The sequence below is a fragment of the Kosakonia oryzendophytica genome, assembly GCF_027886705.1.
Taxonomy (GTDB): domain Bacteria; phylum Pseudomonadota; class Gammaproteobacteria; order Enterobacterales; family Enterobacteriaceae; genus Kosakonia; species Kosakonia oryzendophytica.
This window is the reverse complement of record NZ_CP115659.1, coordinates 3214617-3329642: the sequence shown is the minus strand read 5'-3', so window position 1 is coordinate 3329642 and position 115026 is coordinate 3214617. Positions and strand designations below refer to the sequence as shown.

Annotated in this window: 113 protein-coding genes, 1 tRNA gene and 1 pseudogene (2 of these 115 running past the window's edge); 83 read left to right on the top strand and 32 right to left on the bottom strand. The window is 52.4% G+C overall.

All coding sequences use genetic code 11. From position 1 onward, the window contains the following. The 3 genes from pflB to ycaO form a co-directional block, all read right to left on the bottom strand. A protein-coding gene (pflB, locus tag O9K67_RS16160) for a formate C-acetyltransferase (RefSeq protein WP_061494672.1) crosses the window boundary here: on the bottom strand, positions 1-1870 show its 5' portion. It extends 413 nt beyond the left edge of the window; 1870 of the gene's 2283 nt are visible here — the first part of the coding sequence; it begins with the start codon at positions 1868-1870; its stop codon lies beyond the left edge, outside the window. 51 nt (positions 1871-1921) lie between these two features. Further along, positions 1922-2779 carry a formate transporter FocA gene (focA, locus tag O9K67_RS16155; RefSeq protein ID WP_061494673.1) on the bottom strand — a complete coding sequence of 286 codons (858 nt, stop codon included), beginning with the start codon at positions 2777-2779 and terminating at the stop codon, positions 1922-1924. 406 nt (positions 2780-3185) lie between these two features. After that, positions 3186-4946, bottom strand: coding sequence for a 30S ribosomal protein S12 methylthiotransferase accessory factor YcaO (gene ycaO, locus O9K67_RS16150; RefSeq protein ID WP_061499943.1), 1761 nt, complete (start codon positions 4944-4946; stop codon positions 3186-3188). A 138-nt stretch (positions 4947-5084) separates the two neighbouring features. Between ycaO and O9K67_RS16145 the strand changes: the two genes are divergently transcribed. The 14 genes from O9K67_RS16145 (at position 5085) to O9K67_RS16080 (ending at position 20912) form a co-directional block, all read left to right on the top strand. Then, positions 5085-5777, top strand: coding sequence for a DUF421 domain-containing protein (locus O9K67_RS16145; RefSeq protein ID WP_061494674.1), 693 nt, complete (start codon positions 5085-5087; stop codon positions 5775-5777). A 162-nt stretch (positions 5778-5939) separates the two neighbouring features. After that, positions 5940-7025: a 3-phosphoserine/phosphohydroxythreonine transaminase gene (serC, locus tag O9K67_RS16140; protein ID WP_061494675.1), complete on the top strand. Its 1086-nt coding sequence runs from the start codon at positions 5940-5942 to the stop codon at positions 7023-7025. 74 nt (positions 7026-7099) lie between these two features. Next, complete coding sequence (aroA, locus tag O9K67_RS16135) at positions 7100-8383, top strand: 3-phosphoshikimate 1-carboxyvinyltransferase (protein WP_061494676.1); 1284 nt, start codon at positions 7100-7102, stop codon at positions 8381-8383. Positions 8384-8521: 138 nt separating this feature from the next. Continuing rightward, positions 8522-9286, top strand: a complete 765-nt coding sequence (gene loiP / locus O9K67_RS16130) for a metalloprotease LoiP (RefSeq protein ID WP_061499945.1) — start codon at positions 8522-8524, stop codon at positions 9284-9286. A 171-nt stretch (positions 9287-9457) separates the two neighbouring features. Next, positions 9458-10141, top strand: a complete 684-nt coding sequence (gene cmk, locus O9K67_RS16125) for a (d)CMP kinase (protein ID WP_061494677.1) — start codon at positions 9458-9460, stop codon at positions 10139-10141. A gap of 113 nt (positions 10142-10254) precedes the next feature. Continuing rightward, positions 10255-11928 (top strand): 30S ribosomal protein S1, encoded by a 1674-nt coding sequence (gene rpsA / locus O9K67_RS16120; RefSeq protein WP_017456188.1) that lies wholly within the window; start codon positions 10255-10257, stop codon positions 11926-11928. A gap of 175 nt (positions 11929-12103) precedes the next feature. Further along, complete coding sequence (ihfB, locus tag O9K67_RS16115; RefSeq protein ID WP_007374142.1) at positions 12104-12388, top strand: integration host factor subunit beta; 285 nt, start codon at positions 12104-12106, stop codon at positions 12386-12388. Positions 12389-12605: 217 nt separating this feature from the next. Next, positions 12606-14870, top strand: a complete 2265-nt coding sequence (locus tag O9K67_RS16110) for a ComEC family protein (protein WP_061494678.1) — start codon at positions 12606-12608, stop codon at positions 14868-14870. A 36-nt stretch (positions 14871-14906) separates the two neighbouring features. Further along, on the top strand, positions 14907-16655 hold the full coding sequence (msbA, locus tag O9K67_RS16105; RefSeq protein ID WP_061494679.1) for a lipid A ABC transporter ATP-binding protein/permease MsbA: 1749 nt from the start codon (positions 14907-14909) through the stop codon (positions 16653-16655). Further along, positions 16652-17629 carry a tetraacyldisaccharide 4'-kinase gene (gene lpxK, locus O9K67_RS16100; protein WP_061494680.1) on the top strand — a complete coding sequence of 326 codons (978 nt, stop codon included), beginning with the start codon at positions 16652-16654 and terminating at the stop codon, positions 17627-17629. The genes msbA and lpxK overlap by 4 nt, the downstream gene beginning before the upstream one ends. Positions 17630-17674: 45 nt before the next feature. Further along, positions 17675-18904: a winged helix-turn-helix domain-containing protein gene (locus tag O9K67_RS16095; protein ID WP_061494681.1), complete on the top strand. Its 1230-nt coding sequence runs from the start codon at positions 17675-17677 to the stop codon at positions 18902-18904. 53 nt (positions 18905-18957) lie between these two features. Further along, a complete protein-coding gene (gene ycaR / locus O9K67_RS16090; RefSeq protein WP_061494682.1) occupies positions 18958-19140 on the top strand; it encodes a protein YcaR in 183 nt (60 codons plus the stop codon). Next, positions 19137-19883: a 3-deoxy-manno-octulosonate cytidylyltransferase gene (kdsB, locus tag O9K67_RS16085; RefSeq protein WP_061494683.1), complete on the top strand. Its 747-nt coding sequence runs from the start codon at positions 19137-19139 to the stop codon at positions 19881-19883. The genes ycaR and kdsB overlap by 4 nt, the downstream gene beginning before the upstream one ends. A 135-nt stretch (positions 19884-20018) precedes the next feature. After that, positions 20019-20912, top strand: coding sequence for a YcbJ family phosphotransferase (locus O9K67_RS16080; RefSeq protein WP_061494684.1), 894 nt, complete (start codon positions 20019-20021; stop codon positions 20910-20912). On the opposite strand, the gene elyC is transcribed toward O9K67_RS16080, so the two are convergent. Further along, positions 20889-21668, bottom strand: coding sequence for an envelope biogenesis factor ElyC (gene elyC / locus O9K67_RS16075; protein ID WP_061494685.1), 780 nt, complete (start codon positions 21666-21668; stop codon positions 20889-20891). The genes O9K67_RS16080 and elyC overlap by 24 nt on opposite strands. A gap of 118 nt (positions 21669-21786) precedes the next feature. On the opposite strand from elyC, the gene cmoM reads away from it, so the two are divergent. The 7 genes from cmoM to O9K67_RS16040 all read left to right on the top strand — a co-directional run bounded on the left by cmoM (position 21787) and on the right by O9K67_RS16040 (position 32439). Further along, complete coding sequence (gene cmoM / locus O9K67_RS16070) at positions 21787-22581, top strand: tRNA uridine 5-oxyacetic acid(34) methyltransferase CmoM (RefSeq protein WP_061494686.1); 795 nt, start codon at positions 21787-21789, stop codon at positions 22579-22581. Continuing rightward, entirely contained in the window at positions 22574-23896 is a 1323-nt protein-coding gene (mukF, locus tag O9K67_RS16065) for a chromosome partition protein MukF (protein WP_061494687.1), read from the top strand. The genes cmoM and mukF overlap by 8 nt, the downstream gene beginning before the upstream one ends. Beyond that, positions 23877-24581 carry a chromosome partition protein MukE gene (mukE, locus tag O9K67_RS16060; RefSeq protein ID WP_061494688.1) on the top strand — a complete coding sequence of 235 codons (705 nt, stop codon included), beginning with the start codon at positions 23877-23879 and terminating at the stop codon, positions 24579-24581. Before mukF ends, mukE begins: the two co-directional genes overlap by 20 nt. Continuing rightward, positions 24581-29029, top strand: coding sequence for a chromosome partition protein MukB (mukB, locus tag O9K67_RS16055; protein WP_061494689.1), 4449 nt, complete (start codon positions 24581-24583; stop codon positions 29027-29029). The genes mukE and mukB overlap by 1 nt, the downstream gene beginning before the upstream one ends. 186 nt (positions 29030-29215) lie before the next feature. Continuing rightward, complete coding sequence (gene ldtD / locus O9K67_RS16050) at positions 29216-31027, top strand: L,D-transpeptidase (protein ID WP_061494690.1); 1812 nt, start codon at positions 29216-29218, stop codon at positions 31025-31027. Positions 31028-31215: 188 nt separating this feature from the next. Beyond that, complete coding sequence (locus O9K67_RS16045; RefSeq protein ID WP_061499947.1) at positions 31216-31764, top strand: YcbK family protein; 549 nt, start codon at positions 31216-31218, stop codon at positions 31762-31764. Between the two features lie 27 nt (positions 31765-31791). Continuing rightward, positions 31792-32439: an MBL fold metallo-hydrolase gene (locus O9K67_RS16040; protein WP_061494691.1), complete on the top strand. Its 648-nt coding sequence runs from the start codon at positions 31792-31794 to the stop codon at positions 32437-32439. A gap of 42 nt (positions 32440-32481) precedes the next feature. Here O9K67_RS16040 and O9K67_RS16035 read toward each other — a convergent pair whose 3' ends face one another. The 4 genes and pseudogenes from O9K67_RS16035 to pncB all read right to left on the bottom strand — a co-directional run bounded on the left by O9K67_RS16035 (position 32482) and on the right by pncB (position 38322). Further along, positions 32482-33672, bottom strand: coding sequence for an amino acid aminotransferase (locus O9K67_RS16035; protein WP_061494692.1), 1191 nt, complete (start codon positions 33670-33672; stop codon positions 32482-32484). 187 nt (positions 33673-33859) lie between these two features. After that, positions 33860-34942, bottom strand: a pseudogene (locus O9K67_RS16030) (porin). Positions 34943-35559: 617 nt separating this feature from the next. Continuing rightward, positions 35560-36960: an asparagine--tRNA ligase gene (gene asnS, locus O9K67_RS16025; protein ID WP_061494694.1), complete on the bottom strand. Its 1401-nt coding sequence runs from the start codon at positions 36958-36960 to the stop codon at positions 35560-35562. Between the two features lie 159 nt (positions 36961-37119). Then, positions 37120-38322: a nicotinate phosphoribosyltransferase gene (pncB, locus tag O9K67_RS16020; protein ID WP_061494695.1), complete on the bottom strand. Its 1203-nt coding sequence runs from the start codon at positions 38320-38322 to the stop codon at positions 37120-37122. A 265-nt stretch (positions 38323-38587) separates the two neighbouring features. Here pncB and pepN point away from each other — a divergent pair, with 265 nt between their 5' ends. After that, on the top strand, positions 38588-41203 hold the full coding sequence (pepN, locus tag O9K67_RS16015) for an aminopeptidase N (protein ID WP_061494696.1): 2616 nt from the start codon (positions 38588-38590) through the stop codon (positions 41201-41203). Positions 41204-41281: 78 nt separating this feature from the next. Here the strand turns inward: pepN and ssuB are convergent, their stop codons facing one another. Genes ssuB through ssuE form a run of 5 tightly spaced genes read right to left on the bottom strand, consistent with a single transcriptional unit; the run spans position 41282 to position 45534 of the window. Next, entirely contained in the window at positions 41282-42058 is a 777-nt protein-coding gene (ssuB, locus tag O9K67_RS16010) for an aliphatic sulfonates ABC transporter ATP-binding protein (RefSeq protein ID WP_061494697.1), read from the bottom strand. Beyond that, positions 42055-42843 (bottom strand): aliphatic sulfonate ABC transporter permease SsuC, encoded by a 789-nt coding sequence (ssuC, locus tag O9K67_RS16005; RefSeq protein ID WP_061494698.1) that lies wholly within the window; start codon positions 42841-42843, stop codon positions 42055-42057. Before ssuC ends, ssuB begins: the two co-directional genes overlap by 4 nt. A 9-nt stretch (positions 42844-42852) precedes the next feature. After that, entirely contained in the window at positions 42853-43998 is a 1146-nt protein-coding gene (ssuD, locus tag O9K67_RS16000) for an FMNH2-dependent alkanesulfonate monooxygenase (RefSeq protein ID WP_061494699.1), read from the bottom strand. Further along, on the bottom strand, positions 43995-44966 hold the full coding sequence (locus tag O9K67_RS15995) for a sulfonate ABC transporter substrate-binding protein (RefSeq protein ID WP_061494700.1): 972 nt from the start codon (positions 44964-44966) through the stop codon (positions 43995-43997). Before O9K67_RS15995 ends, ssuD begins: the two co-directional genes overlap by 4 nt. Further along, positions 44959-45534 carry an NADPH-dependent FMN reductase gene (ssuE, locus tag O9K67_RS15990; protein ID WP_061494701.1) on the bottom strand — a complete coding sequence of 192 codons (576 nt, stop codon included), beginning with the start codon at positions 45532-45534 and terminating at the stop codon, positions 44959-44961. Before ssuE ends, O9K67_RS15995 begins: the two co-directional genes overlap by 8 nt. Positions 45535-45782: 248 nt before the next feature. Here ssuE and pyrD point away from each other — a divergent pair, with 248 nt between their 5' ends. Beyond that, complete coding sequence (pyrD, locus tag O9K67_RS15985) at positions 45783-46793, top strand: quinone-dependent dihydroorotate dehydrogenase (RefSeq protein ID WP_061494702.1); 1011 nt, start codon at positions 45783-45785, stop codon at positions 46791-46793. A gap of 169 nt (positions 46794-46962) precedes the next feature. Next, positions 46963-47505: a cell division protein ZapC gene (gene zapC / locus O9K67_RS15980; protein ID WP_061494703.1), complete on the top strand. Its 543-nt coding sequence runs from the start codon at positions 46963-46965 to the stop codon at positions 47503-47505. Here zapC and O9K67_RS15975 read toward each other — a convergent pair. After that, complete coding sequence (locus tag O9K67_RS15975) at positions 47502-48611, bottom strand: YcbX family protein (protein WP_061494704.1); 1110 nt, start codon at positions 48609-48611, stop codon at positions 47502-47504. The two genes, zapC and O9K67_RS15975, sit on opposite strands and share 4 nt — an antisense overlap. A 100-nt stretch (positions 48612-48711) precedes the next feature. Between O9K67_RS15975 and rlmKL the strand changes: the two genes are divergently transcribed. From rlmKL to rmf, 6 genes are all read left to right on the top strand, one after another. Further along, complete coding sequence (gene rlmKL, locus O9K67_RS15970) at positions 48712-50820, top strand: bifunctional 23S rRNA (guanine(2069)-N(7))-methyltransferase RlmK/23S rRNA (guanine(2445)-N(2))-methyltransferase RlmL (protein ID WP_061494705.1); 2109 nt, start codon at positions 48712-48714, stop codon at positions 50818-50820. A gap of 12 nt (positions 50821-50832) precedes the next feature. Beyond that, entirely contained in the window at positions 50833-52740 is a 1908-nt protein-coding gene (locus tag O9K67_RS15965; protein ID WP_061494706.1) for an ABC transporter ATP-binding protein, read from the top strand. A gap of 12 nt (positions 52741-52752) precedes the next feature. Beyond that, positions 52753-54021 (top strand): membrane integrity-associated transporter subunit PqiA, encoded by a 1269-nt coding sequence (gene pqiA / locus O9K67_RS15960; protein WP_061494707.1) that lies wholly within the window; start codon positions 52753-52755, stop codon positions 54019-54021. After that, positions 54011-55651: an intermembrane transport protein PqiB gene (gene pqiB, locus O9K67_RS15955; protein ID WP_061494708.1), complete on the top strand. Its 1641-nt coding sequence runs from the start codon at positions 54011-54013 to the stop codon at positions 55649-55651. The genes pqiA and pqiB overlap by 11 nt, the downstream gene beginning before the upstream one ends. Further along, a complete protein-coding gene (gene pqiC, locus O9K67_RS15950; RefSeq protein WP_061494709.1) occupies positions 55648-56220 on the top strand; it encodes a membrane integrity-associated transporter subunit PqiC in 573 nt (190 codons plus the stop codon). Before pqiB ends, pqiC begins: the two co-directional genes overlap by 4 nt. 253 nt (positions 56221-56473) lie before the next feature. Further along, entirely contained in the window at positions 56474-56641 is a 168-nt protein-coding gene (gene rmf / locus O9K67_RS15945) for a ribosome modulation factor (protein WP_071889965.1), read from the top strand. Positions 56642-56722: 81 nt separating this feature from the next. Here the strand turns inward: rmf and fabA are convergent, their stop codons facing one another. Next, positions 56723-57241, bottom strand: a complete 519-nt coding sequence (gene fabA, locus O9K67_RS15940) for a bifunctional 3-hydroxydecanoyl-ACP dehydratase/trans-2-decenoyl-ACP isomerase (protein ID WP_061494710.1) — start codon at positions 57239-57241, stop codon at positions 56723-56725. Between the two features lie 69 nt (positions 57242-57310). Next, positions 57311-59071, bottom strand: coding sequence for an AAA family ATPase (locus tag O9K67_RS15935; protein ID WP_061494711.1), 1761 nt, complete (start codon positions 59069-59071; stop codon positions 57311-57313). 180 nt (positions 59072-59251) lie between these two features. Between O9K67_RS15935 and matP the strand changes: the two genes are divergently transcribed. Continuing rightward, a complete protein-coding gene (gene matP / locus O9K67_RS15930; RefSeq protein WP_061494712.1) occupies positions 59252-59704 on the top strand; it encodes a macrodomain Ter protein MatP in 453 nt (150 codons plus the stop codon). 79 nt (positions 59705-59783) lie between these two features. Here the strand turns inward: matP and ompA are convergent, their stop codons facing one another. Beyond that, positions 59784-60839, bottom strand: a complete 1056-nt coding sequence (gene ompA / locus O9K67_RS15925) for a porin OmpA (protein WP_061494713.1) — start codon at positions 60837-60839, stop codon at positions 59784-59786. Positions 60840-61206: 367 nt separating this feature from the next. Further along, the gene (gene sulA / locus O9K67_RS15920; RefSeq protein ID WP_061494714.1) at positions 61207-61716 is read right to left on the bottom strand and encodes an SOS-induced cell division inhibitor SulA; all 510 of its coding nucleotides are present in this window, start codon (positions 61714-61716) and stop codon (positions 61207-61209) included. Between the two features lie 217 nt (positions 61717-61933). Here sulA and O9K67_RS15915 point away from each other — a divergent pair, with 217 nt between their 5' ends. After that, on the top strand, positions 61934-62554 hold the full coding sequence (locus tag O9K67_RS15915) for a TfoX/Sxy family DNA transformation protein (protein ID WP_061494715.1): 621 nt from the start codon (positions 61934-61936) through the stop codon (positions 62552-62554). Here the strand turns inward: O9K67_RS15915 and yccS are convergent. Together yccS and O9K67_RS15905 are read right to left on the bottom strand one after the other, a co-directional pair. Further along, entirely contained in the window at positions 62551-64677 is a 2127-nt protein-coding gene (gene yccS, locus O9K67_RS15910) for a YccS family putative transporter (RefSeq protein ID WP_061494716.1), read from the bottom strand. The two genes, O9K67_RS15915 and yccS, sit on opposite strands and share 4 nt — an antisense overlap. A gap of 17 nt (positions 64678-64694) precedes the next feature. Beyond that, positions 64695-65141 (bottom strand): YccF domain-containing protein, encoded by a 447-nt coding sequence (locus tag O9K67_RS15905; RefSeq protein WP_061494717.1) that lies wholly within the window; start codon positions 65139-65141, stop codon positions 64695-64697. A gap of 122 nt (positions 65142-65263) precedes the next feature. Between O9K67_RS15905 and helD the strand changes: the two genes are divergently transcribed. Next, entirely contained in the window at positions 65264-67318 is a 2055-nt protein-coding gene (gene helD, locus O9K67_RS15900; RefSeq protein WP_061494718.1) for a DNA helicase IV, read from the top strand. A gap of 27 nt (positions 67319-67345) precedes the next feature. Here the strand turns inward: helD and mgsA are convergent, their stop codons facing one another. After that, complete coding sequence (gene mgsA / locus O9K67_RS15895) at positions 67346-67804, bottom strand: methylglyoxal synthase (protein WP_061494719.1); 459 nt, start codon at positions 67802-67804, stop codon at positions 67346-67348. Positions 67805-67940: 136 nt separating this feature from the next. Here mgsA and O9K67_RS15890 point away from each other — a divergent pair, with 136 nt between their 5' ends. Continuing rightward, on the top strand, positions 67941-68354 hold the full coding sequence (locus tag O9K67_RS15890; RefSeq protein ID WP_061494720.1) for a CoA-binding protein: 414 nt from the start codon (positions 67941-67943) through the stop codon (positions 68352-68354). Positions 68355-68380: 26 nt separating this feature from the next. Here the strand turns inward: O9K67_RS15890 and hspQ are convergent, their stop codons facing one another. Both hspQ and rlmI read right to left on the bottom strand, forming a co-directional pair. Beyond that, entirely contained in the window at positions 68381-68698 is a 318-nt protein-coding gene (gene hspQ / locus O9K67_RS15885; protein ID WP_061494721.1) for a heat shock protein HspQ, read from the bottom strand. Positions 68699-68758: 60 nt separating this feature from the next. Next, on the bottom strand, positions 68759-69949 hold the full coding sequence (gene rlmI, locus O9K67_RS15880) for a 23S rRNA (cytosine(1962)-C(5))-methyltransferase RlmI (protein WP_061494722.1): 1191 nt from the start codon (positions 69947-69949) through the stop codon (positions 68759-68761). A gap of 92 nt (positions 69950-70041) precedes the next feature. On the opposite strand from rlmI, the gene yccX reads away from it, so the two are divergent. Next, on the top strand, positions 70042-70323 hold the full coding sequence (gene yccX, locus O9K67_RS15875; protein WP_061494723.1) for an acylphosphatase: 282 nt from the start codon (positions 70042-70044) through the stop codon (positions 70321-70323). Here yccX and tusE read toward each other — a convergent pair. After that, positions 70320-70649: a sulfurtransferase TusE gene (gene tusE / locus O9K67_RS15870; protein WP_061494724.1), complete on the bottom strand. Its 330-nt coding sequence runs from the start codon at positions 70647-70649 to the stop codon at positions 70320-70322. The two genes, yccX and tusE, sit on opposite strands and share 4 nt — an antisense overlap. A 90-nt stretch (positions 70650-70739) precedes the next feature. Beyond that, on the bottom strand, positions 70740-71399 hold the full coding sequence (yccA, locus tag O9K67_RS15865; protein ID WP_061494725.1) for an FtsH protease modulator YccA: 660 nt from the start codon (positions 71397-71399) through the stop codon (positions 70740-70742). 271 nt (positions 71400-71670) lie between these two features. On the opposite strand from yccA, the gene O9K67_RS15860 reads away from it, so the two are divergent. Together O9K67_RS15860 and O9K67_RS15855 are read left to right on the top strand one after the other, a co-directional pair. Then, complete coding sequence (locus tag O9K67_RS15860; protein WP_061494726.1) at positions 71671-73299, top strand: ABC transporter substrate-binding protein; 1629 nt, start codon at positions 71671-71673, stop codon at positions 73297-73299. A gap of 142 nt (positions 73300-73441) precedes the next feature. After that, a tRNA-Ser gene (locus O9K67_RS15855) sits at positions 73442-73529 on the top strand. A 97-nt stretch (positions 73530-73626) separates the two neighbouring features. Here O9K67_RS15855 and O9K67_RS15850 read toward each other — a convergent pair. The 6 genes from O9K67_RS15850 to O9K67_RS15825 all read right to left on the bottom strand — a co-directional run bounded on the left by O9K67_RS15850 (position 73627) and on the right by O9K67_RS15825 (position 78658). Continuing rightward, positions 73627-74658 carry a tyrosine-type recombinase/integrase gene (locus O9K67_RS15850; protein ID WP_082794154.1) on the bottom strand — a complete coding sequence of 344 codons (1032 nt, stop codon included), beginning with the start codon at positions 74656-74658 and terminating at the stop codon, positions 73627-73629. Then, positions 74597-74875, bottom strand: a complete 279-nt coding sequence (locus tag O9K67_RS15845; protein WP_071889967.1) for a DUF4224 domain-containing protein — start codon at positions 74873-74875, stop codon at positions 74597-74599. The genes O9K67_RS15850 and O9K67_RS15845 overlap by 62 nt, the downstream gene beginning before the upstream one ends. A 70-nt stretch (positions 74876-74945) precedes the next feature. Then, positions 74946-77111 (bottom strand): exonuclease, encoded by a 2166-nt coding sequence (locus tag O9K67_RS15840; protein WP_061494727.1) that lies wholly within the window; start codon positions 77109-77111, stop codon positions 74946-74948. 141 nt (positions 77112-77252) lie between these two features. Then, positions 77253-77609, bottom strand: a complete 357-nt coding sequence (locus O9K67_RS15835) for an Rrf2 family transcriptional regulator (protein ID WP_061494728.1) — start codon at positions 77607-77609, stop codon at positions 77253-77255. A gap of 34 nt (positions 77610-77643) precedes the next feature. After that, the gene (locus tag O9K67_RS15830) at positions 77644-77829 is read right to left on the bottom strand and encodes a DUF1482 family protein (protein WP_061494729.1); all 186 of its coding nucleotides are present in this window, start codon (positions 77827-77829) and stop codon (positions 77644-77646) included. 445 nt (positions 77830-78274) lie between these two features. Next, positions 78275-78658 carry a helix-turn-helix domain-containing protein gene (locus O9K67_RS15825; protein ID WP_061494730.1) on the bottom strand — a complete coding sequence of 128 codons (384 nt, stop codon included), beginning with the start codon at positions 78656-78658 and terminating at the stop codon, positions 78275-78277. Positions 78659-78763: 105 nt separating this feature from the next. Here O9K67_RS15825 and O9K67_RS15820 point away from each other — a divergent pair, with 105 nt between their 5' ends. The 20 genes from O9K67_RS15820 (at position 78764) to O9K67_RS15725 (ending at position 92277) form a co-directional block, all read left to right on the top strand. Continuing rightward, entirely contained in the window at positions 78764-78976 is a 213-nt protein-coding gene (locus tag O9K67_RS15820) for a helix-turn-helix transcriptional regulator (protein ID WP_071889969.1), read from the top strand. Positions 78977-78978: 2 nt separating this feature from the next. Then, on the top strand, positions 78979-79533 hold the full coding sequence (locus O9K67_RS15815; RefSeq protein WP_061494731.1) for a toxin YdaT family protein: 555 nt from the start codon (positions 78979-78981) through the stop codon (positions 79531-79533). A gap of 55 nt (positions 79534-79588) precedes the next feature. Continuing rightward, a complete protein-coding gene (locus O9K67_RS15810; protein ID WP_061494732.1) occupies positions 79589-80392 on the top strand; it encodes a DUF1376 domain-containing protein in 804 nt (267 codons plus the stop codon). A gap of 2 nt (positions 80393-80394) precedes the next feature. Then, positions 80395-81135 carry an ATP-binding protein gene (locus tag O9K67_RS15805; RefSeq protein ID WP_061494733.1) on the top strand — a complete coding sequence of 247 codons (741 nt, stop codon included), beginning with the start codon at positions 80395-80397 and terminating at the stop codon, positions 81133-81135. A gap of 19 nt (positions 81136-81154) precedes the next feature. After that, on the top strand, positions 81155-81595 hold the full coding sequence (locus O9K67_RS15800; protein WP_061494734.1) for a PerC family transcriptional regulator: 441 nt from the start codon (positions 81155-81157) through the stop codon (positions 81593-81595). Further along, positions 81589-81900 (top strand): hypothetical protein, encoded by a 312-nt coding sequence (locus O9K67_RS15795; RefSeq protein ID WP_061494735.1) that lies wholly within the window; start codon positions 81589-81591, stop codon positions 81898-81900. The genes O9K67_RS15800 and O9K67_RS15795 overlap by 7 nt, the downstream gene beginning before the upstream one ends. Next, positions 81897-82490, top strand: coding sequence for a hypothetical protein (locus O9K67_RS15790; protein WP_061494736.1), 594 nt, complete (start codon positions 81897-81899; stop codon positions 82488-82490). Before O9K67_RS15795 ends, O9K67_RS15790 begins: the two co-directional genes overlap by 4 nt. Positions 82491-82492: 2 nt before the next feature. Then, on the top strand, positions 82493-82837 hold the full coding sequence (locus O9K67_RS15785; protein ID WP_061494737.1) for a hypothetical protein: 345 nt from the start codon (positions 82493-82495) through the stop codon (positions 82835-82837). Between the two features lies 1 nt (position 82838). Beyond that, positions 82839-83099: a hypothetical protein gene (locus O9K67_RS15780; RefSeq protein ID WP_148654703.1), complete on the top strand. Its 261-nt coding sequence runs from the start codon at positions 82839-82841 to the stop codon at positions 83097-83099. Further along, positions 83096-85075 carry a DNA cytosine methyltransferase gene (locus O9K67_RS15775; protein WP_061494739.1) on the top strand — a complete coding sequence of 660 codons (1980 nt, stop codon included), beginning with the start codon at positions 83096-83098 and terminating at the stop codon, positions 85073-85075. The genes O9K67_RS15780 and O9K67_RS15775 overlap by 4 nt, the downstream gene beginning before the upstream one ends. Before the next feature lie 75 nt (positions 85076-85150). Further along, complete coding sequence (locus O9K67_RS15770) at positions 85151-85906, top strand: hypothetical protein (RefSeq protein WP_071890690.1); 756 nt, start codon at positions 85151-85153, stop codon at positions 85904-85906. Between the two features lie 1213 nt (positions 85907-87119). Further along, positions 87120-87326 (top strand): hypothetical protein, encoded by a 207-nt coding sequence (locus tag O9K67_RS15760; protein WP_061494741.1) that lies wholly within the window; start codon positions 87120-87122, stop codon positions 87324-87326. Next, positions 87323-87691, top strand: coding sequence for a RusA family crossover junction endodeoxyribonuclease (locus tag O9K67_RS15755; RefSeq protein ID WP_061494742.1), 369 nt, complete (start codon positions 87323-87325; stop codon positions 87689-87691). The genes O9K67_RS15760 and O9K67_RS15755 overlap by 4 nt, the downstream gene beginning before the upstream one ends. Further along, a complete protein-coding gene (locus O9K67_RS15750; protein WP_061494743.1) occupies positions 87676-88671 on the top strand; it encodes a DUF968 domain-containing protein in 996 nt (331 codons plus the stop codon). The genes O9K67_RS15755 and O9K67_RS15750 overlap by 16 nt, the downstream gene beginning before the upstream one ends. A gap of 13 nt (positions 88672-88684) precedes the next feature. Next, entirely contained in the window at positions 88685-89305 is a 621-nt protein-coding gene (locus tag O9K67_RS15745; protein ID WP_061494744.1) for a hypothetical protein, read from the top strand. 223 nt (positions 89306-89528) lie between these two features. Further along, positions 89529-89720, top strand: coding sequence for a hypothetical protein (locus O9K67_RS24700; RefSeq protein WP_061494745.1), 192 nt, complete (start codon positions 89529-89531; stop codon positions 89718-89720). A gap of 149 nt (positions 89721-89869) precedes the next feature. Next, positions 89870-90931 (top strand): DNA-methyltransferase, encoded by a 1062-nt coding sequence (locus O9K67_RS15740; RefSeq protein WP_061494746.1) that lies wholly within the window; start codon positions 89870-89872, stop codon positions 90929-90931. 140 nt (positions 90932-91071) lie between these two features. Further along, a complete protein-coding gene (locus O9K67_RS15735; protein WP_061494747.1) occupies positions 91072-91392 on the top strand; it encodes a phage holin, lambda family in 321 nt (106 codons plus the stop codon). Then, positions 91379-91810 carry a lysozyme gene (locus O9K67_RS15730; protein ID WP_061494748.1) on the top strand — a complete coding sequence of 144 codons (432 nt, stop codon included), beginning with the start codon at positions 91379-91381 and terminating at the stop codon, positions 91808-91810. Before O9K67_RS15735 ends, O9K67_RS15730 begins: the two co-directional genes overlap by 14 nt. Further along, positions 91807-92277, top strand: coding sequence for a lysis protein (locus O9K67_RS15725; protein WP_061494749.1), 471 nt, complete (start codon positions 91807-91809; stop codon positions 92275-92277). Before O9K67_RS15730 ends, O9K67_RS15725 begins: the two co-directional genes overlap by 4 nt. A 65-nt stretch (positions 92278-92342) precedes the next feature. Here the strand turns inward: O9K67_RS15725 and O9K67_RS15720 are convergent, their stop codons facing one another. After that, positions 92343-92570, bottom strand: coding sequence for a hypothetical protein (locus O9K67_RS15720; RefSeq protein WP_148654704.1), 228 nt, complete (start codon positions 92568-92570; stop codon positions 92343-92345). 233 nt (positions 92571-92803) lie between these two features. On the opposite strand from O9K67_RS15720, the gene O9K67_RS15715 reads away from it, so the two are divergent. From O9K67_RS15715 to O9K67_RS15590, 26 genes are all read left to right on the top strand, one after another. Further along, on the top strand, positions 92804-93076 hold the full coding sequence (locus O9K67_RS15715) for a hypothetical protein (RefSeq protein ID WP_061494750.1): 273 nt from the start codon (positions 92804-92806) through the stop codon (positions 93074-93076). A gap of 56 nt (positions 93077-93132) precedes the next feature. Next, complete coding sequence (locus O9K67_RS15710; RefSeq protein ID WP_061494751.1) at positions 93133-93315, top strand: hypothetical protein; 183 nt, start codon at positions 93133-93135, stop codon at positions 93313-93315. A gap of 430 nt (positions 93316-93745) precedes the next feature. Beyond that, positions 93746-94240, top strand: a complete 495-nt coding sequence (locus tag O9K67_RS15705) for a DUF1441 family protein (protein ID WP_061494752.1) — start codon at positions 93746-93748, stop codon at positions 94238-94240. After that, a complete protein-coding gene (locus tag O9K67_RS15700) occupies positions 94240-96348 on the top strand; it encodes a phage terminase large subunit family protein (RefSeq protein ID WP_061494753.1) in 2109 nt (702 codons plus the stop codon). The genes O9K67_RS15705 and O9K67_RS15700 overlap by 1 nt, the downstream gene beginning before the upstream one ends. Further along, positions 96345-96560 (top strand): hypothetical protein, encoded by a 216-nt coding sequence (locus O9K67_RS15695; RefSeq protein WP_061494754.1) that lies wholly within the window; start codon positions 96345-96347, stop codon positions 96558-96560. The genes O9K67_RS15700 and O9K67_RS15695 overlap by 4 nt, the downstream gene beginning before the upstream one ends. Continuing rightward, complete coding sequence (locus O9K67_RS15690) at positions 96557-98068, top strand: phage portal protein (protein ID WP_061494755.1); 1512 nt, start codon at positions 96557-96559, stop codon at positions 98066-98068. Before O9K67_RS15695 ends, O9K67_RS15690 begins: the two co-directional genes overlap by 4 nt. Positions 98069-98081: 13 nt before the next feature. Continuing rightward, positions 98082-100028 (top strand): ClpP-like prohead protease/major capsid protein fusion protein, encoded by a 1947-nt coding sequence (locus O9K67_RS15685; protein WP_061499952.1) that lies wholly within the window; start codon positions 98082-98084, stop codon positions 100026-100028. Between the two features lie 81 nt (positions 100029-100109). Further along, complete coding sequence (locus O9K67_RS15680; protein ID WP_061494756.1) at positions 100110-100436, top strand: DUF2190 family protein; 327 nt, start codon at positions 100110-100112, stop codon at positions 100434-100436. After that, a complete protein-coding gene (locus O9K67_RS15675) occupies positions 100429-100701 on the top strand; it encodes a hypothetical protein (RefSeq protein ID WP_061494757.1) in 273 nt (90 codons plus the stop codon). The genes O9K67_RS15680 and O9K67_RS15675 overlap by 8 nt, the downstream gene beginning before the upstream one ends. Before the next feature lie 8 nt (positions 100702-100709). Then, positions 100710-101261 carry a phage tail protein gene (locus tag O9K67_RS15670; protein WP_061494758.1) on the top strand — a complete coding sequence of 184 codons (552 nt, stop codon included), beginning with the start codon at positions 100710-100712 and terminating at the stop codon, positions 101259-101261. Then, on the top strand, positions 101258-101656 hold the full coding sequence (locus O9K67_RS15665) for a phage minor tail U family protein (RefSeq protein WP_061494759.1): 399 nt from the start codon (positions 101258-101260) through the stop codon (positions 101654-101656). Before O9K67_RS15670 ends, O9K67_RS15665 begins: the two co-directional genes overlap by 4 nt. Positions 101657-101663: 7 nt before the next feature. Continuing rightward, positions 101664-102401, top strand: coding sequence for a phage tail protein (locus O9K67_RS15660; protein WP_271044678.1), 738 nt, complete (start codon positions 101664-101666; stop codon positions 102399-102401). A gap of 32 nt (positions 102402-102433) precedes the next feature. Further along, on the top strand, positions 102434-102838 hold the full coding sequence (gene gpG, locus O9K67_RS15655) for a phage tail assembly chaperone G (RefSeq protein WP_061494761.1): 405 nt from the start codon (positions 102434-102436) through the stop codon (positions 102836-102838). Between the two features lie 8 nt (positions 102839-102846). Further along, a complete protein-coding gene (locus tag O9K67_RS15650) occupies positions 102847-103155 on the top strand; it encodes a phage tail assembly protein T (protein ID WP_061494762.1) in 309 nt (102 codons plus the stop codon). Continuing rightward, positions 103136-105643: a phage tail tape measure protein gene (locus O9K67_RS15645; protein ID WP_061494763.1), complete on the top strand. Its 2508-nt coding sequence runs from the start codon at positions 103136-103138 to the stop codon at positions 105641-105643. Before O9K67_RS15650 ends, O9K67_RS15645 begins: the two co-directional genes overlap by 20 nt. A 4-nt stretch (positions 105644-105647) precedes the next feature. Then, complete coding sequence (locus O9K67_RS15640) at positions 105648-105995, top strand: phage tail protein (RefSeq protein WP_061499955.1); 348 nt, start codon at positions 105648-105650, stop codon at positions 105993-105995. Then, positions 105992-106747, top strand: coding sequence for a phage minor tail protein L (locus O9K67_RS15635; RefSeq protein ID WP_061494764.1), 756 nt, complete (start codon positions 105992-105994; stop codon positions 106745-106747). Before O9K67_RS15640 ends, O9K67_RS15635 begins: the two co-directional genes overlap by 4 nt. A gap of 1 nt (position 106748) precedes the next feature. Then, on the top strand, positions 106749-107459 hold the full coding sequence (locus O9K67_RS15630; protein ID WP_061494765.1) for a C40 family peptidase: 711 nt from the start codon (positions 106749-106751) through the stop codon (positions 107457-107459). 11 nt (positions 107460-107470) lie between these two features. Then, positions 107471-108070: a tail assembly protein gene (locus O9K67_RS15625; protein ID WP_061494766.1), complete on the top strand. Its 600-nt coding sequence runs from the start codon at positions 107471-107473 to the stop codon at positions 108068-108070. Positions 108071-108131: 61 nt separating this feature from the next. Further along, positions 108132-111308, top strand: a complete 3177-nt coding sequence (locus tag O9K67_RS15620) for a host specificity protein J (protein WP_061494767.1) — start codon at positions 108132-108134, stop codon at positions 111306-111308. After that, the gene (locus O9K67_RS15615; RefSeq protein WP_071889979.1) at positions 111301-111612 is read left to right on the top strand and encodes a hypothetical protein; all 312 of its coding nucleotides are present in this window, start codon (positions 111301-111303) and stop codon (positions 111610-111612) included. The genes O9K67_RS15620 and O9K67_RS15615 overlap by 8 nt, the downstream gene beginning before the upstream one ends. Next, the gene (locus O9K67_RS15610; protein ID WP_148654705.1) at positions 111612-112313 is read left to right on the top strand and encodes a hypothetical protein; all 702 of its coding nucleotides are present in this window, start codon (positions 111612-111614) and stop codon (positions 112311-112313) included. Before O9K67_RS15615 ends, O9K67_RS15610 begins: the two co-directional genes overlap by 1 nt. Positions 112314-112426: 113 nt before the next feature. Next, positions 112427-112663 carry a phage exclusion lipoprotein Cor gene (cor, locus tag O9K67_RS15605; RefSeq protein ID WP_061494769.1) on the top strand — a complete coding sequence of 79 codons (237 nt, stop codon included), beginning with the start codon at positions 112427-112429 and terminating at the stop codon, positions 112661-112663. A 55-nt stretch (positions 112664-112718) separates the two neighbouring features. Continuing rightward, complete coding sequence (locus O9K67_RS15600; RefSeq protein WP_061494770.1) at positions 112719-114374, top strand: hypothetical protein; 1656 nt, start codon at positions 112719-112721, stop codon at positions 114372-114374. Beyond that, complete coding sequence (locus O9K67_RS15595) at positions 114371-114748, top strand: tail fiber assembly protein (protein WP_061494771.1); 378 nt, start codon at positions 114371-114373, stop codon at positions 114746-114748. Before O9K67_RS15600 ends, O9K67_RS15595 begins: the two co-directional genes overlap by 4 nt. A gap of 133 nt (positions 114749-114881) precedes the next feature. After that, positions 114882-115026, top strand: partial view of a translesion error-prone DNA polymerase V autoproteolytic subunit gene (locus O9K67_RS15590; RefSeq protein WP_061494772.1) — the start only. Its footprint extends 278 nt past the window's final position; only the first 145 of its 423 coding nucleotides appear in the window; it begins with the start codon at positions 114882-114884; the stop codon falls past the right edge of the window.

Sequence of the window (115026 nt, the reverse complement as noted above, 5' to 3'; positions counted from 1 at the left end):
GACCGTCTGGGGTGTTACCGGTTTTCTTACCATACACTACGTTAGAGGTGATGGTCAGAACAGACTGAGTCGGGATAGCATTGCGGTAGGTGGTCAGTTTCTGGATTTTCTTCATGAAACGTTCAACCAGGTCAACAGCCATGTCATCAACGCGAGCGTCGTTGTTACCAAACTGCGGGTATTCGCCTTCGATTTCGAAGTCGATAGCCAGACCGTCTTCGTCACGAATCGGTTTAACTTTCGCGTATTTGATAGCAGACAGGGAGTCAGCAGCAACGGACAGACCCGCGATACCACATGCCATGGTACGGATAACGTCGCGATCGTGCAGCGCCATCAGAGAAGCTTCGTAGCTGTATTTGTCATGCATGTAGTGAATAACGTTCAGTGCAGTGACATACTGTTTAGCCAGCCAGTCCATGAAGTGATCCATACGATCCATAACTTCATCAAACTTCAGCACGTCGCCTTTGATTGGTTCAGTTTTCGGACCAACCTGCATTTTCAGTTTTTCATCAACACCGCCGTTGATTGCATACAGCATGGTTTTCGCCAGGTTAGCACGAGCACCAAAGAACTGCATTTGTTTACCCACAACCATCGGGCTCACGCAGCAAGCAATTGCGTAGTCATCGTTGTTGAAGTCCGGACGCATCAGATCGTCGTTCTCGTATTGCAGAGAAGAGGTATCGATGGAGACTTTAGCAGCGAATTTTTTGAAGTTCAGCGGCAGTTTTTCAGACCACAGAACAGTGATGTTCGGCTCCGGAGACGGCCCCATGGTGTACAGGGTGTTCAGGAAACGGAAGCTGTTTTTGGAAACCAGAGTACGGCCATCAACGCCCATACCGCCGATTGATTCAGTTGCCCAAATCGGGTCGCCAGAGAACAGTTCATCATACTCAGGGGTACGCAGGAAGCGAACCATACGCAGTTTCATAACCAGGTGGTCAATCATTTCCTGCGCGTCTTGTTCAGTGATTTTGCCTGCTTTCAGGTCACGTTCGATGTACACGTCCAGGAAGGTAGATACGCGACCGAAGGACATTGCAGCGCCGTTCTGAGACTTAACAGCGGCCAGGTAGCCGAAGTAGGTCCACTGGATAGCTTCCTGAGCGTTGGTTGCCGGACCAGAGATATCGCAGCCGTATTTAGCGGCCATCTCTTTGATCTGACCCAGTGCGCGATGCTGTTCAGCGATCTCTTCGCGCAGACGGATAGTCGCTTCCAGGTTAACGCCATTTTCCATGTCAGACTGCAGGGACAGGAACTGAGCGTATTTGTCTTTCATCAGGAAGTCGATACCGTACAGCGCAACGCGACGGTAGTCACCGATGATACGACCACGGCCATAGGCATCCGGCAGACCAGTCAGAACGCCAGATTTACGGCAGTTCAGGATGTCTTTGGTGTAAACATCAAATACGCCCTGGTTATGAGTTTTGCGGTATTCGGTGAAGATTTTTTTCAGCGCAGGATCCAGCTCGCGGTTGTACGCTTTGCAAGAACCTTCGACCATTTTGATCCCGCCAAACGGGATGATGGCGCGTTTCAGTGGAGCTTCGGTTTGCAGACCAACGATTTTCTCCAGCGCTTTGTTGATGTAGCCAGCGTCGTGAGAAGTGATGGTAGAGGCAACGGAGGTGTCGAAATCAACTGGCGCATGAGTGCGGTTTTCCAGTTTAACGCCTTCCATTACTTTGTCCCACAGCTTGGTGGTCGCTTCAGTTGCGCCAGCCAGGAAGGACTCGTCGCCTTCGTACGGGGTGTAGTTTTTCTGGATAAAGTCGCGTACGTTTACTGCATTCTGCCAATCGCCTTTTGTAAAACCTTCCCAGGCTGTGGCTAATTTTTCATTAAGCTCGGACATGTAACACCTACCTTCTTAAGTGGATTTTTTATTTACTGCCTGAAACAACCATTAATGATGATCGTTGCCACGCAGGTAAATGACCCAGTATGTCAACCCGACTAATAACCCTCCACCTATGATATTCCCGATTGTTACAGGGATCAGGTTATCGGTGATGAAATTCGCAATAGTCAGATGAGAAAAACTTTCCGGGCTGGAACCAACTGCGGTCCAGAACTCCGGGCTCGCAAAGTTGCGGATTACGATACCCATCGGGATCATAAACATGTTTGCAATGCTGTGCTCAAAACCGCTGGCGACAAACATCGCAACCGGCAGCACCATAATCATTGCCTTATCCATCAGGCTGCGGCCGGAATAACTCATCCACACAGCCAGACAGACCATCAGGTTCGCCAGAATACCCAGCGCAACAGCTTCAACAAATGTATGGTGCAGCTTGTGGTCGGCAGTTTGCAGCACATTCATGCCCCAACCGCCATTGGCGACCATATACTCGCCAGACAACCACATTAACAGCACAAACAGCAGTGCGCCCACCAGGTTGCCGACATAGACGTTTACCCAGTTACGGGCCAGTTGCCCCCAGGTGATACGCCCACTGGCTTTCGCTACCACAATCAGTACGGTGGATGTAAAAAGATCAGCACCGCAGATGATGCAAAGGATCAACCCCAGTGAGAAGCAGATACCACCAATCAGTTTAGCAATACCGAACGGCATCGTCGCTGTACCGGTGGTAGCAGTGATATAGAAAACAAAAGCAATGGAGATAAACACACCTGCGGTGATCGCAAGGTAGAAAGTCTTAAGCGGATGTTTAGTCGCTTTATAGACACCAGCTTCTTCGGCAACTTTCGCCATCTCTGCTGGAAGAATAAGATCAAAAGGGTTGTCAGCTTTCACACTAACTCTCTCTTTATTAAGTCGGCGACGAGATACTAACAAAGCATTATAGAAGAGAATTTGATATGGATCATATCTCGCCTGGCTTATAGGACCGCAAAGCGCGTGGTTTTTCTACGAATGCGGAGTAACTTGTTGATTATCAAAATAAAAATAAAGTTTAAAAGTTGCAAAAAGAGTTGAATTTTTTTTATGACGCCTCCCAAAAAACAGTTAATTAAAATGGAGTAATTGCCATAAGAAGTAACAATATTAGATTGGGAGGATATTAATATTTACCCATATTTAACCTAAATATTACAACTGGCCGTCATTGCCAAAAAATAAATAAAACGGGGCAATGAAATTGCCCCGTAATATAGCGTAGACCCGTCATTAAGCCTACAGATTGTCGCACTACTTGTCGTTATTTCGACCAGAACGCCGTTTTCGCGCGTTGTAATTTTTCGTAAGCTGCTAACAAAGACAGATGTGCCGGGAAAGCCTTCAGCGTACCGTCAGCTGGCTGCAAGTCGTAAAATGGTGCTTCACCGCTCAGCGCCGCACTGGCGGCTTCGACAGCTTGCGCACCGTACATGCGCACAAACGCATTCAGATATTGTAGCGGTTGGCGCTCCTCTTCCTGAGCCAGCAATAACAAGGTTTGCAGGCAACGGTAATAGTTTGCCCGCTCAGCACTGAAGATGGAGGCGTTAAATTCCATCGTCCACTCGGTCCAGGTCAGCGCCTGATCCAGGTCGCCGCCCGCCAGCGCCAGCATTGCTTTCAGCTCGCCAATACGCAGGGTGTACCAGCCATTATCTTTCCCGGTAGCCAGACCCAGTAGTTCACGCACGCGGGTAAAGTCGTCATGACCTTCATCATCCAGTTGCGCGATAAGGTTGAGGTAATCCTCTTTATCCCACTCACTGCCGGGCAGGGAGAGAATCGTTTCGCGCAGATGGCTACCCATGGTGTTGTTGGCCAGCCACAGATCTTCCGCCGGGTAAATATCCGACATGCCTGGCACCAGGATACGGCAGGCATAAACGCCCAGATGTTCGTAGTCAGCAATATAAACTTCTTTATCTTCTGCCTTGAAGATGGCCATCAGAGTGGCGAACTCTTCTTCAGTGGTGCCGGCGAAGCTCCAGTCAACAAACGGATAATCCGCATCCTGTTTAAACAGATCCCATGAGATGAGACCACTGGAGTCAATAAAGTGGGTTTCGAGGTTGGCGTGCTCAGCCACTTCTTCATCATCAAAGGTCGGTGGGGTGAACACATCGAGATCTTTCAGACCTCGGCCTTGCAGAAGCTCGGTAACGGTACGTTCCAGCGCGACGCCGAAATCAGGATGCGCGCCAAAAGAGGCAAAGCAGGTACCGTTGGCCGGGTTAAACAGTACCACGCAGATAACCGGGTATTTACCGCCGAGAGAGCCGTCATAAGCGAAAATCGGAAAACCTTCTGCTTCAAGTTTTGCAATAGCCTCAACAACGCCCGGGTAACGTGCCAGTACCTCTTGCGGAATCTCCGGCAGGCTAATGCTCTCGGCAATAATGCGGTTTTTAATATGACGCTCAAACACTTCCGACAGTCCCTGAACACGGGCTTCATTACGCGTGTTGCCGGCTGACATACCGTTAGACACATACAGGTTGCCAACGATATTCATCGGAATATAGACCGTTTGCTCATCAGACTGGCGGGTAAACGGTAGGGCACAGATACCGCGCTCGTCGTTACCGGATTGCAAATCAACCAGCATGCCTGCGGTCAGTGCGTTTTCCGGATCGTAGTAGGCGCGCAGGCGTGCATCGAGAATACCTTCCGGCAGGCTGTCATCTTCCGGCAGTGGGAACCATTTTCCATTAGGGTAATGAACGAACGGCCCCTGCGCGATAGCGTCGCCCAGCCAGAAGTCTGCAAAAAAGTAGTTTGTGGACAGACGTTCGAAGTACTCACCCAGTGCAGAGGCCAGTGCTGCTTTTTTGGTGGCACCTTTGCCGTTGGTGAAACACAGCGCACACTCTTTATCGCGAATATGCACAGACCAGACGTTGGGTACCGGGTTCAGCCAGGAGGCCTCTTCAATGTTAAAACCGAGATCGGTGAGCTTTTGCTGAAAGCGAGCGATGGAGTCTTCCAGCGCGGCATCTTTGCCGGGAATAAATGTTTGAGTCATGACGGTCACTTTTTTCGTACGTAAAGCGCGCAATGATACGGGTTTTACATGACTGGCGCTATCTTCCCCATTAGTCCGGCGAAAATAAAACTTCTGACTATGCTTATGAAAAGTAATTGACTGTTCAGGCATAAAAAAATGAAAGCGTTTGACCTGCACCGGATGGCCCTCGACAAGGTACCCCTTGATTTTCTGTGGGAAGTCGCGCTGCGTAGTCTCTATACCTTTGTTTTAGTCTTCTTATTTCTCAAAATCACCGGTCGGCGCGGCGTACGGCAGATGTCGTTATTTGAAGTCCTCATTATTCTGACGCTGGGATCGGCTGCGGGCGATGTGGCCTTCTACGATGATGTCCCTATGCTGCCCGTACTCGTGGTGTTTATTACACTGGGTATGCTTTACCGACTGGTCATGTGGTTGATGTCGCACAGTGAAAAACTGGAAGATTTGCTGGAAGGCAAACCGGTGGTGATTGTCAAAGATGGCGAGCTGGCGTGGGAGAAATTACACGAGGAGAATCTGACTGAATTTGAATTCTTTATGGAATTACGTACCAACGGTGTTGACCAGTTAGGACAGGTCCGCCTGGCGATTATGGAAACGAATGGGCAACTTAGCGTGTACTACTTTACCGATGACGAGGTCAAACCCGGCTTGTGCATTCTGCCGGAAGGCTGTAGTGAACGCTTTAAAAAGGCCCCTGAAGAGGGAGACTATGTTTGCGTGCGTTGCAGCAAAATTGTTCCGCTTCGGGCGGGTGAAGAGAAAATCTGCCCGCGCTGCGCAAATCCGGAATGGTCAAAGGCCAGTCGGGCAATTCGGGTCACATAACAGGGTTTTTATCGGGTCTCCGTAAGCAATGCAAAACAATCTGCTATGTGATTTGGCGCACAACTTCCCCCCCGCGCCTATTACCCGTTGCGGCGCGTGGCGCTGAATGATAAAACCGATGTCACAGGAATAACTTATTGCTTTATAGCGTGGTGAGGGGAAATGACTCAGGTCTTCAATTTTAGTTCTGGTCCGGCAATGTTACCGGCGGATGTGCTCAAACAGGCGCAACAAGAACTGTGCGACTGGCAAGGGCTTGGTACATCGGTGATGGAAATTAGCCATCGTGGTAAAGAGTTTATCCATGTGGCGGAAGAAGCAGAAAAGGATTTTCGCGACCTGCTGAATATTCCCTCCAACTATAAGGTTCTGTTCTGTCATGGCGGTGGTCGCGGTCAGTTTGCAGGCGTCCCTCTGAACCTGCTGGGTGAGAAAACCACAGCGGATTATGTGGATGCTGGCTACTGGGCGGCGAGCGCAGTAAAAGAAGCGAAAAAATACTGCGTACCTAACGTTATCGACGCCAAAATCACTGTTGATGGTTTACGTGCGGTAAAACCGATGCGTGACTGGCAACTGAGCGATAATGCTGCTTATCTGCATTACTGCCCGAACGAAACGATTGACGGTATTGCCATCGACGAAACGCCGGATTTTGGCGACGTTGTTGTCGCTGCGGATTTCTCCTCAACGATTCTGTCGCGCCAGATTGATGTTAGCCGTTTCGGTGTGATCTACGCGGGTGCGCAGAAAAACATCGGCCCGGCGGGGTTGACGCTGGTGATTGTACGTGAAGATCTGCTGGGTAAAGCGCACGCGTCCTGCCCATCCATTCTTGATTACAGCGTGCTGAACGAAAACGACTCCATGTTTAACACACCGCCGACTTTTGCCTGGTATCTTTCAGGATTGGTGTTTAAATGGCTGAAAAAGCAGGGGGGCGTGGCTGCAATGGATAAACTCAATCAGCAAAAAGCCGAGTTGCTTTATGGCGTGATTGATAACAGCGGTTTCTACCGTAACGATGTCGCAAAAGCGAACCGTTCCCGCATGAATGTGCCTTTCCAGTTGGCAGACAGTGCGCTGGATAAGGTCTTCCTTGAAGAGTCATTCGCTGCGGGTTTGCATGCGTTGAAAGGCCACCGCGTTGTGGGAGGCATGCGTGCCTCTATTTATAACGCGATGCCTCTGGCGGGTGTACAGGCGCTGACTGATTTTATGGTCGATTTCGAACGTCGCCACGGTTAATCATCGACCTGTTTTAACGCACCCCCGTAGTTGGACTGCGGGGGTTTTATTCTGTTTGTTGAGAGTGAAGTTTCATGGAATCCCTGACGTTACAACCCATCGCGCGGGTAGATGGCACCATTAATCTGCCTGGTTCAAAGAGTGTCTCAAACCGCGCTTTGTTGCTTGCTGCATTCGCTCATGGCACGACCGTTCTGACGAACCTGCTGGACAGTGACGATGTGCGCCATATGCTGAATGCCCTCAGCGCGCTGGGAGTTCATTACACTTTATCTGCCGATCGCACCCGTTGCGAAGTGACCGGTGTCGGTGGCCCCCTGCATTCCGCAGAAAAACTGGAGTTGTTCCTTGGCAACGCCGGTACTGCCATGCGCCCACTGGCGGCGGCACTGTGCCTGGGTACCAATGAGTTGGTGCTGACTGGCGAACCGCGCATGAAAGAACGGCCAATCGGCCATCTGGTTGATGCGTTACGTCAGGGCGGCGCGCAGATTGATTACCTTGAGCAGGAAAATTATCCTCCACTGCGCCTGCGTGGTGGTTTTACCGGCGGCGATGTGAGTGTTGATGGCAGTGTTTCCAGCCAGTTTTTAACCGCGCTGTTGATGACTGCGCCGCTGGCCCCGCAAGATACGATCATCACCATCAAAGGCGAACTGGTTTCCAAACCCTATATCGACATCACATTGCACCTGATGAAGACCTTCGGTGTTAACGTTGAAAACCAGCAGTACCAGCGTTTTGTGGTGCGTGGTGGGCAACACTATCAGTCACCAGGTCACTATCTGGTGGAAGGGGATGCCTCATCTGCCTCTTATTTCCTTGCCGCCGCGGCAATAAAAGGCGGCACAGTGAAAGTGACCGGCATTGGCCGCAACAGTGTGCAGGGGGATATCCGCTTTGCCGATGTGCTGGAAAAAATGGGCGCGACGATTGTCTGGGGTGATGATTACATTGCCTGTACGCATGGTGAGCTGAACGCTATCGACATGGATATGAACCATATTCCGGATGCGGCAATGACCATTGCCACGACGGCGCTGTTTGCTAACGGGACGACGACGCTGCGCAACATCTATAACTGGCGTGTGAAAGAGACAGACCGTTTGTTTGCGATGACAACAGAGCTGCGTAAAGTGGGTGCCGAAGTCGAAGAGGGCGAAGACTATATTCGCGTTACGCCGCCAGCAAAATTGCAGTTTGCGGAAATTGGCACCTATAACGACCACCGTATGGCGATGTGCTTCTCGCTGGTGGCGCTGTCGGATACGCCCGTGACCATCCTCGACCCGAAATGCACAGCCAAAACCTTCCCGGACTACTTCGAACAGTTAGCCCGTATTAGTACCCTCGCCTGATAACATTTACCCGCCCTGCGCAGGCATCGCAGGGCGGATTTACCCGCTATTGTTGAGAGTGTCGACAACCTTCTTCGCCATGTTACTATCTGCCCGGGACTATTCCCGATGATTCAATTAGATAAACATGGACTGTCTATGAAAAAAACAATGATTTTTAGCTGCCTGGTGGCGGCAACTCTGGTCTCTGGTTGTAAAAACATGGGTGGCATTAACGCAGAAGCGTTAACCAAATCCGGTATGTCAGCATACAAAGCGGCGACGCTCAGCGATGCCGACGTGAAGGCGCTCTCAGAGAAGTCTTGCGCGGAGATGGATAAACAGAACAATCTGGCCCCGGCATCCAGTACCTATGCGAAGCGCCTCGACAAAATCGCAAAAGCGCTGGGTAACAATATCGATGGCACGCCAGTAACCTACAAAGTTTATATGACGAAAGAGGTTAACGCGTGGGCAATGGCGAACGGTTGCATTCGCGTGTACAGCGGTCTCATGGATATGATGACGGACAATGAAGTCGAAGCTGTACTGGGCCATGAAATGGGGCACGTTGCCCTGGGTCATAGCCGCAAAGCAATGCAGACGGCGTATGCGACACTGGCTGCCCGTGATGCCATCTCCGCCAGCAGCGCGGCAGGCGCACAACTCTCCCAGTCTCAGCTTGGTGACCTGGCGGAGAATATGGTGAATTCTGCCTTCTCCCGCACTCAGGAATCCGCTGCGGACGATTTCTCTTACGATTTGCTGAAAAAACGTAATATCAGCCGTCAGGGATTAGTCACCAGCTTTGAAAAACTGGCGAAGTTGGATGCGGGTTCGGAGAAATCGATGTTTGATTCCCATCCGCCGTCAACTGAGCGCGCGCAGCATATCCGCGAGCGCATTGCTGCAGATAAAAAGTAACCCCATTCCTGTCTGTGCCGGGCTGATGCGAATCAGCCCGTTTCCTGCACAATTCTTCTACACTCAGCTTCATATATTCGGTTATTCGCACGCGGGAGTAACGATCGTGCGCATTGCCGCGTATAATGCGCGGCGTTTATGTAACGGTATGCCCTGATTAAGGAGATGAAGATGACGGCAATTGCCCCGGTAATTACCATTGATGGGCCGAGCGGTGCGGGAAAAGGCACCCTTTGCAAGGCAATGGCGGAAGCGTTGCAGTGGCATCTGTTGGACTCCGGCGCCATTTATCGTGTGCTGGCGTTGGCCGCGCTACATCACCATGTTGATGTGACCTCTGAAGAGGTGCTGGTTCCTCTGGCTGCGCATCTTGATGTGCGTTTTGTCTCGACCAACGGCAATCTGGAAGTGATTCTGGAAGGCGAAGATGTGAGTGGTGAAATTCGCACTCAGGACGTGGCGAATGCGGCATCGCAAGTGGCGGCATTCCCGCGCGTGCGTGAGGCGTTATTACGTCGCCAACGCGCGTTTCGCGAAGCACCGGGTCTTATCGCCGATGGGCGTGATATGGGCACCGTTGTTTTTCCCGATGCGCCAGTGAAAATTTTCCTTGACGCCTCCTCTGAAGAACGTGCGCACCGCCGTATGCTGCAGTTGCAGGAGAAGGGCTTTAGTGTTAACTTTGAACGCCTTTTGGCCGAGATCAAAGAACGTGACGATCGCGATCGTAATCGCCCTGTTGCGCCGTTAGTGCCTGCTGCCGATGCTTTAGTACTGGATTCAACCCGTTTAAGTATTGAGCAAGTGATTGAGAAAGCGCTACAATATGCTCGCCAAAAATTGGCCCTCGCATAATTGCGACCGAATTTGCAGTACCCCCGTTGCAATGGAATGACAGCGGGTATGTTAAACAACCCCATCCGGCACGGAGCCAGGTGGACGTTAAATATGAAACCTGAAGATTAAACATGACTGAATCTTTTGCTCAACTGTTTGAAGAATCCTTAAAAGAAATCGAAACCCGCCCGGGTTCCATTGTTCGCGGTGTTGTTGTTGCTATCGACAAAGACGTAGTACTGGTTGACGCCGGTCTGAAATCTGAGTCCGCCATTCCGGCTGAGCAGTTCAAAAACGCCCAGGGCGAGCTGGAAATCCAGGTTGGTGACGAAGTTGACGTTGCTCTGGATGCAGTAGAAGACGGCTTCGGTGAAACCCTGCTGTCCCGTGAAAAAGCTAAACGTCACGAAGCTTGGATCACGCTGGAAAAAGCTTACGAAGACGCTGAAACTGTTACCGGTGTTATCAACGGCAAAGTTAAAGGTGGCTTCACTGTTGAGCTGAACGGTATTCGTGCGTTCCTGCCAGGTTCTCTGGTAGACGTTCGTCCGGTCCGTGACACTCTGCACCTGGAAGGCAAAGAGCTTGAATTCAAAGTAATCAAGCTTGACCAGAAGCGTAACAACGTTGTTGTTTCCCGTCGTGCGGTTATCGAATCCGAGAACAGCGCAGAACGCGATCAGCTGCTGGAAAACCTGCAGGAAGGCATGGAAGTTAAAGGTATCGTTAAGAACCTCACTGACTACGGTGCATTCGTTGATCTGGGCGGCGTTGACGGCCTGCTGCACATCACCGACATGGCATGGAAACGCGTTAAGCATCCGAGCGAAATCGTAAACGTTGGCGACGAAATCACTGTTAAAGTGCTGAAATTCGACCGCGAGCGTACTCGTGTATCTCTGGGCCTGAAACAGCTGGGCGAAGATCCGTGGGTGGCTATCGCTAAACGTTACCCGGAAGGCACCAAGCTGACTGGCCGCGTTACCAACCTGACCGACTACGGCTGCTTCGTTGAAATCGAAGAAGGCGTTGAAGGCCTGGTTCACGTTTCCGAAATGGATTGGACCAACAAAAACATCCACCCGTCCAAAGTTGTTAACGTTGGCGACGTAGTGGAAGTTATGGTTCTGGATATCGACGAAGAACGTCGTCGTATCTCCTTGGGTCTGAAACAGTGCAAATCCAACCCGTGGCAGCAGTTCGCTGAAACCCACAACAAGGGCGACCGCGTTGAAGGTAAAATCAAGTCTATCACTGACTTCGGTATCTTCATCGGCCTGGACGGCGGTATCGATGGCCTGGTTCACCTGTCTGACATCTCCTGGAACGTTGCAGGCGAAGAAGCAGTCCGTGAATACAAAAAAGGCGACGAAATCGCAGCCGTTGTTCTGCAGGTTGACGCAGAGCGTGAGCGTATCTCTCTGGGCGTTAAACAACTCGCAGAAGATCCGTTCAACAACTACGTTGCACTGAACAAGAAAGGCGCAATCGTAAACGGTAAAGTCACTGCAGTTGATGCTAAAGGCGCAACCGTAGAACTGGCTGACGGCGTTGAAGGTTACCTGCGTGCTTCTGAAGCTTCCCGTGACCGCGTTGAAGACGCAACTCTGGTTCTGAATGTTGGCGATGATGTTGAAGCTAAATTCACTGGCGTTGACCGTAAGAACCGCGTAGTTAGCCTGTCTGTTCGTGCGAAAGACGAAGCTGACGAGAAAGATGCAATCGCTTCTGTTAACAACAAACAGGAAGAAGGCAACTTCTCTAACGCTATGGCTGAAGCTTTCAAAGCAGCGAAAGGCGAGTAAGTTACTCCCTACTTTGCGGACTGTAGTGACGAAGTTAACGCACTGTGGTTCGCAGGGTGATGAGTTACTTGACAGATTGCAGGATTCGTCCTGTAATCAATGACAAAGGGCGGCTACGGCCGCCCTTGTTAAAGCTATTAAGCGAATTTTTGCCTTGAAGGAAACCGGAGGAATCATGACCAAGTCAGAATTGATCGAAAGACTTGCAAGCCAGCAATCGCATATTCCGGCAAAAGCCGTGGAAGATGCCGTAAAAGAGATGCTGGAGCATATGGCCTCTACTCTTGCCCAGGGTGAGCGCATTGAGATCCGCGGTTTCGGCAGTTTTTCTCTGCACTATCGTGCACCTCGCACCGGGCGTAACCCCAAAACAGGCGACAAAGTGGATCTGGAAGGAAAATATGTTCCCCACTTTAAACCGGGTAAAGAATTACGCGACCGCGCCAATATTTATGAATAAGTTTTAGCGAAGCGCTGAAGCTTAAACTGCAGAAAAGCACCGTCAGGGTGCTTTTTTGTTTTGTGCCAGTCTGAATTTTTCGGGGCCCAGCTCGTAATGCTTTATGCGTAAAATGTAACGCTGTAAAAACTTACCAGCCTGTGCCGCAACAGCGTAATCACTTTCAAGACACTGCAACTGCAACGCCGCATACTTCCTGTGCAACAAGGAGGTGTGCATGACCTTACCCGCGCTCAGCGCCTGTATTATAGCCGGCATTTTGCCACTGCTGTGGTTGCCTGCATTACCGGATATCCGACTTGTCTGGTGGGTACTGGCATTGGGGTGTCTGTTCGCGTACAGCCAAAAGCCGGTGGTGCGTTACTGCGGGTTCACACTCCTGTTCTTTGTTTGGGGGATCCTCGCCGCACAGCAAACCCTCTGGCCGACCCAACATCTGACAGGTGGTAATCGCCATGTTGAGGTGATGCTCACCGAAACCGACAACATGACCCGCCATCAGGGGAAAATTCTCCGTCTGGATGGCGTACCCCTTTACCCTGCGCCCGGCATTATTTTTTACGGGGAGTATCTTCCCCGGCAGGCGTGTAGCGGGCAACGCTGGGCGATGACGATTCGTGCTCGTCCGGTGCACGGGCAGCTTAACGAAGGTGGTTTTGACTCCCAACGTTATGCTCTGGCATCCCATCAACCTTTAAGCGGGCGAATCATTCATGCCCGAATACTGGACGCACGTTGTAGCTGGCGCGCCGGGTATCTGCAATCGTTGACGGAACGGCTGGTTCCATACGCCTGGCAGCCAGTCATCCTGGCTTTGGGAATGGGCGAGCGCTCGGCGCTGAACAGTGACGTGAAAAACGCGATGCGCCAAACCGGCACGGCGCATCTGATGGCGATCTCCGGGTTGCATATCGCACTTGCGTCTATGCTGGTGTGGCTTATCGTACGCGCTGTGCAGTTTTTCCTTCCCGTCCGTTGGATTGATTGGCGGTTGCCGTTGCTCTTAAGCGTGGGCGGCGCGATTGGCTATGCATGGCTGACGGGGTTACAACCTCCGGCTCTACGCACGGCGGTGGCGTTAAGCGTCTGGGCTGCGTTGAGACTTTCGGGGCGTCTGTGGTCGCCCTGGCAGGTATGGCTATGCTGTGTGGCGGCTATTTTGTTTACCGATCCGCTTGCCGTTCTCTCTGACAGCCTGTGGTTATCTGCTTTTGCGGTGGCTGCGTTACTGTTTTGGTATCAGTGGCTCCCCATTCCTGGTACAGACCTGCGCGGGTGGGTGAGGGGCTGCATTAACCTTCTCTATCTGCAGGCCGGTATGACACTGCTGCTTTTGCCAATCCAGTTGTCGATATTCCATGGCATCAGCCTCACTTCTCTGGTGGCGAACCTGGCAGCTATCCCGTTGGTTACCTTCGTGGCCGTACCCTTCATTCTGTTGGGGATGGTGCTGCATCTAACCGGGCCTTCAATAATGGAGACGGTCTGTTGGTATGTCGCGGATAACACGCTGGAAATACTCTTCAGTTTTTTACGTTGGCTCCCTCCGGGCTGGTTAAATGTTGACATGCGCTGGCAGTGGCTGGCATGGGTACCCTGGTGCACGTTGATGGCCTGGCGTTTGAACCTGTGGCGTACTATGCCCGCGGTTTGCCTGGCATCACTGGTGATATTGGCTTTTCCATTCTGGCGAAGTGAGCGGAGCGGGGAGTGGTCAGTACACATGCTGGATGTCGGGCATGGGCTTGCTCTGGTGATTGAACGTGACGGTAAAGCGATCCTTTATGATACTGGCTCGGCCTGGCCGGGTGGCGACAGCGGGCAGCAGTTAATTATCCCGTGGTTGCGCTGGCATGCGCTTGAGCCTGAAGGCGTTATTCTGAGTCATGAACATTTGGATCATCGTGGGGGACTGAACAGTTTACTGAATAACTGGCCAGGGATGTGGGTGCGAAGCCCGTTAGGCTGGGCGGGACATCATCCCTGTTTCCGTGGTGAAAAATGGCAGTGGCAAGGGTTAAATTTCAGCGTTCACTGGCCTCTGCAAGGCTCAACGGCCCAGGGTAATAACCGTTCATGCGTGGTGAGGGTAGATGATGGTCAGAACAGTATTTTGCTGACTGGTGATATTGAGGCACAAGGGGAGATGGCGATGCTGAGTCATTATTGGGAACATCTTGCTTCCACACTGGTGCAGGTACCCCATCATGGGAGCAATACCTCATCAACGCTGCCTTTTATCCAACGCATCGGTGGTAACGCTGCGCTGGCGTCGGCTTCACGCTATAACGCCTGGCGCTTACCCTCGGCAAAAGTGACGACACGCTACCGCCAACAAGGCTATCGCTGGTTTGATACTGCCCACCAGGGGCAGACAACGATAGCTTTCTCAGCGCAGGGCTGGGAAATCCATAGCTTACGAGATCAACTTTTACCTCGTTGGTATCATCAGTGGTTTGGCGTCCCCAGCGATAACAGGTAGAATATGCGGCTATTTCAACAAGTGCTGGTTTTTTGAATGCAGAACGATAAAGATCTCTCCACGTGGCAGACTTTCCGCCGACTTTGGCCAACCATTGCGCCTTTCAAAGCGGGTCTGATCGTGTCGGGGATAGCGTTAATCCTCAACGCAGCCAGCGATACTTTTATGCTATCGCTGCTCAAACCGTTACTGGATGATGGTTTTGGTAAAACGGACCGTTCAGTGCTGCTGTGGATGCCGCTGGTGGTTATCGGGCTGATGATCCTACGTGGTATCACCAGTTATATCTCCAGCTACTGTATTTCCTGGGTTTCCGGAAAAGTAGTAATGACCATGCGCCGCCGTTTGTTCGGCCACATGATGGGGATGCCTGTTTCCTTCTTTGACAAACAGTCTACGGGGACGTTGCTGTCACGAATTACTTACGATTCCGAACAGGTTGCGTCCTCTTCTTCCAGTGCGTTGATCACAGTGGTGCGCGAAGGTGCATCGATCATCGGCCTGTTTATTATGATGTTTTGGTATAGCTGGCAATTGTCGGTGATCCTGATTGTGCTGGCACCTATTGTGTCGTTTGCTATTCGCGTGGTGTCCAAGCGCTTCCGCAACATCAGTAAAAACATGCAAAACACCATGGGGCAGGTAACCACCAGTGCGGAGCAAATGCTGAAAGGGCATAAAGAAGTGCTGATGTTTGGTGGCCAGCAAGTAGAAACCAGTCGTTTCGATAAAGTCAGCAACAAGATGCGCCTGCAAGGGATGAAAATGGTATCAGCCTCGTCCATTTCAGACCCGATCATTCAGCTTATTGCTTCTCTTGCTCTGGCATTTGTGCTCTATGCCGCGAGCTTCCCAAGCGTGATGGATACGCTGACGGCCGGTACGATCACCGTGGTGTTCTCTTCGATGATTGCACTGATGCGCCCGCTGAAATCCTTGACTAACGTCAACGCTCAATTCCAGCGCGGTATGGCTGCCTGCCAGACCTTGTTCGCCATCCTCGATAGCGAGCAGGAAAAAGATGAAGGCACTCGTGTGATTGAACGCGCTCGCGGGGATATCGAATTCCGCAATGTCACGTTCACGTATCCAGGACGGGAAACGCCCGCGCTGCGCAATATCAATCTGACAATCCCTGCGGGGAAAACCGTTGCATTGGTGGGGCGTTCTGGCTCCGGTAAATCGACGATGGCCAGCCTGATCACGCGTTTTTATGATATCGACGAAGGTCAAATTCTGATGGATGGCCACGATCTGCGTGAGTACAAACTCTCTTCATTGCGCGATCAGGTGGCGCTGGTGTCGCAAAATGTCCATTTGTTTAACGACACCGTTGCTAACAACATCGCCTATGCGCGTACCGAAGAGTACAGTCGCGAAGAGATTGAGCAAGCTGCGAAGATGGCTTATGCCCTCGACTTTATCAATAAAATGGATCAAGGCCTGGATACGATCATCGGTGAAAACGGTGTATTGCTCTCTGGCGGTCAGCGTCAGCGTATCGCGATTGCCCGCGCGTTGTTGCGTGACAGCCCAATCCTGATCCTTGATGAAGCGACCTCTGCGCTGGATACCGAGTCTGAACGGGCTATTCAGGCGGCGTTAAACGAGCTGCAAAAAAACCGTACTTCTATGGTTATTGCTCACCGGCTTTCGACCATTGAGAAAGCGGATGAGATTGTTGTGGTAGAGGATGGTCGCATCGTTGAACGCGGTAGCCATGCCGAATTGTTGGCGCAGCGTGGCGTCTATGCGCAGCTTCATAAGATGCAGTTTGGCGAATGATTGCACGCATCTGGTCCGGTGAATCGCCGCTGTGGCGGTTGCTGTTGCCGCTCTCCTGGCTCTATGGCCTGGTGAGTGGTGTCATCCGTCTTGCCTATCGTCTGGGCCTGAAGCAAGCCTGGCGCGCACCGGTTCCGGTGGTTGTGGTGGGTAATCTGACCGCCGGCGGCAATGGTAAAACACCGGTGGTCATCTGGCTCGTGGAACAGTTGCAGCAGCGTGGCATTCGTGTTGGCGTGGTTTCGCGTGGCTACGGCGGCAAAGCGGATCGCTATCCTCTTTTATTAACGCCAACTACTGCTACGACACAGGCCGGGGACGAGCCGGTGTTGATCTATCAGCGCACGGGGGCGCCGGTTGCCGTCTCGCCTGTACGGGCCGAAGCTGTGAAAGCGATTCTGGCGCAGCATCCGGTGCAACTTATTGTTACGGATGATGGTTTGCAGCACTACCGGCTTGCCCGCGATATGGAAATTGTGGTCATTGATGGCGTCAGGCGCTTCGGCAATGGCTGGTGGTTGCCTGCCGGGCCGATGCGCGAACGCGCATCACGTCTGAAAACAGTCAATGCCATCATCACCAATGGTGGAGTGGCAAAGCACGGTGAAATCCCGATGCGTCTGCAGCCTGGGATGGCTATCAACCTGCGTACCGGTGAGCGCCGTGACGTCCACGAACTGAAGCATGTGGTGGCGATGGCAGGTATTGGTCATCCCCCCCGTTTTTTTACCACCCTGGCAGAGAGCGGCGTAACGCTGGAGAAGACGGTAGCACTGGCCGATCATCAGGCGCTCACCCATAATGATGTCCACGTACTGGTGAAACCCGGGCAGACATTAGTCATGACCGAGAAAGATGCCGTTAAGTGCCGTGCTTTTGCCGAAGACAATTGGTGGTATTTGCCTGTAGACGCACAACTGGACGGCGAACAGGCGGAGAAATTATTGCAGGAATTGCTCACTCTGGCGCGCTGACGACTGTTGCATCGGCTGCGCCCTGTTGACTTAACAGGAACTCCCATGTCTGTGCCGCACCTTTCACTGACCGCCGCCCGTCATCTGCATCTCGCCGCCCAGGGGCTATTACGTAAACCCTCGCGGCGCGCCAGACCTGCAGATATCCTCACCACGATTCAGCGTATGTCGCTGTTGCAAATTGATACCATCAACATTGTTGCTCGCAGCCCTTATCTGGTCCTGTTCAGCCGCCTGGGTCATTACCCGCCGCACTGGCTGGATGATGCCCTGAAAAACGGCGAGTTGATGGAATATTGGGCGCATGAAGCCTGTTTTTTACCGCGTGAGGATTTTGCGCTGATGCGCCACCGCATGCTGTCACCGGGTAACATGGGGTGGAAATACCGCCAGGCATGGATGGACGAGCATGCGGACGAAATCGCGCTGCTTATTGCACATATCCGGCAAAATGGCCCGGTACGTTCGGCGGATTTCGAACATCCCCGCAAAGGCACCAGCGGCTGGTGGGAGTGGAAACCCCACAAACGCCATCTCGAAGGGCTCTTTACCGCCGGGCAAGTAATGGTGGTTGAGCGCCGGAATTTTCAGCGTGTTTATGATTTAACCCATCGGGTCATGCCGCACTGGGATGATACGCGCGACCTGTTACCACAAGCCGAAGCCGAATATCGCATGCTGGAGAATAGTGCGCGCAGCCTGGGGATTTTTCGTGCTCAGTGGCTGGCAGATTACTATCGCCTGCGTCAACCTGCGTTGCCCGTCCTGCTGGAGCGGTTACAGGCCGCGCAACAGATCTACCCCGTCAACATTGAGCGCATTGGTCCGGCATGGCTGCACGCATCGCTGTTGCCGCTTTTAGAGCAGGCCGAGGCCGATAAACTGCGGGCCACGCACAGTGCGGTGCTTTCGCCGTTTGACCCGGTGGTTTGGGATCGTAAACGAGCAGAACAGCTGTTTGATTTCAGCTATCGACTGGAGTGCTATACCCCTGCGCCAAAACGGCAATACGGCTATTTTGTTCTGCCGCTGCTGCATCGCGGTCGGCTTGTCGGGCGTATGGATGCCAAAATGCACCGTAAAGAAGGGATACTGGAGGTTATTGCGCTCTATCTTGAAACGGGTGTGAAACCGACTGATGCTCTGGAAAAGGGGTTGCAGGTTGCAATAACTGATTTTGCCCGTTGGCAGGGGGCGCAGCGGGTCACCTTTTCCCGTCTGCCGGAAGGGCTCTTTTTGGCATTGCGCGCTGGTCTGGAAACAGGCGCGGTGTAAGAGTTGAATATGTTAAGCTTAACCCGTTAATCGTCGGTGCATCAGGAGGAAAAATGGATCACCGTTTACTTGAAATCATCGCCTGCCCGGTTTGTAACGGCAAACTGTATTACACCCAGGATAAGCAGGAGCTGATCTGCAAAGTGGATAGCCTGGCCTTTCCTGTCCGTGAAGGTATTCCCGTGCTGCTGGAAAACGAAGCGCGTTCGTTAACTGCCGAAGAGAACCGTCCATGAGTTTTGTGGTGATAATTCCTGCTCGTTATGCTTCAACACGTCTGCCGGGTAAGCCCTTAGTGGATATTAATGGTAAACCGATGGTGGTGCATGTGCTGGAGCGCGCCCGTGAGTCGGGGGCTGAACGCATCATCGTTGCCACGGATAACGAAGCGGTGAAGCATGCAGTGGAAGCGGTGGGCGGCGAAGTCTGCATGACCCGCGTCGATCACCAGTCCGGTACTGAACGGCTGGCGGAAGTGGTGGAAAAATGCGGTTTCAGCGATGACACTCTGATTGTCAACGTGCAAGGTGATGAGCCGATGATCCCGCCGGCCATTATTCGCCAGGTTGCAGATAATCTGGCCACACGCGATGTTGGCATGGCGACATTGGCGGTGCCGATTCACAGTGCGGAAGAAGCGTTCAATCCTAACGCCGTGAAAGTGGTGATGGATGCCGAAGGTTATGCACTCTATTTTTCTCGCGCCACCATTCCCTGGGATCGCGATCGCTTTGCGCTTTCCCGCGAAACGATTGGCGATACCTTTCTGCGCCATATTGGTATTTATGGTTACCGCGCCGGTTTTATCCGCCGTTATGTCAGTTGGCAAACCAGTCCGCTTGAGCAGATTGAGATGCTGGAGCAACTGCGTGTGCTCTGGTATGGCGAGAAAATACATGTCGCAGTGGCGAGCGTTGTCCCCGGCACCGGTGTCGATACGCAAGACGATCTGGAACGCGTTCGGGCAGAACTGCATTAATCTCCTCACCCCCTTCATTCGAAGGGGATTTCTCTTCAAATAGTCAAATTCTTAAACTGTTTTGATCTCATCAGGGTGACATCTCTCGCCCTGGCGCTCATTATAAAAGCAGTAGTCTTGATGAGGGCATCTGCTATGGAACAACTGCGCGCCGAACTAAGTCATCTGCTGGGAGAAAAATTGAGTCGTATGGAGTGCGTCAGCGAAAAACCTGACTCGGCACTCTGGTCTTTATATGACAGTAAGGGCAACCCGATGCCATTACTGGCGAGAACTTTCTCCACGCCGGGTCTTGCGCGACAGTTGGCCTGGAAAGTTTCAATGCTCGCACGCAGTGGTACGGTGCGGATGCCGGTGGTCTACGGCGTCATGACCCATGAAGAACATCCGGGGCCGGATGTGCTGCTGATTGAGCGTCTGCGTGGTGTTCCCGTTGAAGCGCCCGCACGTACGCCGGAACGCTGGGAGCAACTGAAAGATCAGATTGTCGAGGGGCTGCTCGCCTGGCATCGGCAGGACAGTCACGGCTGCGTGGGAACGGTCGATAGCACGCAGGAAAATATCTGGCCATCCTGGTACCGCCAGCGCGTTGAAGTGCTGTGGACCACCCTGAATCAGTATCACAATACCGGCCTGACCATGCAGGATAAACGTGTGCTGTTTCGCACCCGGGAGTGCCTGCCGACTTTGTTTGAAGGATTTAACGACAATTGCGTGCTGGTGCATGGTAGCTTTAATTTGCGCAGTATGCTGAAAGATGCCCGTAGCGATCAGTTACTGGCGATGGTCGGGCCGGGCATTATGCTGTGGGCGCCGCGTGAATATGAACTGTTCCGCCTGGTCGATAGCGCGCAGGCGGAAGATCTGCTCTGGCACTACTTACAGCGTGCGCCCGTGGCGGAGTCGTTCCTCTGGCGACGCTGGCTGTATCTGTTATGGGATGAAGTGGCGCAACTGGTGAATACCGGGCAATTTAGCCGCACCAACTTTGAACTGGCCTCTAAATCACTGCTCCCCTGGCTCTCCTGAACTGCCTTTCAGCCACTGCCAGAGCCTTCCCAGTGTTTCATATCCTACCCGGTCGCTGTGCAGCAGCCAGACCGGGGAGGGGATAACCCGTTCCCATGGATTAAGCGGCGAGCTGACCGCCAGTTGGTTGGCTGGAGCCGGAAGCGGATGCAGTCCGACATGCTGGAAAAAGATCATTGCCCGTGGCAGATGCGAGGCAGAGGTGACCAGCAGGAAAGGCACATCGCCAATCGCCGCTTTGACCGCCGCCGCTTCCTCTTCCGTATCTTTCGGTTCATCCAGTGTGATGATATCGCTACGCGGCACGCCCAGGCTTTCTGCCACGCGCGCGCCCGCTTCGGCAGTGCTGACCGGGTTGGTTTCCGCCGCCGCGCCGGTAAAGATAAGTTTTGCGCCAGGGTTCGCCAGCCACAGACGGATCCCTTCATTGAGCCGCGGTAAGCTGTTGCTGATCAGATTAGAACTGGGCGCCCAGTCGTCGTTCCAGGTGTAGCCACCGCCGAGTATCACGATATATTTTACGGGCTGTGTTCCGCGCCAGGTCGGGTATTTATCTTCGATCGGTTTTAGCAGCCCATCGGCGACAGGTTGCAGGCTTAACAACAGCAGTACCACCCAGCCAAGGGTGACAACGGCTTTGCCGGTTTTTTGCCAGCGGCTGAACCACACCAGCGCGAGGCCCAAACCGATCAGCAAAAGTAACAAAGGCAGGGGCAGCATCAGGCCGCCGATGTATTTTTTGAGGGTAAAAAGCACCGTATCCGTCTCCTTTTTGAGCATACAGCAGATGATTTCAGGGGATCTTACATCGGATGGGTTCATTATCGGTACGGCTGTGACAAAATAGCGGTTTTGTCGCAAGCGTGGAGCGGTCATGAAGGATCGAAATTTCGACGACATCGCGGAGAAATTCTCACGCAATATCTATGGCACCACCAAGGGGCAGTTGCGTCAGGCAATCCTTTGGCAGGATCTTGATCTATTGCTGGCGTCAATGGGACCAGGCAAATTACACGTGCTGGATGCTGGCGGCGGAGAAGGGCAAACGGCGATCCGTATGGCGCAACGGGGCCATCGGGTGACGCTGTGCGATGTGTCGAAAGAGATGATTGCACGCGCGCAGGCTGCGGCCGACGAGAAAGGTGTGAGCGGTAACATGCATTTCGTACAATGCGCCGCTCAGGACATTGCACAGCATTTGGAATCGCCGGTTGATCTGATATTGTTTCATGCTGTGCTTGAATGGGTCGCAGAACCCGTCAGCGTATTACAGACCCTATGGTCGGTGTTGCGCCCTGGCGGTGCGTTGTCGTTGATGTTCTATAACGCTGACGGGCTATTGATGCACAATATGGTGGCAGGGAATTTTGATTACGTGCGGGCAGGTATGCCGAAACGTAAAAAGCGGACTCTCTCCCCGGACCATCCGCGCATTCCTGCGGATGTCTACGGCTGGCTTGAAGACATTGGTTGGCAGATAACCGGGAAAACCGGCGTACGTGTTTTTCACGATTACCTTCGCGAGAAACACCAGCAGCATGACTGTTTCGATGCGTTGCTTGAACTGGAAACGCGCTATTGTCGCCAGGAGCCGTATATCAGTCTCGGCCGCTATATTCACGTGACCGCGCTTAGGCCGAAAATCGATGGAAGGACAAACGATGAGTGAATTTTCCCAGACAGTCCCCGAACTGGTTGCCTGGGCCAGAAAAAATGATTTCTCCATCTCACTGCCGGTCGACAGGCTCTCTTTTTTGCTGGCTGTCGCCACGCTTAACGGCGAGCGTCTGGACGGTGAAATGAGCGAAGGCGAGCTGGTAGATGCCTTTCGTTATGTGAGTGATGCTTTTGAGCAAACCAGTGAAACCATCGTTCAGCGCGCCAACAACGCCATTAACGATATGGTGCGTCAGCGTTTATTAAACCGTTTTACCAGTGAGTTAACGGAAGGCAATGCGATCTACCGTTTGACGCCGTTGGGTATCGGCATCACGGACTACTACATCCGCCAGCGTGAGTTTTCTACGCTGCGCCTCTCGATGCAGTTGTCGATCGTGGCCGGGGAGTTAAAACGCGCTGCCGATGCAGCAGACGAGGGCGGTGATGAGTTTCACTGGCACCGTAACGTCTATGCGCCGTTAAAATATTCGGTGGCGGAGATCTTCGACAGTATCGACCTCACCCAGCGCGTGATGGATGAGCAGCAGCAGCAGGTGAAAGATGACATTGCCCAGTTGCTGAACAAAGACTGGCGTGCGGCGATTTCCAGTTGCGAAATGTTGTTGTCGGAAACCTCCGGCACCTTGCGCGAGCTGCAGGACACGCTGGAAGCCGCCGGAGACAAATTGCAGGCCAATTTGCTGCGCATCCAGGATGCAACCATGGCGCACAGCGATTTAGAGTTCCTCGACCAGTTGGTGTTCAACCTGCAAAGCAAGCTGGACCGTATTGTGAGCTGGGGCCAACAGGCGATTGACCTGTGGATCGGCTATGACCGTCACGTGCATAAATTTATCCGTACCGCCATTGATATGGATAAAAACCGCGTTTTTGCCCAGCGTCTGCGCCAATCGGTACAGTCTTATTTCGACGCTCCATGGGCACTGACCTACGCCAATGCTGACCGCTTACTCGATATGCGCGATGAAGAGATGGCGCTGCGCGATGAAGAAGTGACCGGTGAACTGCCGCCGGATCTGGAGTTCGAAGAGTTTAACGAAATCCGCGAGCAACTTGCGGCGATGATCGAGCAGCAACTGGCAATTTATAAGACCAAAGGGGTGCCGTTGGATCTCGGCCTGGTGGCCCGCGAGTATCTGGCGCAGTATCCGCGCGTTCGTCATTTCGACATTGCGCGCATTGTGGTTGATCAGGCGGTACGTCTCGGCGTAGCGCAAGCAGATTTCACCGGCCTGCCGCCGAAATGGCAGCCGATTAATGATTACGGAGCCAAGGTACAGGCGCATGTCATCGACAAATATTGAACAAGTGATGCCGGTCAAACTGGCGCAGGCATTGGCTAACTCGCTGTTTCCGGCGCTGGACAGCGCGCTACGCTCGGGCAGACATATTGGTCTCGACGAGCTGGATAATCACGCCTTTTTAATGGATTTCCAGGAGTACCTGGAAGAGTTTTACGCCCGCTACAACGTTGAATTGATTCGCGCGCCGGAAGGTTTCTTCTATCTGCGCCCGCGTTCCACCACGCTTATCCCGCGCTCGGTGCTTTCTGAACTGGATATGATGGTTGGCAAAATCCTCTGCTACCTCTATCTCAGCCCGGAACGTCTGGCTAACGAAGGGATCTTCACCCAACAGGAGCTGTATGACGAGTTGCTGTCGCTGGCGGATGAACCGAAACTGTTGAAGCTGGTGAATAACCGCTCAACCGGTTCCGACCTGGACCGGCAAAAACTGCAGGAAAAGGTGCGTTCCTCGTTAAACCGTCTGCGCCGTCTCGGCATGATCTGGTTTATGGGAAATGACAGCAGCAAGTTCCGCATCACTGAATCGGTGTTCCGCTTTGGTGCGGATGTCCGCTCGGGCGATGATCCGCGTGAGGCGCAACTGCGCATGATCCGCGACGGTGAAGCGATGCCTGTCGAAAACCACCTGCAGCTCAATGATGAGCCTGAAGACAATCAGCCGGATAGCTCGGAGGAAGAGTAATGATCGATCGTGGTAAGTTCCGTTCGCTAACGCTGATTAACTGGAACGGCTTTTTTGCCCGCACCTTTGACCTGGATGAACTGGTAACCACCCTCTCCGGGGGGAACGGCGCCGGGAAATCCACCACTATGGCGGCGTTTGTCACCGCACTGATTCCGGATCTGACGCTGCTGCATTTCCGTAACACCACTGAAGCCGGAGCCACGTCAGGCTCCCGTGATAAAGGTCTGCACGGGAAGCTAAAAGCCGGTGTCTGTTATTCGGTGCTCGATGTGATCAACTCCCGTCATCAGCGTGTGCTGGTGGGGGTGCGTCTGCAGCAGGTTGCCGGTCGCGATCGTAAAGTGGACATTAAACCGTTTGCCATTCAGGGCCTGCCGACAGCCATGCTGCCGACTCAGTTACTGACGGAAACCCTGAACGAACGCCAGGCGCGGGTGTTGTCGCTGCAGGAAGTGAAAGACAAACTGGATGCGATGGAAGGCGTACAGTTTAAGCAGTTCAACTCTATTACTGACTACCATGCGCTGATGTTCGATCTGGGCATTGTCGCGCGGCGTCTGCGTTCTGCTTCGGATCGCAGTAAGTTCTATCGTCTGATTGAGGCCTCGCTGTACGGCGGGATCTCCAGCGCCATTACCCGTTCTCTTCGCGATTATCTGTTACCGGAAAACGGTGGTGTCCGTAAGGCGTTCCAGGACATGGAAGCTGCGTTGCGCGAAAACCGCATGACGCTGGAAGCTATCCGTGTGACTCAGTCGGATCGCGATCTGTTTAAGCATTTAATCAGTGAAGCCACTAACTACGTGGCGGCGGATTATATGCGCCACGCTAACGAACGTCGGGTGCATCTGGACAAGGCGCTGGAGTTTCGTCGTGAACTGTTTACATCGCGTCAGCAGCTGGCGGCGGAACAATACAAGCATGTTGATATGGCGCGCGAGCTCTCTGAGCACGCCGGATCGGAAGGGGATCTGGAAGCGGATTATCAGGCCGCCAGTGACCACCTGAACCTGGTGCAGACGGCACTGCGTCAGCAGGAAAAAATTGAACGCTACGAAGCGGATCTGGACGAACTGAGCATTCGTCTCGAAGAGCAACATGAAGTGGTGGCGGAAGCCGCCGAGCGCCAGGAAGAGAACGAAGCCCGCGCCGAAGCGGCTGAACTGGAAGTGGATGAGCTGAAAAGCCAGCTTGCAGACTACCAGCAGGCGCTGGACGTACAGCAAACCCGCGCTATCCAGTACAACCAGGCGCTGCAGGCGTTGCAGCGTGCAAAAGAGCTGTGCCGTCTGCCGGATCTGACGGCAGAAACCGCCGATGAATGGCTGGAAACCTTCCAGGCGAAAGAGCAGGAAGCCACAGAAAAACTGCTGTCACTGGATCAGAAACTGAGCGTAGCCCAGACGGCGCACAGCCAGTTTGAGCAGGCGTATCAACTGGTGGCGGCCATCAATGGCCCGCTGGCCCGTGATGAAGCCTGGGATGTTGCCCGCGACTTATTGCGCGATGGTGTTAACCAGCGCCATTTAGCGGAGCAGGTTCAGCCGCTACGTATGCGTCTGAATGAGCTGGAGCAGCGTCTGCGTGAGCAGCAGGATGCTGAGCGTTTGCTGGCGGAGTTCTGCAAACGCCAGGGTAAGCAGTATGACGCCGAAGAGTTAGAGGCGCTGCATCAGCAACTGGAAGCGCAAATCGCTGCACTGTCCGATAATGTCGCTGCCGCGGGTGAACAGCGTATGGCGATGCGTCAGGAACTGGAGCAGCTGCAATCACGTATTCAGTCGCTGACCAAACGCGCGCCTGTCTGGCTGGCGGCGCAGAGTAGTCTGACGCAACTGTGCGAGCAGAGCGGCGAGCAGTTTGAATCCGGTCAGGATGTGACCGAATACCTGCAACAACTGCTGGAGCGCGAGCGGGAAGCCATCGTTGAACGTGACGAAATTGGCGCGCGCAAACGTGCAGTGGACGACGAAATTGAACGGTTAAGTCAGCCTGGCGGCGCGGAAGACGGGCGTCTGAATGCGCTGGCGGAACGCTTTGGCGGCGTGCTGCTGTCAGAAATTTACGATGATGTCAGCATTGACGATGCGCCGTACTACTCTGCGTTGTACGGCCCCTCGCGCCATGCCATTGTGGTGCCGGATCTGTCGCAGATCGCCGAAATGCTGGAAGGCCTGGATGATTGCCCGGAAGATCTCTATTTGATTGAAGGGGATCCACAATCCTTTGATGACAGCGTGTTCAGCGTTGATGAGCTGGAGAAAGCGGTGGTCGTGAAGATTGCCGATCGCCAGTGGCGCTACTCTCGTTTCCCGACGCTGCCGCTGTTTGGCCGCGCAGCCCGCGAAAGCCGCATTGAAAGCCTGCACGCCGAACGTGAAGAACTGGCGGAGCGTTTTGCTACCCTCTCTTTCGATGTGCAAAAAACGCAGCGTCTGCATCAGGCGTTCAGCCGCTTTATTGGCAGCCATCTGGCGGTGGCGTTCGAAGACGATCCGGAAGCGGAGATCCGTACGCTCAACAGCCGCCGCGGTGAGCTGGAGCGCGCCATCAGCGCTCATGAGAACGACAACCAGCAAAGCCGTGTACAGTTTGAGCAGGCGAAAGAGGGCGTGGCGCAGCTTAACCGCTTATTGCCCCGCATCAACTTGCTGGCTGACGATACGCTGGCGGATCGCGTAGATGAGATCCAGGAGCGTCTGGATGAGGCGCAGGAAGCCGCCCGCTTTATTCAGCAGTTTGGCAACCAGCTGGCAAAACTGGAGCCGATGGTGTCGGTGCTGCAAAGCGACCCGGAGCAGTTTGAACAGTTAAAAGAAGATTACGCCGCCTCACAGCAGGTGCAGCGTGAGGCGCGCCAGCAGGCATTTGTGCTGGCGGAAGTGGTGCAACGCCGCGCCCATTTCAGCTATTCCGATGCGGCTGAAATGTTTAACGGCAACAACGATCTCAACGAAAAATTGCGTCAGCGCCTGGAGCAGGCGGAAGCGGAACGAACCAAAGCCCGTGAAGCGATGCGTAGCCATGCGGCGCAGTACGGTCAGTACAACCAGGTGCTGGCTTCGCTGAAAAGTTCGTTTGATACCAAAAAAGAGCTGCTTAACGATCTGCAAAAAGAGTTGCAGGAGATCGGCGTACGTGCGGATGGCGGCGCGGAAGAGCGGGCGCGTATTCGCCGCGACGAACTGCATGCACAACTCTCTACCAACCGTGCCCGTCGCAACCAACTGGAAAAAGCGCTCACATTCTGTGAAGCGGAGATGGATAACCTGACACGCAGACTGCGCAAGCTGGAACGTGATTATCATGAGATGCGCGAGCAGGTGGTGACCGCGAAAGCGGGCTGGTGTGCGGTGATGCGCATGGTGAAAGACAATGGCGTAGAACGCCGTTTGCACCGCCGTGAGCTGGCTTATCTCTCCGCTGACGAACTGCGTTCGATGTCGGATAAGGCGTTGGGGGCATTGCGTCTGGCAGTATCAGACAATGAGCATCTGCGCGATGTACTGCGTATGTCGGAAGATCCAAAACGTCCGGAGCGCAAGATCCAGTTCTTCGTCGCCGTGTATCAGCATCTGCGCGAGCGTATCCGTCAGGATATTATTCGTACTGATGATCCGGTTGAAGCCATTGAACAGATGGAGATCGAACTCAGCCGTCTGACGGAAGAACTGACGTCCCGCGAGCAGAAACTGGCCATCAGCTCCCGCAGTGTGGCGAATATTATTCGTAAAACCATTCAGCGCGAGCAGAACCGTATTCGTATGCTGAACCAGGGGCTGCAAAGCGTCTCCTTCGGCCAGGTTAACAGTGTGCGTCTGAATGTGAACGTGCGCGAAAGCCATGCCACGTTGCTGACGGTGCTTTCAGAGCAACATGAGCAGCATCAGGATCTGTTTAACAGCAGCCGCCTGACCTTCTCGGAAGCGCTGGCGAAACTCTATCAGCGCCTGAACCCGCAAATCGATATGGGCCAACGCACGCCGCAGACCATTGGTGAAGAGCTGCTGGACTACCGCAACTATCTGGAGATGGAAGTGGAAGTTAACCGTGGCTCCGACGGCTGGTTACGTGCAGAATCCGGCGCGCTCTCCACCGGGGAGGCTATCGGTACCGGGATGTCGATTCTGGTGATGGTCGTGCAGAGCTGGGAAGATGAAGCCCGTCGCCTGCGCGGCAAAGATATTTCGCCGTGTCGTCTGTTGTTCCTTGATGAGGCGGCACGTCTCGATGCCCGTTCCATTGCGACCTTGTTCGAGCTGTGTGAACGTCTGGAGATGCAGTTGATCATTGCCGCGCCGGAAAACATCAGCCCGGAAAAAGGCACAACGTATAAACTGGTACGTAAAGTCTTCCAGAATCATGAACATGTGCATGTGGTCGGTCTGCGCGGCTTCGCGGCGCAACTACCGGAAACATTGCCGGGTACCGCAGACGCTTCATAGCGTGTGTGATGAACGCAAAGGGCGGCATATGTGTCGCCCTTTTTTTATTTTTGAACGCTATGCCTGCCGGTTTTTTATCTTTAAACTTCTTTACACCAGGTCAGGCAAATGGTTTTTGCTGTTTATATACTGATAGAAAGCTGACGAATTCGTCATGCGCAATGTGAGAGAAACAGGGGGCAAGGGATGTTGCTTGAGAAGTTGTATGGTCGTCGAATGTCGGCGCTGAGTTTGTGTCTGGCATTTGCATTCGCTCCGCTGTTTGGTGTGCAGGCCGATGAGCCTGAAGTGATTCCTGTTGATAGTTCAGCCACGCAGGGCGATCAACCGACCGCGCTCGCACAGCCGCTGGAACAGTCGCCTGCAACGGCAATGATGGCAGGTATCACACCTTATCCTGCCGGTGTTTCAGTAACAGCAGTGCGTGCGCAGTTGCAGTCGCAATTGCCGGCGAACTGGACACCGGTCTATATGAACCAGCTCGCTGCGCTCTATGCCGCGCGGGGGCAAAAACCCATGTGGGACAACCGTGATGCGGTGCAGGCGTTTCAGCAACAACTGGCTGAAGTGGCAATTGCCGGTTTTCAGCCGCAATTTACCGCTTGGGTTGAGCTGTTAACCGATCCTGGTGTGTCGGGGCTGGCGCGCGATATTGTGCTGTCGGATGCGATGCTGGGGTACCTGCATTTTGTTGAAGGTATTCAGACAAAAGGGCAGCGCTGGCTCTATAGCGACAAACCCTACACGCTGGCGTCGCCGGCTCTTTCCGTTATCAATCAGTGGCAGCTGGCGCTGGATAAGGACTCACTGCCTGGTTTCATCAATAGCCTGGCTCCGCACCACCCGCAATATACGGCAATGCACCGGTCGTTACTGGCGCTGGTGGCCGATGCGCGCCCGTGGCCGCAATTAAAAGATACTGCGTCCCTTCGTCCTGGTCAGTGGAGCAATGATATTGCTGCGCTGCGCGAAATTTTACAGCGTACCGGTATGCTGGATGGTGGCCCCAATATCGCGCTGCCGGGCGATGATGTCGCCGTCAGCCCGTCGGCTCAGCCGGTGAAAAAAACGCACGCAACGGCTGCAGCGCGCGGTCCTTATGATCGTCAGCTGGTCGAAGCGGTAAAACGCTTTCAGTCCTGGCAGGGGCTACATGCGGACGGGGTGATCGGTCAGTCAACGCGTGACTGGCTTAACATTAGCCCGGCGCAACGTGCAGCCGTGCTGGCACTGAATATTCAACGCCTTCGCCTGCTGCCCGGTAATCTCGCGACCGGAATTATGGTGAATATTCCGGAATATTCACTGGTTTATTACCTGAACGGTAACCCGGTGCTGGCATCAAGGGTGATTGTCGGCCGACCCGATCGTAAAACGCCGATGATGAGCAGCGCGCTAAGCAATGTCGTGGTCAACCCGCCGTGGAATGTTCCACCAACGCTGGCGCGAAAAGACATCCTGCCGAAAGTATGGAGTGATCCGGGTTATCTGGAACGCCATGGCTATACCGTGCTCCGCGGCTGGAACAGCAAGGAAGCGATCGATCCCTCTATGGTGGATTGGGCGACAATTACGCCATCAAACCTGCCGTTCCGGTTCCAGCAGGCACCTGGTGCGCAGAACTCGCTGGGCCGCTATAAGTTCAATATGCCGAGTTCTGACGCTATCTATTTGCACGATACGCCGAACCATAACCTGTTTCAGAAAGAGACGCGGGCACTGAGTTCAGGCTGTGTACGTGTGAATAAAGCCTCTGAGTTGGCGAATATGCTTCTGCAGGATGCCGGCTGGAATGACGCGCGTATTTCCGATGCGTTGAAGCAAGGGGATACCCGTTACGTGAATATCCGTCAGGATATTCCGGTCAATTTCTATTATTTGACGGCGTTTGTCGGGGCTGATGGTCGCACGCAGTATCGTACAGATATTTACAATTATGATCTGACGGCGCGATCCGGTGCACAAATCCTGCCAAAAGCGGAGCAATTAATCAGGTAAATGAAGCAGTTCGTAAAATAACGTTGTCGTAAGAAAAGGTGAAAAACGGGTCAGGTAAGCTACAGAGCCCGTATTTGCTGGGATGAGGCAACCTTGACGTGGACTTTGATGCCCGGTAAGGTGCCTCTCGTGCGCATAAAAGTGCATAAATTACGTTCAATTTTATGTTGCCTGAAGACCTGATTATCATGGATAAATTTGACGCTAATCGTCGCAAACTGCTTGCTTTAGGTGGGGTCGCTCTCGGCGCATCCTTCTTGCCGACGCAGGCATTTGCCACCCTTTCTACTCCACGCCCGCGTATTCTGACGCTTAATAATCTTCATACCGGAGAATCTATTAAAGCCGAGTTTTTCGACGGCAGGGGCTATATTCAGGATGAATTAGCAAAACTTAACCACTTTTTCCGTGATTATCGCGCGAATAAGATCAAAAGCATCGATCCTCGTCTGTTTGATCAGCTTTATCGTCTGCAGGGGCTGTTAGGAACACGCAAACCTGTGCAACTCGTTTCTGGTTATCGTTCTGTTGATACCAATAATGAACTTCGTGAGCATAGCCGTGGAGTGGCGAAAAAGAGTTATCACACCAAAGGGCAGGCCATGGATTTTCATATCGAAGGGATTTCTCTGAGCAATATTCGCAAAGCTGCGTTATCTCTGCGCGCGGGTGGTGTAGGATATTACCCCAGCAGCAACTTTGTGCATATTGATACCGGGCCGCTTCGGCACTGGTAAACCTCAGGCCTGAGCTACAGGAGCAGCATGAACTATCGTATTATTCCGGTTACCGCATTCTCCCAGAACTGTTCGCTTGTCTGGTGTGAACAAACCCAACTTGCCGCCGTGGTCGATCCTGGCGGTGATGCTGAGCGTATTATTCAGGAAGTGGATGCTTCCGGCCTGACGCTCACGCAGATTCTGCTGACGCATGGTCATCTCGATCACGTTGGCGCGGCGGCTGAAGTAGCACAGCATTATGGTGTGCCTATTATCGGCCCGGAAAAGCAAGATGAGTTCTGGCTGCAAGGCTTACCGGCGCAAAGCCGGATGTTTGGTCTTGATGATTGTCAGCCGCTGACGCCGGATCGCTGGCTGGATGAAGGCGATACGGTCAGCGTGGGCAAAGTGAGTTTACAGGTGTTGCACTGCCCGGGGCATACGCCGGGTCACGTGGTGTTCTTCGACGCGCAATCGCGTTTGCTGATTTCCGGCGATGTGGTGTTTAAAGGCGGCGTAGGGCGCAGCGATTTCCCGCAGGGCAACCATGCGCAACTGATTGACTCCATCAAACGCAAGTTATTGCCGCTTGGCGATGATGTGACGTTTATTCCCGGCCACGGTCCTCTGTCGACGCTGGGTGATGAACGGCTGCATAACCCGTTTTTGCAGGATGAGCAGCCAGTCTGGTAAATAAAAAAGGGTCGCCGTGGCGACCCTTTTTTTCACCACGGGTTACAGCACAGCAACGATGGCTTCACACAGCGGTGCCATATTGTCCGGCGTCATGCCCGCTACGTTAATACGCCCGGATGCCACGGCGTAAATCCCAAATTCTTCGCGCAGACGCAGCACCTGATCTTTGGTCAGGCCGCTGAATGAGAACATGCCATTCTGTTTCGTGATAAAGCTGAAATCACGATCCGCGCCTTTCTCCTGCAGCGTATTCACAAACAGCAGACGCATGCGCTGGATACGCTGGCGCATATCGGTCAGTTCCTGTTCCCAGATTGCGCGCAAAGCTTCATTGCTGAGGATCGTCGCCACCACGGAAGCGCCATGCGCTGGTGGGTTAGAGTAGTTCGCACGAATGACCGATTTCATCTGGCTGAAGGCGCGATCGGCGCTTTCTGCATCAGCGCAAACCAGCGTACAGGCACCAACACGCTCATTGTACAGACCAAAGTTTTTCGAGAAGGAACTGGCAACCAGCAACTCTTTATGCAGCGCAGCAAACGCGCGCAACCCTTCAGCGTCTTCTTCCAGACCGCGGGCAAAGCCCTGGTAAGCAAAGTCAAACAGCGGCAGCCAGCCTTTTTCAACGGACAGCTTCGCCAGCGTCTCCCACTGTTCAAGCGTGGGATCGATACCGGTCGGGTTATGGCAGCAGCCGTGGAACAGCACCACGTCGCCCGCTTGTGCGTTATTCAGGCTGGCCAGCATACCGTCGAAGTCCAGTGCGTGATTCTGCGCGTCGTAGTAAGCGTATTCACACACTTCCAGACCGGCAGAGTTGAAGACGCCTTTATGGTTCGGCCAGCTTGGGTTGCTTACCCATACGCGTTTTGCAGAGGTGTTTTTGGCAAGGAAATCCGCCGCTACGCGCAGACCGCCGGTACCACCTGGGGTTTGCGCTGTGCGTGCACGTTTGTCGTTGATAATCGCGCTGCCTTTGCCGAACAGCAGTTCCTGGGTGCAACGGCCAAATTCAGGAATACCGTCGATGCCGAGGTAATTTTTAGTGGTCTCATTTTCCAGCAGATAAAGTTCCGCTTTTTTTACGCTGGTCAGCACCGGGGTCTTGCCGGTTTCATCTTTATAGACACCGATCCCTAAGTTGATTTTATTGGGGCGTTCATCGGCGCGAAACAGATCGGCCAGACCCAGAATAGGATCGGCAGGAGCGGCGGTTATATTCTCAAACATGACGAGGTTCCATTTTGATGACAGAAGGGAGATCCGCTATCAGGTTAACGGGAGATACGGGAATTGCCAACCGTTTGCGATAAAAAGCGCGATACTTTTCAAAAGTCATCGGTCTTTATATCGCAGACATAAAAAAACAGGGCCGGAGCCCTGTTTGATATGCATATAACAGTCGAGGGGTGACTGATTAGAACTGGTAAACGATACCAACAGCAGCCTGGTCGTCTGTAGCCAGTTTAACTGCACGGGTATAATCGTTGTCTTTCAACAGGTTGAACTTATATGCAGCATATACGTTCATGTTTTTGTTGAAGTAGTACCAGGTACCCACTTCGATGTATTTGGTCAGGTCAGCATCACCACCGGTGAAGCTACCACGTGCAGCCAGGTCTTTACCTTTGGTCTGTACGTAGCCAACGGACGGACGCAGACCGAAGTCGAACTGGTACTGTACTACCGCTTCGATGTTCTGAGTTTTGTTAGCGAAGGTATCGTCTGCCTGCGGAGTCATGTTGTAGGTCTGAGAGTACATAACTGCCGCGTACACGTTGTTAGCGTCATACTTAGCAGAAGTTGCCCACGCTTCAGCTTTGTCACCGTTACCATCAACTTTCTGAGAAACAGTACGGTTGGAAGAAGAGTAACCTGCAGCAACACCGAAACCAGCGCCCAGATCGTAAGTCACAGAGGTGCTTACGCCGTCGCCGTTCTGTTTTTTAACATCGCGGCTGGAGCTTTCGTTTTTACCCTGGTATTGCAGAGCCAGACCCAGGCCATCAACCAGACCGAAGAAGTTGGAGTTGCGGTAAGTTGCAACACCGCTGGTACGACCGGTCATGTAGTTGTCAGTGTAGTTCCAGCCATCGCCGCCCCACTCAACCAGCATGTCAGTTGCTGCTTCGGCATCATAGATAGCACCGTAGTTACGACCGTAATCGAAAGAACCGAAGTCACCTGCTTTCAGACCAGCAAATGCCAGACGGGTTTTAGTATCCTGGCTGCCTTCAGTGCTGGAGGCATCCATGTTGTATTCCCAACGACCCTAACCGATCAGTTCGCTGTTGATCTGAGTTTCACCTTTGAAACCCACACGAGCGTAGGTGGTGTCTTCGTTGCCGGTTGCGCCGTTGGTGGTCCAAATGTGCTCGCCTACAGCTTTGCCGTAGAAGTCCAGTTTGTTGCCGTTTTTGTTATAGATTTCTGCAGCGTTAGCTGCGCCCGCTACCAGCAGGGCAGGGATAACCACTGCCAGGATATTGCGCTTCATCATTATTTATTACCCTCATTGGTTTTTTTTAACACCTGCCACTGCCGCCAATAAATTCCGTCAATAAACATTTACGGAACTATTGATGAGAGTTTGGTGTCTTTCTGTGTCTGAAAGGCATCTTTCCAAACATGTCAGCGTTTCGCTACCCTGAAAGTGCTACAAATGTCTTAAAGCGGTAACAAAAAGAAATATTGTGTAAGGATTTATTAATTTTAGGGAACTTTGTGAACCACTTCATAATTCCGAACTGACTGCTGCTAAAAACAGCATCTTCATTCCTATTTATATGAATTACTTATGTTTAATTGAGATAACGGCTTTTCTTATCCCGGAATCCCTCTCATCCTGTATTTTCTTATAACTTGATTTAGCCATCCAGATAGCTGCTCTGTTTTTAACCAAACGTGCGAAATCACATGGAGGTAAAAATGGGCAACAACGTCGGTGTTGATTTTTTGTACAGAGTGGTTCTAACCCAATATGGTGCAGAAAATGACCGGGCAGGTAAGAAAGTGAGTAAAAATGTGTCTGCGTTCTGAATGCAGATTAACAGAGTAAAAAAAGAGATAAAGAAAAGGCCAGCACTCGGGCTGGCCTTCATATTTTTATTGGGTCGATCAGAATGTCGCGTTGCGCGGGGTGCGTGGGAACGGGATCACGTCACGCACGTTCTGTACGCCTGTTACGTAAGCGATCAGGCGCTCAAAACCGAGACCAAAACCGGCATGCGGCACAGTGCCATAACGGCGCAGGTCGCGATACCACCAGTAGTCTTCTTTATTCAGCCCCATTTCGGCCATGCGGGCATCCAGAACATCCAGACGCTCTTCACGCTGAGAACCACCGATGATTTCACCAATGCCCGGCGCCAGCACGTCCATCGCCGCCACGGTTTTACCGTCATCGTTAAGGCGCATATAGAACGCTTTGATATCTTTCGGGTAGTTTTTCACCACGACCGGCGCTTTAAAGTGCTTCTCCGCCAGGTAACGTTCGTGTTCAGAAGCCAGATCGACGCCCCAGTACACCGGGTTTTCAAACGTCTCGCCACATTTCTCCAGAATGGCTACCGCATCGGTGTAATCCACCTGCGCGAAATCTGCCGCAATAAAGCGCTGCAGACGGCCAATGGCATCTTTGTCGACCCGTTCTTCGAAGAACTTCAGGTCATCCATACGTTCATCCAGGACGGCTTTGAAAGCATATTTCAGCATCGCTTCGGCCAGACGGGCGTTATCATCCAGGTCGGCAAAAGCCACTTCTGGTTCCAGCATCCAGAACTCCGCCAGATGGCGGCTGGTGTTGGAGTTTTCCGCACGGAAGGTCGGGCCAAAGGTGTAGATTTTCGACAGCGCGCAGGCGTAAGTTTCACCGTTGAGCTGCCCCGATACGGTCAGGAAAGACTCTTTGCCGAAGAAATCCTTGTCATAATCTACTTTGCCTTCCGGCGTACGCGGCAGGTTTTCCATATCCAGCGTCGAAACGCGGAACATCTCACCTGCACCTTCGGTATCAGACGCGGTGATCAGCGGCGTGGAAACCCAGAAGAATCCTTGCTCATTAAAGAAGCGATGCAGCGCCTGCGCCAGCGTATGGCGAACGCGAGCAACGGCACCGATAAGGTTTGTGCGTGGGCGAAGATGTGCGACTTCACGCAGATACTCGATACTGTGGCGTTTTGCTGCCATCGGATAGGTATCCGGATCTTCAACCCAGCCTGTCACCTCAACACGGGTTGCCTGAATTTCCAGACTCTGGCCTTCGCCCGGCGAAGCCACAACTTTACCGGTGACGATAACGGAGCAACCGGTGGTCAGACGCAGCACTTCGTCATTGTAATTGGGCAGAGAATTATTAATAACGGCCTGTACAGGATTAAAGCAGGAGCCGTCATAAACGGCGAGGAAGGAGATACCAGCTTTAGAATCTCGGCGGGTGCGCACCCATCCGCGTACGGTGACTTCGCTGTCAACGGCAACGCGGCTATGGAATACGTCGGCTACAGGCACAACGCTCATAATATTCTCTCTGTTAATAGTCGGAAAAAATAAACACTTGTCCGCCCGATAAGGGGGGATATCTATGTTACCTGGCATACGCCATCAGACAAGCAGAATTCGCAAGAACAATTAATAAATTGTCGGCAAAAAGAAGGGAGCCGTCTGGCTCCCTGGCGATTAGCTGGCTTTTTTGACCTGAGGCAGGTCAAATGCTTTACGCAGTGCGCGGACAAACGCCTTATCATGGCAGATGGTTTTCCCCGGACTGTCTGACAATTTCGCCACCGGTTTACCGTTGCACTCCACCAGCTTAATGACAATATTGAGCGGCTTTACCTGAGGAATATCGCAGGTTAAACGGGTGCCAATACCAAAACTAAGATTAACGCGTGAGGTAAAGTGGCTATAAAGTTCGAGCGCTTTGTTCAGATCGAGGTTATCGGAGAATACCAGCGTTTTTGTAAGGGGGTTAATCCCGAGTTTTTCGTAATGGGCGATGGCTTTCTCCCCCCATTCCACCGGATCCCCGGAGTCATGACGCAATCCTTGATAACGGGTCGCGAATTCCGGGCCAAAGTCGCGTAAAAACGCATCCATGGTGATGCAATCCGTCAGCGCAATGCCTAATTGCGATGGGTACTCTTCCAGCCAGGCCGCCAGCGCCGCGCGTTGACTGGTGGCGAGATTTGGGCTGATTTGCTGATGCGCCTGGAACCACTCATGTGCCTGGGTTCCCATTGGCGTCAATGACAACCGGCGCGCCAGATCGTAATTACTGGTGCCAACAAACCACGGTTCCTGCTGCAGGCGTTTTACAATTGCCTGCTGAACATCGCGGGAGAAACGGCGACGGGTGCCGAAATCCATCAGACGAAAACGGGACATGTCCTTCCCGGCCGTGCGCGCAGCAAAATCCGCCAGTTTTTCTTCCAGATGCAGCAGAGCCTGCTCTACGCCCGCTTGAGGCGAACGGCAGCGATGCACCACTTCACTGATGACCGCCAGCAGCGGTACTTCCCACATGATCACTTCGCGCCACGGGCCGGAGAGACGAATGTTGAGTTTGCCGTTGTCGTTGCTAATAGCCACTTGCTGCGGATCGTAACGAAAATCGCGCAACCAGGTGAGATAGTCGGATTTAAAGAAAGGCAGACCGGACAGCCAGTGGTACTCGTCATCCTGCAAACGCAGGTGTTGCATGGCATCCACATGTTCACGGATCGCGTCGGCGTAGATGCCGAGCAGATCGTCGCCACGGCAGCGGAACTCTGCTGAAACGTGCACATCGTAATAATGATGGAACACCGCTTGCTGCATGTGCAGCTTGTAAGCGTCGGTATCCAGCAGCGTTTGCAGACCAGGGAAAGCGAGTTGAGTCATGGTGCGCAGAAGCATCCTCTTACAGGAGCGTTTAGTACAATAAACAAAGCAGGTCGTCGCTGGAGTATACCTTGTTTACCAGGTTATTGAACCCCGATCACACCATATCGCACGGAATGGGTCGATGGCATTTCGTGCCTCCTGTTGCCAAAATGTAGCAAACCAGAGCTTTTCCCTCTTAAAAGATGAACATTCTGCGTGGCGCGTTCTCCGCAACCGGAATAGACTGGAGTCGTAACCAAACAGAAGATGCTAAAGGTTTTTTATGACACAACAGCCACAAGCCAAATACCGCCACGATTACCGTGCGCCGGATTACCTGATTAGCGATATTGACTTGACCTTTGAGCTCGACGCCACCAAAACGGTCGTTACCGCGCTGAGTAACGTGTCGCGCCATAGCGCCTCTGTCGTACCGCTTCGCCTCGATGGCGGCGAGCTGACACTGCTCTCTCTCCATGTCAACGATGCTCCATGGTCGAACTATAAAATAGAAGAAGGCAACCAACTGGTCATTGATGGCCTGCCGGATCGTTTTACCCTGCGTATCGTGAATGAAATCAGCCCGGCGGCGAATACTGCGCTGGAAGGGTTGTACCAGTCTGGCGAAGCGCTGTGTACTCAATGTGAGGCGGAGGGGTTCCGTCACATTACCTGGTATCTTGATCGCCCGGATGTACTGGCGCGGTTTACCACCAAATTGATCGCTGATAAAACCCGTTATCCGTTCCTGCTGTCGAACGGTAACCGTATTGACCAGGGGGAACTGGGCGATGGCCGTCACTGGGTTCAGTGGCAGGATCCCTTCCCGAAACCCTGCTATTTATTTGCCCTTGTCGCAGGCGATTTTGACGTACTGCGCGACACGTTTACGACCCGCTCCGGGCGCGAGGTGGCGCTGGAGCTGTATGTCGACCGCGGCAATCTTGATCGCGCGCCGTGGGCGATGACGTCGCTGAAGAATTCCATGAAGTGGGACGAAGAGCGCTTCGGCCTGGAGTACGATCTCGACATCTATATGATCGTTGCCGTCGACTTCTTTAATATGGGGGCGATGGAAAACAAAGGGCTGAACATCTTCAACTCGAAATATGTTCTTGCCCGGACAGATACTGCAACCGATAAAGATTACCTCGATATTGAACGTGTTATAGGGCATGAATATTTCCATAACTGGACAGGTAACCGTGTCACCTGCCGCGACTGGTTCCAGCTCAGCCTGAAAGAGGGACTCACAGTGTTCCGCGACCAGGAGTTCAGTTCCGATCTCGGTTCCCGTGCAGTTAACCGCATCAATAATGTACGCACCATGCGCGGCATGCAGTTTGCGGAAGACGCCAGCCCGATGGCGCACCCCATCCGTCCGGACAAAGTCATTGAAATGAACAACTTCTATACCCTGACGGTTTACGAAAAGGGTGCTGAAGTGATCCGCATGATGCACACGCTGCTGGGCGAAGAGAACTTCCAGAAAGGGATGCAGCTCTATTTTGAGCGTCACGATGGCAGCGCAGCGACCTGTGACGATTTCGTGCAGGCGATGGAGGATGCTTCTAATATCGACCTCTCGCATTTCCGTCGTTGGTACAGTCAGGCGGGCACGCCGATTGTGACGGTGCAGGACGACTACAACCCGAATACCGAGCAGTATACGCTGACCATCAGCCAGCGCACACCGCCAACCGCGGAGCAGCAAGACAAGCAGCCGCTGCACATCCCGTTTGATATTGAACTGTACGATAACGAAGGGAAGGTGATCCCGCTGCAAAAAGGCGGTCACCCGGTACACCACGTACTGAACGTGACACAGACCGAGCAGACATTTGTGTTTGATAATGTCTATTTCCAGCCAGTGCCCTCACTGCTGCGTGAGTTCTCTGCGCCGGTGAAACTGGAATACAAATGGAGCGACCAGCAGCTCACGTTTTTAATGCGTCATGCCAGCAACGATTTCTCCCGCTGGGATGCGGCGCAAAGTCTGCTGGCCACGCATATCAAGCTGAACGTTGCACGTCATCAGCAGGGTCAGGCGTTGTCGTTGCCGTTGCATGTGGCAGATGCCTTCCGGGCTATCCTGCTGGACGAGGCCATCGATCCGGCGCTGGCTGCCGAGATTCTGACGCTGCCATCAGCGAATGAGATTGCCGAACTGTTTGACGTTATCGATCCCACCGCGATCACCGCGGTGCGTGAAGCCCTGACGCGTACGCTTGCCACTGAGCTGGCAGATGAGTTCCTTGCTGTGTATAACGCCAACAAATTAAGCCATTACCAGGTGGAGCATGCAGATATCGGCAAGCGCGCTTTACGTAACACCTGCCTGCGCTTCCTGGCCTTTGGCGACGCGCAATTGGGTGACAAACTGGTGAGTCAGCAGTATCACGATGCCGACAACATGACCGATGCGCTGGCTGCGCTTTCAGCCGCTGTGGCCGCACAGTTACCGTGCCGCGATGCGCTGATGCAGGAATATGATGACAAATGGCATCATGACGGTCTGGTGATGGATAAGTGGTTTATCCTGCAGGCTACCAGCCCGGCGAGCAATGTGCTGGAAACGGTGCGTGGTTTGCTGAAACACCGTTCGTTCAGCCTGAGCAACCCGAACCGCATTCGTTCGCTCATCGGTGCTTTTGCCGGCAGCAACCCGGCGGCATTCCATGCGCAAGATGGCAGTGGTTATCAGTTCCTGGTCGAAATGCTGACTGAGCTTAATAGCCGCAACCCGCAGGTAGCGTCGCGTCTGATTGAGCCGCTGATCCGCCTGAAACGTTATGACGCCAAACGTCAGGCGTTGATGCGCGCAGCGCTGGAGCAGTTAAAAGCGTTGCCAAACCTGTCTGGCGACCTGTACGAGAAAGTCAGCAAAGCGCTGGCATAGTCCGGCAATCAGGCCCGGTAGCGCGACGCTTTCCGGGCCTGTAAATAGTGCTTTGTAACCGGCGAAAGCGACAAATTCTCAGGCATGGCGGGTTTGTGGCACAACTGTGCTTTCTGATTCGCCACGCTGCATGACCCGGTTCAGTACTGTTTCTTCTAACTCCGCCAGTCTGGCCGAACCCGTCCGGCGCGGGCGGGGAATATCGATGGCCAAATCCAGACCAATTTTCCCTTCTTCAATCAGCAGGACGCGATCGGCCATGGCCACGGCTTCGCTGACATCGTGCGTGACCAGCACTACCGTAAACCCGTGTAATTGCCACAGTTCCGTGATCAGCGCCTGCATCTCAAGACGTGTTAGTGCATCCAGTGCGCCAAGGGGTTCATCGAGTAGTAGCAGTCCGGGTTGATGTACCAGCGCACGCGCCAGTGCGACGCGCTGTTTTTGCCCACCAGAGAGCGCGGCAGGCCACTCCGTTGCGCGCTGCGCCAGCCCTACTGACCGGAGCGCTTCTTGTGCGGCCTCGCGCCAGGAGCCCTTCAGACCCAGACCGACATTATCGATAACCGATTTCCATGGCAGCAGGCGTGCATCCTGAAACATCATTCGCGTGTCATTCTGGATCTGCGCCAGTGGCGTGTTTCCCGCCAGCAGTTCACCGCTGTTTGGGGATTCGAGGCCAGCCAGCAGACGCAGTAAGGTGCTCTTGCCGCCGCCGCTACGCCCCACCACGGCAATAAACTGACCGGCAGCAATGTGCAAATCCAGCCCCTTCAATACGGCGTTATCACCGTAGTGCTTGCTTACGCCATTTAATAACAAGGGGATTCCTTGAGTGAGTCGGGCGGTCGTCATGCATTTGCCTCCTTCTCATGATAAGCCGGATGCCAACGCAACCACAGGCGCTCCAGCAGTTGTGCACTCACATCAGCCAGTTTGCCGAGCAGGGCGTAGAGGATAATCGCCACCACTACCACATCGGTTTGCAAGAACTCCCGTGCGTTCATGGCCAGGTAACCGATGCCTGCATTCGCTGAAATCGTCTCGGCCACAATTAAGGTCAGCCACATCAGACCAAGGGCAAAGCGCACACCGACCATAATTGAGGGTAGGGCACCCGGCAGGATCACGTGGATAAAGAGCGCAAAACCGGTTAAACCATAGCTACGCGCCATTTCCACCAGTCCACGATCGATATTGCGGATCCCATGCCAGGTATTGATATACACCGGAAACAGCGTACCCAAAGCGACGAGGAATATTTTCGCGCTCTCGTCGATGCCAAACCACAGGATGACCAAGGGGATCAATGCCAGATGCGGGATGTTACGCAACATCTGGATAGAGGTGTCCAGCAGCCGCTCTCCCCAAGGCGACAGACCGCTTATCAACCCCAACGTCAAACCGATGCTGCCGCCAATAGAGAAGCCAATCGCCGCACGCCAGGAACTGATGGCCAGATGCTGCCACAGTTCTCCGCTTGCGCTCAGCGTCCAGAAGGCCTCCAGCACGCCTTCCGGTGACGGAAGAATGCGGGTGGAGAGCCAACCAGTCGATGAAGCGATTTGCCAGACGATCACGATCCCGGTGGGCAGTAACCACGGTGCGATACGCAGCAACCCTCTGTTCTGTGCAGCCATGATGACTCCTCAGCTTTGCGCCACTTTTCGGGGGATAAACTCATTCGCCACCGTCTCGCCCTGAAGCGGCAACGATTGCGGTTGCGGGATCTGCGGGATAGCGACATCGAGGTGTGGGAACAACAGTTCGCCCACCCGATACGCCTCTTCCAGATGCGGATAACCAGAAAGAATAAAACTGTCTATTCCCAGTGCCGCATACTCGTTAATGCGCGCCGCTACTGTTGGGCCGTCGCCCACCAGCGCCGTTCCTGCGCCGCCGCGCACCAGGCCTGGGCCAGCCCACAAATTGGGGCTGATTTCCAGGTTATCGCGTTGACCGTTATGCAGTGCCGCCATACGTTGCTGGCCGACGGAGTCCTGGCGTGCAAATGCCGCCTGCGCTTTGGCAATGGTGTCGTCATCCAGATGCGAGATGAGGTTGTTTGCTGCTTGCCAGGCTTCCGCAGTGGTTTCACGCACGATCACATGCAGGCGAATGCCGAAGCGAACGCGGCGCCCGTGAGCGGCTGCTTTGGCGCGCACCTGGGCAATTTTCTCTTTTACCTGTTCAGGGGGCTCGCCCCAGGTCAGATAGAGATCGACTTGTTCCGCGGCCAGATCTTGCGCCACATCTGATGACCCCCCGAAATAGAGCGGCGGGCGCGGTTGCTGAACGGGGGGGAAAAATAACTTCGCGCCGCGCACATGAACATGTTTGCCCTGGAAATCGACCGTCTCGCCTTCCAGCAGGCGTCGCCAGACATGGGTGAATTCCGATGATGCTGCGTAACGCTCGGTATGATCAAGAAATACACCGTCCCCTGCCAGTTCCTGCGGATCGCTGCCAGTCACGAGGTTAAACAATGCCCGGCCGTTAGACAGGCGATCCAGTGTGGCGGCCTGGCGGGCGGCGACGGTGACGGAGGTGACGCTTGGGCGCAGGGCGACGAGGAATTTCAGACGTTGCGTGACCGGGATCAGGGAGGCGGCCACCAGCCAGGCATCTTCGCAGGAGCGTCCGGTTGGGATCAGTACACCGCTAAATCCCAGACGGTCCGCCGCTTGGGCAATCTGTTGTAAATAGGCATGATCCACTGCCCGGGAGCCGTAATCGGTCCCCAGGTAGTGACCGTCACCGTGGGTAGGCAAAAACCAGAACAGATTCAGGCTCATAACTTGGCTCCTTCTTGGGTTGGCTGCCAGATGCGGGTACGGATATCCACTTTCTTCGGTAGCAGGTGGTTGGCATAAAACAGATCGGCCGTTTGCTGTTGCAGCGCGGCGATGGCATCGTTTACCGGTCCGATTTTGGTCGGGGGGCGATGATCAAAGTAAGTCGCGATAACGGGCTGTGGTAACCCCATCGTTTTTGCCAGCAGTGCGACACTTTCGTCACGGTGGCTGATGGTGAGTGCATCCGCTTCACTAAAGGTGTCCAGTACCCCCTGGATAAAGGCGCCATTCTTCTCTGCGTAGGGGCGTGCCGCTAAATAGAAAGAGCCGGTCTGTTTCAGCGTGGTGCCATCTTTTAATACCCGCACGCCGCCTTGTAACAGAGCCGCGGAATAGTACGGATCCCAGATGGCCCAGGCGTCGACATTCCCCTGTTGGAAGGCTGCGCGGGCATCGGCCGGCGTCAGGAAGACAGGTTGAATATCTGTAAACTTCAGTCCGGCTTCTTGCAGGGCGCGCAGCAGCAAGTTATGGGAGCTGGACCCCTTCTGCAGAGCCACTTTATGCCCTTTCAGATCGGCAACCGTTTTAATGGCACTGTTTTCCGCCACAAGGATCACTTCTGCTTTCGGCTTAGGGGGTTCTACGCCGACATAAACCAGATCCGCACCAGCAGCTTGGGCAAAAATCGGTGGAATATCGCCAGTGCTGCCAATATCAATGCTGCCGACGTTGAGTGCCTCCAGCATCTGCGGGCCTGCCGGGAATTCCACCCAGGATACTTTGGTGTTCGGGTAACGTTTTTCCAGCAATTCATGGCTTTTCGCCAGCACCATACTGACACTGCCTTTCTGATAGCCGATGCGTAACCCATCCGGCGCAGGTTCGGCGGCATGTACCCAACCGGACACGGTCAGCAGTCCTCCGATCACCAGCCACTGTGCGCGATGTTTGAAAGCGTTAAACATGAGCGACTCCCTGTGTCGTATGGAAATCGGGAGCCTGAATGTCGCGGCGGTGCAGCGCCTGCCAGAAGGTTTCCAGTGCGCTATCAAGACGGGTTTGCAGATTGGGACTCAGGCTGGGTTTATGCTGGTAGTCCAGTACCTGACTGTCGTCAGCAAAAACGCCATGCAGGATCTCTTGCGCTTTGAGCGCGCTGAGAACAGGCTTCAGGGCGTAATCCACCGCCAGCATATGCGCCACGGTTCCGCCGGTCGCCAGCGGTAAAACCACCTTGCCTTCCAGTGCGCGTTCGGGAAGCAAATCCAGCAGCGTTTTCAGGGCGCCGGAAAAGGAGGCTTTATAAATGGGGGTAGCGACAATCAATCCGTCCGCGCTTTTCAACTGCTCAATAAGCGTTTGTAAAGCCGGGCTATCAAAGTTAGCGTACAGCAGATCTTCTGGCGCGAAGTTATGTAAGTGCCAGTGGCAGACCTCGATATCCCGGGCGCTCAGACGCTCACGAGCATACTCCAGCAGTGCACTGGAGCGGGACGGGAAGCGCGGACTTCCGGCGAGAGTGACAACGCGCATAGTAGCTCCTTATAACTAATTGTTTGCTTTTAAGTAACATTCATAACAATTTAAAGCAGTGTGACAGAGGCGATTTATTCCACTAAATGATTTATTTGAAGAAAAATTGCCAAAAATTGCATAAAGCGGAGGGGGAAGGGAAAACGATTGCGCCAAATCAGCTTTTTTTGCCGCAGGTCAATTCCATTTGCCGGGGGTTTCGCAGATAATACGCCCCCGGTTTGCACACCGGGAATCCAGGAGAGTTCATGTACTATCCCTTCGTTCGTAAAGCCCTTTTCCAGCTCGATCCAGAGCGCGCTCATGAATTAACATTTCAACAATTACGCCGTGTCACGGGCACACCGCTGGAAGCGCTTGTCCGCCAGCGTGTACCGGAGAAACCGGTAAAATGTATGGGGCTGACCTTTAAGAATCCGCTTGGACTGGCGGCAGGTCTGGATAAAAACGGCGAATGCATTGATGCACTTGGGGCGATGGGGTTCGGCTCCATCGAAATCGGCACCGTGACGCCTCGTCCACAGCCGGGCAATGACAAACCGAGGATCTTCCGTCTGGTAGATGCCGAAGGTTTGATCAACCGGATGGGCTTTAATAATCTCGGTGTTGATAACCTGGTCGAGAATGTTAAGAAAGCGCATTTTGACGGTGTACTCGGTATCAATATTGGCAAAAATAAAGATACGCCAGTCGAGCAGGGCAAAGATGACTACCTGATTTGTATGGAGAAAATCTATGCTTATGCAGGTTATATCGCGATTAATATCTCGTCGCCGAATACGCCGGGGTTACGTACCCTGCAATATGGCGAAGCGCTGGATGATCTGCTTTCGGCAATTAAAAATAAGCAAAACGATCTACAGAATCGCCACCATAAATATGTACCGGTAGCGGTGAAGATCGCACCGGATCTTTCGCAAGAAGAATTGATCCAGGTGGCGGACAGTTTAGTTCGCCACAATATTGACGGCGTTATCGCTACCAATACGACGCTGGATAGATCCCTCGTGCAGGGAATGAAACATTGTGATGAAACCGGTGGTTTAAGTGGCCGTCCATTACAATTAAAAAGTACTGAAATAATTCGCCGTCTGTCTCAGGAATTACAGGGTCAGTTACCTATTATCGGTGTCGGCGGCATTGACTCGGTGATCGCCGCTCGGGAAAAAGTGGCCGCAGGCGCAACACTGGTGCAAATTTATTCTGGCTTTATTTTTAAAGGCCCGCCACTGATTAAAGAAATTGTCACCCATATCTAATCTTTTTTCCTTTTCCTGAACCACCAGGGCTTTATTTCCCGCCCTGGTTGTTTTATATTCCGTCACTGTTGCTAATTTAAACATTTTAGTCTTTCATTATTAGGGTAATAACCGAGGCGGCAAAAAGGATGAAAAAGTAACAGGATGTTTATGGGGACGGGAGAGGAAAATGCGAATTAAACCTGACGACAATTGGCGCTGGTATTTTGATGGCGAGCATGACCGTATGATGCTCGACTTAGCCAACGGCATGTTATTTCGTTCGCGCTTTGCCGGTAAAATGCTGACACCGGATGCTTTTTCGCCCTCAGGTTTTTGTGTCGACGATGCGGCTCTCTATTTCTCTTTTGATGAAAAATGCCGCGATCTCGATTTGTCCAATGAGCAACGTGCAGAGCTGGTGCTCAATGCATTGGTCGCCATTCGCTTCCTGAAACCGCAAATGCCGAAAAGCTGGCACTTTTTATCTCACGGCGAACTTTGGTCGCCTGCGACGGGAGAAGGGGCCTGCGTCTGGCTGAGTGACACGCAGGAGTGCGTCAATTTGCTGGTGGTGGAACCGGGTGAAAACGCAACGCTCTGTCTGCTGGCGCAGCCTGGCGTGGTCATTGCCGGTCGTACGATGCAGCTTGGCGATGCGATCAAAATCATGAACGATCGCCTGAAGCCGCACACGCACGCCGTTGGCATTCGCTATGAACAGGCGGTTTAAGCCTCCAGCCGCAGTGATGTCTTCGGTATACAGCTACAGCAGAGAATCGAACCATCCTGCGCGACCGCCGATTTTTTCATGGCGCTGACGTCACCTTCCACTAACCGTATCCGGCAACAGCCGCAGACTCCCGCCCGACAGGAGTAGGGTACGCGAATCCCCTGATTTTCAAGCTGTTCCAGCAGCACTTGCTGGTTGTTACCGCGAAACGTCTGCCCCTGCCAACTGATATCCACTGCGCCTTCCGGCAGGACTTCTGGTGACAATGTTTCCGCCACGGCACCGGCACCGTAAATTTTAGCCGGAGCGGTAGCCAGAATGGTAACCTCATCACCCACCCGGATCACACCGCTGTTGCGGGCAATCAGGTTCTGCCCAAAATCCACGTCGCCATTGTCCTGCGCGGTACGGAACCCTTGCAGCGTCGTTAATGGCTCGCCGGTAGGGTGTTTTTGACCCTTTTCCGGGCTGACAGTCGTAAACACGCAGCGGCTGCACGGTTTGACCACATCAAAAATCACATCGCCAATGCGCACCACTTTCCAGTTGTCTTCTTCCCACGCCTGCGCGCCCGTCACCACCAGGTTGGGACGGAATTGCTCCATTTTGACGCTGGCCGGGCAGCGTTGTTGTAAATCACGCAGTGAAGCTTCGTTGGTGAGCAAATAAGGGAAGCCATCCGCAAAGGATAATGGGACATCTTCGTGACGCTTTACCCGGCGGGTCAGCGTCGATCCCACCCAGCGAAGCTGGACATCACGCGAGAAAAAGTGGCTCAGCCAGCGGTTAATCTCATCGGGCGCAACCTGTGCGGTAAAATGGTTACCCCAGACTTCCGTTGGGGCGGCGTCGGGCGCAAAATCAGCAAAGCGGATCACTGCGCTGCTGCCGTCCGGTGCGGTCAGATGCAGACCATCCGTCAGCGGTGATGGCGTAAAGCGCACCATCTGCGGAAACTGGCGGGCAGTAATAAAGGTGCCATCGGGTTGGGTGATCATAAAAATGCGATCAAACGAGAGACCGCTAATGTCGGCTAATGCATGCGTCAGACCAATGCCGCGCATGGATTTCACCGGATGGATAAAAAGACGTGAAAGAGTCGGCACGTCTTGCCCCCTGTCAGACGAAAATTAGCCCTCAACTTTATGACATGAACGCCAGATTAGCTATAATGCGCAACAATTTTCGTTGAGTATAAGTGACATTATGATTTCTCTGTTTGCCAGTACGGCCCGTGGGCTGGAAGAGCTGTTAAAAACTGAACTGGAAAAACTCGGTGCTGTAGAGTGCCGTGTTGTTCAGGGTGGTGTCCATTTTGAAGGTGACACACGGCTCCTGTACCAGAGCCTGATGTGGAGTCGTCTGGCTTCGCGCATTATGCTGCCACTCGGAGAATGCAAGGTGTATAGCGACCTTGATCTTTACCTGGGCGTGCAGGCGATTAACTGGACAGAGATTTTTAACCCGGGCGCGACCTTCGCGGTGCATTTCAGTGGGCTGAATGATGAGATCCGCAACAGCCAGTACGGCGCGTTGAAAGTGAAAGACGCCATCGTCGACAGCTTTACCCGTAAAAATCTTCCGCGTCCGAATGTTGAGCGTGACATGCCGGATTTACGCATTAATGTCTGGCTGAATCAGGACACCGCGAATATCTCTCTTGACTTGAGCGGCGAAGGCTTGCACTTACGCGGCTACCGCGATCGCACTGGTATGGCGCCAATTAAAGAAAATCTCGCGGCGGCGATTGTGATGCGTTCCGGCTGGCTGCCGGGCACGCCGTTGCTGGATCCGATGTGCGGCTCCGGCACATTGCTGATTGAAGCGGCGATGGCGGCAACCGATCGCGCGCCGGGTCTGCATCGCGGTCATTGGGGTTTTAGCGGCTGGGCACAGCACGATGACGTGTTGTGGCAAGAAGTGAAAGCCGAGGCGCAAACCCGCGCCCGTCAGGGGATTGCCGGTTATGAATCCCGTTTCTATGGCTCCGACAACGACGCGCGCGTGGTCGAAATCGCCCGTAAAAACGCCCGTCGCGCCGGGGTGGGTGAACTGATCACCTTTGAGGCGAAAGATGTCGCACAACTGAGTAATCCGCTGCCGAAAGGCCCGTACGGTACGGTCATCAGCAACCCGCCCTACGGTGAGCGTCTCGAAAGCGAACCGGCGCTGATTGCGCTGCACAGTCTGCTGGGGCGCTTGCTGAAAGCGCAGTTCGGCGGCTGGAACCTGTCGCTGTTCAGTGCGTCGGTCGATTTGCTCAATTGCCTACAGCTGCGTGCAGAGCGCCAGTTCAAAGCCAAGAATGGCCCGCTGGATTGCGTGCAGAAAAACTACCATCTGGCGGAAAATACCGGCGAAGCGAAAGCCCCGGCGATGGCGGAAGATTACGCTAACCGCTTGCGCAAGAACCTGAAAAAACTGGAGAAGTGGGCGCGCCAGGAGGGTATCGAATGTTACCGTCTGTACGATGCCGATTTACCCGACTACAACGTGGCGGTCGATCGCTACGCGGATTGGGTGGTGGTGCAGGAGTACGCACCGCCGAAAACCGTGGATGCGCAGAAAGCGCGTCAGCGCCTGTTCGATATTATCGCTGCCACCATTCAGGTACTCGGTATTGCGCCGAATAAACTGGTACTGAAAACCCGTGAGCGGCAGAAAGGCAACAACCAGTATCAGAAGATGAACGAGAAGGGCGACTTTATGGAAGTGAGCGAATATAACGCTCGTCTGTGGGTCAACCTGACGGATTATCTGGATACCGGCCTGTTCCTCGACCACCGCATTGCTCGCCGTATGCTGGGCCAGATGAGTAAGGGTAAGGATTTCCTGAACCTCTTCTCTTATACCGGTAGCGCCAGCGTACATGCAGGTTTAGGTGGCGCACGTTCCACCACCACCGTGGATATGTCCCGCACTTACCTTGAGTGGGCGGAACGCAACTTGCGCCTCAACGGTCTGAGCGGTCGTGCGCATCGTCTGATTCAGGCGGACTGCCTTGGCTGGCTGCGCGATACTGACGAGCAGTTTGATCTGATCTTTATCGATCCGCCGACCTTTTCGAACTCAAAACGCATGGAAGACTCGTTTGATGTGCAGCGCGACCATATGCGCCTGATGCAGGATCTGAAACGCCTGCTGCGCAAGGACGGCACAATTATGTTTTCCAATAACAAACGCGGTTTCCGTATGGATCTCGACGGGCTGGCGAAACTGGGGCTGAAAGCACAAGAAATCACCAAAAAAACGCAGTCGCAGGACTTTGCCCGCAACCGTCAAATCCATAACTGCTGGCTGATTACCGCAGCCTGAAAGGATAAATAAATGTCATTGATCAGTATGCATGGCGCGTGGCTGTCGTTCAGCGATGCGCCGCTCCTCGATAATGCAGAGCTGCATATCGAAGAAAACGAACGCGTGTGCCTGGTAGGGCGCAACGGGGCGGGTAAATCAACGCTGATGAAGATCCTCAACCGGGAAGTCAACCTGGATGATGGACGCATCGTCTATGAGCAGGATTTAGTGGTGGCGCGTCTGCAACAGGATCCGCCGCGCAACGTCACCGGCAGCGTATACGACTTTGTCGCTGAGGGCATTGAAGAGCAGGCGGAATACCTCAAGCGTTATCACGATATTTCGCATCTGGTGATGAGCGATCCAAGCGACAAAAACCTTGCCGAACTGGCGCGGGTACAGGAGCTGCTGGATCATCACGGTTTGTGGCAGTTGGAAAACCGCATTAACGAGGTGCTGGCGCAGCTGGGTCTGACTGCGGACATGGCGCTTTCCTCGTTGTCCGGCGGCTGGTTGCGTAAAGCCGCGTTAGGTCGCGCGCTGGTTAGCGCCCCGCGTGTACTGCTACTTGATGAACCGACGAACCACCTGGATATCGAAACCATCGACTGGCTGGAAGGGTTCCTGAAATCGTTTGGCGGCACTATCATCTTTATTTCCCATGACCGCTCATTTATCCGCAATATGGCGACGCGCATTGTCGACCTCGACCGCGGCAAGCTGGTCTCTTACCCTGGCGATTATGACCAATATCTGCTGGATAAAGAAGAAGCGCTGCGCGTGGAAGATCTGCAAAATGCTGAGTTTGACCGCAAGCTGGCACAGGAAGAAGTTTGGATCCGTCAGGGCATCAAAGCGCGTCGTACCCGAAACGAAGGCCGCGTTCGTGCGCTGAAAGCGATGCGTCGTGAGCGTAGCGAGCGCCGGGAAGTGATGGGCAGTGCGAAAATGCAGGTGGAAGAAGCTTCCCGCTCCGGCAAGATCGTCTTTGAGATGGAAAACGTCAACTACGGGGTTGAGGGAAAGGTGCTGGTGCGCGATTTCTCTACGCAGGTCCAGCGGGGCGACAAAATTGCCCTCATCGGCCCTAACGGCTGTGGTAAGACGACATTGCTGAAACTGATGCTGGGCCAGTTGCAGGCGGATAGTGGTCGCGTGCATGTGGGCACCAAGCTGGAAGTGGCGTACTTTGATCAACACCGTGCGGAACTGGATCCGGAAAAAACGATGATGGACAACCTGGCCGAGGGCAAACAGGAAGTCATGGTCAACGGTAAACCGCGCCATATTTTGGGTTATTTGCAGGACTTCCTGTTCCATCCAAAACGGGCGATGACGCCAGTACGTGCACTTTCCGGTGGGGAGCGTAACCGCCTGTTGCTGGCACGTTTGTTCCTTAAACCCAGTAACCTGCTGATCCTCGATGAACCGACCAACGATCTGGATGTTGAAACACTGGAACTGCTTGAAGAGTTGATCGACAGCTATCAGGGCACTGTGCTGCTGGTTAGCCACGATCGCCAGTTTGTGGATAATACCGTGACCGAATGTTGGATCTTCGAAGGTGAAGGGCGCATTGGTCAGTATGTTGGCGGTTATCACGATGCGCGCGGTCAGCAGTCTGCTTCACAAGCGCAAAAACAGGCCGCCGTGAAAAAAAATACGGAAGCCGCGGTCGCCAAAGCAGAAACTGTCAAACGGAGCACCAACAAACTAAGCTATAACCTGCAGCGTGAGCTGGAACAACTGCCCCAGAAGCTGGAACAGCTGGAAGCTGCGCTGGAATCTCTGCAGGAGCAGGTGGCGGATGCCGCCTTCTTTAGTCAGCCGCATGATCATACGCAGAAAGTCTTAGCTGATATGGCTTCGGCGGAGCAGGCGCTGGAAGACGCGTTTGAACGCTGGGAGTATCTGGAGGCTCTGAAAAACGGCGCATAAAAGGGAGCCTGTATGTGTGAACACCACCACGCCACTCGTCACATCCTCTGTTCACAATGTGACATGCTGGTGGCGTTGCCACCGTTGCAGCACGGGCATAAAGCTACTTGCCCGCGCTGTGGCTCAACACTGACGACCGAGTGGGACGCGCCGCGGCAGCGTCCTACTGCCTATGCCATCGTGGCCTTGTTCATGCTGTTGCTCTCAAACCTCTTTCCCTTCGTCAATATGAAAGTGGCCGGTGTGACCAGCGAAGTAACGTTGCTGGAAATTCCCCGGGTGATGTTTTCTGAGGATTACGCCAGTCTTGGCACTTTCTTCTTGTTGTTTGTTCAGCTAGTCCCGGCATTTTGCCTGGTGACTATCTTGTTGCTGGTCAACCGCGTGCCGATGGATTTTCGTCTGAAAATTGGTCTGGCGAGGATCCTGTTTCAACTGAAAAGCTGGGGAATGGCGGAGATCTTCTTGGCGGGCGTGTTGGTGAGCTTCGTGAAGCTGATGGCCTATGGTGATGTGGGCATCGGCAGTAGCTTTATTCCATGGTGTCTGTTTTGCCTGTTACAGTTACGGGCCTTTCAGTGTGTTGATCGCCACTGGCTATGGGACGACATCGCGCCGGCTCCAAAACCGGCGCAGACGCTGCATATCGGGGTGCCGGGGATCCGCCAGGGGCTACGCTCATGTCCGTGCTGTACGGCGATTGTTGCGATTGATCAACCGGTTTGCCCGCGCTGCCATACGCGCGGGCAGGCCAGACGGCGAAACAGTATCCAGTGGACGCTGGCGCTGCTGGTCACTTCCATTCTGCTCTACCTGCCGGCGAATATTCTCCCCATTATGGTGACGGATCTGCTGGGGGATCGTATGCCGTCCACGATCCTTGCTGGGGTGATTTTACTCTGGAGCGAGGGGTCGTACCCGGTGGCACTGGTGATCTTTATCGCCAGTATTATGGTGCCGACGTTGAAAATGATCGGTATCGCCTGGCTATGCATCGATGCGAAAGGGCATGGCAAGCGCGATTGCGAGCGAATGCACATTATTTATGAGGTGGTCGAGTTTGTTGGGCGCTGGTCGATGATCGATGTGTTTGTTATTGCCGTACTCTCCGCGTTGGTGCGTATGGGGGGGTTGATGAATATCTACCCTGCAATGGGTGCGCTAATGTTTGCGCTGGTCGTAATTATCACGATGTTTGCGGCAATGACTTTCGATCCCCGATTGACCTGGGATCGTGAACCGCTAACGCGCCATGAGGAGTCGTTAGAGCATGGAGAATAAAAGTGGGGAAGCCAACGTGCAAAAGGTAAGAAACTGGTCGCCGGTGTGGATTTTCCCGATTGTGACCGCGCTGGTTGGCGCGTGGATCCTCTTTTATCATTACAGTCATCAGGGCCCGGAAGTGACGCTGATCACCACCAATGCAGAAGGCATTGTCGGTGGTAAGACCACCATTAAAAGCCGCAGCGTGGATGTCGGTGTGGTGGAAAGCACGACGCTGACCGATGATTTAACCCATGTCGAAATCAAAGCGCGGCTTAACGCCGGAATGGAAAAGCTGCTGCACGATGATTCCGTCTTTTGGGTGGTGAAGCCGCAGGTTGGCCGTGAAGGGATCAGTGGGCTGGGAACCCTGCTTTCGGGTGCCTATATTGAATTACAACCGGGTAATAAAGGTAATCAACCCGAGCGCTACAATTTGCTGGATTCGCCGCCGCTGGCACCGCCGGATGCGAAAGGCATCCGGGTGATCCTCGACAGCAATAAAGCCGGGCAATTAACCCCCGGGGATCCGGTGCTGTTTCGTGGCTACCGCGTCGGCTCGGTTGAAACCAGCACCTTCGATACACAAAAACGTACGATGAGTTATCAGCTTTTTATCAATGCTCCTAACGACAGGCTGGTGACCAGTAATGTGCGTTTCTGGAAGGACAGTGGTATAGCGGTGGATCTCACCTCGGCGGGCATGCGGGTAGAAATGGGGTCACTGGCGACGCTATTCGGTGGTGGCGTGAGCTTTGATGTGCCGGAAGGTGTCGATTTAGGTCAGCCCGTTGGTGAAAAAACGGCGTTTACCCTGTATGACGATCAGCGCAGCATTCAGGAGTCGCTCTATACCGATCACATTGATTACCTGATGTTCTTTAAAGACTCTATTCGTGGTTTGCAACCCGGCGCCCCCGTTGAGTTCCGTGGCATTCGTTTAGGGACCGTCAGCAAGGTGCCGTTCTTTACCGCAGGCATGCGTCAGGCGTTAAACGATGATTACCGGATACCGATTTTGATCCGTATTGAACCGGGGCGGTTAATTAACCAGCTTGGTGAAGATCCGGATATGAGCGCGCACCTTAACGAGTTGCTTAAACGTGGCCTGCGCGGCTCGCTGAAAACCGGCAACATTGTAACCGGCGCATTGTATGTGGATCTCGATTTTTACAACAACGTCCCTGCGGTTAGCGGGATGCGTGAATTTGCCGGTTATCAGATTATCCCGACGGTGAGCGGTGGTCTGGCTCAAATCCAGCAGCGTTTGATGGACACGCTGGATAAGATCAACAATCTGCCGCTGAATCCGATGATCGAACAGGCGACCAGTACGTTGTCGGAGAGCCAGCAAACGCTTAAACGCTTGCAGACGACGCTGGATAATCTCAATAAGCTGACGGCCAGCCAGTCAATGCAACAATTACCCGCGGATATGCAAACGACATTGCGGGAACTGAACCGCAGCATGCAGGGCTTCCAACCCGGGTCTGCCGCGTATAACAAGATGGTGGCAGACATGCAGCGTCTTGACCAGGTGCTGCGTGAACTACAACCGGTGCTGAAAACGCTTAATGATAAGAGCAACGCGCTGGTGTTCGAAGCGAAAGGGAAAGCCGATCCGCAGCCGAAGAGGGCAAAACAATGAGAAAAAGCATACTGACCGGCATTGTCATGCTGTTGGCTGCCTGTAGCAGTACGGGGGATAACAAAAGCTACTATCAGTTACCTTCACCCGCGCAGATGGCGGTCAAAACCAGCACCGGGCAGAGCCAGGGAAACCGCCAGCTCTGGGTTGAGCAGGTGTCTGTACCGGATTACCTGGCCGGTAACGGCGTGGTTTACCAAACCACCGATGTGCAGTATGTCATTGCCCATAATAATCTCTGGGCCAGCCCGCTCGATCAGCAACTGCGTAATACGCTGGTGGCAAATTTAAGCAATCAGTTACCGGGATGGGTTGTTGCATCACAACCGTTGGGCAGCGAGCAGGATACGCTGAACGTCACTGTTACGGGTTTTCATGGACGTTATGACGGTCGGGTTATTATCGCCGGTGAGTGGCTGCTTAAGCATCAGGGGAGGCTGATCAAGCGATCGTTTCACATTGAGCTGAAACAGCAGAAGGATGGGTATGATGAAATGGTTAAAATGCTGGCGCAGGGATGGCAGCAGGAAGCGACCAGTATGGCAAATGAGTTAAATCGTCTGCCATAACAAAATATAATGGCTAAAAAATCCGTCAAATGCGAAAGCGCTGGCGGTTTTTTTTTGTGTTCACTCAGACCATTACTTGTGCTGGTTCACATTTTTTGTACAAATGAACTTTTGTGTAGCTCACAATTATGACACTGGCGTGAATTTTGCGCATTGACGACCCGGTCTATTCAAGGTATTCGTAACCTGTGGTTGCACACTTAGTGACCACTGTTTTCTTTTCCACCAGATCAAATAATGAGGGAAACGAGGCATGAAGAGACAAAAACGAGATCGCCTGGAACGGGCACATCAACGTGGTTATCAGGCTGGTATTACCGGACGCCCAAAAGAAATGTGTCCGTACCAAACCCTGAATCAAAGGTCCGAGTGGCTGGGAGGCTGGCGGCAAGCCATGGAGGACAGGGCCGTAATTGCCTGATTCTGTCTCTTTAAAAAAGAAACCTCCGCATTGCGGAGGTTTCGCCTGTATCAGGGCTGTAAAGCCCGCTCTCATGTGAAATCAGAAAGCAGAGGTGTCCTGGAACAGACCGACTTTCAAATCGTTTGCAGTATAGATAACGCGACCGTCGACCAGCACTTCGCCATCTGCCAGACCCATAATCAAACGGCGATTAACAATACGCTTGAAGTGGATGCGGTAGGTAACGAGTTTGGCTGTCGGCAGGATCTGACCGGTAAATTTCACTTCGCCCACGCCCAGTGCGCGGCCTTTACCTTCGCCGCCCAACCAGCCCAGATAGAAGCCAACCAACTGCCACATTGCATCCAGACCTAAACAGCCCGGCATCACTGGATCGCCAATAAAATGGCAGCCAAAGAACCACAGGTCGGGATTGATATCCAGTTCAGCTTCGACATAGCCTTTATCAAAGTTGCCGCCGGTCTCCGTCATTTTGACCACACGGTCCATCATCAGCATGCTCGGGGCCGGCAATTGCGGGCCTTTTGCACCAAACAGTTCGCCGCGACCAGAGGCAAGAAGATCTTCTTTTGTATAGGATTCGCGTTTATCTACCATGTTCTCAGTAAGCCTTATATGTAGTTTCGGACGCAGGATAGCTAACACGTGTACGCTGAACAAGTCCGATCAGTTTTGCGAAAACCAATTTAACCAGCGAAGCGGCCATGGAAAGCGATGACGTGCATCTTGCTGCGTTGCCTGGGCAATGCGTTCCTGAATGACTTGCTTGAGGTTATTCTGCCCCTCAGCATCCCATGTCAGGCCCGTTAATAAGGGTAGTGCATCCATTACATCGTCTACTGCCCAGATGAAAAATTGGTTTGCCTGAAGGGCATCTAACAGATTCTGGTGCAGACACAAGTGGCGCACATTTGCCGCCGGGATAATTACACCTTGTTTGCCCGTCAGTTCACGCTGCTGGCAGATGGCAAAAAATCCTTCAATCTTTTCATTCAGGCCACCGACAGGTTGTGCGCGACCGAATTGATCCACTGAACCCGTAATCGCAATGTTCTGATTGAGTGGGACTTCCGCCAGCGCACTGATTAATGCGCACAACTCCGCCATTGAAGCGCTATCGCCGTCAACTTCACTGTAGGATTGTTCAAAGGTCAACGACGCGGAGAAGGGGATTTGCTGTTCCAGTTCCAGTTCTGCCATCAGAAACGCTTGCATGATCATCATGCCTTTCGCATGGATGTTGCCGCCGAGTTCTGCTTTGCGTTCAATATCGTTGAACTCACCATCGCCAATATGTACAACACAGCTGATGCGTGAAGGTTCACCAAAGGCGCGCGGGTGACCCGGGAATTCAATGACCGACAGGGCATTAATTTGACCTACTTGCGCACCTTCCGTTTCGATGAGGATCTGCTCCAGCAAAATCTCATCTTGCATGCGTTCGGCAAGGAAACCCTCCCGCCATTCGCGCTGAGCGAGCATCGCTTGTAACTCTTCACCGCGGAAGGTGTCACCGGTGGACATTGCCGCGACCTCACGTAGCTGACGGGTGAGCCATAGTGGGCACAGTGGCAATGTTTCCTGATCGCCGGTATAACGCACCGCTTCACGGATCAATGTCTGCCATGCGTCTGTGGCCGGGCAGGGGAGTTGTGCGCTGCGCGCGGTTTGTTCAACCCAATGACGCCATACCGCCATCGTTTCGGCATCGGCGATCTGCAGCGTTTCTTCATACTCGCTGTAAATTGCCTGGCTTGCGAGCTCTGGCTCCATTTCCTGAAACTCTGCCAGCGATTCGCGTTCACCCACCAGGATGACTTTCAGGTCGAGCGGCATGGATGGCACAATCACCGGCAGTGGACGGGATTCATCAAAGGAAACCCAGTCAAAACGCCGCTGCGTTACCATGGCTTTCAGGCGCATCCAGAGCAGTGGCTGGGCTAATAGCGTGCGCAGGGAGATAATCAGAATGCCGCCGTTTGCCTGGTGCACCAAACCTGGTTGCAGGGTGATTTGGTTATTGAATTGCCGCAGGCAGCCGAACAATTGTTCTGCTTCTACCCAATCAGCAAAGACCGCTGCTTTACTGCCAACGAAATCTGACTGAGCATCCACAGATGCATCAAAGCGTACGGTTGAATCATTTATATGATATTGACCACCAACAAGCGGGCGTTCTTCGGGAATAAGTTCTTCGGTCGCGCTGGTAATAAGCTCAAGATACTCGATCTCTTCCGGCGCTTTAGCCAGTAAAAAGCGTGACGTTGCCAGCGGATAGAGCAGTTGCTCGAGCGCATATTGTAATCGGGGTTGTGTATCGGCCAGTGAGAAATCAGTCTCACGCGCTAATTCGGACGATTCAAATACTTCCCGATAGCTTTCGGTATCAGGAACCACGTCGTTCCAATCAAGTTTTGTAATGGTCAAAGTCGTTTTTTTAGTCTGATGTAAAAGGCGGGATTATACCGTAAACGCTGACGTAGCACACGGATTACGCGCTTTTGGTACAGGAACGTTGACTGCAACTCGCAAAGGGTGATTTCTTTTCAGCAGAGCCGACAAAAACTGATATTCTGAATTGAGTTACACGGTAACATTGGGATCGCAATGAAATATCAACAACTGGAAAATCTCGAAAGCGGCTGGAAGTGGAAGTATCTGGTTAAGAAGCATCGTGAAGGTGAACTCATCACGCGCTATATAGAAGCCAGTGCAGCAAAAGATGCCGTCGATGTATTGTTGACCCTCGAAAATGAACCGGTACTGGTTAACAGTTGGATTGCGCAGCATATGAACCCGGCTCTGGTCAACAGAATGAAGCAGACCATCCGTGCCCGACGTAAGCGGCATTTCAATGCTGAACATCAGCATACGCGCAAGAAATCTATCGACCTGGAATTTGTAGTCTGGCAGCGGTTAGCCGGATTAGCGCAACGGCGAGGAAAAACGCTTTCGGAAACCATTGTGCAGTTGATTGAGGATGCGGAGCATAAAGAGAAGTATGCTTCTCAGATGTCAACATTGAAGCATGACCTGAAGGCGCTACTCGGGAAAGAATAACGAGTCCTTTGTTTATTCCGCCAGTGTACGGAAAATAAAAAACCCCGCACACTGGCGGGGTTTTTTCATAGACGTAAACTTAAGCCTGCGGCTGAGTTACAACGTCTTTGATGCCTTTAACTTCGATCTCAACGCGACGATCCGGACCCAGGCAATCGATCAGCGCAGGACGCGCTTTCACGTTGTCACAGGTGCTGCCGGTAACCGGCTGGGATTTGCCCATGCCACGTGCGGAGATTTTGTTAGCCGGGATACCTTTAGATACCAGGTAATCAACAACGGACTGAGCACGTTTCTCAGACAGACCCTGGTTGTAAGCGTCAGAACCGATACGGTCTGTGAAGCCCAGAACCACTACGGAGCCATCTTTCGGATCCAAGTTGCTCAGCTGGCTGTACAGCTGATCCAGCGCCTGCTGACCTTCCGGTTTCAGGGTTGCTTTGTTGAAGTTGAACAGAACGTCAGACTTCAGAGTGAAGTGTTTGGTCTGTACTTCCGGAGCCGGAGCTGGTGCCGGAGCTGCAACTACCGGTGCAGCTTCTTCCTGCTGGCCGAAACGGTAGGAAACACCTACGCTCAGCAGACCGTTGTCCGGACGACCACCAACGGTGTTTGCATCACCGATGTTGTTGGTCCATTGGTATTCCAGACGGGTAGCGATATCGCGGGTAACTGCCCACTCAACACCACCTGCGAATACAGGGGAAACACCGGTGTCATGATCTTTGAAGCCCAGGTTGTTCTGAGCGTCTGCACGCCAAACCATACCACCCAGACGGGTGTAAACATCCAGATCATCAGTGATCGGGTAACCCAGTTTAGCGGTCAGTTGAACGCCCTGAGCTTTGAAAGCACCGTTGTTCACAGTGTCGCCTTTGTACGGCATACGGCCTAACCAGTCGTAGCCCATTTCAAAGCCAACATACGGGTTAACCTGATAACCACCGAACGCACCAGCACCTAATTGGCTTTCGTGGGTCGGGCCATCGTTAGGGATCTGGTTGTTACCAACATCGTGGAACTGAGACCAGCCCAGTTTAGCACCTGTGTACCAGGTGTTATCTTTCGGAGCGGCCTGCGCTACGGTAGCGAAGCCAGCCAGTGCCACTGCAATTGCGATAGCTGTCTTTTTCATTTTTTGCGCCTCGTTATCATCCAAAAATCGCCATGGGAATCTCTAAGAGAAGCCACGGTTAAATCCTTCACCGGGGGCGTTGCTCACTAATAACTCAGGAGATATCTTTATCGATATCTTTGGCTTATGCCGAGCACCCCTGGCGATGTAAAGTCTACAACGTAGTTGGAAACTTACAAGTGTGAACTCCGTCAGGCATATGAAAAAAAAGACTTTGTGTACACATTATTTAACATTTTTGACTACGCTTTAGGCGATGTCGTTAGCCTGCGAAGCGCGCCACGCAGGCTTTGTCGCTGTATTTGACTGATAAATTGGTCATGCCAGTGATTCTTAAAAAACATACCAGGATAAATCTTAAATTTACTCAATGATACAAATTAGAGTGAATTTTTATCCCTGAAAGCTGTCTCGCACCCAGAGAATCATGGCGTAACGGGCGCATAACGAAGCCTGTTGCGTTGCCTTCCTCTGCTGCCATTGCCAGTCGGTGGTGCTCTTCTTCCGTCAGTTCTTCCGCATGCCAGCCAATTACCACGCTATAATTGCCGGTGCGCAATGCACGGATCATGGACTCCAGCGTCACGCCAGGCGACAGTTGGTTGATTTGCATAACCTTGGTAAGAGGTAAGCCGACAGATTGTACCCACGCACGGCTCAGTTTCTGCTGCGGCGTGAGCCATAGCTGCCAGCGTGATTGCTGCCCGAGCTGTTGCAGCAGGGGAAGTAAAAGAAGTTGCGCCATCATAGGCTGGTCTTCACGATAGACAACCTCGGTAATCAGCCCCGCAGCGGCGTCGGTGGAGTCAGCGCGATTTGCTGTGCTGAGTGTGGAAGCCAATTTTGTTGAACGATTAGCATAACCTGAAGTGTACATAATCAATCCAGCCCTGTGGTTACTGTATAAACATACAGTAGCGTTTGAGCGTTCAAAGATCAACCTCATTTTCTGAAAGTAACTCGCATTTTTGCTCAGTCCCCGCCGCGTTACGTAAAATTTTCTTGCTGTCCCGTCCTCAGTTGCCTATGTTCCTGATTAACGGATCCGATAATAATGTTATTGTTGTTACTACGTGATTTTTAAAGGAATAATCATGGAAGACATATCACATCAACGGATCTATCAGTCATGCGAATGGCTCGCACCTCTTGGGGATATTTGTTATCGCGCCCATTTTGGTGGTTACAGTTTGTCGGTAGACAAAACGGTTTTTGCAATGGTTGCTGGCGGAGAACTTTATCTGCGCGCATGTGAAGAAAGTGCACATTATACCGTCACCAGGCAGGCTCCCATGCTGATGTTCAATAAGCGTGGCCGTCGGGTTTCGTTAAATTACTACTTCGTGGATGAACGTTTGTGGGGCGATCGCGCATTATTGCTGGAGCTTTCCGCATTTTCACTCAGCGCAGCGAAAAGGGAGAAAATAGAGCGAACAACTCGGTTGCGCCTGCGCGATCTGCCTAATCTTACTTTCCAGCTTGAGGCTCTGTTGCATGATGCCGGGGTGCTGGATGCGCATACGCTTCGTTTACTTGGCGCGAAAGCATGTTGGCTCAGATTAAGAAAAATGAATCAGCAGCTCAGCGTTAAAGTTCTCTTCGCCCTTGAAGGTGCCATTATTGGCCTTCATGAAGCCGCACTCCCGGCGAACAAACGCCAGGAGTTGCTGGAGTGGTTTAATGAACTGGTAACAAAGGGGAATAAGCCATACTAAGCGATTTGCCGTTTCAGACGGCACACTTCCGGCAGTAAAGCGATGAGTAATCCAATTTGCTGAAGCACCAGTGGCTCTTTGCTGTCCGGACGTGGTTCCAGATGTTTAATCCTTTGTGATAAGTCGGCGAGTGCTTCCTGCACGCGTCCCTCACTGGCAGGGAGGTGGTGCAGGGCGTCGTCGACATAACACACGGCATCATCAAGCAGGCGCAAAATATCGGGCTGCGTGAGTCGTTCACGGTGTGCACCCAATGCTGATATGTAGCTGGTAAAACTGTGGTTCAGACACAACAATCGGAAGGCTGCGTCGCGAAGTTCCGGGGACGCACCAGGTTCGGTGGACATGTTCGATACAACAGAAGCCAGTTCTGCATCGCGGTTGTAGGCATTCCGGCGGGCAATGCGGTAAGCCAGGCGGTTATCTCGTCCTTGATGATACTGCTCAAGAATAGCATCGAGGTAACGGCAATTGGCGTCAAATGCCTGTTCCGTAACGCGTGATAAATGGCGAAAACGCCAGTCGGGCCAGATAAAACTCACTGCTGCCCAGGCGATGGCACATCCGATAAAGGTATCGATAATACGTGGAATCGCAACTTCGAAACCTTCTCCCAGCAGGTTAAAACATAGCAATACCAACAGGGTGATAAACATTGTCGCGTGTGCATACTGGACAGTGCGGAAGGCAAAAAACAGCACGCCAGTGATAACGATTAATATTAATTGTCCTTCATGGGAAGGAACAAAATAGAGGACAGGTAAACCAATAGCGACCCCCACCAGCGTGCCAATTACGCGCAAAGTCAGGCGATGGCGTGTGGCATTGTAGTTCGGTTGGCACACAAAAAGGCTGGTGAGCAGGATCCAGTAACCATGCTGTAGCCCGGTGATTTGGATAAACGCATAACCAATACATAGCACCACAGACATGCGTACAGCATGACGAAATAATGCTGATTCTGGCGATAAATTGTTGCGTATCCGCAGCCAGATATCGCTGAAGCCGCTCAGACTGTCATCGGCGAGCTGGTTTTCGGTGTCGCTTGCTGACAACGGTTGTGGTTGACCGGATTCAATACTTGCTAGTTGTGCATCGATGGCGCGTAAATTGTCCAATAAAAAGCCGAGTGCTTTCATATGCTCAGGCGATGTCGCGCCATTGACGCGAATACGATCCAGCGCAGCATCCAGGTGCACGAATGCCCGTTCGAAGCGGGTATCATGTTGATAGGGTACGCGCAGTAAAATTGCCCGTGAAAGCTGAGCACAGGCCTGAGATTGCATCGACAACAGCCGCTGAAAGCGAAACATAACATCGCTATAGCGAAAGTGTTCACGTAACGTTTGATACTGAATATGCGACGAACTGGCGCGTTCGTGGATGTCCTGCGCGGCGAAATAATAATGGAGCGTCTGGCGCGTGCTGCGCTGCCCGCGGTCTCCACGTAGCCGGGTGAGAAGCGTCGCTTTTGTTTGGTTCAGCGTTGTCACCAGTTGACCGTTGGCCAGTGCGAGATCGTACAAAGGCGCCTGGCTTTCATCCTCAATATCCGGGTCAAACAACCGTGATTTTAACTCCAGATAGTGCGCCAGCCCTTCATAACAACGTGACAGATTGTCTTGTAGCGCGCGAATCGGGAAGACCAGATGGCCGACCAGAGTCAACACGTTAAACCAGATGGCGCCTGCCAGCAGCAGTAGGGGTTGCTGATACCATTGATCAAACAGCGAGATCCCCAGCATGGTATAGACCGCAATGAGCAACGCGCCGAAGGCGATGGTGGCATAACGTTGGCCAAGTCCGCCCAGTAAAATAAAACCAATCGTTGAGCTGACCAGACCAATGGCAAACAGCCATGGCCATGGAAAGAGCAATTCGACTGACGCTGAGGCGATAAAAAAGCAAATCAACGTAATGCTGAGGTTACGCAGACGTCCGGTGAGACGATCATCCAGATCCGCCAGCGCTGCTGCGACAACGCCGAGCGTCAACGGAATCGTCAGTTTTACCTCACCAAGCATCCAGGGCAACGCCGCGGTTCCGCAAAGGGCGATAAAAATCCTGACGTTATAAAGCCAGGCACTGTTCCATGTGTAGCGACGAATAAGGGGGCTCAACATAGTGAATGGCAATCCAGTTACTGAAAACGACGGCGAGCATTGGCTTCGCGTGCGGCACGGGCTGTTTCGACAGAGACCACACGGCGGCCAACCGGCCACAGGGCAATGGCGGCTATCTTAAAATTCGCTACGCCAACGGGAATGCCGATAATGGTCAGACACTGTGTAATCCCGGCGACAATGTGCATGACGCACAGCCACCAGCCAAAGAGCACAAACCAGATGATATTAAGTACGGTACCGCCTGCGTTAAAGAGCGCGTTTTTGCTTTCGGGAGCCAGCTCGTCAACATGGATCGCTTCATTTCCCCAAGGTACCAGGGAGAGTTTAGTAATTTCCCAACAGGAGCGTGTCAGCGGCAGAGTGATAATCAGCACCATACTCACCAGTGTGGCCAGCAGCCAGCCTAATGTGGTGGCAAAACCGCCAAGCACAAAGTTCAGAATATTCAGAACGGTACGCATAAAACCTCGGTGTAATACGGTGAACAACATGTCCTGGCAATTGTAACGATTTTTTGGACTGGAGCACCAATTCTCTGGCAGGTAAACTGGCAATTATTGTCACAAGCTGAGAACAATAAGACATGGAACTGAAAGCGACCTCCCTGGGAAAACGTCTGGCGCAGCACCCTTATGATCGTGCGGTGATCCTTAACGCTGGCGTGAAAGTCGCAGGCGATCGACATGAATACCTTATTCCTTTCAATCAGCTATTGGCAATCGAATGCAAACGTGGGCTGGTATGGGGAGAGATGGAGTTTTTGCTTGCTGACAAGAAAGTTGTGCGTCTCCATGGTACCGAGTGGAGCGAAACCCAGCGTTTTTATCACCACCTGAATGAGCGCTGGAATAACTGGAGCAAGGAGATGAGCGAGGTTGCAGCAGGTGTGTTATCTGAGCAATTGGCACTGATTGCCGGGCGCATAGAGCAAAAAAAATGGCTGACGCGCAAGCAAATTAGCGGCCTCCAACAACAGTTGCAGCAGGCATTTACAGCATTGCCCGTGCCTACCAGCCGTCTACATGAGTTTGATAATTGCCGTGAGCTTTGGCAGCAGTGTCAGGCATGGCTTAATGACATTGAGGGACGCCGTACACAGCATAATCAAGCCTATACCGACGCTATGTTGACGGAATATGCAGCCTTTTTTGAACAGGTTGAAACCTCTCCGCTGAATCCGGCGCAGGCACGCGCCGTAGTTAACGGGGAACACGCATTGCTGGTGCTTGCCGGCGCGGGAAGCGGTAAAACCTCGGTGCTGGTGGCAAGGGCTGGCTGGTTGTTAGCGCGGGGTGAGGCCGCGCCTGAGCAGATCCTGTTGCTGGCTTTTGGTCGTCAGGCGGCCAAGGAAATGGATGACCGTATTCGTGAGCGGCTGCATACCGAGGAGATCACTGCCCGGACTTTCCATGCGCTGGCGCTGCATATTATCCAGCAAGGGAGCAAAAAAGTGCCGCAAGTCAGTGAACTCGAAAGTGATACACCGGCGAGGCTGGCGCTCCTGACTGATGCCTGGTGTTCCCAATGCAGTGAAAAAAAAGCACAAGCAAAAGGATGGCGGCAATGGCTGGAAGAGGAGATGGAGTGGAACGTCCCGGAGGGTAATTTCTGGGAAAATGCTGCGTTGCAGCGGCGCATTGCTCCCCGTCTGGATCGCTGGATTGGCTTAATGCGTATGCAGGGGGGCACCCAGTCGGAGATGATTGCCAGCGCACCGGAAGAGGTTCGGGATCTATTTAGCAAGCGTATCAAACTGATGGCTCCGTTGTTGAAAGCCTGGAAAACAGCGTTAAAAGAGGAGAATGCTGTCGATTTTTCCGGGCTGATCCACCAGGCGATACATGTGCTGGATAAAGGGAAATTTATTAGTCCCTGGAAACATATTCTGGTGGATGAGTTCCAGGATATTTCGCCGCAACGTGCGGCATTACTGGCAGCACTGCGTAAGCAGAACTCCCAGACTACACTCTTTGCCGTCGGGGATGACTGGCAGGCAATTTACCGTTTCAGTGGCGCACAGCTCTCACTGACGACGGCATTCCATGATTATTTTGGTGAGGGCGATCTTTGCGCACTCGACACCACATACCGTTTCAATACGCGCATTGGCGACGTTGCTAATCGCTTCATTCAGCAAAACCCGTGGCAACTCGCAAAACCACTGAACAGCCTGACGGCTGGAGATAAGCATGCTGTTACGCTACTGGCGCAAGACCAGTTGGATGCCTTGCTGGACAAGCTCAGCGGTTATGCCACGCCGGAAGATCGTATTCTGCTCCTGGCCCGTTATCACCACGGTAAACCCGAGAGTCTGGACAAGGCGGCGACGCGTTGGCCGAAATTGCAGATCGATTTTATGACAATTCATGCCAGCAAGGGCCAGCAGGCAGATTATGTAATAGTCCTGGGGTTGCAGGATGGGCAGGACGGTTTTCCCGCTCCGGCTCGAGAGTCAATTATGGAGCAGGCGCTGCTGCCGCAACCCGAGGATTTCCCTGATGCAGAGGAGCGCAGATTGTTATATGTGGCGTTGACCCGCGCGCGTAAGCGCGTCTGGTTGTTATTTGATAAAGAGAACCCGTCGAGGTTTGTCGACATCCTTAAATCCCTGGATGTGCCGCAGGCGAGAAAACCCTGACAGCAGGCGGCGATATGCCGCCTGCTTTTACTTCAGCCGTTCGGAAAGATAGCGTTGATAATCCGGGATCAGAATATCCACACTGGTATTGAATTGTGGGGATTCAATAATAAAGTCAGCAGTAGATAAGTTGGTTGCCACCGGGATATTCCATACCGTTGCGAGACGCAGCAGCGCTTTGACATCGGGGTCGTGTGGCACGGCGTTGAGCGGATCCCAGAAGAAAATCAGGACGTCGATTTTCCCTTCGGAAATCAGTGCGCCAACCTGTTGATCGCCGCCCATTGGGCCGCTCAGCATGGCATTGACGTCCAGTCCTGTTGCGCGCTGGATCAAATTACCGGTGGTGCCTGTTGCATATAGCTGGTGGTTGGCTAACACGGGTTGATGTCTTTCTACCCATTTCATCAGCATCTGTTTGCAGTGATCGTGTGCAACGAGCGCAATATGCTTACGCACGGGTAGGGTGCGAGTCGTTAATTCCATAATCCATTTCCGTCAGTGATTTTTGCTACAGATTACTGGAAGCGCCTGATGCTTCAAGAGAAGCCGCTAAAAAAATATGAAAATGGTTGAGTTCGCCAGTTTGATTTACACTTTATGAAATCGCCCGGAGGAAACCATGAAAGAAACCGATATTGCCGATATTCTACAATCAACTCAGACCATTGCGCTGGTAGGGGCGAGCGACAAGCCCGATCGTCCGAGCTACCGCGTGATGAAGTATCTGTTGGATCAGGGGTATCACGTGATCCCCGTGTCGCCAAAAGTAGCTGGCAGTACGCTATTAGGTCAGAAAGGGTATGCAACGTTGGCAGATGTACCGGAAAAAATTGATATGGTGGATGTTTTCCGTAACTCTGAGGCCGCATGGGAAGTCGCACAGGATGCTATCGCTGTAGGAGCCAAAACGTTGTGGATGCAATTGGGCGTTATAAATGAACAAGCCGCTGTACTGGCTCGCGAAGCGGGCTTAAGTGTGGTAATGGATCGCTGCCCGGCCATCGAAATACCACGACTCGGCCTTGCCAAATAAAAACACCCCGCGCAGGCGGGGTGTTATCAGTTACGCAGGCGAGGCGCCTGAAGTTGCTTACGGATCGTGCGTGCCAGCTCATCCATTGAAGGCTGTTCCGGATGTTCATCGGTCACTTCGCTGGTGAGCTGAGCCTCGGCCAGATAAGTATGCACAGGCTGACCATCATCGTCTTCCATCACCACATGATACCAGGGCAGTACACGCAACTCATCATTCACCGCAAGCTCATCGGCGGATGGCTCATCAAGAGAATATTCGGGGTCGATATCGACCACTACGCCAAGATAGCCCAACAGAGAGTGGCGAACCTGCTGGCCAATACCGAATTTGCTGGCAATCATTGTCACCTCCCGGGAACCCTACATACCCTTGTATATGCGGGCGAGGTTCCAAAATTCAAGTTACATGACGCGACAGGCAAACCCTTTCAGATACAGCCCTTCCGGGTAGGTAGCGATCACCGGATGATCGGCGGCCTGACGGAACTGCTCTATAAATTGTACATCACGACCAGCATCTATTGCGGCATCGGCGATGATTTTCTGAAATAAATCTGTGGTCATCAAACCTGAACAGGAGAATGTCAGGAGTATCCCGCCGGGATTCAGCAGCTGGATCGCCAGCATATTGATGTCTTTATAGCCCCGGCATGCACCCATAAGCTGGCTTTTATTTTCAACAAATTTGGGCGGATCCATCACAATAACATCAAAGGTTTCCCCTTGATCGCGGTACTTACGCAGCAGTTTAAATACGTCATCGCGCACAAATTCCGCTTTGCTGAGATCAAGTTTGTTCAGCGTCACGTTTTGTTTTGCAACATCAAGGGCTTCCTGTGAGGTGTCAACGCTGACTACCTGGCTGCACCCTCCCATTAACGCTGAAACTGCGAACCCTCCGGTGTAGGAGAAGCAGTTAAGGACGCGCTTATCTGCCACATAACGGCGGGTAGCCAGACGGCTATCACGTTGATCGAGGTAGTAGCCGGTTTTATGTCCGCCCTGAATATCGACATATAGCTTCATGCCGTTTTCTTCAATAGGCAGCAGAGCGGGCGGCAGTTCGCCCAGAACCGGTCCTTGGGTGAGTTCCAGCCCCTCTTTCTTACGTACTGCAACATCGCTGCGATCATAAATGGCGCAATGCGGATAGAGCATTTGCAGCGCGGAGAGCAGAGCAGGGCGCTGATACTCCGCCCCTGCGCTCAGCAACTGCAGAACCAAAAAATTGCCAAAGCGATCGATGGTCACACCGGGCAGGCCATCGGATTCGCCCGCAATGAGACGATAGCTGTCGAGGCCGTCGCGCTGCGCCACCCAGTCGCGCCACTGCTGTGCACGTTGCAGGCGGCGGGTAAAGAAAGCAATATCAATCGTTTCGTTTTTATCAAACGTCCAGACGCGGGCACGTATTTGTGATGAGGGCGATAATGCGCCTCGCGCCAGCCATTTACCCTGATGATCTACAATATCGACGGTTTCTCCGAGGCTGGCTTTACCTTCCATGCGCGCGACTGCGCCGGAGAAAACCCAGGGATGGCGGCGCAACAGTGATTTCTCGCGCCCTTTGGCTAACACTAAACGTACACTCATAGTCGGCTATTCTGTAAACTGAAGAAAATGGGCGCTATTGTCACGGGTTCGCCGTTTAAATGCAACGCGCCAGCACCGAAAGGAGGACGAAGATGGCACATGTATGCACAATCGCCTGGATACACGGAATGGTGCAGGGAGTTGGTTTTCGTTACAGCACGCAGCATGAAGCTCAGCGACTGGGCTTGACGGGGTATGCACGTAATCTTGATGATGGCAGCGTAGAAGTGCTGGCCTGTGGTGAAGCTGAAGGGGTCAACAAACTGATTGAATGGCTAAAAGCAGGCGGGCCGCGCAGCGCCCGGGTCGACAGGGTTCTTACTGAACCGTATCAACCCGGTAAAGAATGGACCCGTTTCGACATTCGCTATTAAATGCACTTCACGGGCTTTGGCAGGCCGGCGATTTTTGTCACCTGCTTTGCCGGTCCTTTCGGGAACAGGCGGTACAGATAGCGGCTATTACCTTTCTCTTCGCCATATTTATTCGCCATCGCTTTAACCAGCATGCGAATGGCGGGAGACGTATTGAACTCCAGGTAAAACTCACGCACAAAACGCACCACTTCCCAGTGCTCAGCGGTGAGGGCGATATTTTCTTTTTCCGCGATCACCAGCGCCAGCGCTTCGCTCCAGCGTGCGCTCTCTTTTAGATAGCCTTCGCTATCGGTCTCTATTTCATTACCTTCAAAGATCAACATAGTTTTTCACAACGTCAGTCAACAACGGCGGAAGTGTAGCAAAAAACAAAGCCCCGCATAAGCGGGGCTATAGGAAGAGCAGTATCAAGGTCAGTCCCTGCTGGCAAAACCGAGAATACTCAACAGGCTGACAAAGATGTTGTACAGCGACACATACAGGCTCACGGTGGCGCGGATATAATTCGTTTCCCCCCCGTGAATGATGTTGCTGGTTTCAAATAGAATCGCGCCACTAGAAATAAGAATGAACACTGCGCTAATTGCCAGGTGTAACGCCGGAAGCTGCAGGAAGATGTTAGCTACCATACCGATCAGCACAACAACCACACCAGCCATCAGCATGCCGCCAAGGAATGACATATCTTTGCGCGTGGTCAGTACATATGCAGAGCAGCAGAAGAAGACCAGCGCAGTACCGCCCAGCGCCAGAGCGATCACATCACCCATACCCGCAGAGAGGTAAGCGTTCAGCATTGGACCAAGGATATAACCGAGGAAGCCGGTAAACGCGAAAGCGGCCAGAATACCCGTCGGTTTGTTTGCCAGTTTATAGGTCAGAAACATCAGACCGTACATACCGACCAGCGTCAGGATAAGCCCCGGCGCGGGCAGCATTAAGACTGTACTTGCGGTCGCTGTGATTGCAGAAAACGCCAGCGTAAGGCTTAACAGAAAGTAGGTGTTGCGCAAAACCTTGTGGGTGCTTAACAGGGATGTGCGGTCACGCGATGAAGTAATAATACGATCCATGAGTCACTCTCTTATGACAGATGTAATTAAGTGTGGAGTCTAGAAAAGACTTGCTCCCTGACAAAGTTGTTTTACCCATCTTTACTCATAAAGCAAGTCTGTTTTAGCGCAACTTGTCGGCAAAAATGCACGCTCTGTTGTTGGAACAAGCAAATGTGATGCAAATCCATATTGGTGTCTTATATGTCGCTGAAAAATATTGCCCTGTAATCATTTGGGCGCTAAGAGTGTATTTGCATCGTCATAATATTAATGATCAAGGGCAAAGGACATGAAACCTCAAACACGTATTCATACTGCACTTTCTTTATTGACTGTCGGCATCCTGAGCGTATGTTCAGGCGCGCTTGCTGCGACGGTGCCGGCGGGAACCGCGCTCGCAGAAAAACAGGAGCTGGTACGTAACAATGGCAGTGAGCCAGCGTCACTGGATCCGCATAAAGTCGAAAGCGATGTCGAATTTAATATCATCAGCGATCTCTTTGACGGGCTGGTAGCAGTCAGAAAGGATGGAACCATTGAACCGCGCCTGGCTGAAAAATGGGAAAACAAGGACAACACGGTCTGGGTTTTCCATTTACGTCCGGGTATTACCTGGTCAGACGGTACGGCAATCACGGCAAAAGATGTGGTCTGGAGCTGGCAGCGACTGGTTGATCCAAAGACTGCGTCCCCCTATGCCAGTTATCCTGGCAATATGCATATCGTCAACGCGACGGATATTGCGAAGGGCACGAAAGCCCCGGATACGTTGGGTGTGAAGGCGTTGGATGACTCGACGCTTGAGGTGACGTTGACGCAACCGACGGCCTCTTTCCTGCCAATGCTGGCACATCCTTCACTGGTGCCAGTAGATAAAGTGTTAATTAGCCGGTTCGGCGAGAAGTGGACAAAGCCGGAGCATATAGTCACCAGCGGTGCTTATAAAGTGACGGAATGGGTAGTGAATGAGCGTATTATTGCTGAGCGAAATAAGCGCTACTGGAATGATAAAGAGACAATAATCAATAAGGTGACATATCTGCCGATCAATTCGGAAACCGCCGACGTTAACCGATTTAAAGCCGGTGAAATTGATATCACCTATACCATCCCTGTGAATCAGTTTGCACAATTACAGAAAACGCTGGGCGATCAGGTCAATGTGGACCCGCAACTGGCTACTTATTATTACGAATTCAATACCACCAAACCGCCATTTAACGATCCACGTGTGCGGCGGGCGCTTAATATGGCGCTGGATAAGGATATTATTGCTGATAAGGTCATGGCCCAGGGACAGCGTCCTGCATGGGTGATTAGCCAACCGGAAATTGGTGGGGTAAAGATAGCTTCACCTGAATATGCATCATGGCCCCGCGAGAAACGTCTTGTTGAAGCAAAAAAACTGCTCAATGAGGCGGGTTTCAATGATACCCATCCGCTGAGTTTTAATTTGCTTTATAACACCATGGAGACGCACCAGCGCATCGCTATCGCAGCCAGCTCGATGTGGAAGAAAAATCTGGGGGTTGAGGCTAAATTGCAGAACCAGGAGTGGAAGACCATGCTGGATACCATGCACAACGGTAACTTTGATGCTGTTCGCTATGCATGGATCGCTGATTATGACGATGCCGCAACGTTTTTGAACAATTTCCGCACAGGAGATAGTGAAAATACCAGCCAGTACAGTAATCCGGCTTACGACACTACTTTGCGTAACGCGGCGAAGGCCAAAGATATCACCGAGCGGGGTAAGTATTATCAGCAGGCGGAAGATATCCTGGGACAGGATGTGCCAGCGATACCGGTTTACCATTATGTTCGTACCCATTTGGTGAAACCGTGGGTGGGGGGATTCGCACCTGATAGCCTGGGGTACTACCTGACAAAGGACATGTATATTAAGAAACACTGATTGTTTTGCCTCTTGCTCGCTGAATAAATGGTCATTGTGTTGATTTTTCAGGCGAACAACACGTTTTTGATGTTTTTTCAGGCAAATAAACATTCTCAGGCTTTACAGAAGACGCGAGGGTGTTTATAGTGCGCCTCATTCCGGAAGTGTGGCCGAGCGGTTGAAGGCACCGGTCTTGAAAACCGGCGACCCGAAAGGGTTCCAGAGTTCGAATCTCTGCGCTTCCGCCAGATTAAACAAGGGGTTACCGAAAGGTAACCCCTTTGTTTTTTAGGCTGTTGGTATAGTGTTGGTATATTAACTTGGTATATTTTTCATAACCAACGCTCATTTTTTCTCTGTATTAGAGTGAAAAGGGATATCCAGAGATGGAGAAATTTTCACTTTCCTGTCGTAAATCAGCACCTGACTTTCGGTCTTATGACCGCTGAATAATTGTTTGTCTCTGCTTGATCCTTCATAGTCCGAAATGGCTTTTGCTTTCACATCATGAAAGGTTCCCGGCATTTCACGCCCGGCCTTAGCGCTTGCATCCTTCTTGGCATTATTCCACCAAGTGTTGAACGTCTTTTTATTCATTTTTCCGCCAGTTGGTCCAGGGAGCACATATCCGTTAGACATATCGCCAGGGAGCGTTTTGGCAAGATCAAGGGCGGCTCGAAGTCGCGGGTTCCATTCCTTAATTTGTTTCTTCCCGGTCTTGTTCTGCTCGATAAACACTCCTTCCGCCAAAACGTCAGACCAGCGCAGGTCGAACACGTCACCTTCACGAGCTGCGCATAGGTATGATATCTCCATCGCAACCTTAATTTCCGTTCTTCCAGCCGCGTAGATGGCGTAATAATCCTCGTCCTGAATGTAAAGATCCCTAGCTTTAATAGAGAATTTCCTGATCCCCTTACAGGGATTGCCTTTTACAAAACCACGCTCAAAACCCCACCCAAATACTCGGGACATGCTCGCCACTTCCTGGTTTGCCTGGCGTTTGCTGCTCATGCCCCGGCGATCCATGAAAATTCTTACCTGCTCGATCTTAATGTCATCGGCGCGCATTTTCCCAAACACAGCCAGAAGTTGCTTTTGGTGCTGGTTGTAATCAATCTGCGTACGCTGTGCCAGTTCGGTAAATGTGGGGCTGGAAAGAAACATGCCCCAAAGTTTTGCAAACGTCATGACATCATGGCGTTTCGCTTTTTCCTCTTCGTAGAGCATCCATAATTTGGAAATGCTGGTATCTCTGATTTTCCCCAGAGTAATGCTTAATTTTGTGCCCTTCGGTTTCCACACATAGCTATATTTATTTTTGGTGACCCTGGGTGGCAGGTGCATATCTTTTGGATCTTTTCGTGGTCGGCCCATTGATTGCGTCGTAGTTAGGTTCTGTTGCAACATATTCATCAACCTTAGGTAATTCATTAAAACCAGAAGCTAAGTTCCGGCGCAAAACGATCGGACGATTCCGCCCATCTGTGGTAAACGGAATGCCATGGCAGCGTAACTGACGTTGCTGATGCGTATAGCGCGAGTAGCCAGTGATTTCTGCAATTTCCTGAGGCGACAGCGTAAGTTCATGCATCGGTCATATCTCTTAATGACCGGCCAGAAAATGTTAACTGGCCGGCAGGTTAAATGGTGATATTTGAAAATCAGTTTTTAGTCAGGTGCTGCCAGATCGCCGAAACGTATTTCACCTGGTGAAGCGCGTCCGCCAATGAATTATGCTGCTCCCCTTCAAATGGGATTGCGTAACGCGGATTAATACCAACGGCACGGCCCAACTCAACAATTGTTCTGACATCCCGATCGTTCCAGAACGGGGTGGGGAAGGGGGTATCGGTCTGGACGAATGCCCGACGTAAAATCACATTGTCGTAAGTGGCTCCATTACCCCAAATCTGGACGGTGTCGCTGCTATTAGCGGAATTTTCCGCGATGAAATCAGCAAGAGATTCAACTGCCTCCAGTAGCCCTATGGCGTCATCACCGGTAATTGCTGCACGCGCTTCAGACGATTGCTTAAGCCACCAGATAATGGTGTCGGCGTCTGCCTGCCCGCCGAACGACATAGACGATGCCAGACTGACCGCCTGATAAAATTGAGCACCTATGCAGCTGGTGGCGGGATCGAAAAACACCGCGGCTATGGATACGATTGGGGCATTCGGGTTCGACCCCATGGCTTCGATATCTACCATCAGGTGGGTGAACAAAAGCTCATCATTTTGATGAACGGTATCGTTAATTAAGGTATCTGTTGATTCACCAGCTGAAGCTCTGCTTTTATTTGACACATCTGCTGTTTGGCTTTCCGGAACTTCAGCAGCAGCCGGGGTTTCATCACTGACAGCTTTTTCCATCTGCACATTATTGGCAGTCTCCAGCGTAGGTGTATGAGCGGTATTGCCGATAAGGCCGTCGATTGAGTACATGCCATCGCCAAGTCTTTTTACTTCAGGCTGTTCATTCATTTCACTCGCTGGCGAGTGGGTGGCTTCTGCTACCGCTTTACCTACAACCGCAAATTCAGTAGCAAGTTTATCGAGGCATTCAGCCGGTTCTGTGCCATGAATTACTCCGGCGACAACGGCTGCACTGTCGATCTGGCGTGCGGCTGCGATGGTTTCAGCAGTTGGCTTGTCGTGCTGATTTTCTGTCAGATTTGCATTGATATAGGTCTGTAAGCTGACCGGGAAGTTATGCACGTCCTCATTAGCGCTGCGGATTAGCGCAAAAATGGCTGCACGTGAAAAATCGAGGATACCCGGCGTTTTGCGTAGCGCTGCCGACCACTCTTTAAATGGACTTTCTTTTTTTGCGACTATGTCCTTCGCACGGCGGTGAACTGACACCGGAATGTTATAGATATCGAAATCCATCGGCAGGGTAGCGGCAGCAATTTCGACATCAAGTGTTTCAAGCGTATGGACATAACTACCATTTCGATCCGTCTCGTTTCCACCGCCAGCGTTAGCACCAGTATCTGTACGCTGTATAGCTGCCACACGTTTACCCGCGGCCCATTCCCTTATGAGGATCCCACGATCAATATGATGGGTGTTGGACCACGCCTGGATGAACTGAACCATGACTGCCAGTTCATAACGTTTTTCTTCAGGAAAAACTGACTTGATTGCACTGGTCAATTTCCACAGTTCATTGGTGGTCAAATTATCCACACCAGGGAGGCTGCGCGCTGCCAGCAAAAGATTTTGTACATGGCTGTTGTCGCAATCCATTTCCATGGCACCAATCTCAATACGCTGAGACTGCGTGACATGGTGTCGTAATTTGTCACTCAGGTACTGAGCGATAATCCGCTGTGGCAGGCGCAGACGTACAACGGGGTATTCTGTATTTTCATCATCATCAGAGGCAATATCAGAACCACCTTCAACTATCGGATGCGATGTTTCAGTAACGGGTTCCAGTTGCGGTGCCGGAATAACATCAGCTGGAGGAACTGGCGTATCGGTAGTGACATAGCCTGCTGATTTACCTCCATTTTCCTTATTATTTTCTGTCACCGCGCTGGCAATTTTCTTCCACGTAATACCATCTTCCGCCAGTTCGTAGCGATCGCACCATGTGGCGTCAAGTGCGCGTTCTTCTGGCAAATCATCAACGATTAGCCAGTTGGTTCGTACCGGCTGAAGGTAGTCAGCGCCGCGGCCAGTTTCGATATCAGCATCTTCGAGAATGTTTGCAATATCGCGTTCCGCACGGGAGTCGGATTTAGCCTGGAACCAGCAAAAGAGGTTTTTGGCATCCGCGGCTTTTGCTTTGGCTTTAATGAGATACGCATAGTTGTTCATTGCGTTTGGGCTCCTAAGGATTGTAAGATACCCGGCAGCTGATGTTCAGCCGCCTGCGGTTGGTCATTGGTCAAAACTCGTTTCCGGAAAGCTTTGGTCGGCTGACCGGGTACTTAACCCGCCTTGCGCGGGTTTTGTGCTTTATGCAGCCAGGCTATTTTCTTTTCTGCCGGATAGCTGCGTGACGGACACGCTGTCGAGTGCTTCCAGCACGGACTGAAATTCGCAATCGACGGGGATATTGGTTACTGCGCGGATCACAGACGCTACGCTTATATCTTCTTCTGACCGGGGCAGGGAATAACCACCACCAGGACCGCGAGCGCTGGTCACAATGCCGGCGGTGCGGAGTTTCGCGAAAATCTGCTCAAGGTAAGACTGGGACAATTTAACTTCGGTGCTCATCGCCTGTACGGTGATCGGTTCGCCACGATACAGGCGTTTCAGTGCAGCCACGACACGAACGGCGGCAATCACTCGTTTAAGTCCAAATTCCATCAGATCCTCCAGATAGACACTGGTCAAAGCTCGTTTAAAATCTCACTGCTGGCTGTTGGTCATCAGCCGTTCTGCGGTACGGAAGACACTCCCCCTTTACATGCTGCTCTGCCGCTGCCGCGTAACATTCGGCTTTGGTTTGATAAATGCCAATCGGCGTATCAAAACACTCACCGATAATGGCGCAGACAGTGATGACCAGATAAAAAAGAGAGCTCATTGCCTTAGCTCCGGATCCCCTTTTTGGGCAAGCAAGTAGCAAAATCTGCGAACTTTTGCTGCCAGCCAGCCGAGGCGAACTGCCTGACGGCCGGTGGCAACCCGTGCGAAATCAACCATATTTCACTCCTACAATCTGCGGGTTGTGACTTTGAAGCACTGCGTTTTGCCTGTAACGCTGGCAAGCGGAATGTGTAAGACCTGCTGCGCGTGATAAAAATTCATCCATCTCATCCGGTGTTTCGTATGCCGCCGGCAGCTACTTCGTGGGCGTCCTGCCTGGATGGGTAATGTCATTGCGTGTTAGTAATTAAACCTATTACGTGTTTATAAGTCAACACGTCATGTGTTTTATTTTCCGAGAATGGGTATTACGAGGAGGGGGATGGGATGCGGTACAAAAAAACCAGCCCGATGGCTGGTTTTATGTTGATTTTTTGCAGTTGTTATCGCTCGTCGCTGGATTTAAATCGCCCACGGAGATACCGCTCGACGTAATCGTCAATTTCTTTTAAGCGAATCTGGAACGTGTCAATCATTCTGTCCTGCTCGGCTTCCGGGAGTTGATCAAAAAGAGAAATCAACTTTCGATGCCTTGGTGTCAACCAGCTCTCCGTATGGTCTTCTCCAAAAATTAACTCCGCAGGGCTAATGCCAAGAGCATTTGAAATAGTCATGGCGTCATCAACGCCAATGTTTCTGCGACCAGCCTCGTAGTTACCTATACGCGACTGTACCCACCCGCACAATTCAGCGAGTTTTGCCTGCGAAATTCCTTTCTGTTCGCGGATCTGCTTCAGCCTTAAGGCAATCGAGGTGTTTATGTTCATTGCTGCTTTTTACCACGTAGCGTGTTTTTAAACAAAATACGTATCGTCTTGACTTTCTAACACGTCTTGTGTTTAATTCGGTTAAACATCAGACGTGAGGACAACATGAACAATATTGCCAGAGAGCGCCAAGCACTCGGGTTAACCCAAGAGCAACTGGCCAAACTGTTTGGTTGGCGACAATCCCGTATTTCCAATTATGAAAACGGCACTCGAAATCCAGGGCTGCCAGAGTGCCGGATGATCGTACAGAAGCTCAATGAGCTTGGGCGGCCCTGCACCTTGGATAGTGTATTTCCACCACTTAGCGGGGATTAACTATGCAAACGATCGGTATAACCCAGCTTAAACAACAGTCACATGTCGCTCTGAAATCAAAAAATCAGATTGAACCGCGGCGCCGCGACAACCTTAAACGCCTGAACGTAAGCAATGCCGTGCGTGAATGGGAAAAAACCATACCCGGCCAGGCTCAGGAAATGATCGCCAGGCTGGTGGCTGAAGAATGGCAGCGCACTGGTGGGCGCGGGATCACCGTCAACAAACTCAATCTGTTTCGCTATCTGCGCAACGATAACGGTTCTGAAAAATACAACGGGTACGTGATGCAACTGCTGCCAGTTATTGCAGCAGTGATGCCGATCGAGATCGCCCGTGAGTTTGGGTTGAGATCGGGAAAAACCGAAGCGGAGCTGGTGGCCAGTGCCATCAAAGAGTGTGGGGAAGCCCACCAGGCAAAGTTGATTGGCGCGCCGGTGCAGCGACTGGAAAAAGAAATATGGGAAGCCGCCACATCCCTTTACGCAATGCTGCCTCGCGAGATGTCCGAGCCAGCGCTTGCGCTGCTGAGTACGCTGGCCCCTCAGTGTTTTTGATACGAGTTTTGACCAATGACCATAACGTCCGGGCGACCGGGCATCAGGAGTAACCATGGCCGCGCTGCCTTACATGCAACTTTACATTGCTGATTACCTGGCGGACACCATGCATCTGTCCACTGAGGAGCATGGCGCGTATTTGCTTCTCATGTTCAATTACTGGCAAACGGGGCGGGCCATACCAAAAAACCGTCTGGAGAAAATTGCCCGCTTAAGTAACGACCGTTGGGTTGCCGTTGAACCATCGTTAAAAGAATTTTTTGCAGATAACGGTTCCGAGTGGGTTCACGAACGTATTGAGCGTGATCTTGAAGCGGTTCGATCCTCTATCAGCCAAAAGTCCGAGGCAGGAAAAGCATCAGCAAGAGCGAGAAAAGCCAAAAAACAAACGGGAGGTGAACGAGAAACTAACGAGCGTTCAACGGATGTTGAATCACCGTTAGAACAGGACACCAACGAGAATGTAACTAATAAAGATCCAGATATAGATACAGATCTAAAAGAAAACCCAGAGAGAGAGAGGGAGGGCGCGCAACAAGAATTTTTCCCACCATTCGGGAAATTTCCGATCACTGATGACTGGTTACCAAGTGCTGAATTTGTAGGTCAGGCGGCATTGTGGGGAATAAACCTCGGTGAGCAACCCGGATACACCGCTGTTGAGTTGCAGCAATTCCGCGATTACTGGAAATGCGAAGGGAAGGTTAAGCACCACATTCAGTGGGAACAGACTTTCGCAACCAGCCTGAAAGCATCACGTGCCAAAACCGCCGCACAGGCGCAAACCCCGCGCCGTCAGGCATCCTTTGGCGTTTCGACACCCGATACGGCGATCCCGCCGGGCTTCAGGGGGTAACGATGAAATCGACGAATGACATTCTTGGTCGTCTGCAGCGACTGATTCCGGCAGGCATTCAGCCGAAGTTTACCAGCGCTGCTGAGTTAATGGCCTGGCAGCAGGAGGAGGGGCGCAAGCGAGCAGCAGAGCTGGAAAAAGAGAATCAGCGCGCCCGTTCAGAGAAAATTTTTGGACGGTCTGGCATCTGCGATTTGCACCGGAATTGCACCTTCGCAAATTACCAGGTTAGCAACGACGGGCAAAAACACGCGCTGACGCTTGCAAAAAGTTATGCCCATAACTTCGGCAGCGGTTTCGCCAGCTTCGTTTTCAGCGGTGGCTGCGGTACCGGGAAAAATCATCTGGCTGCTGCCGTCGGCAACTACCTGCTGCAACGTGATCACACGGTGCTGGTGGTGACCGTTCCTGACCTGATGCTGCGCGCCCGCAAATGTTACGACGAAGGGCAATCCGAATCGGCATTGCTGGATGACCTGTGCAAGGTTGATTTGCTGGTGCTGGATGAGGTCGGCGTACAGCGCGACACCCGCAACGAGTGGGTATTGCTGAATCAAATTATCGATCGCCGCCTGGCGGCAATGAAACCTGTGGGGGTGCTGACCAACCTGAATTTTGACGAGTTATCGAAAATATTGGGTGAACGGGCAATGGACCGTTTGACCATGGATAACGGCATCTGGGTGAATTTTACCTGGGGGAGTTACCGCAAAAATGTGACTCATTTGCGGCTTGTTAAATAACTAAGACGAGTTTTGACCAATGACCAGACAAAAACGAGTAACCCAAATTGATCGCGTAGCAGTTTTCGTAGCGCAGAACCCCGGGTGTGTACTGGGTGACATCTGTGAAGCTTTCGACACTCCGGCAGGAACCACAGGGCATCAACTCAGGAAGCTGGTGACGCGCAATCTGTTAAGCCGTGAGCATAACGGTACGCAGTACACCTATGCAGCAATTCCCGGCGCGGATATTCCAGACATCGGGCTGGGTTTCGTGAGTGAAAAAGCGGATCCGAAAATTATGGGCGCGCAACTCGAGGAGGCGAAAGCGCTTGAGTTGCGCGGGTGCTGGAATCGCGCTGCAACGAAATACGCCGACATGATGGGACTGGCCCGCAATTCTCACGAAATCGCGTTTCTTTCGAAGCTTCGCGATAACTGCTTTCGGAAAGCTCAAAGCCGGAGAGTATCAGCATGTTGAAACCAAAACAGAAAGCCATCGTGGAATTCATCGAGGCTCACAAGGTCGCCACACCACGCCAGATTAGAACGCTGCTGGCGTGCGATATCCGCGAAGCATACGACCGCCTCAAACGCCTGCGCATGGCTGGCATCCTGAAAAACATCGGTAAGCCACTCCATCCTGAGTACCGGCTTGCGAAGCGCTGGCGGGCAAAGGTTAAAACGACTGAATGCCCTGTAGCGCCGCGGTCAGTGGCGGATATTTGCCGGGAGAAGTGGCAGGGGTATCAGGTACACAAAATTTTTGGGAGTGCGCGGGTATGAATACCAGTTACAAGGGCAAAGAGTTAGTAAGGGCGGGCCATGCATTTGCAGCGGCAATCGCAGCCGAAACCCCTCTCATTGAGATCGCGAAAATGGTCAGCAATCTTGCGAGTGCCCTGGATGTGCAGATAGTCCGTGCGCAGCAGCTGGCTGCGGAGAGCGCGGCACTGAAGTCGAACCTGATGTTTTGGGATGCAGAAGACCCGGAATCCCCATATGACCATCCAGACGAAATAGCCAGTGAATGCGAGATGGATTATGGCACAGAATTCACCGTCCAGGTTGCGGCAAGAATGCCTAACCGCGTATATCGCGTGGTTTCAGCGCTTGAGTACTCTACCGAAGTTGAACTGATAGAAGGAGGGGAAGTTAAAACGCCCTCCCTTGACGCTTTCCTTGCCTCCCTGCGTGCAGAAGGGGTTGATGGTGGAATTGAAAGGATCATGGTTCATGCGAACCATCAACATGCAGCGGTTGCTCAGGCCTTGCACATCCTCCGCATGTATTCCGCCCAGCTCCGCAGCCAGTCAGCACCATCACCAGAAGCCGCTGCTATCGCCCGCCAGTTTGAGCAGGTGAAGGGGGTGTAATCATGAGCAAAACACTTAAAGCCCGGTGCATTCGCCGCTGGGAAATTCGCTTCCGCGATATGTGCGATTCGAAAATAAGTGCGGTCTGGCACAAGCAAGATCTGCGCGGTTACATCCGTGACGCAGCGTTGACGACTGCCGATTGCATGGTTGACCGCATGGCGGAAGATAACGCGCGTGTTGATTTTTGCGGGTACGTTTACGGCTGGTCACCGGAATTTGCAGCCTGGTATAACGAGCGCCGCGAGCAGTACCGCAAAGAGGCCCTGGATTATCTCAACGAAGACGCCACAAACGACGAAATCGACGAAGAGATAGAAAGCGAAATTGACTGCTGGAATGACTGATATGAGTGACGCATTACTCGAGTACGCATATCGCCGCATCATTGAGCTGGAAAGTCTGCTGCTGGTGGATGTAGTCGAAACCGTATGGCCCGCAGAGGTGGGCCTTGTTTATTCACAGATCGAAAGCGCCGGTGATCTGCCTGCGCACCACCAGAACCGCCTGAAACATCACATCAATCGCATGTGGCTCGAAAAAATGCCGGTACCGGCAATCGTGGACGCTGCCCGCTCACTGGCCAGCGCGATGGAGAAATACGCGTGAAAGAAATCATCGTTGATAATTTTGCCGGTGGCGGCGGGGCGTCTACCGGGATTGAACTTGCTACAGGCCGCTGTGTGGATATCGCAATTAACCATGACCCGAACGCGGTGGCGATGCATACCACTAATCACCCGGCGACACTGCACTATTGCGAAAGCGTGTTTGATATTGATCCGCCTACTGCGACCGCTGGCCGCCCGGTTGGGCTGGCGTGGTTTTCGCCAGACTGCCGCCACTTCTCTAAAGCGAAGGGCGCAAAGCCGGTTGAAAAAGCGATTCGCGGTCTGGCATGGATTGTCATTCGCTGGGCGCTTTCTGTGCGACCGCGCGTAATGATGCTGGAGAATGTCGAAGAGTTTCGCACCTGGGGGCCACTGCTGGCGGCGGAAATGCGCCCTGACCCGTCGCGCATCGGTGAAACGTTCGCGGCGTTTGTCGGCATGCTGAGTACCGGCATCGCCGCCGATCACCCGGCGCTGGTCGAATGCTGCGAGTTTTTGAATATTGAACCCGAAAGCGCGCTGGCGGCGCAGCTGGTGGCCGGGCTTGGCTATGCGGTGGATCATCGGGAGCTACGCGCATGCGATTACGGTGCGCCGACAATCCGCAAACGCTTTTTTATGGTTATGCGCTGCGACGGCAAGCCGATCACCTGGCCGGAACAAACCCACGGCGATCCGAAATCACCAGCAGTGCAGGCCGGCGCGTTGAAGCCGTGGCGAACGGCGGCGGAATGTATCGACTGGTCTATCCCGTGCCCGTCGATTTTTGACCGCAAGAAGCCACTGGCGGAAAACACGCTTAAGCGCATCGCGCGCGGCATCCAGCGGTTTGTTATCGACAGCCCGTCGCCGTTTATCGTGAAGTGCAACCACACCAGCACGAAATCGCATTATGACTGCTTCCGTGGCCAACCGCTTAATGAACCTCTACAGACCATTACGAAAACCCATGGATATGCCGTCGCTGTACCGCATCTGACAAAGTTTCGCACTGGCGCCACCGGGCAGGAAGTTACTGAACCGGTTCCGACAGTCACCGCGGGCACGTCATCGCGCCCGGGCGGGAATGGTCATGCGCTGGGCATGGTGCATGCTGAGCTGGCACCATTTCTGGCCGGGAACGGCGGCAGCGAATACCAGGCGAAGCCGAGGCCGCTTGATAAACCAGCACACACCATCCTGAAAGAATCCCGCTCCTGTGTAGTCGCCCCGGTGATCGCCAGGCAGTTCGGGGCAAGCGTCGGCCACCGGGCTGACGAACCCAGCGCGACTATTACAGCGGGTGGAGGCGGTAAATCTCAACTGGTTACCCCGACGCTGATCCAGATGGGTTACGGCGAGAGACACGGGCAAGAACCGCGCGTGCTGCAACTGAATAACCCGTTGGGTACTGTCACCGCCGGTGGCAATAAATTCGCGACGGTGAGCGCGTTCCTCGCGAAGAATTACGGCGGCAATTACACCGGGCCGGGCGTTGCCCTTGATGAACCAGCACACACGGTTACCACCACGGATCATCACGCGCTGGTTTCATCGCATCTGGTGAAGCTACGCGGAACTTGCCGGGACGGGCAGCAAACTGATCAACCGATGCCAACAATCACCGCTGGTGGCCTGCATGTTGGGGAAGTCGAAACGCTGCTGACATCCGGGGATTACAGCGAAGAGCGGGCGCAGCAGGTGCTGGCGTTCCTGCGGCAGTATTGCGGACCGGAATGCGACGGGCTGGTAACGATCGACGGCGTGGTATATCGAATCGTTGATATCGGGATGCGCATGCTGCAACCAGCGGAGTTGTACCGCGCCCAAGGCTTCCCTGAATGGTACATCATCGATCGGGATTATACCGGCACGACCTACGCGAAGGATAAACAGGTCGCCCGCTGTGGTAACGCCGTTCCGCCGCCATTTGCCGAGGCATTGGTGCGAGCGAATTTACCAGCAATGTGTTCTCTACATGAGTTTGCCGCCTGATATACTCCCCTCATTGTAGGGGAGTTTCCTTGATTAATTAGTGAGTATGAAATGTTGAATCACAAGGTCTTAGATATGCTTGCATTGGCATATTCAATTTTTGATATAAAGTTACTTACCGTAATTGCTACCGGGTTTACGATCTATTTTGGTTATCAAAAGATCTCAAAAAAAGTATGTGTCTCATTCATGATTTCTCAGAGTAAACTATATGACGCACATATAGGGAGTCTTGTTGTTTCAAATAAGCGAGATAACTCGTTGGCTATATCTTCAATTAAGCTTGAAATAGGAAACCAAGGCGGTTTTCAGTTGGTTAAGTTTGAGGAGCCATTGGTTTTAAAAGGATATGACACCAAGTTAATTGATGTTCCAAAGTACAGCAGGCTTTATCGTGGACATGTGCCAGTTAAAATCGGGTTTGATGATGTGCTTTACTTTTCAATTGTCACAATGTCAGGTAAGGTAATAATGTGTGATGTGGAAAGCCCTCTTTCATTAGATAGCATAGACGGGGGGATTTACAAAAGTGTTTCAACGTTTAATAATATCGTATTAACTGATAAAATGAAGTTTATCTTTTCATATTTTTTGGATGGAAAGGTAAGTGATATTATCTTTGACAAACATGGCTATATTTGGGACTCTACACCATTCAGATATAATGCTTTCCCAGATATGACAAAGGAGTCATTCAGGGATTTTCTAATCCAATATGGATATCATAAGCATTTTACAAATTACGCACTGTACGAAGTTAATGATCGATTGCAGGCGGAACTGGTGCTCAGTAAGGAAATGGTGAATTCTTTCCTGGATAAAGCAAATTAAAAAACTTAATTCTCAGAGGGGAGGCTTTAAGATTTCCGATACTATCTTCTGCGCCTGATGGTAACATCATGGCGCAATTAGAGCTTAACAGTATTCCTTAGAGCCCCACCCCGACGACATCGAAACCACCGATTTCTGCATTTAAAAATATAAATTCTGTGCCGTGCTTTCTCCGCAATAATAAAGGTAGAACATTGCCCGGAACTATGCAGATGCAAGATACGCAAAAGATAAGCCGACAACCTGTACTGGTGGTGTTGTTTAGCGCCGTTCGTCGAAGTGTTGGTACAAGCCTATCTGTCAGAGATGTGCATAGCCCATGGGGGGGCCACATTAACTGACACGACCTGTCATAAGACAGTGTTACTTAATATCGGCTTGTTACGTTAATTCAGCCAGCCGATGTAATCACCTCAAGATTATGTATTTAGTACATGATCGATATTACCGATCGATAAAGTGAAAATTGATCAATCAAAATTGTTAGTCGTCAATAACTGACAGTTAACTAACTGAAACTTATCTATTTCCACGAAAAAGTACCAACCTACAAGCGCTCCAGTGTTCCTATTAAAAACAAAGGCTTGCCCTATAAAATGCATTGTTAAATATTTTAAGTGGTAGTCAAATGACAGTTAAGTAAATAGTTAAGGATTTCATTTAGTTAATTCTTGTTGCATATCTCCAGACATTAAAATACTGTATATGCAAACAGTATTTGTAAGCAAAAAACACCACCTATGAATAGAATGATTGCCGCATTCCAGGATGTGGATTCGGCCGCATTAGAAGGCTTGACTCATGGTTACGAACGTCGCGTTTCATGCGCTAAGGGGGAGTAGTGGGAACTGAGGCTACATTGTCATTGACGAGTTATGACATTGTCAGACGCGATGATCGCGTTGTGGTGTACTCATTCGAAATGCCTGATTCGGGACGGGCTCTGTTATACCGGAACGGGGATAAGCTGAGTTTCAGCAAGGTACTTCCCGATGAGATTGTAGGCACACCAACGCTTTTCACCCAGATGCTTGAGCGTGCGGGTTACCGGGTTTCTCCCATTTCTGATATATTGTCTTAGCCAGCCTGAATAACTGGCAACCTGCTGCGCCCAGGAGGACACCTTGGCGCAGACACTTCCAGATTATTATCCCATCATCATACTGACGTTTTTCAGCGCCAGTGCTTTTTGCTGTCTCAACCGGGAGGCAGCATGAAAAAAGGCTGGTTCCATCATCATGACCTGACCGAGTATCAGGCTAACGAGCTCATAGCCCAGTACAAAGCCAGAAACGTGCAAGCCGCAAAAGCTTTGTCCCAGGATTATCTGTCCTGGACGGTAAGCGTGTTACTTCCCGAAAGTAAAAATCCTCCGCGGGTGGACCATACCTTTCAGTCAAAGCTGTGGGGTGAAGCATGATTTACGCCATAACCCCAATGGGAAAACCCCGAATGACCAGGTCTGATAAATGGAAAAAGCGGCCTGAGGTACTTCGCTACCGTGCGTTTTGTGACGAAGTTAGGGCGCGTGGTGTGATTCTGCCGGAGTCTGGTTCACATATAACTTTCATCCTTCCGATGCCGCAAAGCTGGAGCAAAAAAAAGCGTGCAGAGATGAATGGGAAACCACATAAGTCCAAGCCAGATAAAGACAACCTTGAAAAGGCTCTCCTAGATGCTTTGTTTGAAGACGATTCCCATGTCTGGGATTCGCGTGTCACAAAGCTGTGGGGTGAAGTAGGGCAAGTGATTATCAGGGAGGATGTATTGTGCGCGCCCTTCTGAATCCCATTGTCGTATCTGAGCTTGGCCTCGTTATATTCCGGCCTGGTGCGAGCCTTCTGGCACATTTCCGCCGGGGCCGCATGCTGCTGGAGAACGAACCTGATCGACTGGCAGACATGCCGACCGGCGAACTGCCACCTGCAGACCAGCCACTGGCGGAAGAGCCGGAACTACAGGACATCTTTGAAAACGAGGCTGTTCTCCGCCGCGCTGGTGGCATTAACGGGCTTGAAAGCTGGCTCACTGATGAAAACGGGTGCCAGTGGCCGCATGAAACCTGGCACGATGAGAACATGACAACTATGCGCCACCAGCCCGGAGCGATCCGTTTGTGCTGGCACTGCGATAACAAGTTGCGCGACCACAGCACTGAACAACTGGCAGGCATCGCCCGTGCAAACGCCGCCACTTATATCATCGCTACCGCACGTCGGGAGTTGGGCTTTGATAATTATCACTCGCTGACGCTACCGGAATTCTGCTTCTGGCTGGCGCGCAACGGCCTGGCAAACACCCTGCCAGATGATGCTGCTCGGCAGGTCCTCCGCATACCAAAGGAGGGGGTTAAGCACGTTTACCGCGAATCGGATCTGGTTCCGGGCATGCCTACACCCCGTGAAATTGTCCAGGAAGCGGCTAAGCAGGTGCTGGCGCTACGCATCGATCCGGAGACGCCGGAATCCTTCATGTTGAGACCGAAGCGGCACCGCTGGGTTAATGATAAGTACACCCGCTGGGTTAAGGCGCAGCAATGCATGTGCTGCAACAACCCGGCAGACGACCCTCACCACCTGATTGGCCACGGACAGGGTGGAATGGGTACAAAGGCGCATGACTTGTTCGTGATCCCGCTTTGCAGAGCGCATCACAATGAGTTACACAACGGGACCGTTGCGGCATTTGAACAAAAATACGGCACACAGCCTGAGCTGATTATCAAACTGCTGGACCGGGCACTTGCGCTCGGCGTTCTGGCGTAAAGGAGAACAAATTATGACACCGCGCCAACGCCGTCAGCATTACCAGAGTCTTGGAATCGTAGCCGTTGCTCCCCGTAAAAGTTATCTGGGGAAATTCACCCCATTAACCAATATTCAGGGGGCGTGGATAAAATCGCTTCTAACTATATGGGGCGAATGTGTCGGGGGTAAAACAAGAGCGGAATACCGACTGGCAAACAGCCGTCGTCTTTGGGGAGAGGTCAAAGAGTCAGGATGGTCAGACAAACAGCTTTCACGAATCACCGATGCGCTGACGCAGGCGCACAAGGAGGGGTTCAGAGGAGCGCAAGCAACTGTGCGGGCCAAAACACTGCTATGGGGGCCAGTGAGCGTTAGCGAAATGATTGCTGAATCAGAACGCCGCGATGATGCAGACTTTATCGAAGGGGTGATGCTTAAAACGTTTAAGTCAGACGATCCTGTCTTTATGGTCGGCATGCAGTTCTATACCACCAGAAATAAAATTTCTGACATAACCAAAGATTTACAATCAGTTGCACCATGGCTGACAGTCGGAGAGGCCCGAAAACGGGTTCGCTGGTGCCTCGAAATTTTCAGGGCAAAAGTGTTTCTTTCCGCGCGCCGTGCGCTTGATGATGGAGCTTATTTTTAGCTTAAAGTGCTATTAATTTGGCCCATTATTGAAAACGGGCCATAAAAATGGTTAATTACGTCATGCTTGGCAGAGCTGCGCCGCGATGGCAGCGACTAAAAGCAATCACAAAATTCCGAAACCTCGCCTCTGCGGGGTTTTTTTATGTTTGGCATATTTACTTCTTGCTGGCGTAGCGGACCAGAGTTATCTGTGTGTCACGTCATCGGAAAGGGTAAAAGACATGCTAAATCATAGCGATATGACAGAAACGGCGAAGGCTGTTTTGAACGCGCTGACATTCTCTCCGGCAACAGCCGGGGATGTCGCGGCAAAAGTGCACATTTCACACGAACGCTGCCAGCTGATACTGACTCAGTTGGTTATGGCGGGGTTATCGCATTATCAATTCGGATGTTATAAACGCCTCCAGTGAAGGAGGTTTCTTGCTGTGAAAATGGGCGGCTGGTGGGTGTTGTAGCACCCGGCCAGCCATTCGCTCATGTTTGAGGTCACAAGCGAACCAGGGCCCACTGCTTTAGCGCAAAAGCATAGTGAGCCTATCAGAGTACCGCTTACTGATCTATGAAAAATACTGTAAAAATATCCAGTGCTCATTTAATCAACGATGATTGTTTGCGCTTTGTTCAAACTCTTCCTGATAACTCTGTTGACCTGATTGTTACGGATCCACCGTACTTCAGGGTCAAGCCGAATGGTTGGGACAATCAGTGGAGAGGGGACGAGGATTATCTTAAGTGGTTAGACAGTTGCCTGGCGCAATTCTGGCGAGTGCTTAAGCCTGCCGGAAGCATCTATTTGTTTTGCGGACACCGGCTTGCCGCTGAAACGGAAGTGATGTTGAAGACGCGCTTTAACTTACTGAACCATATTATCTGGGCGAAACCGTCCGGCAGGTGGAATGGTTGTCACAAAGAAAGCCTGCGTTCTTATTTTCCGGCGACCGAGCGAATACTTTTCGCTGAGCATTACCTCGGGCCATATCGCCCAAAAGATGATGGCTACGAAAGGAAAGGCGCTGAAATTAAACAAAGCCTGATGGCTCCCTTGATCGAGTATTTCCAGCACGCCCGCGCTTCTCTCGGTGTGACATCGAAAGAAATTGCAGACGCTACGGGAAAGAAAAATATGGTTTCGCACTGGTTTGGTTCCAGTCAGTGGCATTTGCCGGGGGAAGCCGATTATCAGAAATTGCAGGATTTGTTCGACCGCATCGCGTACGACAAGCACCAGGGGAGCGAACTTATCCAACCACATCACCAGCTGGTGGCGACATACCATTCATTGAATCGTAAATATGTCGAATTACTGGAGGAGTACAAAGTGCTCCGGCGTTATTTTGCTGTAACAGCAGCAGTGCCCTACACCGACGTCTGGATGCATAAACCTGTGCAGTTTTACCCAGGGAAACACCCATGTGAAAAACCAGCCGATATGCTGCGGCAGATTATTAGCGCCAGTAGCAGGCCCGGTGATTTGGTTGCTGATTTCTTCATGGGATCCGGTTCAACGATAAAAGAAGCTGTGGCATTAGGGCGGCGCGCTATTGGTGTCGAACTGGAAACGGCTCGATTTGAGCAGACTGTTGCGGAAATTTCAGAGCAGTCAGGCACGGAAGCTAAATAACCAAAATATGAACCCGCATCTGCGGGTTTTTCCATATTCAGGCCTCGGGAATCACTATCAGATGGCCCTTCGTTAAATGCAGCCCGAAGGCCTGAACCTTTTCACGCACACAGCCTCCGCAAATAGCGAGGTAAGAGACTATGAAAATGCCTTACAAACAAGATTTCATTGCTGCTCTACTGGCTGCTAAAGAGCAGGGTATCGGCGCAATGCTGGCGTTTGCTATGGCGTATCTGCGGGGGCGCTATAACGGCGGCCCGATTATGAAAACGCTTATCGATGCCACCATGTGCGCGATGATCGCCTGGTTCGCACGTGACCTGCTGGACTTCTTCGGCATGGCAAAAAACCTTTCGTATATCGCCAGCGTCTTTATTGGCTACGTAGGGACAGATTTCATTGGCGGGTTTATCAAACGATTTGCCGCCAGAAAAGCAGGAGTGGACGATGCGAACCAGTGAAAATGGTATAAGCCTGGTCAAATCCTTTGAGGGGCTCAGGTTAGAGAAATACAAAGATGCCGTAGGTAAGTGGACTATCGGCTACGGGCACTTAATTCTTCCCAACGAAAGCTATCCGAAACCTATCAGTGAAAAACAGGCCGATGCACTACTTCGTGCCGATCTGGTAGTTGCTGAAGTCGGGGTACAAAACGCCGTGACTGTTGCACTCAATCAGAAACAGTTTGATGCGCTGGTGGCATTCACTTTTAACCTTGGTGTCAGCAACCTGAAAACCTCGACTCTGGTTAAAAAGCTTAACGCCGGTGACTACCGCAGCGCCGCCGATGAATTCCCGCGCTGGAACAAAGCAGGCGGTCAGGTGCTGGCTGGTCTGTCCCGTCGCCGTGAGGCAGAGCGTGCTCTGTTCCTGTCGTGATTACGTCGCTCTTAAAGCGCTACTGGCTTCGGTTGTTGGCGATTGCGCTGATTGGCGTCCTGGCACTCTTCGTTAATCATTACCGCGACAACGCCATCACCTACAAAGAGCAGCGCGATAAAGCAACCAGCGATCTGAAACTGGCGAACACCACCATTGATGACATGAAGGTGCGCCAGCGCGATGTTGCTGCACTTGATGAGAAATATACGAAGGAGTTAGCTTATGCGAAAAAGCAGCTTGATGATCTGCAGCGTTGCGTTAGCTCTGGTAAGTGCGGGTTGCGCGTCAACGCCAAATGTCCAGCGAATGGAACGGCCAGCGCCCCCGGCATGGATGATGCAACTAGCCCCCGACTTACTGACGCCGCTGAACGGGATTATTTCACCCTTAGAGAGCGAATCGAAACCGTCACCAAACAACTGACGGGGCTGCAGGTGTATGTGCGTGAGCAGTGTCTAAAGTAAGAGCTTCAAGAGTGCTAATTTAATATATGCAATAACGGAGAAGGCATCCTTGCCAATCAACTGAATTAACACAAAGAAATTACTTGCAGCAGGAAGCTTAAGGCTATCAAAAAAAGACCAACTACCTGTCCATATTTCCTGATCCTATTTTTTTTATTAACGGTTTCCATTTGAGCAACATCACAACATTCTGCTAGCGGTGATGGTTCATAACCGAACGTTGAAAACGCTGAAAGCAACGATCCTAAAAGGCCAGCCATAGCGGAATAGAGTTGAAATTCTGATGGTGACATAAATCCTCCTGGGCATCATATGAGCATTAGTACTCAATACTGTAATACACCATTTGTAACTAATTGAAAATGCTGACGAATTCGTCAAGAGCACAAAATGATCAAAGAGAGGGATTGATGCTTAGCAAAAGCATTACAGCAGGCATTCACTGAGTGCCTGTGATAATGCTTTTTATACGGACAAAATCAGTTTAATGTTTGATTCCTGATAGTGATAACAAAGGGGATAAAGCATGCCTGATCTGTCGCCGTTGGATTCGTGGTTAAAAGTTAGTACGTGGGACACTCATCACCCTTCGGATGAGGAGCGATTTTATAAATCGATTTATAAGTTAATTTTATCAAATGAGAAGTTAGTTGAACCTCAATATATCCGTGATTACATTATCGGTTATCATGCAAAAAGTAATAATCATGAGCATTTAGATAACATTGCCGGGATATATACTGAGAAATACGATGTTATTTTCAGCTTCTTATATGAAAATAAAATAAAGCTAAATTGAATTATTTATTCCATTAAAGCCACTGGCTTCCGCTGGTGGCTTTTTAAGGCGGCGCTATGAACAGAGACGAAACAACCATGATGCAGGTCATCATTGATGGAAAATTAACTGAGGTTCCCTTCCATTACGAAGAATGGAGCGGTGGACGCACAGTTAAGGTTCCTGACCTGACAGGCAGCTTTATTAGTGACACGACGATAGATTCCAGCATACCGCAGTTTATTACCGATCCTCAGTAACACTCATATCTAAAACTAAGGTCGTTACGGCGGCCTTTTTTATTGCGCTTCGCATGCGCTAAACAATCGAGAGTCTTTCAATCGTGAGCCTGGGGAACGCTGTTTTCTCGGGCGGCTGTCCCATGCAACAGGCTCACATCTAAAAGGAAAGTAGGATGCAAGTTACTATCGATGGTGGCCCGTATTCCTCAACCCCTGCTTGCTTCTGTCGCCGTATCAGCGTTTGCCCGTGGTCTCTCTTTGATGTTGATGATAATCATTATCATTTAAATGGGTCCTCCTGGCGGGGTCGCTGGCCACGGGGCGGCGGATTCGCGGGAATCGGCTGGTTTTCGTATTTCATAGTCATCATCATCATGTATGCAGGTCATTGATTTTTCAGCGACCGATTTTTCAATGATGTCGAAACGTTCAAAAAGTGTTCACCATCATGGACCAGGAAATCGCGGCCTTAAAACTTAACATTAACCAGCTGGCAGGGATGACGGGCGTACACCGCCAGACGGTTGCAGCCAGACTGAAAAATGTCAGTCCGGCAGCAGGCAGTAACAGCAAACTGAAGCTGTATCTCGTTACAGACATTCTGTGCGAATTGATGATCCCCACCGTTTCCACTGCAAGCCTTGACGATATGACGCCGGCTGATCGCCTTGCACACTGGAAGGCAGAAAACGAACGGCTGAAATATGAGGTCGACACGAAGCAGCTTATCCCGGCAGAAGATGTTGCTCGTGAATTTTCGCTGATGGCCAAAGCCGTGGTTATGGTGCTGGAAACCCTCCCGGACATTCTTGAACGCGACTGCGCGCTGACGCCTGCGGCGGTTTCGCGCGTCCAGAGCGTGATCGATGACCTGCGCGATCAGGTTGCACAAAAAGTAATGGACGCTGAACCAGAGGAGGACGAACAGACAGAGGAGGAGTGATGGCGAAACGGGCATCTGCCAGGGGGCTCCGCCGTGATGTCTCCGGCATTTTACGTGCCCCGCGCCGTATGCTGGTGGCCGATGCGGTCAGTAAATATATGCGCGTACCAATGGGAGCGGGTAACTCCGTTCCATGGGATCCAAATCTTGCTCCTTATATTATTGAACCGATGAATTGCCTGGCCTCCAGAGAATATGACGCCGTGGTGTTCGTCGGTCCTGCGCGAACGGGGAAAACCATCGGCCTTATTGATGGCTGGATTGTCTACAACATTGTCTGCGATCCGGCTGACATGCTCGTTATTCAGGTATCGGAGGAGAAAGCGCGGGAGCACTCCAAAAAGCGCCTCGACCGGACATTCCGGTGCAGTCCTGACGTTAAATCGCGGCTGAGTCCGCGCCGCAATGACAATAACGTCCACGACCGGACATTCCGGGCCGGCAATTACCTCAAGCTCGGCTGGCCATCGGTCAACATCATGTCGTCGTCTGATTATAAAAGTGTGGCACTGACCGATTATGACCGATTTCCCGAAGATATTGACGGGGAAGGGGACGCTTTCTCACTCGGTTCAAAGCGTACGACAACGTTTATGTCCAGCGGCATGACCCTGGTCGAAAGCTCACCGGGCCGTGATATTCGTGATACGAAATGGCGGCCTTCTTCGGCGCATGAAGCGCCACCCACTACCGGCATTCTCTCGCTTTTTAACCGTGGAGATCGGCGTCGCCTTTACTGGCAGTGTCCACACTGCCGCGAATATTTCCAGCCAGAAATTGCCAATATGACCGGCTACAGAGACACGCCCGATCCCGTTCTGGCAAGTGAGTCTGCTTATCTACAGTGCCCGTCATGTAAAGGAAAAATCACGGCAGATATGAAGCGTGAGCTGAATATCGGCCATGTCTGGCTGCGGGACGGGGAAAAAATTGATAGCGGCGGGCGAAGATACGGTGAGCCGCGTCGCTCGCGTATCGCGTCATTCTGGATGGAGGGGCCAGCTGCCGCTTACCAGACCTGGGCGCAGATGATCTACAAATTCCTGACCGCTGAACAGGAATACGAGGCAACGCAGAGCGAGGAAACGCTTAAGACGGTGATCAACACCGACTTCGGAAGGCCTTATCTTCCCCGAGCCAGTATGGAACAGCGCAAAAGCGAACTGCTCGAGCAGCGCGCCGAGGACGTACCCAAACGTTCAGTACCGGAAGTGGTGGCTTTTCTTGTGGCAACTGTCGATGTGCAGGGGGGGAAAAACCGGCGCTTCGTTGTCCAGATTACTGGCTATGGTGAGCAGGGGGAAAGATGGCTGGTTGACAGGTACAACATCCGTCAGTCGCTGCGCATGAATACAGAAGGTGAAAGTTTGCCGATTGATCCGGCCAGTTATCCTGAAGACTGGGATTTACTCCTGTCTGATGTGTTTGAAAAGTCATGGGCCTTAGCGAGTGATCCGTCAAAACGCATGCGGCTTATGGCGATGGCGGTCGATTCCGGCGGCGAGGATGGCGTTACCGACAATGCGTATAAGTTCTGGCGCAAATGCCGCCGGGAAGGCCTGGGTAAACGGGTGTTTCTGTTCAAAGGCGACAGTCAGCGCCGCGGCAAACTTATCACCCGCACTTACCCTGATAACACCGGAAGAACCGCGCGACGGGCTAAAGCCACCGGCGATGTACCGCTTTATCTGCTTCAGACTGATGCCTTTAAAGACAGGGTGAATAATGCCCTGTGGCGCGAATCACCCGGCCCCGGTTATGTGCATTTCCCGGCATGGCTGGGGACCTGGTTTTACGACGAACTGACATACGAGGAGCGTTCCGGCGATGGTAAATGGAGCAAGCCCGGACGTGGCGCAAACGAAGCGTTCGACCTGCTGGTCTACGCTGATGCGCTGGCGATCCTTCACGGCTACGAGAAGATTAAATGGCCGGATGCACCAGACTGGGCACGGCGGGAAACGTGGCTGGAGGACGCGCCGCCGGAAACTGGCGAAGCGCCATCCCCGCCGCCTGTGCAACCCGTGCCGGTAGTGAAAAGCCGGCGGAAAAAGCCGCAATCTGAAACTGAAGCAAACCCGTGGGCTACGTCAGGAGGCTGGGTGTGAAACAGAGCGATATCGAAGCCATGATACAGCGTTACACCGACGCCGAAATGGCGGTGCTGGGCGGTAAGTCCATCACCTTTAACGGGCAGCAGATGACCTTTGAAAACCTCGCCGAAATCCGCAAGGGACGGCAGGAGTGGGAGCGTCGCCTGGCTGCGCTTAACAACCAACGCCGGGGCAGACCGGGCTACAGACTGGCGAGGTTTGGATGACCATCCTTGACGATGCAATCGGCCTGTTTTCTCCGGCGTGGAAAGCGTCCCGGCTTCGGTCGAGGGCGGTCATACAGGCTTACGAAGCGGCTAAGCCCTCCCGAACGCATAAGGGGCGACGGGAAAATCGTTCCGCTAACCAGCTCAGCCAGATGGGCGCGGTATCTCTGCGGGAGCAGGCGCGCTGGCTGGACAGTAATAACGATCTGGTTATCGGAATATTCGACAAGCTCGAAGAGCGGGTGGTGGGGGCCAACGGAATAGTTGTTGAGCCTCACCCGCGAATGAAAAATGGAACCATCGCAAAAAAGCTGGTGGTGGATATACGCACTAAGTTTGCTGAGTGGTCCGTCAGACCTGAGGTGACCGGCCAGTTTACCCGCCCCATGCTGGAACGTCTGATGCTGCGCAGCTGGCTTCGTGATGGCGAGGTATTTGCGCAGATAGTCAGCGGAACGGGGAACGGGCTGGTACCGTCTGCACGGATCCCATTCTGGCTGGAGGCGCTGGAAGCCGATTTCGTGCCAATGACAGACGACGAATCGCAGAAACTCAGTCAGGGCGTATACCTGGACGACTGGGGGCGCCCCAAAGGATATCTGGTCTATAAAAGCCTGCCGGTTAGCGGGCGGCAGCTCACTACCAAAACCGTCGATGCCGAAAATATGCTGCATCTGAAATATACGCGTCGGCTGCACCAGACACGCGGCAACTCATTGCTCTCTGGTGTTCTGATGCGACTCAGCGCACTGAAAGAGTATGAGGATTCAGAACTTACCGCTGCCCGTATTGCCGCTGCGCTGGGGATGTATATCAAAAAAGGGGACGGGCAGAGCTACGAAGATGCAGGGACTCCGGGCAGTAAAGACAGCGACCGCGAACTGATGATCCAGCCAGGCATGTTGTATGACGATCTGCAACCTGGCGAAGAAATCGGAATGATTAAATCTGACCGACCGAATCCCAACCTTGAGACGTTTCGCAACGGGCAGCTCCGCGCCGTTGCTGCCGGTACACGGCTGAGTTTTTCCAGTACGGCCAGAAACTATAACGGCACCTACAGTGCGCAACGGCAGGAGCTGGTGGAGTCCACCGATGGCTATCTTATTCTCCAGAACTGGTTTATTGGCGCAGTCACCCGCCCCATGTACCGCGCCTGGCTGAAAATGGCAGTGGCGTCCGGAGAAATCACCGTGCCACGCGGCGTGGACATGGACACGCTCTACAGTGCGGTTTATTCCGGGCCAGTGATGCCCTGGATTGACCCGGTAAAAGAGGCCAACGCCTGGAAAACGCAGATCCGGGGCGGTGCGGCCACAGAATCCGACTGGGTGCGCGCCAGCGGCCGTAACCCGGACGATGTAAAAGCCCGTCGCAAATCTGAAATCGACGAAAACAGAGAACTGGGGCTGGTGTTTGATACAGACCCTTCCAATGATAAAGGAGGCACCAGTGCCGAAGTCAAAGAGCCGGGCGCGCCGCCGTCCGAAAGCCAGCGCAAAAGGTAATTCCTGGTTTCGTATGCAGGCCAGCGAAAACAGTGAAGCCGATATTTTTATTTACGACGAAATTGGCTACTGGGGTGTGACCGCCAGGCAGTTCGTCAATGATTTGAAGGCGCTGGGCGATATCACTCACATTAACCTTCACATTAACTCTCCGGGTGGCGATGTCTTTGATGGCATCGCCATTTTTAATGCACTCAAACACCATGGCGCCGCGATTACTGTTCACATTGACGGTCTGGCCGCGTCGATGGCGTCGGTGATCGCGATGGTGGGTAATCCGGTCATCATGCCGGAAAACACAATGATGATGATCCACAAGCCATGGGGATTCGCAGGCGGTGACGCCAATGATATGCGCGATTACGCCGACCTGCTGGATAAGGTCGAATCCGTGCTTATCCCGGCTTATGCGCAGAAAACCGGAAAAACCGCTGAAGAGATCGCCGCTCTGCTGGAAGACGAAACCTGGATGGATGGCGCCGAATGCCTTGCCCTGGGTTTTGCCGATCAGGTCACACCTTCCCTGCAGGCAATGGCCTGTATCCATTCCAAACGTATTGAGGAATTCGAAAAGATGCCGAACAGCATTCGTAACATGATCACGCCGCCGCGCAACAGCACCCAGCGTGAACCGCAAAACCCTGCACCACAGGCCCCGGCGGCTCAGACTCCGTCCGGCGCAGACGAAACGGCGATCCGTGCGCAGGTGCTGGCCGAGCAGAAAGCACGTGTGAATGGCATCGGCGATCTCTTCGCGATGTTTGGCGGCAAGCATCAGGAACTGCAGGCACAATGCGTTGCTGACCCGGAATGCTCCGTTGCGCAGGCAAAAGATTTGCTGCTGGCTGAACTGGGGAAAAACTCCACGCCGTCGAACAAAAATACGCCAGCGCATATCTACGCCGGAAATGGTAATTTCTCCCGCGACGGTATCCGCCAGGCGTTGATGGCGCGTGCCGGGTTTGAGCAGGCTGAGCGTGATAACGTCTATAACGGCATGACCCTGCGCGAATATGCACGCATGTCGCTGACCGAGCGTGGCGTGGGCGTCTCCAGCTATAACCCGATGCAGATGGTCGGTCTGGCACTGACGCACAGCACGTCCGATTTCGGCACGATCCTGCTGGATGTCGCTAACAAAGCACTGCTGCAGGGCTGGGACGAGGCCGAAGAGACGTTCCAGCGCTGGACCAAAAAAGGGCAGTTGTCTGACTTCAAAACGGCGCATCGTGTTGGTATGGGTGGTTTCCCGTCGCTGCGCCAGGTACGCGAAGGTGCGGAATACAAATATGTCACCACGGGGGATAAGGGTGAAACTATCGCACTGGCAACCTATGGTGAGATTTTTTCTGTAACCCGCCAGGCCATTATCAACGACGACCTGAATCAGTTAACGGATGTGCCAATGAAGATGGGTCGTGCTGCCAAAGGGACAATTGGTGATCTGGTGTATGCAGTACTCACCAGGAACGTGAAACTTTCTGACGGCAAGGCCATTTTCCATGCAGATCACCGGAACCTTGCTCAGGGGGCCATTTCCGTTACCAGTCTCGATAATGCGCGCAAACTCATGCGCCTGCAGAAAGAGGGTGAACGCTCCCTGAACATCCGCCCGGCGTTTATGCTGGTGCCCGTGGGGCTCGAAACAACGGCGAACCAGACCATCAGGTCGGCAAGTGTTAAAGGTGCAGACGTTAACGCCGGCATTATCAACCCCATCCAGAACTTTGCAGAAGTCATTGCAGAAGCACGCCTGGATGATGCGGATGCAAAAGCCTGGTATCTCACCGCCGCGCAGGGTACTGACACTATCGAAGTGGCCTATCTGAACGGGGTTGATACGCCCTACATCGATCAGCAGGAGGGTTTCACCACGGACGGTATTGCAACCAAAGTCCGTATTGATGCGGGCGTGGCGCCACTGGATTACCGCGGTCTGGTCAAATCCAGCGGAGAGTAATTTTCCGGCTAAATCTTCCGCCCGTAAGGGCTTTTTTTATATCTGAAATTCAGCCCGGCAGCGGGCTGAAAGGAGTGCTTTGTGGCTAAAAATTATGTTCAGGATGGCAAGACCATCATGCTGGCCAACAGCGGGCAGGACGAAATTCTCAGCGGTGCGCCAGTGGTTGTCGGTTCGGTTGTCGCCGTTGCGATCGGCAATATTCAGCCGGGTGAAACAGGCGATGGCTTTACTGAGGGCGTTTTCTTGCTCCCGAAGCTGGCCGCCGACGCTATTACGGCGGGCACCCACGTTTACCTGAAAAATGGCAGTGTGCAACTGGCATCGGCTGATGCCGTTGCGGCGGGTGTTGCCTGGGAAGATGCAGGTGCCGCGGAAACCGTCATTGAAGTAAAAATCAATGTCTAATCCCTTCGACAACATGGTCAGCCGCATGGATGCGGCAACCGTCGCGGTGATGGGGAAAGTTGCCATCATCAACGGCGTGCCATTCAGTGTCGTCCCGGCAGAATTTCCGGAAGATCTGGGGCCGCTACAGGGGAACGGCGTATCGCTGGTGGTGTTTTCGCCCTATACACCGAAGCGTAATGATGCCGTGGAATACCAGGGAGAGGATTTCATCGTAACCCGGCACGACATGTTTAACGGTAAACCCCGCATCTTCATTGAGTAGGAGGTGTCATGTCGATAAAAGGTCTCGAACAGGCGATGCGCAATCTGGAAAGTATCAGTAAAACTGCTGTTCCCCGCGCGTCGGCTCAGGCTGTTAACCGTATTGCAGCCCGCGCAATATCCCGCAGTTCAAAAACGGTCGCGGCATCGACAAGAGTGCCCCGAAAGCTGGTTAATCAGCGCGCCAGAATAAAAAAGGCGTCCCCACGCAAGCCTGTCGCGACAATCCGTATCAACAGGGGGAACCTGCCCGCCATTAAGCTGGGTATCGCGAGTGTGAAGCTGTCACGCAGAAAGCGGGATGTGAAGGGAGCAAGCAGTGTCCTGCGTATTGGCCGGTTTTCATTCCCCGGGGCATTTATACAGCAACTCTCTAACGGGCGGTGGCACGTGCTGCGCCGTACCTCGAAAAGTCGTTACCCGGTTGAAGTGGTGAGTATTCCTCTGGCCGCCCCATTAACGGATGCGTTCAATAAAGAGATCCATTCCCTGCGGGCAACTGACCTTCCCGGTGAGCTATCCGCCGCGCTCAAAAATCAACTGAGACTCATTTTAAAATGATCCATACGCACATTCGCGCAGCGGTTCTTGCCGCACTTGAGAATAATATCGCCAGTAAAACCATCTGGTTTGACGGTCGACCCGCTTTCCTTTCGCCAGATGATTTGCCAGCTGTCGCTGTTTATCTGACTGATGCGGAATGCACCGAAGACAGTCTCGACGAGGACATGTGGAGCGCTGTTCTTCATATTGAGGTTTTCCTTAAAGCGACGGAAACCGATTCGGCCCTTGATGCATGGGTTGAGGAAAAGATTTATCCCGTCATGAAGAATATTGTGGCACTCGACAGTCTGGTCGAAACGCTTTCGCCCTCCGGCTATGACTACCAGCGGGATGATGAAGCGACCACGTGGGGATCTGCCGATCTGAAGTATTCAATCACTTACCAAATGTGAGGACAGTATTATGGCGAAATCGCCTGTTCAACCGGTGAAAGGTGCCGGCACGACGCTGTGGATCTATACCGGCATCGGTGATCCCTACGCAAACCCGGTACTGGATATTGACTGGACCCGCCTCGCGAAGCTCAAAGAGCTGACGCCGGGCGATATGACAGCTGAATCGTACGATGACACCTATCTTGACGATGAAGATGCCGACTGGACCGCACCGGCTCAGGGCACCAAATCGGCAGGAGATACCAGTTTAACACTGGCATGGAAACCGGGTGAAAGTGGTCAGAAAGATCTTGTGGCGTGGTTTAACGATGGCTCCAATCGCGCATACAAAATCAAATACCCGAACGGTGCTGTCGATGTGTTCCGCGGCTGGGTAAGCAGCCTGGGTAAAGCCATTCCAACCGCGGAAGTGATTACGCGCACGCTGAAAATCACGAATGTCGGCAAACCGACGCTGGCGGAAGAGCAGGGGGACCCCATTGTCGCCGTCACCGGCGTCACGCTGGACAAAACCAGCGATGCTATCGGTATCGGCGATACCGGCACAGCAGTCGTTACGATCAATCCGGCAGGAGCCACCGACAAAGCCTTCCGTTTCGCGTCGTCAAAACCTGGCATTGCCACGGTTACGGCTGACGGCACCACGCTGAGCTATAAGGGCGTTGCCGCCGGAACGGCGGAAATTATTGTTATGACCAATGATGGTCAGTTTATTGCCCAGCTTGAAATCACTGTTTCCTGAATACGGGGCCCCGGCCCCTTCCCGGAGTCACTATGTCTTTCCTGAAAACTGATGAATTTGAGCACAATGGCGAAAAAATTGTGCTGTCTGAACTGTCGGCGCTTCAGCGCCTGGAATATCTCGCTTACACCGCCAGCTTACTGAAAGAAATCCCGGAAGATGCGGATGATGCCACACGGATGCAGGTGATGACCGCCGTAGAGCTGCGTATCGGAGCCCGGCTTGTCGGGCAGTCCCTGTGGCAGGCAGATATCAAAGGCCCGACGGTGGAAGAACTGCAGCAGCAGGTTCTTTCCACGTGGCCTGTAACGGCCATTGGCGCTGGCTCCCGTAAAGTGAAAGAGCTTTCCGCCATGCTGCCGCCTGAGCAGGGAGAAGAGGACGAGGCTGAAGAAGAGGTGCCGCAAAGCCCGGAAAAGTCTACACCAGTGAGCTGAACTTCGTGATGAAGCTGGCGCGCGAGTTTGGCAAACCCAACTGGCGCGCGATGCTGTCTGCAATGTCTTCGAGTGAACTGGCGGAGTGGGGCGTATTTTACCGGGAACAGTATTTTTCCTGCGATCTCATCGATAACCACTTTGCACGGCTGAACCATCTGGTTATTGACATGATGTGTAAAGACCATGGCATGACGCCTGCTGATTTCAGCCTTCTTAACCCCGAAAAAACCACACCCGACCAGGATGATGAGATGATCATGCATCTTGCTGAAGGTATTCCCGGAGGAACCCGCTATGGTCCAGCCAGTCGGTGATCTTGTTGTCAGTCTGGATATCGACAACGCAAAATTCACTGAACAGGTCGCATTTGCCCGTCGCCAGTTACAGGGGGCGGGAGAAGCGGCTAATGATGCTGCGTTGCAGGTACAACAGGCTTTCAGCCGGCAGGAAATTTCAGCCAGGAAGGCTGGAATATCAGTTGGACAATACAGAAACGCAATGCAGATGCTACCGGCGCAATTCACCGACATTGCAACGCAGCTCGCTGGCGGACAGTCGCCTTTTCTCATTCTTTTGCAGCAGGGTGGGCAGATCAAAGACTCCTTTGGTGGCGTGAAGGGGGCACTTACCGGGCTTGGTGATTACATCCGGATACTGCTTGGTCTTATCACTCCGACAACTCTGGCACTGGGAGGGCTGACCGCCGGGGCGGCGTTGCTGGCGCTGGATTTTTACCGCGGCGAACAGCAGGCAACCGCATTCAATCAGTCGCTGGCCAGAACCGGGAATATCAGCGGCCAGACAAGTGACAGCCTTTCCCGCTTGTCAGCTGTTATCGCAAAAAACACTGATGCAGGAAAATCGGCTGCCGCAGAGGCTGTGGCACAGGCAACCGGACTGGGGCTGACGATTGGGCAAATCCAGCAGGTCAGCCAGGTGGCACTCACGCTCTCGAAAAATACAGGGCAGAGCGTTGAAGATCTGGTCAATCAGCTGGGGAAAATACCGAAAGATCCGCTTAAAGCGTTCATCGATATCAACAGTCAGTACAACTTTGCAAACCTGGCCCTTTATGAACAGGTAAAGCATATGGTGGAACTTGGCGATGAAGCCGGCGCCACAAAACTGATTATTGACCGGCTCAGTGACAGTCAGAAACAGTTCAGCGACTCGGCAAAATCCGGTCTTGATGATCTCAGTAGTGTCTGGGAACAACTGATCGCGAAGATTCAGTCCTATAAGTTCTGGTCTGATCGTGTGGCGGATAATGCGACATCCGTGAAATTGCCCGAATTCCGGATGGGGACGGGTTCCGCCGTCTTCGACACGATCAACCAGCAGATGAACAACCAGTCGCAGAAAACGCAGAGTAACTGGGCGAACATCGCTGACAGCGTGAAAAATCTGGCTGGCTTTATCCAGCAGACTCATGCCGAAACGGTGAAGTTTAACCAGGAGCAGATCACCGCCAACAGTGAAGCCGACGCTTTCCTTAAATCTGCAAGGACCAATGCGGAGATCCGCAACGATTTACAGGCAAAATACCAGCGACAACTACACGACGGACTGATTACTCAGGACAAATATAACAAGCTGATTGCCGCCGCGAATGAAAAATATAAAGACCCGAAGGGCGCTCGCAGCACTGTTCCTGCCGGAGACCGCGCAGAAGATAAAGCGACGGCAGAACTGCTGGCGCTTCAGGCTCAGTTGAAAGTATTGCAGCAGCACCAGGGCATTAATGATGTTATCAGCCAGCAGCGTAAGGATCTGTGGGCTACTGAAGCGCAATTTACCGTGCTGGAAGATGCCGCAGGCAAGCGGAAACTGACGAAGCAGGAGCAGTCTCTGCTTTCCAGTAAAAATCAGGTTCTGGCGCTGGTGCAGCAAAAGGCATTACTGGGCGATCAGATCGTTGCGCAGGAACAACTGAACAAGCGGATGGATACCGCGAGTAAATATGTCACGCAGATGTCAGCGAAACAGGCTGCGCTGACAGGTGCATCAGTCCTGAGTGATCGGGATGCAGCACGACAGTCATCTTTTGCCCAGCTTGAAAGCGGCTGGCTGAATTCCGGCGGAAAGCTTACTGATACCGGTTACCAGAAAGAACTGGTTGCGCTGCGCAGTTATTACGCTGAAGAGGATAAATTGCGTGGTGACTGGCAGGCCGGGGCTAAAAAAGGTTTTGCAGAATTTGCAGATAATGCGACGAACGTGTATTCGCAGGTTCAGCAGATCTCCCAGGGTGCATTTACCGGAATGTCATCCCAGCTCGCTGATTTTCTGGTAACCGGGAAGTCAAACTTTAAAGATTTTCTCACCACTTTTCTGAAAGGGATTGCGCAGATGATCAGTCAGATGCTGGTCCTGAATACGGTTAAATCGACTTTCAGTGGCACTGCCTTTGGCTCTATGCTGGGCTTCGCTGGTGGCGGATTTACCGGGCCGGGAGGGAAATACGATCCTGCCGGTATTGTGCATCGCGGCGAGTTTGTCTTTACCCAGGAAGCAACAAGCCGGATTGGTGTTGGCAACCTCTATCGCCTGATGCGCGGCTATGCGAGCGGGGGCTATGTCGGAAATGCCTCATCTGTTACACCCTCATCATTCCTCTCGGGAGTGAGCGTTTACGCGCCGGTATCTGTCACGGCTCCTCAAAATAATACCAACCAGCAACATACTTCCAGTGAACAGGTCGGAAAGGCGTACCAACAGGTGATTGAACAATCTGTCACCGAAGGTATTCAGCGCGAAGTCCGCCCGGGCGGGATTATCTGGAGTGCACAAAACCGGAGGTGAACAGGTGGCAATTGAGGCTTTTACCTGGCCGATACAGGCGGCAGGGCAACCCACAATAAAAAGCAAAGACAACGTCAGAAAGGCACAGTTCGGTGACAGCTATATGCAGATCAGCGGAAACGGTATTCACCCTGAAACTCTGACGTTTGATTTTACCTTCACCGGTAAAACTGCTACCGGACTGGAAATTTATGCTTTTCTTCGACGCCATAAAACAAAAGCTTTTACCTTTAAACCACCTTTCGGTGAGCTGGCACTCTGGCGAGTTCAGGCGGACAGCCTGCAACAAATTATAAAGAGCAAAAAAGTAATATCGGTATCAGCAACTTTTGAACAGGCGTTCGCACCATGAATCTAAACAGCGACTATCAGAAGCTTCAACCCGGTAATGTGGTCAGGCTGATTGAAGTTGATGGCACAGCCTTTGGCGTTGCGGAAATTCTCCGGTTTCACAGCCACAGCATCCCGCATAGCGAGTCTGAGATTTTAGCCGCCGGGGGCGATGAATCGAAGTTACCGGCGAAGCCAGTCTGGTGGCAGGGAAAAGAGTATTCAGCCTGGCCGTATGAAATCGAAGGGCTGGAAAAATCCACTTCCGGTAGTGGAGCGCAACCAAAACTGTCTGTTGCAAACCTTGATGCGTCGATTACAGCACTCTGCCTGGCATACGATGATCTGCTGCAGGCGAAGGTTACTATTCACGACACACTGGCGCAGTATCTGGACGCACAGAACTTTGAGGGTGGTAACCCGACCGCAGACCCACTGCAGGAGAAATTGCAGGTCTGGTACATCGACGCAAAGAGCAGCGAAACCAATGAAGTCGTTGAGTTTGCACTCTCCAGCCCGATGGACCTGCAGGGATTAATGATCCCGACGCGCCAGCTGCATTCACTGTGCTCCTGGTGCATCCGTGGTCAGTATCGTTCCGGCAATGGCTGCGATTATGCCGGAACGCGCTATTTCGACAAAAACAACAATGCCGTTGGTGATCCATCACTCGACGAGTGCAACGGTACGCTGACGGCCTGCAAGCTGCGGTTCGGCGAAGGCAATGAGCTGTCTTTCGGTGGCTTCCCGGGCACGTCTCTGATCCGGAGTTGATATGCGCCAGAAAACACTCGATGCCATTATGGCGCATGCCGCTGCCGAACATCCGCGCGAGGCCTGCGGGCTGGTAGTGCAGAAAAGCAGAGTCGAGCGCTATTTCCCCTGCCGCAACATTGCCGGTGCGCCAGAGGACCATTTTGTCCTTTTCCCGGAGGATTATGCCGCAGCGGAGGACTGGGGAACTGTCATCGCAGTCGTACACAGTCACCCCGATGCCACAACGCAGCCCAGCGAGACAGATAAGGCTCAATGTGATCTCAGCGCACTGCCCTGGCATATCGTCAGCTGGCCAGAAGGTGATTACCGAACCATCCTGCCGCGCGGTGAACTGCCGTTGCTGGAGCGTCCGTTTGTGCTTGGCGTCTATGACTGCTGGGGGCTGGTGATGAGCTGGTTCCGGCAAAAACACAGTATTGAACTGCCAGATTACCGCGTCGATTACCCGTGGTGGGAAGACCAGTATCCCGACAATTTTTACCAGGACAACTGGTACGAGTGCGGCTTTCGGGAGATTACTGGCGAACCGCAGGCGGGTGATGTGTTGATCATGCAGGTTCAGGCGAACAAGTGGAACCATGCGGCGATCCTGCTGGAAGGCAACATGATGCTGCACCATCTTTACGGGCGACTGAGTAATCGCGAGCCATGGGGTGGTTACTGGCTTGAAAGAACGATGAAAATCCTTCGGTATAAAGATTTCGTATAGCAGGGGAGATTATGCAGGAAGTCATGACAAGAATCGAACTGGGCGGAATACTGGGCAAAACCTTTGGTAAAACGCACCATCGCTTAATCAGTACCACTCACGAAGCAACCCGCGCGCTGGCGGCAACAGTAAAAGGATTTGAGCAGTTCATGATTTCCAGTAAGCGACGCGGCCTGACGTATGCAGTATTTTGTGGGGAAAAGAATATTGGCGTTGATGATCTCGGTTTCCCTGTGGCGGGAGAAGTTGTTCGAATTATTCCTGTACCCATGGGGAGTAAGAAAGCGGGAGTATTGCAGACAATACTTGGGGCTGTTCTGGTCGTTGTTGGTGTGGTGATTGGTTATTTTTCTGGTGGCACGCTTTCAGCAGTGGGTTACGGCATGGCTAAGATGGGTGCGGTCATGATGCTGGGGGGAGTAGTGCAGATGCTCTCACCGCAAACCGCTGGCCTGGCAAGCAAACAGGATGCCGATAACCGTGCTTCATATGCTTTCGGCAGCGTGACGAATACCGCTGCACAGGGCTACCCGGTTCCATTGCTCTATGGTAAACGCCGCATTGGTGGCGCCATCATTTCAGCCGGTATTTACGTCGAAGATCAGCAGTAAATCACTCCTAACTGACCTCAATTGAATAACCGCCTTCAGGCGGTTTTTTTATGGACGTAATATGGCATACAAGAAAATTCAGGGGCGCAAAGGTGGCAGCTCGAGCTCCCGCACGCCGACAGAACAGCCTGACGATCTCCAGTCAGTGGCGAAGGCGAAGATCCTTGTTGCGCTGGGTGAAGGTGAGTTTGCTGGACAGTTGACAGGCCAGACCATCTTCCTCGACGGTACACCGTTACTGAATTCCAGTGGTCAGCCTAATTTTAGTGGTGTTGCATGGGAGTTCCGCGCCGGTACTCAGGCCCAGACCTACATTCAGGGCATGCCTGGCACTGAAAACGAGATAAGCGCAGGCGGCATTGAAATCTCCAGCACGACAAACTGGACCCACACTTTTACCAACTCACAGCTTTCAGCCATTCGCCTGCGCTTGAAATGGCCGTCACTCTATAAACAGGAGGATGACGGCGATCTGGTGGGTTACAACGTCCGTTACGCCATCGACCTGCAAACCAATGGCGGGACTTTCGTCACGGTTATTGACTCGGCGGTGAACGGAAAAACGACGTCCGGCTACGAACGCAGCCACCGCGTTGATTTACCACGTGGGGCAGCAACATGGACCGTGCGTGTGCGTAAACTTACGGCAGATGCAAACAGCGCCAAAATCGGCGACACGATGACGCTTCAGAGTTACACGGAAGTGATCGACGCCAAGCTGCGTTATCCGAACACGGCGCTGCTGTATATCGAGTTTGACTCCAGCCAGTTTAACGGGTCTGTACCGCAAATATCCTGCGAACCGCGCGGGCGGGTTATCCGCGTGCCTGATAATTATAATCCGGATACCCGCTCATACGGCGGAACATGGTCAGGTGCGTTTAAGTGGGCATGGACTGATAATCCTGCCTGGGTTTTCTATGACCTGGTGGTATCCGATCGCTTTGGTCTTGGCAACCGCCTGACCGCCGCCAATATTGATAAATGGTCCCTGTATCAGGTTGCGCAGTATTGTGACCAGCCCGTACCCGACGGGAAGGGCGGGACAGGGACCGAGCCCCGTTATACCTGTAACGTTTATGTGCAGGACCGCAACGACGCTTATACCGTTATGCGGGATTTCGCGGCTATCTTTCGCGGCATGACCTACTGGGGTGGTGATCAGATCGTTGCGCTGGCCGATATGCCGCGCGACATCGATTACAGCTACACGAAAGCGAATGTCATCGACGGGCGTTTTACCTACAGCAGCAGCACCACAAAGAACCGCTATACCACCGCGCTGGTGTCATATTCCGATCCGGATAATGGCTATGCCGATGCGATGGAGCCGGTATTCGAGCAGTCCCTGGTGGCGCGTTACGGATTCAACCAGCTTGAATTAACCGCAATCGGCTGCACTAGGCAGTCTGAAGCCAACCGCAAAGGGCGCTGGGGCATACTGACGAACAACAAAGACAGGATCGTTACCTTTGGCGTTGGCCTGGACGGGAACATTCCGCAACCCGGTTATATCATCGCAGTAGCGGATGAAAATTTGTCTGGCAAGGTCACGGGCGGACGTATCAGTTCTGTTAATGGCCGGGTAATTAGCCTGGACAGAAAACCGGACGCGGTAGCTGGCGATCGCCTGATCCTCAATCTGCCATCCGGCGCGTCACAGAGCCGGACCATTCAGGCCGTGAATGAAAATATCGTGACGGTGACCACCACTTACGGCGAAACGCCGGAGCCGGAAAGTGTCTGGGTCGTCGAGTCCGATACGCTCTATGCGCAGCAGTACCGTGTGGTCAGCGTGGCGGATAACAACGATGGCACGTTCACGATCACGGGTGCCGCGCACGACCCGGACAAATATGCCCGAATTGATACCGGCGCGATCATTGATGACCGCCCGGTCAGCGTGGTGCCGCCGGGCAATCAGGCGGCGCCGGATAACATCGTTATTGACAGTTATTCTGTTGTTAACCAGGGGATCAGCGTTGAAACGATGCGCGTCTCCTGGTCAGATGCGGCGAATGCCATCGCGTATGAAGCGCAGTGGCGGCGCAACGACGGTAACTGGGTAAATGTCCCGCGCAGTTCCACAACCTCCTTTGAGGTGCCGTCAATTTACGCCGGGCGTTATCTGGTGCGCGTTCGTGCCATAAATGCTTCTGAAATTTCCAGTGGCTGGGGGTATTCGACGGAAAAAACGCTGACCGGGAAGGTGGGCAATCCGCCGAAGCCGGTCGGATTTATCGCGACGGGGATTAATTGGGGGATCCGCCTAAACTGGGGGTTCCCGGCAAACACCGCCGATACGCTGAAAACGGAGATTCAGTATACGGCGAACAGCGACTTTTCTGATCCGCTGCTTCTTTCCGATGTTCCTTACCCGTCTGCGGAATACACCCAGCTCGGGCTGAAAGCCGGACAGGAATTCTGGTACCGCGCGCAGCTGGTCGACAAGACTGGAAACGAGTCAGGGTTTACCGACTGGATAAGGGGAATGGCCAATGATAAAGCCTCTGACTATCTTGGCGATATCACAGGTGATTTTCTTTCCTCTGCTGATGGCGACCGCCTCCGCAGCGACATCAATACTAATCTGGACGCGGCCCTGCAGAATGCCCTGGCGAATAACTCGACAGTGGATCAACAGTTCGCACAGTTGGGCCAGGTACGTGCTGATATTCTCACAGTTAAAACGACCATCGCAGCCGTCGACAAAGCGATGGCAGAGTTGTCCACAACGGTGCAGGCGCAGATTGAAGACGTTACCGCCACTCTCGAAGATAAGCTGACGGCCACAATTGACGCTGATGGTGCTACGGCTATTCACACGCTTAAAGCCGGGGTGCGTATAAACGGCGTCATGTATAACGCTGGAATGTCGATCGCTGTGCTTGCGCAGGCCGGGCAGCCGGTAGTAACCCGCGTTGGCTTCAATGCAAACCAGTTTGTCCTGATGAGCGGAAGTGGCGATACGCAATATTCACCCTTCGCCGTTGTCAACGGGCAGGTGTTTATTTCCAGTGCTTTTATCCAGGATGCAAGCATCACCAATGCCAAGATTGCTAACGCGGCGATTACAAATGCAAAAATCGGCAACAATCTCTATTCGGCAGGATATACGGCCAGTGGACAAGGTGGCTGGTTACTGTCAAAGGATAATAATAACCTTTCGTTTGTAAGCCCCAGCAAGACTTTGCGGGTACAAATAGGTCATATAACGGGAGTTGCACCAAATGTCTGATTTCGGTTTCGCCAGTTGGTCAGAAAATGGAACGCCAAACAACTATGGAATCAAACCTGTTACGGTCATTCAAAGTATATCTCTCGCCCTGAACCAAAAAACAGGAACCTATGTATTTACAGTTCCATCAGGATACAAACTTGGATTTATATTTGTTCCTGTTGGGGCTAGTTCTTACGTAGCTGGCCGGAGAATTATAACTGTAAGCGGATCATCAATTGTTATGACGGCCGGAACTGATAACGCGCTTAACCAATTTCAGGCATGTCAGGCAAGTCTTGTGGTATTCGTGGAGGTTGCATAATGTCTGATTTTGGTGTTTTGCTGACAACTCCAGGTGGTGCTGCATTTGTAACTCCACAATCGACACCTTTATGCCTTTACACGACTGTTTCATTCACTTCTTCAAAGGTTAGCGATGTGCTGAATCAGGCTGTGGGAACCATCAGTATGCCGGACATGGCGCAGCCGATAATTCCATTCTGCTATGCATCTAAGCCATCGTCGGGTGCAGTAGCGTTCTTTGCAGAGCGAACGTCGACCGGGATAAGGGTGACTGGTAATAACACCATCGGCAATTCATCGTTTACTATGACCGTTCTGGTATTCACTTTCTTTGAGCAGCCAATGCCAAATCCGCCGTATGGGCTGGCAATTTGGGATGAAAATAAAAAACTAATTCTTACCCATGAGTCTAAAGTGCTTACTGATATAAGCACTGTAGGTAGTTGGGGGAGTGCCGGCGGAACTAATATTGATACAACATTGAGTGGACGTTGGGCAATAATCCCTGACTGCTCAGGGCAGCAGCAGTGGCAGTTTTCATCAGGTGGACCTGGGGGGGTAGTCATTTCTCTCGACACTGGTTTTAGTGCTGATTATGATGGAACCAATACAAGAATTCGACCTGCGTTGTTTCAGTATCCTGGCGGATCGGCGCAGATGGTCGGAGCAACGAACGCAGGTAACGTTGTAACGGCAATAAATGTATCCAATTATATTTAACGATCATCGATCGTTTTCATCGATCAATAAGTGCAGATCTATCTATTTAATCTATTTTAAGTATTAATATGGTGGTTGTAGTTTATTACAATAAAACCATCTGGATATCTAAAATGAAAAAAACACTTTTGATTATGCTTATTCCTGTTCTTTTGTCTGCTTGCTCTGGTTCGATTATTGAAAAGCAAGGGCCTGTATGCCAGGCTACAGCGCAAATCGGCGGACAGACGCAGTTGGTTCAAATTTATGCCGTGCGTAAAGTAGCAGAGCAGACTGAGTACAAGGCAGGCTATCCGTTTAACTGGCGCTGGGTGAATAAAAGTAACTTTACCTCTTCGACGTGTAAATAATTTATGTTAAATAACAAAACCCGCTCAGGCGGGTTTTTTATTGTCTGGAGAAAATATGTCAGCAGGAACATTAGTCCTGACGAACAACTCTGATGTTGTTTCCGGCGCAGGAACGGCATTCAGCACTGAGCTGGTGGCCGGTGATTTTATCGTGGTTACGGTCGGAGGCATCACCTACACACTGCCTGTTAAGTCGGTCGACAGTGACACGCAGATAACGCTGATCAGTAAATACACCGGGCCAGCGCAAAGTGCGGTAGCGTGGAGCGCCGTTCCGCGTGAAACACAGAACCAGGTAACCGCTGCGCTGGTGGCACAAACTACGGAAGCCCTGCGCGGACTAAACTATGACAAAGCGAACTGGCAGGCGGTTTTCAGTGCCAGCGGAGATATCACGGTGATCCTTCCCGATGGCTCCACGTATACCGGGCCAAGCTGGAACAAGATTGCTGTATTGCTCAACAGCATTGATCCGGATGCGATACAGGCGCTGGCAGACCAGATTCATACGGATGCACAGCAAGTCGAGGAAGATCGTCTTGATGTTAATGCGAAATCCATGCAAGTAGCAACCGATGCCAGTACAGCCAGTTCTGCTGCAACAGCCGCAAACAATGCTAATACTGCCGCTCAGGTTGCAAAAGAAAATGCAGCACAGTCCGCCCAGGATGCCGAAGATGCACGTGCGGCCATCGGTGATCTACAGGCTGCGGTCGATGCAGTCAATGGGGTGGCGACGCTGCCACTTGGCCTACCATTCTGGTGGTTTAGCCGTTCCAACATACCCGCTGGTTGTGTTGCATACGATGGGCAGGAACTTGATCAGGCAACCTACCCAACGGTCTACGCCGCTATAGTTGCAGGTACGCTGCCGGTAGTGTCAGAAGCGATATGGCAATCCACGCCCGCTAAACGCAATTGTTTTACGCCTGGTTCCACGTCTGGAAAATTCCGGTGTCCGGATATGAACGGGGCGACCACCGGTAGCATTGCGCAGATTGCCCTGACTGGCGGCATTGCCTCACAGGAAGGTATTAAAAAAGGTGAGGCACCGAACATCAAAGGCTCTTTGGTTTCCTCTACAGGTGGCGGTGTATCAGCAACTGGCGCGCTGGTGCAAACCACCACTCCCGCATCGACAACAATCGCAGGTGGATCTGCGGCAACAATCCGAACGGGTGACATTAATTTCGACGCCAGTAAGTTCAATGCCGGTTATAGCGATGCTGCAACTGATTTCCATCCTGCCCGTGCGAACGGGGTGATTTGCGGGCAACTCTTCGGGCGTATTACCAATCCTGGCGATGTTGATGGTGCAACACTTGCCACCCGGATCGAAACTGTTAACACGAATTTACTCACCTCGGTTTCCTCGACGAACTCAAGGATCAGCTATGCCCTTGTCGATTTCGGTACCGTATCAGTAGGTACCCGCACTGTAAAAGCTAATCCATTTGGTAACAACACACCGGTTATATGCGTTGCAGAAATATACGGTAATGGGAAATGGGGGGAGGCCGGGTGGATTTATACCGCTGCGAACACAGTATATGGTGTTAATGGCGGTATGGTCGTCGGAGAAGGTCTGGTTGTTCAGACGGCAGCTAACTATTTGTGCGGCGACGGATATTCGGTTGGTGGTTTGATTGGAAACGGATTTGCTCCTACATCTGCACCCTGCAGAATGCATGTATTCAAGGTGACAGCATGATTATCTATGTTTACAAAGGCGACTATCGCTCTTTTGGTTTCTCACCTGAATTATGGAATGGTGAAGTGATCGAAGTTGAAGTTACGGATGATTTCCAGGGGGGCGGCAAACAATATATTCCTGAATCAGGGGAGTGGATCACTGACGCGGTTCTTCCTGTCGACCATATGGCGGAGGCGGAGTCATACCGAAGTTATCTTCTATCGAATGCGAATAAAATTACAGCAGACTGGCGTACAGATCTTGCTCTGGACATCATCGATGATGTTGATCGAGATAAGCTCATTGCATGGCAGAAGTACATCAAAGCGGTGAAAGCGGTGGATATCACAACTGCGCCGGAAATGATTTGGCCAGCCGCGCCAGGCTCATAATATTTTCATAACGTAACCTGTTATATCAGAAAGAAAACAGATCTATGGTGGGTTTAAGCTAAACGTAGCGGTATTGCTCTGCTGAGAAAAATTAACTACTGTATATAAAAACAGTATTAAGCGGGGCTACACTATGCAGTTCATCAAACCATCAAATTTTCCGCGCGCCGTCATTGCGCTACCGCTTTTCAGCGATCTCGTACAGTGTGGATTTCCGTCGCCAGCGGCGGATTATGTCGAGCAACGCATTGATTTGAATGAGCTATTAATCCATCATC

What these genes read in the sequence shown, in the direction of transcription:
- O9K67_RS15890 (WP_061494720.1), top strand. Translation starts at nt 67,941, where the DNA reads ATGAAAGAAACCGATATTGCCGATATTCTACAATCAACTCAGACCATT.
- O9K67_RS15700 (WP_061494753.1), top strand. Translation starts at nt 94,240, where the DNA reads ATGGCGAAACGGGCATCTGCCAGGGGGCTCCGCCGTGATGTCTCCGGC.
- O9K67_RS15965 (WP_061494706.1), top strand. Translation starts at nt 50,833, where the DNA reads ATGTCATTGATCAGTATGCATGGCGCGTGGCTGTCGTTCAGCGATGCG.
- O9K67_RS15620 (WP_061494767.1), top strand. Translation starts at nt 108,132, where the DNA reads ATGGCATACAAGAAAATTCAGGGGCGCAAAGGTGGCAGCTCGAGCTCC.
- msbA (WP_061494679.1), top strand. Translation starts at nt 14,907, where the DNA reads ATGCAGAACGATAAAGATCTCTCCACGTGGCAGACTTTCCGCCGACTT.
- mukF (WP_061494687.1), top strand. Translation starts at nt 22,574, where the DNA reads ATGAGTGAATTTTCCCAGACAGTCCCCGAACTGGTTGCCTGGGCCAGA.
- matP (WP_061494712.1), top strand. Translation starts at nt 59,252, where the DNA reads ATGAAATATCAACAACTGGAAAATCTCGAAAGCGGCTGGAAGTGGAAG.
- O9K67_RS15915 (WP_061494715.1), top strand. Translation starts at nt 61,934, where the DNA reads ATGGAAGACATATCACATCAACGGATCTATCAGTCATGCGAATGGCTC.
- ssuC (WP_061494698.1), bottom strand. Translation starts at nt 42,843, where the DNA reads ATGGCTGCACAGAACAGAGGGTTGCTGCGTATCGCACCGTGGTTACTG.
- O9K67_RS15845 (WP_071889967.1), bottom strand. Translation starts at nt 74,875, where the DNA reads ATGCATGAACTTACGCTGTCGCCTCAGGAAATTGCAGAAATCACTGGC.
- O9K67_RS15820 (WP_071889969.1), top strand. Translation starts at nt 78,764, where the DNA reads ATGAACAATATTGCCAGAGAGCGCCAAGCACTCGGGTTAACCCAAGAG.
- pyrD (WP_061494702.1), top strand. Translation starts at nt 45,783, where the DNA reads ATGTACTATCCCTTCGTTCGTAAAGCCCTTTTCCAGCTCGATCCAGAG.
- O9K67_RS16040 (WP_061494691.1), top strand. Translation starts at nt 31,792, where the DNA reads ATGAACTATCGTATTATTCCGGTTACCGCATTCTCCCAGAACTGTTCG.
- yccA (WP_061494725.1), bottom strand. Translation starts at nt 71,399, where the DNA reads ATGGATCGTATTATTACTTCATCGCGTGACCGCACATCCCTGTTAAGC.
- sulA (WP_061494714.1), bottom strand. Translation starts at nt 61,716, where the DNA reads ATGTACACTTCAGGTTATGCTAATCGTTCAACAAAATTGGCTTCCACA.
- fabA (WP_061494710.1), bottom strand. Translation starts at nt 57,241, where the DNA reads ATGGTAGATAAACGCGAATCCTATACAAAAGAAGATCTTCTTGCCTCT.
- aroA (WP_061494676.1), top strand. Translation starts at nt 7,100, where the DNA reads ATGGAATCCCTGACGTTACAACCCATCGCGCGGGTAGATGGCACCATT.
- mukE (WP_061494688.1), top strand. Translation starts at nt 23,877, where the DNA reads ATGTCATCGACAAATATTGAACAAGTGATGCCGGTCAAACTGGCGCAG.
- O9K67_RS15760 (WP_061494741.1), top strand. Translation starts at nt 87,120, where the DNA reads ATGAAAAAAGGCTGGTTCCATCATCATGACCTGACCGAGTATCAGGCT.
- O9K67_RS15825 (WP_061494730.1), bottom strand. Translation starts at nt 78,658, where the DNA reads ATGAACATAAACACCTCGATTGCCTTAAGGCTGAAGCAGATCCGCGAA.
- O9K67_RS15785 (WP_061494737.1), top strand. Translation starts at nt 82,493, where the DNA reads ATGAGCAAAACACTTAAAGCCCGGTGCATTCGCCGCTGGGAAATTCGC.
- O9K67_RS15720 (WP_148654704.1), bottom strand. Translation starts at nt 92,570, where the DNA reads ATGTCACCATCAGAATTTCAACTCTATTCCGCTATGGCTGGCCTTTTA.
- O9K67_RS16080 (WP_061494684.1), top strand. Translation starts at nt 20,019, where the DNA reads ATGGAACAACTGCGCGCCGAACTAAGTCATCTGCTGGGAGAAAAATTG.
- O9K67_RS15815 (WP_061494731.1), top strand. Translation starts at nt 78,979, where the DNA reads ATGCAAACGATCGGTATAACCCAGCTTAAACAACAGTCACATGTCGCT.
- O9K67_RS15770 (WP_071890690.1), top strand. Translation starts at nt 85,151, where the DNA reads ATGCTTGCATTGGCATATTCAATTTTTGATATAAAGTTACTTACCGTA.
- lpxK (WP_061494680.1), top strand. Translation starts at nt 16,652, where the DNA reads ATGATTGCACGCATCTGGTCCGGTGAATCGCCGCTGTGGCGGTTGCTG.
- O9K67_RS15615 (WP_071889979.1), top strand. Translation starts at nt 111,301, where the DNA reads ATGTCTGATTTCGGTTTCGCCAGTTGGTCAGAAAATGGAACGCCAAAC.
- O9K67_RS15780 (WP_148654703.1), top strand. Translation starts at nt 82,839, where the DNA reads ATGAGTGACGCATTACTCGAGTACGCATATCGCCGCATCATTGAGCTG.
- O9K67_RS24700 (WP_061494745.1), top strand. Translation starts at nt 89,529, where the DNA reads ATGCTAAATCATAGCGATATGACAGAAACGGCGAAGGCTGTTTTGAAC.
- O9K67_RS16110 (WP_061494678.1), top strand. Translation starts at nt 12,606, where the DNA reads ATGACCTTACCCGCGCTCAGCGCCTGTATTATAGCCGGCATTTTGCCA.
- O9K67_RS15735 (WP_061494747.1), top strand. Translation starts at nt 91,072, where the DNA reads ATGAAAATGCCTTACAAACAAGATTTCATTGCTGCTCTACTGGCTGCT.
- pepN (WP_061494696.1), top strand. Translation starts at nt 38,588, where the DNA reads ATGACACAACAGCCACAAGCCAAATACCGCCACGATTACCGTGCGCCG.
- pqiA (WP_061494707.1), top strand. Translation starts at nt 52,753, where the DNA reads ATGTGTGAACACCACCACGCCACTCGTCACATCCTCTGTTCACAATGT.
- O9K67_RS15710 (WP_061494751.1), top strand. Translation starts at nt 93,133, where the DNA reads ATGAACAGAGACGAAACAACCATGATGCAGGTCATCATTGATGGAAAA.
- O9K67_RS16045 (WP_061499947.1), top strand. Translation starts at nt 31,216, where the DNA reads ATGGATAAATTTGACGCTAATCGTCGCAAACTGCTTGCTTTAGGTGGG.
- O9K67_RS15625 (WP_061494766.1), top strand. Translation starts at nt 107,471, where the DNA reads ATGCAGGAAGTCATGACAAGAATCGAACTGGGCGGAATACTGGGCAAA.
- cmk (WP_061494677.1), top strand. Translation starts at nt 9,458, where the DNA reads ATGACGGCAATTGCCCCGGTAATTACCATTGATGGGCCGAGCGGTGCG.
- O9K67_RS15685 (WP_061499952.1), top strand. Translation starts at nt 98,082, where the DNA reads ATGCAGGCCAGCGAAAACAGTGAAGCCGATATTTTTATTTACGACGAA.
- O9K67_RS15740 (WP_061494746.1), top strand. Translation starts at nt 89,870, where the DNA reads ATGAAAAATACTGTAAAAATATCCAGTGCTCATTTAATCAACGATGAT.
- zapC (WP_061494703.1), top strand. Translation starts at nt 46,963, where the DNA reads ATGCGAATTAAACCTGACGACAATTGGCGCTGGTATTTTGATGGCGAG.
- O9K67_RS15635 (WP_061494764.1), top strand. Translation starts at nt 105,992, where the DNA reads ATGAATCTAAACAGCGACTATCAGAAGCTTCAACCCGGTAATGTGGTC.
- tusE (WP_061494724.1), bottom strand. Translation starts at nt 70,649, where the DNA reads ATGTTGATCTTTGAAGGTAATGAAATAGAGACCGATAGCGAAGGCTAT.
- O9K67_RS15715 (WP_061494750.1), top strand. Translation starts at nt 92,804, where the DNA reads ATGCCTGATCTGTCGCCGTTGGATTCGTGGTTAAAAGTTAGTACGTGG.
- O9K67_RS15995 (WP_061494700.1), bottom strand. Translation starts at nt 44,966, where the DNA reads ATGTTTAACGCTTTCAAACATCGCGCACAGTGGCTGGTGATCGGAGGA.
- pqiB (WP_061494708.1), top strand. Translation starts at nt 54,011, where the DNA reads ATGGAGAATAAAAGTGGGGAAGCCAACGTGCAAAAGGTAAGAAACTGG.
- ssuE (WP_061494701.1), bottom strand. Translation starts at nt 45,534, where the DNA reads ATGCGCGTTGTCACTCTCGCCGGAAGTCCGCGCTTCCCGTCCCGCTCC.
- O9K67_RS15650 (WP_061494762.1), top strand. Translation starts at nt 102,847, where the DNA reads ATGAAGCTGGCGCGCGAGTTTGGCAAACCCAACTGGCGCGCGATGCTG.
- O9K67_RS15600 (WP_061494770.1), top strand. Translation starts at nt 112,719, where the DNA reads ATGTCAGCAGGAACATTAGTCCTGACGAACAACTCTGATGTTGTTTCC.
- O9K67_RS15790 (WP_061494736.1), top strand. Translation starts at nt 81,897, where the DNA reads ATGAATACCAGTTACAAGGGCAAAGAGTTAGTAAGGGCGGGCCATGCA.
- O9K67_RS15690 (WP_061494755.1), top strand. Translation starts at nt 96,557, where the DNA reads ATGACCATCCTTGACGATGCAATCGGCCTGTTTTCTCCGGCGTGGAAA.
- O9K67_RS15860 (WP_061494726.1), top strand. Translation starts at nt 71,671, where the DNA reads ATGAAACCTCAAACACGTATTCATACTGCACTTTCTTTATTGACTGTC.
- ycaR (WP_061494682.1), top strand. Translation starts at nt 18,958, where the DNA reads ATGGATCACCGTTTACTTGAAATCATCGCCTGCCCGGTTTGTAACGGC.
- O9K67_RS15835 (WP_061494728.1), bottom strand. Translation starts at nt 77,609, where the DNA reads ATGGAATTTGGACTTAAACGAGTGATTGCCGCCGTTCGTGTCGTGGCT.
- O9K67_RS15610 (WP_148654705.1), top strand. Translation starts at nt 111,612, where the DNA reads ATGTCTGATTTTGGTGTTTTGCTGACAACTCCAGGTGGTGCTGCATTT.
- asnS (WP_061494694.1), bottom strand. Translation starts at nt 36,960, where the DNA reads ATGAGCGTTGTGCCTGTAGCCGACGTATTCCATAGCCGCGTTGCCGTT.
- O9K67_RS16095 (WP_061494681.1), top strand. Translation starts at nt 17,675, where the DNA reads ATGTCTGTGCCGCACCTTTCACTGACCGCCGCCCGTCATCTGCATCTC.
- O9K67_RS15645 (WP_061494763.1), top strand. Translation starts at nt 103,136, where the DNA reads ATGGTCCAGCCAGTCGGTGATCTTGTTGTCAGTCTGGATATCGACAAC.
- O9K67_RS15800 (WP_061494734.1), top strand. Translation starts at nt 81,155, where the DNA reads ATGACCAGACAAAAACGAGTAACCCAAATTGATCGCGTAGCAGTTTTC.
- yccS (WP_061494716.1), bottom strand. Translation starts at nt 64,677, where the DNA reads ATGTTGAGCCCCCTTATTCGTCGCTACACATGGAACAGTGCCTGGCTT.
- yccX (WP_061494723.1), top strand. Translation starts at nt 70,042, where the DNA reads ATGGCACATGTATGCACAATCGCCTGGATACACGGAATGGTGCAGGGA.
- O9K67_RS15810 (WP_061494732.1), top strand. Translation starts at nt 79,589, where the DNA reads ATGGCCGCGCTGCCTTACATGCAACTTTACATTGCTGATTACCTGGCG.
- kdsB (WP_061494683.1), top strand. Translation starts at nt 19,137, where the DNA reads ATGAGTTTTGTGGTGATAATTCCTGCTCGTTATGCTTCAACACGTCTG.
- O9K67_RS15730 (WP_061494748.1), top strand. Translation starts at nt 91,379, where the DNA reads ATGCGAACCAGTGAAAATGGTATAAGCCTGGTCAAATCCTTTGAGGGG.
- cmoM (WP_061494686.1), top strand. Translation starts at nt 21,787, where the DNA reads ATGAAGGATCGAAATTTCGACGACATCGCGGAGAAATTCTCACGCAAT.
- O9K67_RS15595 (WP_061494771.1), top strand. Translation starts at nt 114,371, where the DNA reads ATGATTATCTATGTTTACAAAGGCGACTATCGCTCTTTTGGTTTCTCA.
- ssuB (WP_061494697.1), bottom strand. Translation starts at nt 42,058, where the DNA reads ATGACGACCGCCCGACTCACTCAAGGAATCCCCTTGTTATTAAATGGC.
- mgsA (WP_061494719.1), bottom strand. Translation starts at nt 67,804, where the DNA reads ATGGAATTAACGACTCGCACCCTACCCGTGCGTAAGCATATTGCGCTC.
- O9K67_RS15670 (WP_061494758.1), top strand. Translation starts at nt 100,710, where the DNA reads ATGTCGATAAAAGGTCTCGAACAGGCGATGCGCAATCTGGAAAGTATC.
- O9K67_RS15745 (WP_061494744.1), top strand. Translation starts at nt 88,685, where the DNA reads ATGACACCGCGCCAACGCCGTCAGCATTACCAGAGTCTTGGAATCGTA.
- O9K67_RS15630 (WP_061494765.1), top strand. Translation starts at nt 106,749, where the DNA reads ATGCGCCAGAAAACACTCGATGCCATTATGGCGCATGCCGCTGCCGAA.
- O9K67_RS15850 (WP_082794154.1), bottom strand. Translation starts at nt 74,658, where the DNA reads ATGGGCCGACCACGAAAAGATCCAAAAGATATGCACCTGCCACCCAGG.
- O9K67_RS15705 (WP_061494752.1), top strand. Translation starts at nt 93,746, where the DNA reads ATGGACCAGGAAATCGCGGCCTTAAAACTTAACATTAACCAGCTGGCA.
- ldtD (WP_061494690.1), top strand. Translation starts at nt 29,216, where the DNA reads ATGTTGCTTGAGAAGTTGTATGGTCGTCGAATGTCGGCGCTGAGTTTG.
- rlmI (WP_061494722.1), bottom strand. Translation starts at nt 69,949, where the DNA reads ATGAGTGTACGTTTAGTGTTAGCCAAAGGGCGCGAGAAATCACTGTTG.
- O9K67_RS16035 (WP_061494692.1), bottom strand. Translation starts at nt 33,672, where the DNA reads ATGTTTGAGAATATAACCGCCGCTCCTGCCGATCCTATTCTGGGTCTG.
- O9K67_RS15905 (WP_061494717.1), bottom strand. Translation starts at nt 65,141, where the DNA reads ATGCGTACCGTTCTGAATATTCTGAACTTTGTGCTTGGCGGTTTTGCC.
- serC (WP_061494675.1), top strand. Translation starts at nt 5,940, where the DNA reads ATGACTCAGGTCTTCAATTTTAGTTCTGGTCCGGCAATGTTACCGGCG.
- pncB (WP_061494695.1), bottom strand. Translation starts at nt 38,322, where the DNA reads ATGACTCAACTCGCTTTCCCTGGTCTGCAAACGCTGCTGGATACCGAC.
- pqiC (WP_061494709.1), top strand. Translation starts at nt 55,648, where the DNA reads ATGAGAAAAAGCATACTGACCGGCATTGTCATGCTGTTGGCTGCCTGT.
- O9K67_RS15805 (WP_061494733.1), top strand. Translation starts at nt 80,395, where the DNA reads ATGAAATCGACGAATGACATTCTTGGTCGTCTGCAGCGACTGATTCCG.
- mukB (WP_061494689.1), top strand. Translation starts at nt 24,581, where the DNA reads ATGATCGATCGTGGTAAGTTCCGTTCGCTAACGCTGATTAACTGGAAC.
- O9K67_RS15840 (WP_061494727.1), bottom strand. Translation starts at nt 77,111, where the DNA reads ATGAACAACTATGCGTATCTCATTAAAGCCAAAGCAAAAGCCGCGGAT.
- O9K67_RS16145 (WP_061494674.1), top strand. Translation starts at nt 5,085, where the DNA reads ATGAAAGCGTTTGACCTGCACCGGATGGCCCTCGACAAGGTACCCCTT.
- rmf (WP_071889965.1), top strand. Translation starts at nt 56,474, where the DNA reads ATGAAGAGACAAAAACGAGATCGCCTGGAACGGGCACATCAACGTGGT.
- ompA (WP_061494713.1), bottom strand. Translation starts at nt 60,839, where the DNA reads ATGAAAAAGACAGCTATCGCAATTGCAGTGGCACTGGCTGGCTTCGCT.
- O9K67_RS15755 (WP_061494742.1), top strand. Translation starts at nt 87,323, where the DNA reads ATGATTTACGCCATAACCCCAATGGGAAAACCCCGAATGACCAGGTCT.
- O9K67_RS15675 (WP_061494757.1), top strand. Translation starts at nt 100,429, where the DNA reads ATGTCTAATCCCTTCGACAACATGGTCAGCCGCATGGATGCGGCAACC.
- loiP (WP_061499945.1), top strand. Translation starts at nt 8,522, where the DNA reads ATGAAAAAAACAATGATTTTTAGCTGCCTGGTGGCGGCAACTCTGGTC.
- ycaO (WP_061499943.1), bottom strand. Translation starts at nt 4,946, where the DNA reads ATGACTCAAACATTTATTCCCGGCAAAGATGCCGCGCTGGAAGACTCC.
- ssuD (WP_061494699.1), bottom strand. Translation starts at nt 43,998, where the DNA reads ATGAGCCTGAATCTGTTCTGGTTTTTGCCTACCCACGGTGACGGTCAC.
- O9K67_RS15830 (WP_061494729.1), bottom strand. Translation starts at nt 77,829, where the DNA reads ATGAGCTCTCTTTTTTATCTGGTCATCACTGTCTGCGCCATTATCGGT.
- O9K67_RS15665 (WP_061494759.1), top strand. Translation starts at nt 101,258, where the DNA reads ATGATCCATACGCACATTCGCGCAGCGGTTCTTGCCGCACTTGAGAAT.
- rpsA (WP_017456188.1), top strand. Translation starts at nt 10,255, where the DNA reads ATGACTGAATCTTTTGCTCAACTGTTTGAAGAATCCTTAAAAGAAATC.
- ihfB (WP_007374142.1), top strand. Translation starts at nt 12,104, where the DNA reads ATGACCAAGTCAGAATTGATCGAAAGACTTGCAAGCCAGCAATCGCAT.
- helD (WP_061494718.1), top strand. Translation starts at nt 65,264, where the DNA reads ATGGAACTGAAAGCGACCTCCCTGGGAAAACGTCTGGCGCAGCACCCT.
- rlmKL (WP_061494705.1), top strand. Translation starts at nt 48,712, where the DNA reads ATGATTTCTCTGTTTGCCAGTACGGCCCGTGGGCTGGAAGAGCTGTTA.
- cor (WP_061494769.1), top strand. Translation starts at nt 112,427, where the DNA reads ATGAAAAAAACACTTTTGATTATGCTTATTCCTGTTCTTTTGTCTGCT.
- gpG (WP_061494761.1), top strand. Translation starts at nt 102,434, where the DNA reads ATGTCTTTCCTGAAAACTGATGAATTTGAGCACAATGGCGAAAAAATT.
- O9K67_RS15795 (WP_061494735.1), top strand. Translation starts at nt 81,589, where the DNA reads ATGTTGAAACCAAAACAGAAAGCCATCGTGGAATTCATCGAGGCTCAC.
- hspQ (WP_061494721.1), bottom strand. Translation starts at nt 68,698, where the DNA reads ATGATTGCCAGCAAATTCGGTATTGGCCAGCAGGTTCGCCACTCTCTG.